This is a genomic window from Nocardia otitidiscaviarum NBRC 14405, assembly GCF_000308635.1.
Classification (GTDB): domain Bacteria; phylum Actinomycetota; class Actinomycetes; order Mycobacteriales; family Mycobacteriaceae; genus Nocardia; species Nocardia otitidiscaviarum.
Map to the genome: position 1 here is coordinate 1 of NZ_BAGD01000081.1, position 113165 is coordinate 113165.

Annotated in this window: 118 protein-coding genes; 61 read left to right on the top strand and 57 right to left on the bottom strand. The window is 68.7% G+C overall.

Features of this window, described 5'->3' with window-relative positions:
• The 4 genes from ON31_RS16500 to ON31_RS16510 all read left to right on the top strand — a co-directional run.
• A partial coding sequence (locus tag ON31_RS16500) for an aldehyde dehydrogenase family protein (RefSeq protein WP_039814713.1) occupies positions 1 to 1005 on the top strand: 1005 nt, incomplete at its 5' end.
• On the top strand, positions 1002 to 1178 hold the full coding sequence (locus ON31_RS37995) for an FAD-dependent oxidoreductase (RefSeq protein ID WP_255222135.1): 177 nt from the start codon (positions 1002 to 1004) through the stop codon (positions 1176 to 1178). The genes ON31_RS16500 and ON31_RS37995, both read left to right, overlap by 4 nt.
• Entirely contained in the window at positions 1172 to 2143 is a 972-nt protein-coding gene (locus ON31_RS16505) for an FAD-dependent oxidoreductase (RefSeq protein ID WP_169335017.1), read from the top strand. Before ON31_RS37995 ends, ON31_RS16505 begins: the two co-directional genes overlap by 7 nt.
• 343 nt (positions 2144 to 2486) lie before the next feature.
• Positions 2487 to 3914: an aldehyde dehydrogenase family protein gene (locus ON31_RS16510; RefSeq protein ID WP_039814716.1), complete on the top strand. Its 1428-nt coding sequence runs from the start codon at positions 2487 to 2489 to the stop codon at positions 3912 to 3914.
• Here ON31_RS16510 and ON31_RS16515 read toward each other — a convergent pair.
• From ON31_RS16515 to ON31_RS16525, 3 genes are all read right to left on the bottom strand, one after another.
• Positions 3890 to 4699 (bottom strand): ThuA domain-containing protein, encoded by an 810-nt coding sequence (locus ON31_RS16515; protein WP_255222136.1) that lies wholly within the window; start codon positions 4697 to 4699, stop codon positions 3890 to 3892. The two genes, ON31_RS16510 and ON31_RS16515, sit on opposite strands and share 25 nt — an antisense overlap.
• Positions 4700 to 4705: 6 nt before the next feature.
• Positions 4706 to 5467, bottom strand: coding sequence for an SDR family NAD(P)-dependent oxidoreductase (locus ON31_RS16520; protein WP_039814719.1), 762 nt, complete (start codon positions 5465 to 5467; stop codon positions 4706 to 4708).
• Positions 5468 to 5729: 262 nt separating this feature from the next.
• Entirely contained in the window at positions 5730 to 6332 is a 603-nt protein-coding gene (locus ON31_RS16525; protein WP_039814721.1) for a TetR/AcrR family transcriptional regulator, read from the bottom strand.
• A gap of 308 nt (positions 6333 to 6640) precedes the next feature.
• Between ON31_RS16525 and ON31_RS16530 the strand changes: the two genes are divergently transcribed.
• Positions 6641 to 7312: a TetR/AcrR family transcriptional regulator gene (locus tag ON31_RS16530; protein ID WP_039814723.1), complete on the top strand. Its 672-nt coding sequence runs from the start codon at positions 6641 to 6643 to the stop codon at positions 7310 to 7312.
• Here the strand turns inward: ON31_RS16530 and ON31_RS36720 are convergent.
• The 4 genes from ON31_RS36720 to ON31_RS36255 are packed head-to-tail and all read right to left on the bottom strand — an operon-like array spanning position 7303 to position 9996.
• Entirely contained in the window at positions 7303 to 7614 is a 312-nt protein-coding gene (locus tag ON31_RS36720) for a Dabb family protein (protein WP_051037368.1), read from the bottom strand. The two genes, ON31_RS16530 and ON31_RS36720, sit on opposite strands and share 10 nt — an antisense overlap.
• Positions 7611 to 8195 carry a neocarzinostatin apoprotein domain-containing protein gene (locus ON31_RS36725; RefSeq protein WP_039814725.1) on the bottom strand — a complete coding sequence of 195 codons (585 nt, stop codon included), beginning with the start codon at positions 8193 to 8195 and terminating at the stop codon, positions 7611 to 7613. Before ON31_RS36725 ends, ON31_RS36720 begins: the two co-directional genes overlap by 4 nt.
• Positions 8196 to 8215: 20 nt before the next feature.
• The gene (locus tag ON31_RS36250; RefSeq protein ID WP_039814728.1) at positions 8216 to 8791 is read right to left on the bottom strand and encodes a neocarzinostatin apoprotein domain-containing protein; all 576 of its coding nucleotides are present in this window, start codon (positions 8789 to 8791) and stop codon (positions 8216 to 8218) included.
• Complete coding sequence (locus ON31_RS36255; RefSeq protein WP_039814730.1) at positions 8788 to 9996, bottom strand: hypothetical protein; 1209 nt, start codon at positions 9994 to 9996, stop codon at positions 8788 to 8790. Before ON31_RS36255 ends, ON31_RS36250 begins: the two co-directional genes overlap by 4 nt.
• A gap of 340 nt (positions 9997 to 10336) precedes the next feature.
• Between ON31_RS36255 and ON31_RS16555 the strand changes: the two genes are divergently transcribed.
• From ON31_RS16555 to ON31_RS16590, 8 genes are read left to right on the top strand one after another with little or no spacing between them, the layout of a single operon-like run.
• Entirely contained in the window at positions 10337 to 11944 is a 1608-nt protein-coding gene (locus ON31_RS16555; protein WP_039814732.1) for a nitrilase-related carbon-nitrogen hydrolase, read from the top strand.
• Positions 11945 to 11989: 45 nt separating this feature from the next.
• Positions 11990 to 12799, top strand: a complete 810-nt coding sequence (locus tag ON31_RS16560) for an oxidoreductase (RefSeq protein WP_039814734.1) — start codon at positions 11990 to 11992, stop codon at positions 12797 to 12799.
• Positions 12796 to 13743, top strand: a complete 948-nt coding sequence (locus ON31_RS16565) for an alpha/beta hydrolase family protein (RefSeq protein ID WP_039814736.1) — start codon at positions 12796 to 12798, stop codon at positions 13741 to 13743. The genes ON31_RS16560 and ON31_RS16565 overlap by 4 nt, the downstream gene beginning before the upstream one ends.
• Positions 13744 to 13751: 8 nt before the next feature.
• On the top strand, positions 13752 to 14873 hold the full coding sequence (locus ON31_RS16570; RefSeq protein ID WP_029924788.1) for an aromatic ring-hydroxylating dioxygenase subunit alpha: 1122 nt from the start codon (positions 13752 to 13754) through the stop codon (positions 14871 to 14873).
• Positions 14870 to 15565 carry a hypothetical protein gene (locus tag ON31_RS16575; protein WP_039814738.1) on the top strand — a complete coding sequence of 232 codons (696 nt, stop codon included), beginning with the start codon at positions 14870 to 14872 and terminating at the stop codon, positions 15563 to 15565. Before ON31_RS16570 ends, ON31_RS16575 begins: the two co-directional genes overlap by 4 nt.
• Before the next feature lie 14 nt (positions 15566 to 15579).
• Positions 15580 to 16506, top strand: a complete 927-nt coding sequence (locus ON31_RS16580; protein ID WP_051037419.1) for a hypothetical protein — start codon at positions 15580 to 15582, stop codon at positions 16504 to 16506.
• Positions 16503 to 17285 (top strand): SDR family oxidoreductase, encoded by a 783-nt coding sequence (locus ON31_RS16585; protein WP_039814739.1) that lies wholly within the window; start codon positions 16503 to 16505, stop codon positions 17283 to 17285. Before ON31_RS16580 ends, ON31_RS16585 begins: the two co-directional genes overlap by 4 nt.
• A complete protein-coding gene (locus tag ON31_RS16590; protein ID WP_039814740.1) occupies positions 17282 to 18025 on the top strand; it encodes a maleate cis-trans isomerase family protein in 744 nt (247 codons plus the stop codon). Before ON31_RS16585 ends, ON31_RS16590 begins: the two co-directional genes overlap by 4 nt.
• A gap of 126 nt (positions 18026 to 18151) precedes the next feature.
• Here ON31_RS16590 and ON31_RS16595 read toward each other — a convergent pair whose 3' ends face one another.
• The 3 genes from ON31_RS16595 to ON31_RS16605 are packed head-to-tail and all read right to left on the bottom strand — an operon-like array spanning position 18152 to position 19834.
• A complete protein-coding gene (locus tag ON31_RS16595; protein WP_039814742.1) occupies positions 18152 to 18994 on the bottom strand; it encodes a helix-turn-helix domain-containing protein in 843 nt (280 codons plus the stop codon).
• Positions 18991 to 19524 carry a DUF6879 family protein gene (locus ON31_RS16600; protein ID WP_039814744.1) on the bottom strand — a complete coding sequence of 178 codons (534 nt, stop codon included), beginning with the start codon at positions 19522 to 19524 and terminating at the stop codon, positions 18991 to 18993. Before ON31_RS16600 ends, ON31_RS16595 begins: the two co-directional genes overlap by 4 nt.
• On the bottom strand, positions 19493 to 19834 hold the full coding sequence (locus ON31_RS16605; protein WP_039814746.1) for a hypothetical protein: 342 nt from the start codon (positions 19832 to 19834) through the stop codon (positions 19493 to 19495). Before ON31_RS16605 ends, ON31_RS16600 begins: the two co-directional genes overlap by 32 nt.
• Positions 19835 to 20053: 219 nt before the next feature.
• On the opposite strand from ON31_RS16605, the gene ON31_RS16610 reads away from it, so the two are divergent.
• Positions 20054 to 20554, top strand: a complete 501-nt coding sequence (locus tag ON31_RS16610; RefSeq protein WP_255222137.1) for a hypothetical protein — start codon at positions 20054 to 20056, stop codon at positions 20552 to 20554.
• A 198-nt stretch (positions 20555 to 20752) separates the two neighbouring features.
• On the opposite strand, the gene ON31_RS16615 is transcribed toward ON31_RS16610, so the two are convergent.
• Both ON31_RS16615 and ON31_RS16620 read right to left on the bottom strand, forming a co-directional pair.
• On the bottom strand, positions 20753 to 21496 hold the full coding sequence (locus ON31_RS16615) for a maleate cis-trans isomerase family protein (protein WP_039814747.1): 744 nt from the start codon (positions 21494 to 21496) through the stop codon (positions 20753 to 20755).
• Between the two features lie 37 nt (positions 21497 to 21533).
• Positions 21534 to 22094: a TetR/AcrR family transcriptional regulator C-terminal ligand-binding domain-containing protein gene (locus ON31_RS16620; RefSeq protein ID WP_039814748.1), complete on the bottom strand. Its 561-nt coding sequence runs from the start codon at positions 22092 to 22094 to the stop codon at positions 21534 to 21536.
• Positions 22095 to 22175: 81 nt separating this feature from the next.
• Here ON31_RS16620 and ON31_RS16625 point away from each other — a divergent pair, with 81 nt between their 5' ends.
• Positions 22176 to 23069 (top strand): DUF4437 domain-containing protein, encoded by an 894-nt coding sequence (locus ON31_RS16625; RefSeq protein WP_039814750.1) that lies wholly within the window; start codon positions 22176 to 22178, stop codon positions 23067 to 23069.
• A 291-nt stretch (positions 23070 to 23360) separates the two neighbouring features.
• On the opposite strand, the gene ON31_RS16630 is transcribed toward ON31_RS16625, so the two are convergent.
• The gene (locus ON31_RS16630; protein ID WP_039814752.1) at positions 23361 to 24188 is read right to left on the bottom strand and encodes an HpcH/HpaI aldolase/citrate lyase family protein; all 828 of its coding nucleotides are present in this window, start codon (positions 24186 to 24188) and stop codon (positions 23361 to 23363) included.
• Between the two features lie 216 nt (positions 24189 to 24404).
• Here ON31_RS16630 and ON31_RS16635 point away from each other — a divergent pair, with 216 nt between their 5' ends.
• Positions 24405 to 25358, top strand: a complete 954-nt coding sequence (locus ON31_RS16635; protein ID WP_051037369.1) for an alpha/beta hydrolase — start codon at positions 24405 to 24407, stop codon at positions 25356 to 25358.
• Positions 25359 to 25411: 53 nt separating this feature from the next.
• Entirely contained in the window at positions 25412 to 26113 is a 702-nt protein-coding gene (locus ON31_RS16640) for a hypothetical protein (RefSeq protein WP_039814753.1), read from the top strand.
• An 18-nt stretch (positions 26114 to 26131) separates the two neighbouring features.
• On the opposite strand, the gene ON31_RS16645 is transcribed toward ON31_RS16640, so the two are convergent.
• On the bottom strand, positions 26132 to 26461 hold the full coding sequence (locus tag ON31_RS16645) for a nitroreductase/quinone reductase family protein (protein ID WP_157533714.1): 330 nt from the start codon (positions 26459 to 26461) through the stop codon (positions 26132 to 26134).
• A 161-nt stretch (positions 26462 to 26622) separates the two neighbouring features.
• On the opposite strand from ON31_RS16645, the gene ON31_RS16650 reads away from it, so the two are divergent.
• Complete coding sequence (locus ON31_RS16650; RefSeq protein ID WP_039814754.1) at positions 26623 to 27435, top strand: alpha/beta fold hydrolase; 813 nt, start codon at positions 26623 to 26625, stop codon at positions 27433 to 27435.
• Between the two features lie 10 nt (positions 27436 to 27445).
• Here ON31_RS16650 and ON31_RS16655 read toward each other — a convergent pair whose 3' ends face one another.
• A complete protein-coding gene (locus tag ON31_RS16655) occupies positions 27446 to 28558 on the bottom strand; it encodes a class I SAM-dependent methyltransferase (RefSeq protein ID WP_063821512.1) in 1113 nt (370 codons plus the stop codon).
• A gap of 264 nt (positions 28559 to 28822) precedes the next feature.
• Here ON31_RS16655 and ON31_RS16660 point away from each other — a divergent pair, with 264 nt between their 5' ends.
• The 9 genes from ON31_RS16660 (at position 28823) to ON31_RS16700 (ending at position 36189) form a co-directional block, all read left to right on the top strand.
• On the top strand, positions 28823 to 29209 hold the full coding sequence (locus ON31_RS16660; RefSeq protein ID WP_039815046.1) for a PLDc N-terminal domain-containing protein: 387 nt from the start codon (positions 28823 to 28825) through the stop codon (positions 29207 to 29209).
• 671 nt (positions 29210 to 29880) lie between these two features.
• On the top strand, positions 29881 to 30249 hold the full coding sequence (locus ON31_RS16665; RefSeq protein ID WP_029924758.1) for a hypothetical protein: 369 nt from the start codon (positions 29881 to 29883) through the stop codon (positions 30247 to 30249).
• Positions 30250 to 30387: 138 nt separating this feature from the next.
• A complete protein-coding gene (locus ON31_RS16670) occupies positions 30388 to 31461 on the top strand; it encodes a BtrH N-terminal domain-containing protein (protein WP_081592510.1) in 1074 nt (357 codons plus the stop codon).
• A gap of 145 nt (positions 31462 to 31606) precedes the next feature.
• Positions 31607 to 33124: a SulP family inorganic anion transporter gene (locus tag ON31_RS16675; protein WP_039814755.1), complete on the top strand. Its 1518-nt coding sequence runs from the start codon at positions 31607 to 31609 to the stop codon at positions 33122 to 33124.
• Position 33125: 1 nt separating this feature from the next.
• Positions 33126 to 33539, top strand: a complete 414-nt coding sequence (locus ON31_RS16680) for a MerR family transcriptional regulator (RefSeq protein ID WP_039814756.1) — start codon at positions 33126 to 33128, stop codon at positions 33537 to 33539.
• Positions 33540 to 33627: 88 nt separating this feature from the next.
• The gene (locus ON31_RS16685) at positions 33628 to 34626 is read left to right on the top strand and encodes an RNA polymerase subunit sigma-70 (protein ID WP_051037421.1); all 999 of its coding nucleotides are present in this window, start codon (positions 33628 to 33630) and stop codon (positions 34624 to 34626) included.
• Between the two features lie 38 nt (positions 34627 to 34664).
• Positions 34665 to 35255 (top strand): maleylpyruvate isomerase family mycothiol-dependent enzyme, encoded by a 591-nt coding sequence (locus ON31_RS16690; protein WP_039814758.1) that lies wholly within the window; start codon positions 34665 to 34667, stop codon positions 35253 to 35255.
• Between the two features lie 74 nt (positions 35256 to 35329).
• The gene (locus tag ON31_RS16695) at positions 35330 to 35629 is read left to right on the top strand and encodes a hypothetical protein (RefSeq protein WP_039814759.1); all 300 of its coding nucleotides are present in this window, start codon (positions 35330 to 35332) and stop codon (positions 35627 to 35629) included.
• Between the two features lie 107 nt (positions 35630 to 35736).
• Entirely contained in the window at positions 35737 to 36189 is a 453-nt protein-coding gene (locus ON31_RS16700; RefSeq protein ID WP_039814761.1) for a hypothetical protein, read from the top strand.
• A gap of 92 nt (positions 36190 to 36281) precedes the next feature.
• Here the strand turns inward: ON31_RS16700 and ON31_RS16705 are convergent, their stop codons facing one another.
• From ON31_RS16705 to ON31_RS16725, 5 genes are all read right to left on the bottom strand, one after another.
• Complete coding sequence (locus ON31_RS16705) at positions 36282 to 36566, bottom strand: hypothetical protein (RefSeq protein ID WP_143981330.1); 285 nt, start codon at positions 36564 to 36566, stop codon at positions 36282 to 36284.
• A gap of 85 nt (positions 36567 to 36651) precedes the next feature.
• Positions 36652 to 36834 carry a hypothetical protein gene (locus tag ON31_RS16710; protein ID WP_147287168.1) on the bottom strand — a complete coding sequence of 61 codons (183 nt, stop codon included), beginning with the start codon at positions 36832 to 36834 and terminating at the stop codon, positions 36652 to 36654.
• Between the two features lie 271 nt (positions 36835 to 37105).
• A complete protein-coding gene (locus ON31_RS16715) occupies positions 37106 to 37537 on the bottom strand; it encodes a nuclear transport factor 2 family protein (RefSeq protein ID WP_218007335.1) in 432 nt (143 codons plus the stop codon).
• A 5-nt stretch (positions 37538 to 37542) separates the two neighbouring features.
• Complete coding sequence (locus ON31_RS16720) at positions 37543 to 38211, bottom strand: class I SAM-dependent methyltransferase (RefSeq protein WP_039814765.1); 669 nt, start codon at positions 38209 to 38211, stop codon at positions 37543 to 37545.
• Positions 38212 to 38234: 23 nt separating this feature from the next.
• Positions 38235 to 38996, bottom strand: coding sequence for an SDR family NAD(P)-dependent oxidoreductase (locus ON31_RS16725; protein WP_039814767.1), 762 nt, complete (start codon positions 38994 to 38996; stop codon positions 38235 to 38237).
• A 136-nt stretch (positions 38997 to 39132) separates the two neighbouring features.
• On the opposite strand from ON31_RS16725, the gene ON31_RS16730 reads away from it, so the two are divergent.
• The 8 genes from ON31_RS16730 to ON31_RS16765 are packed head-to-tail and all read left to right on the top strand — an operon-like array spanning position 39133 to position 47516.
• A complete protein-coding gene (locus tag ON31_RS16730; RefSeq protein ID WP_039814768.1) occupies positions 39133 to 40389 on the top strand; it encodes a beta-ketoacyl-[acyl-carrier-protein] synthase family protein in 1257 nt (418 codons plus the stop codon).
• Positions 40386 to 41588: a beta-ketoacyl synthase N-terminal-like domain-containing protein gene (locus ON31_RS16735; protein WP_039814770.1), complete on the top strand. Its 1203-nt coding sequence runs from the start codon at positions 40386 to 40388 to the stop codon at positions 41586 to 41588. The genes ON31_RS16730 and ON31_RS16735 overlap by 4 nt, the downstream gene beginning before the upstream one ends.
• Positions 41589 to 41616: 28 nt before the next feature.
• Positions 41617 to 41859 carry an acyl carrier protein gene (locus tag ON31_RS16740; protein WP_039814772.1) on the top strand — a complete coding sequence of 81 codons (243 nt, stop codon included), beginning with the start codon at positions 41617 to 41619 and terminating at the stop codon, positions 41857 to 41859.
• Complete coding sequence (locus tag ON31_RS16745) at positions 41856 to 42869, top strand: acyltransferase domain-containing protein (RefSeq protein WP_039814774.1); 1014 nt, start codon at positions 41856 to 41858, stop codon at positions 42867 to 42869. Before ON31_RS16740 ends, ON31_RS16745 begins: the two co-directional genes overlap by 4 nt.
• Positions 42870 to 42872: 3 nt before the next feature.
• The gene (locus ON31_RS16750; protein ID WP_039814776.1) at positions 42873 to 44276 is read left to right on the top strand and encodes an FAD-binding oxidoreductase; all 1404 of its coding nucleotides are present in this window, start codon (positions 42873 to 42875) and stop codon (positions 44274 to 44276) included.
• Complete coding sequence (locus tag ON31_RS16755) at positions 44273 to 45493, top strand: cytochrome P450 (protein ID WP_039814777.1); 1221 nt, start codon at positions 44273 to 44275, stop codon at positions 45491 to 45493. The genes ON31_RS16750 and ON31_RS16755 overlap by 4 nt, the downstream gene beginning before the upstream one ends.
• 39 nt (positions 45494 to 45532) lie before the next feature.
• Complete coding sequence (locus tag ON31_RS16760) at positions 45533 to 47158, top strand: phenylalanine aminomutase (D-beta-phenylalanine forming) (protein ID WP_051037372.1); 1626 nt, start codon at positions 45533 to 45535, stop codon at positions 47156 to 47158.
• Positions 47133 to 47516 (top strand): nuclear transport factor 2 family protein, encoded by a 384-nt coding sequence (locus ON31_RS16765; RefSeq protein WP_218007336.1) that lies wholly within the window; start codon positions 47133 to 47135, stop codon positions 47514 to 47516. The genes ON31_RS16760 and ON31_RS16765 overlap by 26 nt, the downstream gene beginning before the upstream one ends.
• On the opposite strand, the gene ON31_RS16770 is transcribed toward ON31_RS16765, so the two are convergent.
• Together ON31_RS16770 and ON31_RS16775 are read right to left on the bottom strand one after the other, a co-directional pair.
• Complete coding sequence (locus ON31_RS16770) at positions 47500 to 49017, bottom strand: AMP-binding protein (protein ID WP_218007337.1); 1518 nt, start codon at positions 49015 to 49017, stop codon at positions 47500 to 47502. The genes ON31_RS16765 and ON31_RS16770 overlap by 17 nt on opposite strands.
• 52 nt (positions 49018 to 49069) lie before the next feature.
• On the bottom strand, positions 49070 to 49972 hold the full coding sequence (locus ON31_RS16775; protein WP_039814781.1) for a helix-turn-helix transcriptional regulator: 903 nt from the start codon (positions 49970 to 49972) through the stop codon (positions 49070 to 49072).
• Positions 49973 to 50253: 281 nt separating this feature from the next.
• Here ON31_RS16775 and ON31_RS37295 point away from each other — a divergent pair, with 281 nt between their 5' ends.
• The gene (locus ON31_RS37295; protein WP_218007338.1) at positions 50254 to 51036 is read left to right on the top strand and encodes an AfsR/SARP family transcriptional regulator; all 783 of its coding nucleotides are present in this window, start codon (positions 50254 to 50256) and stop codon (positions 51034 to 51036) included.
• Here ON31_RS37295 and ON31_RS16785 read toward each other — a convergent pair.
• Together ON31_RS16785 and ON31_RS16790 are read right to left on the bottom strand one after the other, a co-directional pair.
• Positions 51022 to 52692: an AMP-binding protein gene (locus tag ON31_RS16785; protein ID WP_169335018.1), complete on the bottom strand. Its 1671-nt coding sequence runs from the start codon at positions 52690 to 52692 to the stop codon at positions 51022 to 51024. The genes ON31_RS37295 and ON31_RS16785 overlap by 15 nt on opposite strands.
• Before the next feature lie 158 nt (positions 52693 to 52850).
• Entirely contained in the window at positions 52851 to 54275 is a 1425-nt protein-coding gene (locus ON31_RS16790; protein WP_039814782.1) for an MFS transporter, read from the bottom strand.
• 73 nt (positions 54276 to 54348) lie between these two features.
• On the opposite strand from ON31_RS16790, the gene ON31_RS16795 reads away from it, so the two are divergent.
• Complete coding sequence (locus ON31_RS16795; protein ID WP_039814784.1) at positions 54349 to 54978, top strand: TetR/AcrR family transcriptional regulator; 630 nt, start codon at positions 54349 to 54351, stop codon at positions 54976 to 54978.
• Complete coding sequence (locus ON31_RS16800) at positions 54975 to 55565, top strand: acyl-CoA thioesterase domain-containing protein (protein ID WP_039814786.1); 591 nt, start codon at positions 54975 to 54977, stop codon at positions 55563 to 55565. The genes ON31_RS16795 and ON31_RS16800 overlap by 4 nt, the downstream gene beginning before the upstream one ends.
• An 88-nt stretch (positions 55566 to 55653) precedes the next feature.
• On the opposite strand, the gene ON31_RS34720 is transcribed toward ON31_RS16800, so the two are convergent.
• Entirely contained in the window at positions 55654 to 56373 is a 720-nt protein-coding gene (locus tag ON31_RS34720; RefSeq protein WP_115061589.1) for a hypothetical protein, read from the bottom strand.
• Between the two features lie 1050 nt (positions 56374 to 57423).
• On the opposite strand from ON31_RS34720, the gene ON31_RS16810 reads away from it, so the two are divergent.
• Complete coding sequence (locus ON31_RS16810) at positions 57424 to 58632, top strand: cytochrome P450 family protein (protein WP_051037375.1); 1209 nt, start codon at positions 57424 to 57426, stop codon at positions 58630 to 58632.
• Positions 58633 to 58833: 201 nt separating this feature from the next.
• On the opposite strand, the gene ON31_RS16815 is transcribed toward ON31_RS16810, so the two are convergent.
• From ON31_RS16815 to ON31_RS16830, 4 genes are all read right to left on the bottom strand, one after another.
• Complete coding sequence (locus ON31_RS16815) at positions 58834 to 59814, bottom strand: AraC family transcriptional regulator (protein ID WP_051037376.1); 981 nt, start codon at positions 59812 to 59814, stop codon at positions 58834 to 58836.
• 371 nt (positions 59815 to 60185) lie between these two features.
• Positions 60186 to 61955 carry an acyl-CoA dehydrogenase family protein gene (locus ON31_RS16820; RefSeq protein ID WP_039814788.1) on the bottom strand — a complete coding sequence of 590 codons (1770 nt, stop codon included), beginning with the start codon at positions 61953 to 61955 and terminating at the stop codon, positions 60186 to 60188.
• A 447-nt stretch (positions 61956 to 62402) separates the two neighbouring features.
• Positions 62403 to 63656: a cytochrome P450 family protein gene (locus tag ON31_RS16825; RefSeq protein ID WP_051037377.1), complete on the bottom strand. Its 1254-nt coding sequence runs from the start codon at positions 63654 to 63656 to the stop codon at positions 62403 to 62405.
• Positions 63657 to 64083: 427 nt separating this feature from the next.
• Positions 64084 to 65172, bottom strand: a complete 1089-nt coding sequence (locus tag ON31_RS16830) for an AraC family transcriptional regulator ligand-binding domain-containing protein (RefSeq protein ID WP_081592538.1) — start codon at positions 65170 to 65172, stop codon at positions 64084 to 64086.
• Between the two features lie 219 nt (positions 65173 to 65391).
• Between ON31_RS16830 and ON31_RS16835 the strand changes: the two genes are divergently transcribed.
• The 5 genes from ON31_RS16835 to ON31_RS16855 all read left to right on the top strand — a co-directional run bounded on the left by ON31_RS16835 (position 65392) and on the right by ON31_RS16855 (position 69359).
• Positions 65392 to 66156 (top strand): YqjF family protein, encoded by a 765-nt coding sequence (locus tag ON31_RS16835; protein WP_218007339.1) that lies wholly within the window; start codon positions 65392 to 65394, stop codon positions 66154 to 66156.
• A gap of 194 nt (positions 66157 to 66350) precedes the next feature.
• The gene (locus ON31_RS16840) at positions 66351 to 66995 is read left to right on the top strand and encodes a maleylpyruvate isomerase family mycothiol-dependent enzyme (RefSeq protein ID WP_039814790.1); all 645 of its coding nucleotides are present in this window, start codon (positions 66351 to 66353) and stop codon (positions 66993 to 66995) included.
• Between the two features lie 25 nt (positions 66996 to 67020).
• A complete protein-coding gene (locus tag ON31_RS16845; RefSeq protein ID WP_039814792.1) occupies positions 67021 to 67827 on the top strand; it encodes an LLM class flavin-dependent oxidoreductase in 807 nt (268 codons plus the stop codon).
• 191 nt (positions 67828 to 68018) lie between these two features.
• On the top strand, positions 68019 to 68753 hold the full coding sequence (locus ON31_RS16850) for a dienelactone hydrolase family protein (protein WP_039814794.1): 735 nt from the start codon (positions 68019 to 68021) through the stop codon (positions 68751 to 68753).
• 165 nt (positions 68754 to 68918) lie between these two features.
• Entirely contained in the window at positions 68919 to 69359 is a 441-nt protein-coding gene (locus ON31_RS16855; RefSeq protein ID WP_039814796.1) for a DUF1499 domain-containing protein, read from the top strand.
• Positions 69360 to 69442: 83 nt separating this feature from the next.
• Here ON31_RS16855 and ON31_RS16860 read toward each other — a convergent pair whose 3' ends face one another.
• Positions 69443 to 69634 (bottom strand): hypothetical protein, encoded by a 192-nt coding sequence (locus tag ON31_RS16860; protein ID WP_039814798.1) that lies wholly within the window; start codon positions 69632 to 69634, stop codon positions 69443 to 69445.
• 178 nt (positions 69635 to 69812) lie between these two features.
• Here ON31_RS16860 and ON31_RS38000 point away from each other — a divergent pair, with 178 nt between their 5' ends.
• Entirely contained in the window at positions 69813 to 70463 is a 651-nt protein-coding gene (locus tag ON31_RS38000; protein ID WP_255222138.1) for a hypothetical protein, read from the top strand.
• A 271-nt stretch (positions 70464 to 70734) separates the two neighbouring features.
• Here the strand turns inward: ON31_RS38000 and ON31_RS16870 are convergent, their stop codons facing one another.
• Positions 70735 to 71244, bottom strand: coding sequence for an HAD domain-containing protein (locus tag ON31_RS16870; RefSeq protein ID WP_039814800.1), 510 nt, complete (start codon positions 71242 to 71244; stop codon positions 70735 to 70737).
• Between the two features lie 123 nt (positions 71245 to 71367).
• Here ON31_RS16870 and ON31_RS16875 point away from each other — a divergent pair, with 123 nt between their 5' ends.
• Positions 71368 to 72114 (top strand): class I SAM-dependent methyltransferase, encoded by a 747-nt coding sequence (locus tag ON31_RS16875; protein ID WP_039814802.1) that lies wholly within the window; start codon positions 71368 to 71370, stop codon positions 72112 to 72114.
• 689 nt (positions 72115 to 72803) lie between these two features.
• On the opposite strand, the gene ON31_RS16880 is transcribed toward ON31_RS16875, so the two are convergent.
• The 3 genes from ON31_RS16880 to ON31_RS16890 form a co-directional block, all read right to left on the bottom strand.
• Positions 72804 to 73061, bottom strand: coding sequence for a hypothetical protein (locus ON31_RS16880; protein ID WP_039814804.1), 258 nt, complete (start codon positions 73059 to 73061; stop codon positions 72804 to 72806).
• 143 nt (positions 73062 to 73204) lie between these two features.
• On the bottom strand, positions 73205 to 74689 hold the full coding sequence (locus ON31_RS16885; RefSeq protein ID WP_081592515.1) for an ABC transporter substrate-binding protein: 1485 nt from the start codon (positions 74687 to 74689) through the stop codon (positions 73205 to 73207).
• On the bottom strand, positions 74686 to 76701 hold the full coding sequence (locus tag ON31_RS16890; RefSeq protein ID WP_115061588.1) for a P-loop NTPase family protein: 2016 nt from the start codon (positions 76699 to 76701) through the stop codon (positions 74686 to 74688). Before ON31_RS16890 ends, ON31_RS16885 begins: the two co-directional genes overlap by 4 nt.
• Before the next feature lie 271 nt (positions 76702 to 76972).
• Here ON31_RS16890 and ON31_RS34725 point away from each other — a divergent pair, with 271 nt between their 5' ends.
• Complete coding sequence (locus tag ON31_RS34725) at positions 76973 to 77809, top strand: hypothetical protein (protein ID WP_051037380.1); 837 nt, start codon at positions 76973 to 76975, stop codon at positions 77807 to 77809.
• A 112-nt stretch (positions 77810 to 77921) separates the two neighbouring features.
• Here ON31_RS34725 and ON31_RS16900 read toward each other — a convergent pair whose 3' ends face one another.
• Together ON31_RS16900 and ON31_RS16905 are read right to left on the bottom strand one after the other, a co-directional pair.
• The gene (locus ON31_RS16900) at positions 77922 to 79217 is read right to left on the bottom strand and encodes a hypothetical protein (RefSeq protein ID WP_039814807.1); all 1296 of its coding nucleotides are present in this window, start codon (positions 79215 to 79217) and stop codon (positions 77922 to 77924) included.
• Positions 79217 to 79906 (bottom strand): hypothetical protein, encoded by a 690-nt coding sequence (locus ON31_RS16905; protein WP_039814809.1) that lies wholly within the window; start codon positions 79904 to 79906, stop codon positions 79217 to 79219. The genes ON31_RS16900 and ON31_RS16905 overlap by 1 nt, the downstream gene beginning before the upstream one ends.
• Before the next feature lie 273 nt (positions 79907 to 80179).
• Here ON31_RS16905 and ON31_RS16910 point away from each other — a divergent pair, with 273 nt between their 5' ends.
• Entirely contained in the window at positions 80180 to 80515 is a 336-nt protein-coding gene (locus tag ON31_RS16910; protein ID WP_039815071.1) for a spore germination protein GerW family protein, read from the top strand.
• A 191-nt stretch (positions 80516 to 80706) separates the two neighbouring features.
• Entirely contained in the window at positions 80707 to 81105 is a 399-nt protein-coding gene (locus ON31_RS16915) for a nitroreductase/quinone reductase family protein (RefSeq protein ID WP_255222140.1), read from the top strand.
• A 22-nt stretch (positions 81106 to 81127) separates the two neighbouring features.
• Here the strand turns inward: ON31_RS16915 and ON31_RS16920 are convergent, their stop codons facing one another.
• Positions 81128 to 81892 (bottom strand): hypothetical protein, encoded by a 765-nt coding sequence (locus ON31_RS16920; RefSeq protein WP_039814812.1) that lies wholly within the window; start codon positions 81890 to 81892, stop codon positions 81128 to 81130.
• Between the two features lie 148 nt (positions 81893 to 82040).
• Between ON31_RS16920 and ON31_RS16925 the strand changes: the two genes are divergently transcribed.
• Together ON31_RS16925 and ON31_RS16930 are read left to right on the top strand one after the other, a co-directional pair.
• Positions 82041 to 84080 carry a TerD family protein gene (locus ON31_RS16925; protein WP_157533716.1) on the top strand — a complete coding sequence of 680 codons (2040 nt, stop codon included), beginning with the start codon at positions 82041 to 82043 and terminating at the stop codon, positions 84078 to 84080.
• A gap of 79 nt (positions 84081 to 84159) precedes the next feature.
• Positions 84160 to 84924 carry an SDR family oxidoreductase gene (locus ON31_RS16930; protein WP_039814815.1) on the top strand — a complete coding sequence of 255 codons (765 nt, stop codon included), beginning with the start codon at positions 84160 to 84162 and terminating at the stop codon, positions 84922 to 84924.
• 29 nt (positions 84925 to 84953) lie between these two features.
• Here the strand turns inward: ON31_RS16930 and ON31_RS16935 are convergent, their stop codons facing one another.
• From ON31_RS16935 to ON31_RS36730, 5 genes are all read right to left on the bottom strand, one after another.
• Complete coding sequence (locus tag ON31_RS16935; RefSeq protein WP_039814817.1) at positions 84954 to 86231, bottom strand: RNA polymerase sigma factor; 1278 nt, start codon at positions 86229 to 86231, stop codon at positions 84954 to 84956.
• Positions 86232 to 86242: 11 nt separating this feature from the next.
• Complete coding sequence (locus ON31_RS16940; RefSeq protein WP_039814819.1) at positions 86243 to 86662, bottom strand: YciI family protein; 420 nt, start codon at positions 86660 to 86662, stop codon at positions 86243 to 86245.
• 105 nt (positions 86663 to 86767) lie between these two features.
• Entirely contained in the window at positions 86768 to 87946 is a 1179-nt protein-coding gene (locus tag ON31_RS16945) for an NADH:flavin oxidoreductase (protein ID WP_039814820.1), read from the bottom strand.
• Complete coding sequence (locus tag ON31_RS16950; protein WP_039814822.1) at positions 87943 to 88512, bottom strand: TetR/AcrR family transcriptional regulator; 570 nt, start codon at positions 88510 to 88512, stop codon at positions 87943 to 87945. The genes ON31_RS16945 and ON31_RS16950 overlap by 4 nt, the downstream gene beginning before the upstream one ends.
• A 62-nt stretch (positions 88513 to 88574) precedes the next feature.
• The gene (locus tag ON31_RS36730) at positions 88575 to 89513 is read right to left on the bottom strand and encodes a hypothetical protein (protein WP_157533718.1); all 939 of its coding nucleotides are present in this window, start codon (positions 89511 to 89513) and stop codon (positions 88575 to 88577) included.
• 102 nt (positions 89514 to 89615) lie between these two features.
• On the opposite strand from ON31_RS36730, the gene ON31_RS16960 reads away from it, so the two are divergent.
• From ON31_RS16960 to ON31_RS16975, 4 genes are all read left to right on the top strand, one after another.
• On the top strand, positions 89616 to 90707 hold the full coding sequence (locus ON31_RS16960) for a lycopene cyclase family protein (RefSeq protein ID WP_039814824.1): 1092 nt from the start codon (positions 89616 to 89618) through the stop codon (positions 90705 to 90707).
• 139 nt (positions 90708 to 90846) lie between these two features.
• Positions 90847 to 91755, top strand: coding sequence for a non-homologous end joining protein Ku (gene ku, locus ON31_RS16965; RefSeq protein ID WP_172544808.1), 909 nt, complete (start codon positions 90847 to 90849; stop codon positions 91753 to 91755).
• Between the two features lie 78 nt (positions 91756 to 91833).
• On the top strand, positions 91834 to 92388 hold the full coding sequence (locus tag ON31_RS16970; protein ID WP_039814827.1) for a GNAT family N-acetyltransferase: 555 nt from the start codon (positions 91834 to 91836) through the stop codon (positions 92386 to 92388).
• A gap of 108 nt (positions 92389 to 92496) precedes the next feature.
• Positions 92497 to 92979, top strand: coding sequence for a hypothetical protein (locus ON31_RS16975; RefSeq protein ID WP_039814828.1), 483 nt, complete (start codon positions 92497 to 92499; stop codon positions 92977 to 92979).
• A 309-nt stretch (positions 92980 to 93288) separates the two neighbouring features.
• On the opposite strand, the gene ON31_RS16980 is transcribed toward ON31_RS16975, so the two are convergent.
• The 12 genes from ON31_RS16980 to ON31_RS17035 all read right to left on the bottom strand — a co-directional run bounded on the left by ON31_RS16980 (position 93289) and on the right by ON31_RS17035 (position 103176).
• Complete coding sequence (locus tag ON31_RS16980) at positions 93289 to 93909, bottom strand: hypothetical protein (protein ID WP_051037382.1); 621 nt, start codon at positions 93907 to 93909, stop codon at positions 93289 to 93291.
• A 161-nt stretch (positions 93910 to 94070) separates the two neighbouring features.
• Positions 94071 to 94520 carry a DUF4189 domain-containing protein gene (locus ON31_RS16985; protein WP_029924673.1) on the bottom strand — a complete coding sequence of 150 codons (450 nt, stop codon included), beginning with the start codon at positions 94518 to 94520 and terminating at the stop codon, positions 94071 to 94073.
• A gap of 92 nt (positions 94521 to 94612) precedes the next feature.
• Positions 94613 to 95278: a transcriptional repressor LexA gene (gene lexA / locus ON31_RS16990; RefSeq protein ID WP_039814829.1), complete on the bottom strand. Its 666-nt coding sequence runs from the start codon at positions 95276 to 95278 to the stop codon at positions 94613 to 94615.
• A gap of 28 nt (positions 95279 to 95306) precedes the next feature.
• The gene (locus ON31_RS16995) at positions 95307 to 96044 is read right to left on the bottom strand and encodes a sigma 54 modulation/S30EA ribosomal C-terminal domain-containing protein (protein ID WP_051037384.1); all 738 of its coding nucleotides are present in this window, start codon (positions 96042 to 96044) and stop codon (positions 95307 to 95309) included.
• A 262-nt stretch (positions 96045 to 96306) separates the two neighbouring features.
• Positions 96307 to 96660: a hypothetical protein gene (locus tag ON31_RS17000; RefSeq protein WP_039814830.1), complete on the bottom strand. Its 354-nt coding sequence runs from the start codon at positions 96658 to 96660 to the stop codon at positions 96307 to 96309.
• Between the two features lie 104 nt (positions 96661 to 96764).
• Positions 96765 to 97139, bottom strand: a complete 375-nt coding sequence (locus ON31_RS17005) for a metal-sulfur cluster assembly factor (RefSeq protein WP_039814831.1) — start codon at positions 97137 to 97139, stop codon at positions 96765 to 96767.
• 3 nt (positions 97140 to 97142) lie between these two features.
• Positions 97143 to 97616: a Fe-S cluster assembly sulfur transfer protein SufU gene (gene sufU, locus ON31_RS17010; protein WP_029924662.1), complete on the bottom strand. Its 474-nt coding sequence runs from the start codon at positions 97614 to 97616 to the stop codon at positions 97143 to 97145.
• A gap of 3 nt (positions 97617 to 97619) precedes the next feature.
• Positions 97620 to 98921, bottom strand: a complete 1302-nt coding sequence (locus tag ON31_RS17015; protein WP_255222141.1) for a cysteine desulfurase — start codon at positions 98919 to 98921, stop codon at positions 97620 to 97622.
• 5 nt (positions 98922 to 98926) lie between these two features.
• Positions 98927 to 99694 carry a Fe-S cluster assembly ATPase SufC gene (gene sufC / locus ON31_RS17020; protein WP_029924659.1) on the bottom strand — a complete coding sequence of 256 codons (768 nt, stop codon included), beginning with the start codon at positions 99692 to 99694 and terminating at the stop codon, positions 98927 to 98929.
• Between the two features lie 37 nt (positions 99695 to 99731).
• Positions 99732 to 100910, bottom strand: a complete 1179-nt coding sequence (gene sufD / locus ON31_RS17025; protein ID WP_029924657.1) for a Fe-S cluster assembly protein SufD — start codon at positions 100908 to 100910, stop codon at positions 99732 to 99734.
• Positions 100910 to 102346, bottom strand: coding sequence for a Fe-S cluster assembly protein SufB (gene sufB / locus ON31_RS17030; RefSeq protein WP_029924655.1), 1437 nt, complete (start codon positions 102344 to 102346; stop codon positions 100910 to 100912). Before sufB ends, sufD begins: the two co-directional genes overlap by 1 nt.
• Positions 102343 to 103176 carry a helix-turn-helix transcriptional regulator gene (locus ON31_RS17035; protein WP_039814832.1) on the bottom strand — a complete coding sequence of 278 codons (834 nt, stop codon included), beginning with the start codon at positions 103174 to 103176 and terminating at the stop codon, positions 102343 to 102345. The genes sufB and ON31_RS17035 overlap by 4 nt, the downstream gene beginning before the upstream one ends.
• Before the next feature lie 540 nt (positions 103177 to 103716).
• Here ON31_RS17035 and ON31_RS17040 point away from each other — a divergent pair.
• From ON31_RS17040 to ON31_RS17050, 3 genes are all read left to right on the top strand, one after another.
• Positions 103717 to 104769, top strand: a complete 1053-nt coding sequence (locus ON31_RS17040) for an alpha/beta fold hydrolase (protein WP_039814834.1) — start codon at positions 103717 to 103719, stop codon at positions 104767 to 104769.
• A gap of 302 nt (positions 104770 to 105071) precedes the next feature.
• Positions 105072 to 106175, top strand: a complete 1104-nt coding sequence (locus ON31_RS17045; RefSeq protein WP_039815080.1) for an agmatine deiminase family protein — start codon at positions 105072 to 105074, stop codon at positions 106173 to 106175.
• Between the two features lie 37 nt (positions 106176 to 106212).
• Positions 106213 to 106788, top strand: coding sequence for a TetR/AcrR family transcriptional regulator (locus tag ON31_RS17050; RefSeq protein WP_039814836.1), 576 nt, complete (start codon positions 106213 to 106215; stop codon positions 106786 to 106788).
• Between the two features lie 101 nt (positions 106789 to 106889).
• Here ON31_RS17050 and ON31_RS17055 read toward each other — a convergent pair whose 3' ends face one another.
• Positions 106890 to 107756 (bottom strand): MinD/ParA family ATP-binding protein, encoded by an 867-nt coding sequence (locus ON31_RS17055; protein ID WP_051037385.1) that lies wholly within the window; start codon positions 107754 to 107756, stop codon positions 106890 to 106892.
• A 465-nt stretch (positions 107757 to 108221) separates the two neighbouring features.
• Between ON31_RS17055 and ON31_RS17060 the strand changes: the two genes are divergently transcribed.
• Complete coding sequence (locus tag ON31_RS17060; protein ID WP_039814838.1) at positions 108222 to 108464, top strand: hypothetical protein; 243 nt, start codon at positions 108222 to 108224, stop codon at positions 108462 to 108464.
• A gap of 63 nt (positions 108465 to 108527) precedes the next feature.
• Complete coding sequence (locus ON31_RS17065) at positions 108528 to 110390, top strand: serine/threonine-protein kinase (protein WP_218007340.1); 1863 nt, start codon at positions 108528 to 108530, stop codon at positions 110388 to 110390.
• Here ON31_RS17065 and ON31_RS17070 read toward each other — a convergent pair.
• Both ON31_RS17070 and ON31_RS17075 read right to left on the bottom strand, forming a co-directional pair.
• Complete coding sequence (locus ON31_RS17070) at positions 110372 to 111874, bottom strand: sensor histidine kinase (protein WP_039815082.1); 1503 nt, start codon at positions 111872 to 111874, stop codon at positions 110372 to 110374. The two genes, ON31_RS17065 and ON31_RS17070, sit on opposite strands and share 19 nt — an antisense overlap.
• Before the next feature lie 4 nt (positions 111875 to 111878).
• Complete coding sequence (locus ON31_RS17075) at positions 111879 to 112571, bottom strand: response regulator transcription factor (protein ID WP_039814841.1); 693 nt, start codon at positions 112569 to 112571, stop codon at positions 111879 to 111881.
• Between the two features lie 122 nt (positions 112572 to 112693).
• Between ON31_RS17075 and ON31_RS36735 the strand changes: the two genes are divergently transcribed.
• Positions 112694 to 113089: a hypothetical protein gene (locus tag ON31_RS36735; RefSeq protein WP_039814843.1), complete on the top strand. Its 396-nt coding sequence runs from the start codon at positions 112694 to 112696 to the stop codon at positions 113087 to 113089.
• The last annotated feature ends 76 nt before the right edge of the window (positions 113090 to 113165 follow it).

The window sequence follows — 113165 nt, forward strand, 5'->3', positions numbered from 1 at the left end:
CGGCTGCCACTGGGTCCGGCACTGTGCCTGGTGCCGTGGAACGCACCCGCCCCGATGGCCGCGCACAAGGTGGCCAACGCCCTGGCGGCGGGCTGCCCGGTCATTCTGAAGGTCAGCGAATTGGCGCCCTACAGCGCGATTTTGCTGGCCGAGGTGATCGCCGACCATGTGCCCGCCGGGATGTTCCAGCTGGTGCAGGGCGGTCCGGCGACCGGTGCGCAGCTGGTCGCGGACCCGCGCGTCAAGGCCGTCTCCTTCACCGGCGGACTGCCCGGGGGCCGCTCCATCGCCACCGTATCGGCTCCCCTGCTGCGACCGTGTCAGCTCGAACTGGGCGGCAACAATCCCCTCGTGGTGCTGCCCGACGCCGAGCTCGACACCGCCGCGCGTATGGCGGCCGAACTGCTCACCACCCTCAACGGTCAGTGGTGCCGGGCACTGGGCCGGTTGATCCTGCCCGCCGACCGCGCCGCCGAGATCCTGGACGCCACCGGAAAACTCTTGGCGGCCTTGCGCATCGGGCCGCCGCTGGATCCGGAGACGGACTTCGGCCCGCTCATTCACTCCCGCCATGCGCACCGGGTGCGGGCGGCGCTGACCGGACGCCGGTTCCACGCCTACGGCACGCTGCCCGGCGGCGGCAACTATCTGGAGCCCACGCTGCTCGCCGACGATCTCACCGACGAGGTGTTCGGACCGGTCGCCGGAACCGTCACCTACGACTCCGTCGAGGAAGCGGTGCGCCTGGCCAATGCCGTCCCCTACGGACTGGAGTGCTATGTGTGCGGCAGCGACGAGGAGCTGGCCGTCAGCGTGGCGCACCGGATACGCGCCGGTGAGGTCAAGGTCAACGGCTCGTCGATCATGAGCCTGCACCTCATGACGCCGCGCCCGGCATGGGGGCTGTCCGGGCTGGGCGAGGAGGGCACCACCGAAACCCTGCGCTTCTTCACCGGAGCCCGGGTGGTCGGCGTCGAGGGCCGCTTCGCCCTCCACACGTCGTGACCACCGTCGTGGTGGTGGGGGCGGGTCCGGTCGGCTTGACCGCCGCGCTCACCCTCGCCCGCCGTGGCGTTCCGGTCACCGTGCTCGAACAGGGCGACGGTCTGGCCGCCGAATCGCGGGCCTCCACCTTCCATCCACCGACCCTGGCGATGCTCGCGGATCTGGGGTGCTGAAACCGCTGCTGGCCCAAGGCATCATCGCGGCGACGTTCCAGTACCGGGAGCGTGGCCGCGGCCCGATCGCCACCCTCGACCTGGGGGTGCTCGCCGACGACACCGACTACCCGTTCCGGGTGCAGTGTGAGCAGAGCAAACTCACGCCCATCCTGCTCGGCGCGCTGCCCGCGCACGCCGACGTGCGCTTCGGCCATGAGGTGCGCGGACTGTACGCCAGCGACGACGGGGCGGTACTGCACACCTCGCGCGGGCCGGTGCGCGCCGACTGGGTGATCGGCGCGGACGGCGCGCATTCGGCGGTCCGCCACGGTATCGGGGTCGGTTTCGACGGCAGCACCTATCCGGAACGGTTCCTGGTCGCGTCGGTCGACGAGGATCTCGCGGCGGCGCTGCCCGATCTCGCGCCGATCAACTACGTCTTCGACCCGGACGAATGGCTGGTGCTGCTGCGCACCCCCGAGCACTGGCGGGTGCTGCTGCCCACCGCCGCCGATACCGACGACGACCTCGAATGGTCCCGACTGCCACAGCGTTTGGCGGCCGTCGCGGATCTGGGACACCCGTGGCGCATCCGGCACGCCTCGCTGTACCGGGTGCACCAGCGCGTCGCCCCGTCGTTCCGCAGCGGCCGGGTGCTGCTCATGGGCGATGCGGCCCATGTGAACAATCCGCTCGGTGGCATGGGTATGAACAGCGGCATCCACGACGCCGTCCAACTCGCCACCGCACTCGCCGATGTGCTCGACGGCGGTACCGAATCGGACCTGGACGCGGTGGCCGCCCGGCGGCGCACGGTCGCCGTCGAGTACGTACAGCGCACCAGCCACGACAACTGGCGGCGACTGCGCGGCGAGGACGAGACCTACCGCGCGCACCTGCGTGAACTGGCGGCCGATCCCATCGCCGCCCGCGCCCACCTGCGCCGCGCCTGCCTGCTCGACTCCTTGGAGGCGCCACGGTGATTCGCCGCACGACCATGCCGACCGCGGCATATACCGCGGTACACGTACCCACCACCGCCGTCGATCCTCGATCCCCGCATGCCGCCGGAGGTCTGGTCCGAAGACGCTGCGGCCGTTACGGTTTCGCGCGGCGGGGTACGGGTCTGCCCACTCCGGAGGACGGCGTCGTCCGCCGACGCGGCCACTCGCGCCGGGTCGGCGTTCGCGGCGGGTTCCCCCCACCCGCGCCCACGGCGCCAACCGGGGCCGCCCGCATGGGTCACGTAGGCGACCGAGCGCACGGCGCTGCGGTGTCGGGCGCGTATGCGCCTCGCGGCGGCGCGAGGCCGGATGGAGCGCACCGATGAGAATCTCGCGGGAGAATCCGGCCCGGCCGAGCGAGATCGTCGGAACGGTACCGGTCACACCGGCCGAGGGGGTGGATCCGGTGGTCCGCGAAGCGCATCGGGATTTCCTGGGGTGGTCGGCGCTGCCGTTGGAACGCCGCCTGACGGTGCTGGGCACCGCCGCCGACGCGCTCGCGGCCGCGGCCGCGCGGCTGAGTGTGCTGCTCGCCCGGGAGACCGGTAAACCGGTGGCCGATTGCCGGGGCGAGATCGGTTTCGCGGCAACCTATCTGCGGTGGGTATGCGCGAACGCACCGCGTGTGCTCGACGGTTCGGTCATCGACGACGAGCACGGCCGAATCGAATGCACACCCGCTCCCTTCGGGGTGGTCGCCGCGATCACCCCGTGGAACGCACCCGTCATTCTCGCCGCACTCAAACTCGGTCCCGCGCTCGCCGCCGGAAACGCGGTGGTGCTCAAGCCGTCTCCGCTCGCACCTCTCGCGGTGACGAAGCTCGCGGCGTTGCTGCCCGCCACCCACGTGATCCACGGTGGCCCGGAGACAGTGCGCGCGCTCATCGCGCATCCGAGGGTCGGCAAGGTGGCCTTCACCGGCGGGGCCGAGGCGGGCCGCCACATCGCCGCGGCGGCCGGTACGGCGCTCACCCCGGTGGTGCTGGAACTCGGCGGCAACGATCCGGCGGTGCTCCTCGACGATTTCGCGCTCACCCCGGCCGATTACGAGCGGCTGGTGCTCGCCTCGTTCGCCACCGCCGGTCAGGTGTGCATGGCGGCCAAGCGGCTGTATGTGCCGCGGCACCGCCTGGACGAGTTCGTCGAGTCCTATCTCGCCGCGGCGCGCCGCGTCCTGATCGTGGGTGATCCGCTGGACGAACGGGTGACCACGGGTCCGGTGGTCGATCGCGCCGCCGTCGAGCGCATGAATCACTTCATCGCCGACGCCTGGAATCGCGGCGGCTGGCTCATCCCGCTCGCGGATCTGCCGACGGACACCGCCGACGGGTACTACGTCGCACCCACGCTGGCCCTCGACCTCCCCGACGACGCCGCCCTGGTGCGGGAGGAACAGTTCGGCCCGCTGGTCCCCGTACTCACCTACGAGACCGAGGACGAGGCGCTGGCCCGGGCCAACGCCTCCGACTTCGGTCTCGCCGCCTCGGTCTGGTCGGCCGACGAGGACCGCGCCCTCGCGGTGGCCGCCCGGCTCGAGGTGGGCTTCACCTTCGTCAACACCCACAACCGCACCGGCATGTCGCTGCGCGCGCCGTTCGGCGGGGTCAAACGCAGCGGCTTCGGTCGTGAGTACGCCGAGGAGGGCCTGCGAGAGTACGTGCAGAGCACCGTGATCCACGCCCCGGCCGCATTCCGCCCCGGCGGCGCGGGCATGCCCGCGCGCGCCTACCCGGACGCGGCGTCGCGGTAGCCGTCCACATCCGCGCGCATCCGACCGGTCACCGCCCAGTGCACACAGCGGCGCAGGATGGTCCGAAACGCAGGGGATTCCCAGCTGCCCCGGTCGGTGCGCCCCAGATCCGCGATGCCGAGATCGCGCAGATCGTAGCGGCCGCGGCAGTGGCCCAGGGTGAGGTAGCAGACCACGCCGGCTCCGTGGTCCTTCAGATACAGCACCGGGCGGATCTCGTCGGTGCGGGTGTGCCCCTCCGCGAAACCCGGGCAGTCGCCGACGAATCGGGTGTGGGCGAGCACGCGCAGCGGCGGATGCAGTTCGCTGATGTACAGCTCGTCGGTCACCTCGAACTCCCCGATCCCCCGTAGCAGCGGATGCTCGGGTTCGGTCGGCACCACCCGGTAGGGCGCGATATCCGGGTGGCCGAGGAACTGGCTGCCCAGGACCGCCGCGAGCTCACCGAAGTCGCGGGGCGTGGCGAACAGGGCGTCGGCATCCGGGCCCAGGGGTTCGATGGCGGCATTGGTGCCGTGCAGCGCCAGCCAGCGCCCGCCCCGGGAGACGAAGTCCGCCACCCGTTTCCGCTGCTGCTCGGTGGGCACGGTGGCACAGGTGTAGGTCACGAGCAGGTCGGCGGTATCCAGGGCGTCGCGGCAGTCGTAGTCCTCGAATACCCGGGTGCGGACGAGTTCGTAGATGCCGAGTTCGCGCAGCAACCGCAGCCGGGCGTAGTCGAAGTCGTGCCAGCGTCCACCGCACACCAGCACCGCCTCGATCCGGCCGGTGGGTCCGGACATCATGCCGCCTCAGAAGTCGAATCGATTGGTGAAGCCGCCGTCCACCACCAGGTTGACCCCGGTGATGTGCCGTGCCGCCGGGGAGGCGAGAAAGGTGACCGTGCGGGCCACGTCCTCGGGTCCGGCCAGCCGCCCCAGGGCGGTGGCGGCCACCGCGCCGTCGTAGAGCGCGGGCAGCTGATTCTTGATGTAGTCCCACGCCCCACCGTCGAAGTACACCGGCCCGGGTGAGACGGCATTGACCCGAATCCCCTTGGGCCCCAGTGCCCGTGCCTGCGCACCGACGTGCTGGATAATGGCGGCCTTGAGCGCGCCGAAGCCGTTGGCGGTCGGCAGCACCCCGGCCTCCAGTGCGGAGGTGCTGGCGATGGCGACCACGGCCGCCGCGTCGCTGCGCTCCAGATGCGGTGCGGCCGCCTCCAGCAGGCGCACCAGACTCATCAGATCGGTGCGGAAGTTGTTCTCCCACGCCTCGGGTCCCTCTCCCACCGAGGCGGAGGCATTGACCACCACGATGTCCAGACCGCCCAGTGCGCCCGCGACGGCCTCGACCAGCTCGGTGATGGCGTCCGGGTCCGAGACGTCCGCCGCCCGGTGAAATACCGTGCCCTGCTCCCCCAGTTGCGCCGCGGCGGCGGCGAGCGCGTCCGCGTCGCGGGCGCAGACGCCCACCGCCGCACCTTCGGCGAGCAGGGACCGTGCGGTGGTGAGGCCGATGCCGCGACTCGCGCCCGTGATGAGGGCGCGCTTGCCTTCGAGATCCAGGTCCATGGGAGTGTTCCTTCCGATCGGCGGATGCTGTCACGCCGGAATGCGCTGTGTGGGAGCGGCTCTCGGCGCGCTGCCGGTTTCAGTGAAACACAAACTAGAGACCGTCTATAGAAACTTCGCCGAATTCGCGGGGAAAGTCTTCCGGGCACAGCGCAAGTCGCCGGGGACACAGTGAAAGCCCGACGGGAACAGCAGGACTCGACACACGCACAGCGGATTTCCGATGCGCACGCCCGAACTAGTAGGCGCGGCACCGCGCGGATCACAGCGCGCCGATATCCTCCGCGATCGCACGCACCTCCGCGCCGAAGCGCCGGCGGCCCAGATCGGCCAGCACGGCGTCCTCGGTGAGCCACGCGACGGCCGCCACCTCGAGCAGGCTCGACAGCGCGGTCGCCGCCACGCCGCAGCGCGCGGGTGACGACTTCCCGTGCCGCCGGGCCAATTCGGCTTCGAGCACGATCACGACCTCGGCCCGGTGCGCGCCGCGCAACGCTTCGACGGCCGAATTCCAGCCGGGTGAGCGAACGAAGTACACCAGCGCGGCATCGCGTCGGTGCGAGCACCAGTGCAGCATCGCGTCCAGGACATCGCCGATCGGCACGTCCGGGCTCCGGTCGAGCTCGTCGCACAGGCGAGTCGTCAGCGCCCGCGCGAACCGACGCACGGCGGCCAGCAGCACCTCGTCCTTGGACCGGTAGTGGTAATACACCGCGGCCGGGGTCATACCCGCCGCGGCGGCGATCTCGGCCACGGTCACCTGCTCGATCGGCCGCGCCGCGCACAGCACCACCGCGGCATCCAGAACCGCGTCCTGTCGGGACGGACGGTGGGGGGCGCGACGCGCGCCGGATCTATCTGCCATCGCACGATGATGACAGGCTCGACACCATGCGAGCACCGCGCCATCGCCATACGAGCACAGTGCCATCGCGCCGAACCAGTGGCTCTGCCATCGCACAACAGTGCTCGGCGAACGCGCCGAACCAGTGCTCTGCGATTGTTACGAGCACTCGGCCATCACCACACAAACGGTCTGGCGTCGCTGCGCGAAACGCTGTGCCCTCGTCGCGCGAAACGCTCGTCGCGCGAAACGCTGTGACTCGCCGTAGCGGCGCTTGTGCCATCCTGAGCGCACCCACCGTCGGCGCACAGTGAACCGGAGCAGCGAGGATGACCGATCGCCCCCTCGAGGATGTCCGCCCGCCCGCGCATCGGCCGTCACGCCGCCACCTCGTCGTCGCGGCAGCAGTCCGGGTGTTCGCACGTAAAGGCTTCGCCGACACCGCGATTCAGGACATCGCCGACGATGCCGGGATGGGGTCGGCGGCGGTCTACTACCACTTCACCGGTAAGGAGGAGCTGTTCGACGCCGCCCTCCGCCAGGCCATGGACGCCAGTTCCGCCGCGGCCGAGGCGGCATGGCCGCGGGACGCACCGGCCGACGAGCGCACCCTGGACCGGATCGTCACCGCCGTCTGGGACTGGACTGTCCGCGACCCCGACGCCTTCCGCCTGCTCACCGGTCAGTCGCACGGCGGTGCGACGCCCGGATCACGCACGCTGGCAGCGGAGTACGCGGCCCGCCACGAACGGCGCGCCCACGACTACTTCGGGGCCGATCCGGTACCCGCCACTCCGCGCGCCGCCGCGGCGGTCCGCGCGCTGCGGGCGCTGCGCATCCGCACCATGATCATGACCACCATCGCCGTGCATCCCCTTCGCCTCGACGACGGCCCCCTGGCGGGAATACCCGACGAAGACCTGCGGACCGCGCTCATCGAGGTGTGCCACCGCATGGTGAAGGGGCGCGAGCCAGGACCCGCCGCCCCCGCTCAGGAGTGATAGTCCACCACCGCCCGCGCCGCCAGGCGCGGCACCAGCCAGGCCGCCACCTCGCGGTGCGCCGGATGCCCCTGGTAGGCCAAGAGTTCCGCGCCGGAGTCGTGGGTGGTCACCAGGCACAGGTCGTAGGAGACATCGGTGCCGAGCTCGTCCAGCTCGACCGTCAGCGACCGCACGTGCGGCACCTCGCCCGCCAGGCCGCGCAGCAGCTCCGCCGCGCGCTCGCTGTCGGCGCGATCGGCGAACTTCATGAGCACCACGTGGGTGAGCGCCCCGTCGGTGCTGATCGCGTCGGCGGTCATCGGCTGCCGCGGCGACGCATCACCAGCAGTCCGGCGGCCAAGGCCGCGAGTATTACGCCACCGGCCACGATGGCGACGATCATGCCGGTATCGCTGTCCTCCTCGGCCGCTTCGGTCGTGTCGGCGTCGGCCATCGGCGCGGGCGGCGGTGTGGTCTCCGGCGCGCCGAAGGTGAGCGGGACGGATGCCAGGATCTTGGACGGGTCGGTCAGGCTGGTGACCGCGACGGTGCAGGCTCCGGGGGCGGCGGTGCAGTCGGTGCCGCCGACCGCCTCGACCAGCGCCAACTCGCGGCCGCCGGTCGGCTGCCAGACGCCCTGTTCGTCGGCGCGGCCCATGAGCGAGCCGCTGAGCTGGCAGTCGGTCGGCAGTGTGATCTGCGGTTTGCATTGGCCCACGGCCACCGTGGGCAGATTCGGCGGCAGGCCCGCCAGATTCACCGTGATCATCTGTCCGGGCGCGACTCCGGAACTCTCGCTCACCTCCAGCGTCGGCGCGGCGGACGCGGCCGGACTGCCGACGAGCAGTGCCAGGGTGGCGGCGGCCGCCGGTACGGCGGTGCGCAGGACGGTGGACTTCATATTTCCTCCTCGGGGGATGGTCACAAGCGCCGACGCTCGGCGAGCGCGGCGAGAGCTACGGCGGACAACAGGGCGGCGGTGATCGACCACAGCGCCATCGACGGACCGGCGGTCTCGGAGTCGACCCGGGTGGCCGACGTGGTGGTCGTGGGGGTGGCAGGTGGCCGGGAACCGGCGAAATCGACCGGGATCTGCGCGGAATTCGCGTCGATCACCGATTGCGGTTCGGTGCCGGGCAGCGGCGCGGCGGCGATCACACACTGCCGCTGCGTGCAGTCGATATCACCGAAACGAGCTCGCGCGGTGAGGGTTACGGTCGGGATGGTGCCGTCGGCGGCGATATTGACGAAGGTGGCCCCGCCTTCCAGGTCGCAGTCCCGCAGCCCGTTGGCGAAGCCCTGCGTGCACAGGCCCACGGCGACGGCGGCCAGGCCGGGCCGGAAGCCGCTGCCGTCCACCGTGATTCGCTGCCCCTCGGTGAGGCCCGAACTCGCGCTCACCGACAGCGCGGGCGGGTCCTCCGGTGCCGCGTACGCGGGTGCGGTGACGGACAGCGCCGCCAGCGTGATGGAACAGACCGCGGCCGCGCGGATCATGACAGCCCTCCTTCGAGCACCGGGTGGGCGGCGCTGGTTCGCGCCGGTCGAGGACGCGCCGAGCGCGCGTACAGCGCGGCGGCGATCAGGACGGGCAGGGCGAGCGCGGTGAGCGCGGTCCCCGTGCCGAAGCGCGCGTCGAGCAGCGTCACCGCACCCAGCCCCAGCACCCCGGCCGCCAGAACGGCGAGCAGGGTGAGCATCGGGAACCACGGGTGTTCCGGCACGGTCGCGGCCGTGCGGTCCAGACCCCGGGCCGCCCGTGCGGCGGCGGCCAGCGTGACCGTGATGCCGATCGCCGCACCGGCGGTGCCCGGCGCGGTGGCCACCAGGACCGGACCACCCGCGGCGAGGATCAGCAGCACCGGTACGGCGCCGACGTGCGGGCCGGGCAGTGCCACCGCGATACCCGCGGGCACCGCGGCCAGCAGCAGCAACCCCACCTGGTCGGCACCGAAGGCTTCCCAGCGGAAGAGCAGCAGATGCAGTGCGGGCAGTACGGTGCCGCCCAGCACGAATCCGGCGATGGCATACCCGAACAGGAGCAACCGGATCGAGACGGACACCCCCGCGTCCGCTCCGACACCCACACCTGCGCCGGCGCTGGCACGGCCACCGGAACTTCCGTCGGAACCGCCACCGGCACTGGCACCAGCACCAGCACCGATCGGAATCGGTTCTTCCGCGGCACGTGTCACTCCCAGCGCCAGCACACTGTGCAGTCCGACAGCGATGCCCGCGACGATCAGCGCTGTGCCGGGCGTCTCGATCCAGATGGCACTCGTGCCCGCCGCGACCGCCACACCCACGGTCATCGCCACCTGCCATCCGGCCAGGGCGCGCGGCTGTCGCCAGACCACGACGCGTCCGATCGCGATGAGCGGGCCGCAGGCCGCGCTCGCGACCAGCAGCGCCGCGACGAAAGGCACGGGCGCGGTGACCATCCCGGCGACGATGAACGCCAGCCCGGCCACGATCCCGGCCGCCGCCACCCAGGACGGCGACACCCGCCGCCACACCGCCACCGCCGCCGCCACCGAACCGGTGACCAGCGCGGTGACAGCGATATAGCCGACCGCCGCGCCGGGGACGCCGACCACCCCGCCGAACGGCTTGCTCAGCAGCACCAGTTGCCCGCCCGCCACCGGACCAGCCCAGGCACCGGCGAGCACCAGGGCGGCGAGCCCGAGTCGATCGGAACGCATATCACCCCTCCGACCTGCGCCGCGGACCAGCGCTGCCGGACGCGGCGGACGGAAACGGGGATCGGTGCGATTCGCAGGTCGTCATCCTTACCTCCTGCGAGCGTTTCTCTGAAGGAAACGCAGTTTCGGAATTGCCATATTGAACCTGCACCTCCACCGGGTGTCAAGGCGAAACGAATGCGCCCGCAAGGGAAACAGCAAGATCGCGGCACTGCCGATTACCACGGCGTGAAATCCGCGAACGCGGCTGGACAGATCCGGGCACCGGGTACAGAATCAGACCTATGGAAACAGCGTTTCGATGAAGGAAACGCGATCCGGAGTGGAAGGGCCTCACCCTATGACCCGAGTCGCGGCCGCGCAGTTCGCGGTCGGAACCGATGTCGCGGACAACCTCGCCACCTGCGTCCGCATGATCGACGCCGCCGCCGATACGGGCGCGGAACTGGTGGTACTCCCCGAGTTCTGTAACCACCTATCCTGGTACGACGACCGCGCCCATGCGCACCGAATGGCGTGCCGACTCGGAGATTCCTTTCTCACCACCATCGCCGACCGCGCCGCCCACCACGGCGTATTCGTCAAGATCGGCGTCACGCTGGCGCACCCCGACGGCCGGACCACCGGAGCCTCGCTGCTCTTCGGCCCCGCGGGCGAGCTGCTCGGCCATGCCGACAAGCAGATCCTCATGGGTGCCGAGAACGACTATCTCGCGGTGGGCCGGGAGGATTCGCCGGTCATCGAGACCGCACTCGGCCGCCTCGGCATGTACGCCTGCATGGAGGGCGTCGTCAACGAGGTCACCCGGTCGCTGGCGGTACGCGGCGCGCGGGTACTGCTCAACAGCCTCAACTCCTTCGCTGTCGACGAGGCGGCACTGCATATTCCGGTGCGCGCCGCCGAGAACAAGGTGTGGGTGATCGCCGCCAACAAGGTCGGCCCGCTGCTGCCGGTGGACCGGCTGCCCGAGATCGCCGCCCGGCTCGGCGTACCGCCGGATCGACTCGACGGAGCCGGGGAGTCCCAGATCGTGGCCCCCGACGGCACCTGCGTGGCCAAGGCTCCGCCGCGCGGGGAGGCCGTGATCGTCGCCGATATCGAGATCGCCCGCGCCGACGACAAACGACGGCCGGACGGCACCGATGTGCTCGCCGCCCGGCGGCCCGACCTCTACCGGCCGCTGCTCACCGCACCCGCCGCCCGACAGGCCCCGACCGGCGCGGCGGCGGTGACCGCGGCGGTCGCCCGGCCCGATCACGACACCGTGCGGGCGCTGGCCACCGCCGACGCCCAGTTGATCGTGCTGCCGGAACTGGCCGCCCTGCCGGTCCCCGCACTCGTGGACGCCCTGCGCGACACCACCGCGCACGCGGTCACCACCGTCCGCGAGGGCGTCGCTCACCACGGTCTGCTGGTGAACGCCGACGGGGTGGTGGCGCGCCAGCCGCAGCTGCATGCGACCGCGCGCCACCCCTGGCTGACCGCGCCCGTCTCGGCCCTCACCGTGATCGAACTGCCCTGGGGTCGACTGGCTCTGGTGGTCGGCGACGACACGCTGTTTCCCGAGACCTTCCGGCTGGCGGCCGTCCAGGACGCCGATGTGGTCGCGGTGTGCCACACCCCCGCCGAACCGTGGGAAGCGCGCCTCGGACTGCCCGAACGCGCGGCCGAGAATCGGCTCAATGTGGTGGCCGCCGGACTCGACGACAGCGGTGCGCTCACCGGCGGGATCTACGCGCTCAGCCCCGATTTCACCCTCTGGACGGTCTGGGAGGGCCCGTTCGCGGGGGTGATCAGCCATCCCGACATCACCCCGGTTCCGGCCGGGGCCACCAGCGTTCGCGCCCGCATCCGACCGGCCCAGGCCGCCAACCGCCTCGTATCCCGGGGCACCGACCTGGTGGCCGATCGCCCGCGTCAACCCTTCGATTCCCTACCCGTGCCCTGACGAAAGCAGCCGTGTGACAACCGTATCGACGACTCCGGAGCAGCCATGAGCGAAACCCTGCAACACGTCGAGCAGCTGGTCGACCAGACCCCGCGCGCCGATGTGACCGAGACCTTCGAGGAGTGGCGGGCGCTGCTGACCGGATTGAAATCCCGTATCGCCGACCGCTTCACGCTCACCCGCGATCCCTCGACCGCCGATCTGGAGACCTACGGCGACCCGGACGGTGGTCCCTCCGGCAGCCTCGCCGCCTACGCCGGACCGGAGATCGACTGGCTGGTGCACTCCTGGATCGGCGATCCCCGAACCGGTTTCGTGAACCTGCATCTCACCGTGTGGCTGGGCCCGCACATCCGGGTGCCGCACCTCGGATCGGCGCTGCTGCTGTGGCCGGAGGGCTGGTTCTACGTGGACGCGATCCCGCGCGGCGACCTCGTCGGCGACGGCGCGTACTTCGACGACTTCTACGCCCCCAATGACGAACCCTGGCTGGACTTCAAGCGCGACCACCCGGATTTCACCTGGTTCACCAGCCGCACCGGCTTCATTCGCGGCAGCCTCTCCCCCACCGCGTACTGCTATTCCTTTCCGCCCACGCGACCGAATCTCGACACCGTGGCGCAGGTGCTGACCTCCCGTGTGGAGCAGTGGCTGACCTGGGTGGACGCCGCCGAACCCGTGCCCGCCTCGGAACGCCCCACACTGGCCGAGCGAGATCTGGCCATCCGCCGCAATATCGCCGAGCGGGATCCGGCGAATGTCATGGGAGAGCGGTTCTTCCGGCCCGAACTCACCCAGCGGCTGGTGCGCGCGCTCTGGGGCGGCGACCGTGAACTGCCGAGGCCGACCGCATGACACTCATTCGCTCCCTGTGGTGGTCGGCGCGCACCGACGGCACCGCACCGTTCGACACCGCCCACCTGAAGGTCTACTACCCGGCCGTCGCCACCGGTTCCGACGCCGAACGGCTCACCGGCGTGTTCCCGCCCGATCCGGCGGGCGCGCCCTATCCGGTGGTGGTTTTCCTGTCCGGGGTCAATGTCGGGCAGGAGTCCTACCGCCGCTTCGCCACCGCGGTCGCCGCGACCGGATTCGTGGTGGTCACCTTGGATCGGGTAGCCGAACTGTTCGGCGGGCAGCGTGGGCTCACCCCGGGTGTGGATCTGGACGCCGCCCGCCCGGACGCCTACGGCACCCGGCCGACCTGCCCGACCATCGGCGCGGTGCTGGCCGCCCTGGCCGAACTGAACGACCAGCCGCCCTTGCACGGCGCGCTCGATCTGGAGCGAGTCGCCCTGGGCGGACATTCGGCGGGCGGCACCGTGGCCCTCCAGTCCGCGCGCTTCTTCCCCGAGATCGCGGCGGTATTCGCCTGGGGCGCGCACACACTCGTCGCCACCATGCTGGGCTGGGCGCCGGGCACCGTGCTGCCCGCCCAGACCGCCTGCCCGGTGCTGCTGGGTGTGGGGTCACGCGACGGGGTGATCCAGGGCAGCGCCGACCGCTACGGCGAGGAGGGGGACGAGCGGCCCGATCCGGTGCGGCGCACCTTCACCGAGGCGCTGCCCGACGGCGATCACCTGCTGGCGGAGGTGGCGGGAGCCAATCACTTCGGGATCGCCGACGCCGACCCCACCGCCGCACGCGCCTTCCTCGACGGCGTCGGCGACACCGACGCACTGCCCTCGTTCGCGCGGCTGGTCTCGATCTTCCTGCGGACGCACCTGCGCGGCGATGCCGTGGCCAAGACCGAACTGGCCGAATTCGACGATGCCGCACTGCGTCTGACCCGGCGATAGGAACCACCATGCTGAAGAACTTCTGGTACGCCCTGGAATTCGCCGACCGCATCGGGCGGCAACCCCGGAAGGTGACCTGTCTCGGGCAGGATTTCGTGCTGTTCCGCACCCGCTCCGGCACGGTCACCTGCCTGTCGGATCTGTGTGTGCATCGGGGCGGTGCGCTGTCCATGGGCACGGTCACCGACGACTGCATCGCCTGCCCGTACCACGGCTGGCAGTACAACAGCGAGGGTGTCTGTGTGAAGATCCCGGCCAATGCCGAGGAGCGCAAGATCCCCCGCAAGGCGCGGATCGACGCCTATCCGACCGTGGAGCGCTACGGCATGGTCTGGGCGTTCCTGGGCGATCTCCCGGAGGCGGAACGCCCGCCCATCCCGGTCATTCCCGAACACGACGACCCGGAGTTCCGGGTGGTGCAGTTCGAGATGGAGATCGACGCCAATTACGAACGGGCACTGGAGAACGTGGTCGACGCCGCGCATACGCCGTTCGTGCACGGCACCAGCTTCGGCAACCCGGACAAGCCAGAGATCCCGGACTTTCGTATCCGCCAGACGGATTGGTCCGCCGAGGCCGATATCCAGCTCAGTCCGCCACTGCCCACGGGGCTGTGGGGACTGCTGGCCCGGCGGCGACCCCGCCCGGAATCGGTCACCGTGACCAACGCCTGGTATCTGCCGAACATCGTGAAGCTGCACATCCGGCTGCCGATCGGCGACATGCTGCTCTACGACTTCAATATTCCGCTCTCCCAGGAACGCACGCTGGTCAAGATCCTGGGCTACCGCAATTTCTTCACCGGGGCGTGGGCGGACGGCAACGCGCGCAAGCGCATCGAGAAGATCCTGCTGCAGGACCGGCCGGTGGTGGAATCGCAGCGGCCCGAACTGCTGCCCTTCGACCTGTCCGACGAGCTGCACGTGCGCAGCGACGGCCTCCAGGTGGCCTACCGGCGGCGACGGTTGGAACTGCGCAAGCAGGGGTGGTGGGTCGGCGACGACGACATCATCACCGGCGACTCGCCGCGCCGGACGGCGACCGTCATCGCCTCCCCCGCCCGCCGCGACAATCCCGAACTGGCCAGTGCCTGGGTGCACAAGGCCCGCACCGGAGGTAATCCCGAATGAGCCTGCCCACCGCGCTCTGCGAGCGCACCCTGTCGGCGTTGCGCACCGCGCTCGGTCTCACCGTCGCCGAGGATCTGCCGCTGACCAGCGCCATGTCGCCCGATCCGGTGGGCAGGCTGCGGGTGCTGCGCGGCGGCCCCATCGACAAGGCGGTGGTGGTGGATCTGGTGGTGCCGCCCATCGGACTCGACAGCCACATGGTGTTCGCCTTCACCGGAAGTGACTCCGCTGTACCGCATTTCACCCTGGACGCGGTATACGCGGGTGACTACCACGCCATGCACCTGGATCTCATCCCGCGCGTGGACCTGGCGGTGCACCTGGACTATCTCGATGCCGCCTTCGGACCGCTCACCGATCCGCTGGCGGAGGCGTGGCGCATCGACGGGCTCTCCGCCGCCGCCATCGGACCCCGGCAGCGGGCAATGATGTCGCCGTGGATGGTGGTGTGCCGGGCCACCGAGGCCGCGTTCAAGGCCCTCGACGCCACCGTGGACCGATATCTCGAGCATTGGCTGACGCTGGCGGACAGCGGCGTCGCGACCGTGGACGCCGAGCTGGCGGTGCGCGACCGTCGCCAGCGCGCCAACCTGTTCAGCCCCGAGGTCGATCCGGTGTGGGGGCGGGTCGCTCAATTGCTCGGCGCCGAACAGGCCGAACGGGTGCGCGGCGAACTGCTCGCCGCCCGGTGAGAGACGGTGACGAGTTGAGAGAAGGTAGCGCCATCGACGCTCCGAGCAATTTCCAGCAGCGCATCGCGGGTGAATGGGTGGGCCGCCCCTCCCTGTTCGACGCGGGCGGCACCTGGTGCGGTTTCGAGGACATCCGCCGCGCGTCGGTGTACGAGAACGGCACCACCACCTACTACATGGACGGCGGCCTCACCGGCGGCGGCACGCTGGCGGGCCGCTTCGCCCTCGGCGCACCGTTCGCCTTCGGCGTCCGCGACTCCGACGCCGACCGGATCTACACCGGCCCCGACTTCTTCGGATCGGGGCAGCCCTACGGCGGGTTCGTGGACGCCAACTACTACGGTCCGGGCTGGCAGGTCGGGCTGAACACCTGGAACCAGACCCTCGGCGACACTCAGGTGTACTCCTCGGTGCTGTACCAGGGGCCCGCGCTGGTCGGGGTGTTCACCGGTCTCTACACGCGCGACCCGGAGCTGGTCGAGCAGCGGGTCGAGACCGAAACCCGCTGTGGGCCGGTCGTCTTCACCGTGCCGACCAAGGAGAAGAGCCGCTACGCCGGTGAGCTGGAACTGTGGTCGGCCACGCAGCAGCCGCTGGGCGAGCTGCGGATGGAACTCGAGATCGACCCGGTGACCCTGCTGGTGGCCGAACACCGCCTGGTCATGTCGGGCCCGGTCGCCTCCGACTCCCGGATCACGGTGCGCCGCGACGGCGTACGGTCCTTCCACGAGGGCCCCGATGTGTGGGGCAACGGAAACTCCTACGGCAGAGCCAATTTCGTGCGACTGCACACCGTCGACGGCCGTCGGCTGATCGGCCGCGAGTTCATGATGGACGCCGAACCGGGTATGGGCGCGGGCACCCGGATGGCCGTCGTGTACCAGATGTTCGACCACAACAGCCTGGCCGCGGTCATGCACGGCGTACTGGAGCGCACATGAGCACCGTGGTGATCACCGGCGGCACCCGTGGCATCGGGCTGGGCATGGCGCGCGCACTGCTCGACCGCGGTCATCGGGTCGCGTTGTGCGGCAGCGACGCCGAGCGGGTGGCGAAGATCGGCGCCGAACTCCCCGACCACGCGGTGGTGGTCACCGCCGACGTCACCGACCGGGAGCAGGTGCGTCGGCTGTGGGACACCGCGGTGGAGCGGTGCGGCGGCGTGGACATCTGGATCAACAACGCGGGCGTCTCGCATGACCGGAAACCGCTGTGGGAGTTACCCGTCGAGACCACCCGCACCGTCCTGGACACCAATCTGCTGGGCGTGCTCAACGGCTGTGCCGTGGCCGTGGCGGGAATGGCCGACACCGGCGGCGGCCACATCTGGAATATGGAGGGCCTGGGCAGCGACGGACGCACCGTGGCCGGGCTGGGGGTCTACGGGGCGAGCAAGCGCGCGGTCACCTATCTGACCACCGCACTCGCCGCCGAGGTCCCGTCCGGGGTGTCGGTCGGGCTGCTCAGTCCGGGCATGGTCGTCACCGACCTGCTCACCCACGGCTACGACGATCCGGCGGAGTTGGCGAAGGCGCGCCGCATCTTCAATATCCTGGCCGATTCGGTGGAGACGGTCGCGCCCTGGCTGGCCGCGCGGGCGGTCGACAAGCGGCGCAACGGCGCGCACGTGCGCTGGCTGACCACCCGCAAGATCATCGCGCGGTTCGCCCTCGCGCCGGTACGTCGCCGCGACCTGTTCACCACAGAGAGGAACCCATGACCGACGCACTGGGCTGGCGGCGCAAATTCGGGGTGATCGCGCCGTCGACCAACACCATCGTGGAACCCGACTTCTACCGCATGGGCGTGCCGGGGGTGACAGCCCATTTCAGCCGCATCCACATTCGCGACCAGAACATGAACGACGACGCCGGTATGGGTCGGCTGCTCGAGCAGATCCGCGCCGAGATCGGGGCCGCCTGCGAACGCGTGCTGACCTGCGAACCCGACTACATGGTCATGGGTATGTCCGCGGAGACCTTCTGGGGCGGAGTGGAGGGCAATCGGCAATTCGTGCAACAGATTCACGACATCAGCGGACTACGGGTAGCCACCGGCGCGGAAGCCTGCCGACGGGCGCTGCACCTGTACGGCGCGAAACGGATCGGCGTCGTCACGCCGTACCAGCCGGTGGGCGACGAGAACGTGGTGCGTTTCTTCGGCGAACTCGGCTTCGAGGTCAAGGCCATTCGGGGGCTGCGGTGCCCGACGGCGGTGTCCATCGCGCACGTGACCGAGGATGACCTGCGCGCAGCGCTACGCGAGGTGGACGGTGACGGGGTGGACGCGCTGGTGCAGTGCGGCACCAACCTGTCCATGGTGCGCTTGGCCGACGAGGCGGAGCGCTGGCTCGGCAAACCGGTCATCGCCATCAATGCGGCAACCTGGTGGATGGCGCTGCGCGACAACGACATCCACGATCGAGTGAAGGGAGCGGGAGCGCTTCTGCGCGACCACTGACCACCCGGCCCGGGCTCTGAGCATCCGTCGCCGAGCCCGGATTCCCGACGCCACGCGCTACAGCGCACCCCTGACGGTGATCGCCGCATAACTCTCCGTCCGATCCGGGGGAGCCCACGTACAGACCTAGACTCCCCCGGATCGGGTATCGAGTGCCTTGCGGATAAGCGTGCGGGCCTCGTCTCCCGTGACCGCTTTCCCCGCAAGGGTTTCGAACGCTCGGGAGTAGACCGCAACCTCGGTTGGTTGTGTGATCGTTTGCTCTGCGCTGATGCCCTCGACCATGACCAGATGGTCATCGAACATGATGAAGTTCGGAGCCGTCAGCGGCGGCAAGGCTCTGCTCGGAATTATTCCGAACACCACGCGCGGCAATCCCATCACCGCAAAGAGCCGGTCGAGCTGTCCAGTCATCACGGCATCATCGCCGACCGTGGTTGACAATGCCTGCTCGGCTATCACGATCCGGAACCGCCGTTTGCCTTTGTACAGAAACTGTTGACGCTCGAGGCGCTTGGCTACACCTTCGTCCACATCGTCGGGTATCCGCTCGAACGTCACGACGTCGCGCAGTATCGCTTCCGCGTACTCGGCGGTCTGGAGGATGCCGGGAATGATGGTCGGTTGGTAGATCCGCGTGAGCGTCGCCTTCTCCGCGAGTACTACCGAGATATGTTGCCGCCGTTTGGTTCCAGTGCTCAGAATGCGGCGCCACTCGACGTACGCGGCGTCCACATTGTTCAGCGTGGCAATCAGGTCAGGGAGCTGATCAGTTGCCCCGGTGTACTGGCAGATAGCCCGTAGGTCAGCCTCCGATGGGCTCCGGGAACCGCGCTCGAACCGGGACAGCTTCGACTCGTGCCAGCCCGCCAAGGACGCGAGCTGGCGCGCGGTCAATCCTGAATGGCGGCGGACTTCCCTCAGCCTCTGGCCGAGCGCTTCCCTCGCCTGGTGCACACTGTCCGTCACTGCCCAGCGTGTACCCGGTTGAACTCGGAGTATGGCGTCGCCAGCTCCCACAGCCGCTGTTTCACGCTGCGACAGTACGCCGCTATGCCTGGATCGGTGGTGCTCACCGAATCTGCGGGCTTGCCGTCCTCGTAGGTCACGTTGAACACGACCAATCGACCGTCGAATAGCCACCAGTCGTCCTCCGGCATACAGTCGGGCGGGACGAGATGCCGGGGAACGTATCGGATGTCATCACCGGCATCGACGTTGTAGTGGGTGACAGACAACAACCAACGTTGGTAATCGCTGAGCGGGACCGTGACCACCCGTACCCGACTCATCACCACTCCACGGCCGACGGTCTCCCGCACCATAGCCCGCCACTCCGCAGACGGATCGGCGTTATCGGGCGGCTCACCGTTCAGGAACCTACGGAGCGGCTCCGACTCGTACAGCTCGGCGTAGGCGTCCCTGAGTTCCAGGTGGAACGCTTCATGTCGGCAGTCGTGGAACAGATCAGGCCAGGGGTCGCCTTGCCGCAGCAGCACCGTGGAACGTCCTTTCTCGCTTGGCGACCAAGATCGCCGTCTCATCGACGGCCAGTTCAAGTTGGCTCAACGTCTCGTCATCCGCCACCGGTTCGCCGGTCAGCGTGAACGTACCGCGTCCCGTATCGGTCAGCGGTGAGCCGACGAAGGTTCTCGGATCGGCATATCCGAGAAGTACGTGCGGGATCTCGACTGTTTCGGGGCGGTCGGTTTGCCAACCCTGTACGAGGAAGGCACCTTGGTCCGTGTCGTACAAGGACGGACACCCGTTCCTGTCCGAGCCGTTCTTGCCGAGGAAGCGCAAGCGCATGGTTCCGATCCTCTCTCGTTGTCTGCCTTGGTATTCAGGCATGACTTGATGATCCTCGGATGCGGCATGTTTCGCCAGTAATCTGGTACATACTGGCAAATCTTGGCAAGTCTGTAGACCATACTGGTGACTGGTCCTTAGCCTCAAGGCCAAGCGCTCGGGGGCGGTGCAGTCGACCCGCCCCGGGTCGCCGACCACCGACGAAAAATGGGGAGCGCGATGGCCAGGCGTAGCAGGCTCGGAGAGTTCCCCGGCGGCGTACTCGAGATCGACGCCTACGACGACGACCCCGCCGAGGGTCACCCGGGGGTGTACCTCGAGTACCACGACGCTGCCGACGACACCCAGCGAGGAACCGAGATGCGCTACCAGGCAACAGCAATCGGATACCTCCGGACCGACGTGTCCGGACTGGCCCAACTCTGGGACCAATCCCAGATACGCAAGCTGGCCGCTCGGCTCGGCTACGACTTCGCCGACATGATCGTCTACGACCCGAAATTCGGCCGGCCACCACTGGCCCGGCTCAAGGCCCAAGCCACCCGCCTCGACGCCGAAGCAGTCATAGTCCCTGGCCCCGAACACTTCGAGGACGGACAGGTACCCAGATCACTGGTGCGCCAGGTGGACGTGATCACCGTGACGCCGGAAGAAACCTATGCGCGACGAGCTGTGCCACCGTTGCCGGATCGGCCGCCCGGCAGGGCGAATGGAACCTGAACACGCTGACGGGGCGGTACCGCGCCCCTCGAGCGATTCGCGACAGCGGGAACCGTTGTCCCTCAGCTCACACCGACGCTCGGGAACACGGGAGAAGGTAAGCATGTAGACGAACGTGCGGTGCCACTCATTCGAGCCCTGAGCGGCTTTGATCAGCACGGAGGCACTACCGCGATACCGGATCACCGAGGGATGGGATCAGTGTTCGCGCAGGAGTGTCCCTGCACCCTCTACGCGATCGTCGAAACCGTGGTCGCGCAGGGCGTACCACAGGGTGGCGGCGTTGATGGCGATCACGGGTTTGCCCAGTTCCGCTTCGAGGCGATCGGCGAGTGCTACGAAGGAGAGGTTGGTGCCGACCTGCACGATCGCCTGGATATCCGGGCCGTCGAGGGCCGTGACGACCTCGCGTAGGCGGTCGTCGCCGACGCGTGCGATGGCCATGGCGCTCGGGCAGCGCAGCCCGGTGATGGCGGCGACGTCGAATCCCGCCTCGGTGAAGAACCGCCCCACCTCGCGGTCGGCGATGGGTTGGTACGGCGAGAAGACCGCGATGCGGCGGCAGCCCAGTTCGTGCAGGGCGGCCCGGCACGAACTCGCCCCGGTGGTGACCGGAAGTCCGGTGCGGTCGCGCAGGCGCTGTTCGAAGGCCGCGTTCCCGGCCACGCCGCCCCAGAACGTCTCCGCGGACATACCCATCACCATGCGTTCGGGTTCGGCGGTGAGCACGTCGCGCACGGCGGTATCGATGGAGGCGCGGATCTGCACCAGCAGCGCCTGGAAGTCCGCGTCGTCGCCCATCACCGGATTCGGGATGTACATGGAACCGACGCGGAACGCGATGCCCGGCAGCCCCGCCCGCCAGTAGTCGTGCTCCACAACGGTATTCGTACTCGGTACGACGACGCCGAAGACGGCGCGGGTGCCGACGACATTGGTCATGACGCTCCCTGGTACTGCTGGATTCGGGTGTTTCGGTTCAGGTGGTGACGCGGGCCAGCACGTCGGCGGCCGCGCGGTGCGCCCGCTCCCGGTCCACCGGGCGGTCCAGCAGCAGCGCGTCCACGAGCAGCGGCGCGACGATCGCCGACGCCGCCTCCTCGACGGCGGCCTCGTCGCCGAATGCGAGTGCGCGCAACGCCGCCCGGAACGGCTCGAGCAGGTCCGCCACATACCGGTGGCGCAGTTCGGTGCAGGACGGGTCGGCCGACGAGGCGGTCACCAGTGCGCGCAGGAAGGCGGCGACGGGCTTGTCGCGCAGACGATCACACAGCAGATCCACCTCGGTGTGCAGATCGGCGACGAGATCACCGCTGGGCGTGAGGGGTTCGTGCGGGGCGACGACGATGAGCGCAGCGAGGACATCGCGCGGTGTCGGCCAGTGCCGGTAGATGGTGGTGCGGGCGACGCCGGTCACCGCGTGCAGGCGCTGCGGGGTGAGTGCACCGGCCCCCTCGGTGAGCAGCAGGTCCAGCGCCGCGGTCAGTACGACGGCTTCGGTATCGGCGGCGGGGCCCGCGGGACGTCCGGGTCGAGTCACGAGAATTTACGATACACCTTGTTTTGGTTATTCATAACCAGTACATTTCGTATCGGAAATACCGCTTCCCGAGGAGGACCGATGCGTCCACACGTAGAACTCATCGACAAACGCGACCTCATCACCCATATCGCCGAGTTCGAGCACGCCACCGGCAGCGCCGTGCAGCGCAATCTCAGCTACGACGAAGAGGACGGATCCGCTTCACTGGAGGTCACTTTCACCAGCGACTGGTCCCGGCCCGCCGGGGTGCACCACGCCGAAACGGAGTGGTACGTACTGTCGGGCGAGGTGACCATCGGCGATACCGTGCTCGGCCCCGAGGGATATTGGATGGCCCCGACGGGCGTCCACACCCCGCCGATCTCCGTCACCGCGGGCACCGAGATCCTGCTGTTCCGCGAACAGGGCGACTGGCGTTTCGACCTCGTCGACGCCGACCGCGACTTCGTGCGCCCCGATCAGAAGCTCGTGGTGCTGAATTCGGCCGAGATGCCCTGGATCGACGTCAAGGACGGCAGTCCGATGCGCTTCGACCTGGGCGGCACACCGGTACCCGGCCTGTACATCAAACTGCTGCACCGGGACGAGAAGACGGGCTTCTACACCCGCCTCATCAAGGCCAAGCCGGGCTGGCGCGAGGAACCCCTGGCCCACCACCCGTGCTCGGAGGAGGCGTACTGCCTCGACGGCGGTTTCGAGTACAACTTCGGCAGGATGTGGCCCGGCACCTATTTCTGGCGGCCCGCGCTCATCCGACACGGCGATTTCACCGCCGACGCACAGCAGGGCTGCACGTGGATCGTGCGCTCGGACGCCGATCTCGTGGACTGGTACACCGACAATGCCCGGGTGACCATGTCCGGCGACGCCACCAACTGGGGCGACGACTACCCGCACAGCCTCGCCCCGCGCTACATCGAACCGGTCCGCTCCCGCTCCATCGGAGCCTGGGCCGATCCCGCCTACCAATAGCGGCGGCCACGCGGACGACCCGAGTTCGCCGGGGTCCCATCGGCTTCCGATGCGGCACGGCGCGCGCGGGTAACCGGGTACGGGGTGCATGACAGGGTCACCCCGTACCCGCCGGCCGTCCCAGCACCGGCACCCGGTGCGGCAACGCCACCCCCAGCACAGCGGCCGTCCCGGCACGACGATCGCCTCGACGCGGCAGCCGCCCCGCGCCCAGCGCAGCGATCAACCGGACACAACAGCCAACCCGGCTCGACGATCAACCGGGCGCGGCGGGGGGCGCGATCACGGCGGCTATTCGGACGCGTTGTCGACCAGGGCGCGAGCGCGGCGGACGACGGCGCGGTCCACCATGCGACCCGCGTCGTCGAGAACGACGCCCCCGGCGGCGGCCTCGAAACGGCGCACCAGCGCGCGGGCCGCGTCCAGGTCGGCGGGGCTGGGGGTGAATACCTCGTTGACGACGGGGACCTGGGCCGGGTGAATGCAGGCGCGGCCGCGAAAACCCATGCGGCGCAGGGCTGCGGTCGATGCGCGCAGACCGTCGAGGTCGCGGAAGTCGGTGCTGGTCGGCGCGAGCGGGGCCGCGATGTCGGCGGCCGCGGTGGCCAGCACGACCTGGGTGCGCAGGGCGAGCATTTCGTAGCCGTCGCGCCCGGGATCGATACCCAGTTCCGCGCACAGGTCCGCCTCCCCGATCATCAGGTGCCGCACCCGTGGCGCGGCGGCGATCTCGCGCGCCGCGTAGATCGCGGCGGCGCTCTCCAGCAGCGGGCAGAGGCGAATGGGCCGCATCGCCGGTTCGACCGCCGCCAACACGTCACCCACTTCCCGAATCTGTCGCGCTGACTCCGTTTTCGCCAGGCATATGGCTTCCACTCCGGCCGGGGCGACCGCACGAATGTCCTCGATGCCGTGTTCACCGGGATTGACGCGTACCCATATCCGCCGCGCCGACGGGGTGGCGGCGCGCAACCAGGCGGCCACCTCGGCGCGCGCACCCCCCTTGTCCCGCAGCGGCACCGCGTCCTCCAGATCCAGCAGCACCACGTCCGCGGGACCGGACACCGCCTTGTCGAACAGTTCCGGTCGGTTACCCGGAACATACAGCGCCGATCGCATCCACTCCCCCTCACTGACCGGGCAACATATCGGACACCACATTTGAGTGAAACATGGTTTCCCATATCGAAACATAATGGTCACCACCCACCCTGTCCAGCCGCAATAGGCTCACGCCGACCGCTTGACAGCAGCGCCGCCATCACTCTTAATGGTCAGCCAAAGAAAGAAACGCCATTCCGCTAGAGGAAACAGGCGCCCGCCGTGGGAGTAGCCATGCATCTCAGAGGCCCAGGTCTGGCCACCATCGCCGTACTCGCCGCACTACTGGCCGCACCCGAGGCCCGGGCCGCCGACCGCCTGCCCGGAACCATCGACATCCCCTGTGCCGCAACCGTTCTCGAACAGGGCGCGGATTGGTACCTACCCGCCGGTCCGCCCCGGGCCCTGGTGTGGGTGCAGCACGGCTTCGCCCGCTCCAGCGGACATGTCGGCGCACTCGCCTCGACCTTCGCCGACGCCGGATACCTGGTCTTCGCGCCGAACATGCCGTTCATGAACCTCTCGGGCTGCACGCTGCAGAACATCGGCGACAATACGGCGTTCCTGCACGATGTGGCCGCCCTGTTCGGCACCGCCTCCGCCCCCGGCGGTGCGCTGTCGACCAGTCTCGCCGACGCCGCGCAGCGCGCGGGCCGGACCGTTCCCACGATTCCCGAACGGCTGGTGTTCGTCGGGCATTCGGCGGGGGCCGAGGCCGTCGCCTACGTCGCCGAGCGGCTGCGCACCCACCATCTGGAGACGTGGAACACGCTGCGCGGCGTGATCCTGCTCGACCCGGTGCGCTCGTTCATCGGCAACAATATCGACCGCGCCCTCGACGGCATCTCCGGTACCGACCTGCCGACATTGACGATCTCGGCCCCGCCGTCGCCCTGCAACAGCTTCGGCATCGGCACCCTGGCCGTACGAACTCGTCTGGACCGCCCCTTCCTCGGCGTGCTGCTGCCCTCGGGGGTGCACACCGACGCCGAGGGCACCAGCTCGGATGCGATGGGCGAAATGCTCTGCGGCATATCGGAATCGGTCAACTCGTCCACGCTGCGCCGACTCGCCCTCGGCTGGATGAGCGACTTCGTCGCCGGAACACGGACTCCCGACTTCTATCCCGCCGCGCCGCACGGCACGGTGCCCGCCGCGCCCGCGGCTCACATCCTCACCGGCTACTGACCGCGTCACGCGGTCGCCTCCTCACCTGTTCCACGTCGAAAGTTCGGTACCCCATGCGTATTCGATCCTCACTCGCCTCCGGTGTCCTCACCGCCGCCCTCGCCGCCGCCGTGATCGGTGTGGCCGATACGCCCGCCGCCGCCGAACCCGCCGAGGAGCAGGGCCTGTCGGGTCTGTCACTGTGCCAGCGCGCCCAGGTGAACACGGCCTCGCTGCGATTGGTCAGATTCCACCGAGCCGGTGGCGGATTCGCCGAGGTGCCCTACACCGACCTCGCCGCGTTCGCGGCGTCGAAACCCCAGGTGCGCCCGCTCACGGTCACCAGCTACATCACCTACGACGACACCGGTGCACCGCGCCAGGTGCGCTGCAAGGGCAAATCGGCCGATCACATCAACCAGGAGTACGGCGACCGTACGGCCGGGGCGGACGGCACCTGCGGTGACACCAACCGGAGGACGCTGTGGCGGGTGGCCCGGGACCTGACCCGGGCGGAACGGGACGCCCTGGTCTACCGCCCGTACCAGGTGACCATCGATCCCGACACCCCGGCGGCCACCGGTCAGGACTGGCTGGCCGACTTCCCCACGGCCACGGTCGATTCCGACGGCACGCTGCACCTGCCCTCGAAATCCCTGCACGTACCCCTGGATACGCCGGGCATCCCCGACGCCTTCAAGGGGCAGCACTACTGCACCCTGATCGCCCCCGAGCACCTGAAGCGCATCCTGCTCGGCACGGTGCCCGCGTCCTGAGCCGGGCGGGGTCGACGGTCAGCTCGTCCGCGCGTCCACCCGCGCCGACAGAAACGGCCGACCCGCCTCGACGACGATCTCGGGCTCGGTCATCGCGAGCACCCGCCCGCGATGCTCGAGCTCGAATCGTCCGGCCGCCAGCGTATTGCGCACCCAGTCGCTGCCCCGGCCGTAGTTCAGCGCGATCCGCAGTTGCGCACCGCGCCAGGTGGTTCCGACCGGAGTCCGGTAGCGCTTTCCGGTGCGGCGACCGACGTGGACGACATTCGCGTATCCGGGTAGACGGGCGGCCGCCCCGAGGAAGGCCGGATTGGTGATCCGGCGGTTCACTCGAGCCAGGACACGCATGGGCCGCCACCGCATGGCTCATGGTATCCAGGGAGCACGGCCGACCGGCCCGATCTGTCGACCCGCACAAACCACTCGCGAGCACTTCGACACCGTGCCCATGGCGGGAGTCCGGAACATCAACCATGCTGGAGGGGTTCAGCTGTCGAAGGAGCCGGCCGATGTCGTCATGGAACCGTATCGAACGCGGCAGCGGGGAACCGCTGGTCCTGCTGCACGGGGCGGGCGGCACCGCCCGCAACTGGCTCCCGGTCATGGATCGACTGGCGGTCGACCGCCGGGTGATCGCCCTGGACTTCCCCGGCTTCGGACGCACCCCCTTCCCGGACGACGCGGTGTTCGGAATGGACTGGGCCATGGTCGAATTGGCGGCCGAGCTGCGGCGGCTGGGGATCGACGGTCCGGTGGATCTGGCGGGCAACTCCATGGGCGGCTGGTTCGCGCTGGAGGCCGCCAAGCGGGGCATGGCGCGCTCGGTGGTGGCGCTCGCCCCGGCCGGGCTGTGGCGGCGCGGCATGCCCGGGCTGCTGTACACGCAGTTCCACTCCCTGCTGGCGGGCAGCATGCTGACCCGGGGGCCGGGCGCGGCGGTCCTGCGCATTCCACCGCTCCGCTACGCCGGTCTGGCCGTGGTGGCCAGCCGCCCCTGGCGGATCAGTGCGGCCGAGGGCATCCGCATGGTCCGCGACCTGGACCGTTCCGAACGGGCGCTGCGCATCGCGGTGAGTCATGCCCGAGGGTTGCGGTTCGAGGGCGGTCAGGACATCGACGTCCCGGTGACGGTCGCCTTCGGCACCCGCGATCTCATGCTGCCGCCGGGCGTCAGCCAGCGCCGGGATCAACTGCCCGCCCACACCCGCTGGGTGCGCCTGCCCGGCTGCGGGCATGTGCCCATGTCCGATGACCCGGACCTGGTGGCGGGCACGATCCTGGACGGGATCGCGCGTCCCGCCGCCAGGGAAGCCAGCGCCTGAGCGCTCGGCGTTACGGACGCAGCAGGAAGAACCGCCAGAAGGCGTTCTCGATGGGCAGCACGCGGGCCTCGGTGAATCCGGCCTCCCGCGCCCAGCGCAGCAGGGTCGGCGTGCGGAGCATGGTGCCGTTGGCCTCCACCGGGCTCTCGGCCATGGTGGCGGGCAGGCAGTGCAGCACGCTGCAACCGAATTGGAAGCGTTCCAGCAGGGGTCCGGGGGTGGTCAGCTCGTCCTCGACCCGATCGTCACCGATGAGGACCGCGCCGTCGGCCGTGAGGGCACGGCGGGCGGCGCGCAGGGTGCCCACCGGATCGCCCATGTCGTGCAGGGTTTCGAACAGTGTGATCAGTTGGTACGCACCGGTTTCGGTGAGTGCGGCGGCGTCGGCCGCGGTGTAGCGCACCCGGTCGGCCAGTCCTGCCGCTGCGGCCGCGGCACGCGCCTCCTCGATCGAGGCGGCGTCCAGGTCCACGCCGTGCACGCTCGCGTGCGGGTAGGTGGTCGCCAGGGCGGTGGTGGAGCGTCCGCAGCCGCAGCCGAGGTCCAGGATCCGGGTGCCGGGCTCGGTGCGCAGGCGCGCGTCCACATCCGGTACCGCGGTGAGCCAGTCGGCGAGTTCGTGGTGGAACAGGGGTCCGTTGAGATCCCGTATGCCGTGGCGGATTTCGGCTCCGTAGGCGGAGAAGGGCACGCCGCCGCCGGTGCGGTAGGCGGTGGCCAGCTCGGGCAGTACACCCGCGACCCCGGCGATCATGGGCGCGGTCGGTGCCACGAAGTACGGGCTCTCGTGCGCCAGCAGCACTTCCGCGTGTGCGGCGGGCAGCTCGAAGCGGCGCAGCTCCGCCGCATCGCCCGGATTCGGGCAGTGTAGGTAACCGGCGGTGGCCTGCTGCTCCAACCACTCCCGCGCGTAGCGGGCCGCGATACCGGTCCGCTCGGCGAGTTCCGCACCGGTGGCCGCCCGCTCCGCCAGGGCCCCGTACAGCCCCAGCACCAGGCCGAGCTGCACGCTCATCAGTTCCAGTGCGCGCGTCGCATCTTCGATCAGCCTGTCCGCGAACTCCTCTCGCGGATCGGTCGCACCTCGGGGCGCGGGGGCGACGGCTGTCGTGCTGTGGGTCATCGGCACTCCTCGGTAGTCGCGGTGCTGGCGCTCGCCACACCACCGCCTGAACATTGCTCGGCCGAGTCTGAACCCCGCGCCCACCGGCCGTCTGTCGCTCCGCCGACCGTCTCGATGTCACGCCGCCGACACATCGGCCATTTGCCAACTGGTTGCCACATGCCGACTCGAGGTACTGTTCACCCTTCGAAAGATCCTTGGGGGATTCGCGAAGTATCACCGCCGAACCGGTCGAGTACCCCGAACGTGTTCGAGGAGAACGCCATGCCCTACCTGATCGTCGGACTCATCACCCTGGCCCTGTGGGTGTTCTGCCTGATCGACGTGATCACCGCCCCCGAGTCCGGCATCCGCCACCTCCCCAAGGGCGCCTGGCTCCTGGTCATCCTCTTCGTCCCCACCGTCGGCGCCCTGCTCTGGCTCATCCTCGGCCGCCCCTACGAACCCCCGCGCCCCCGCTCCACCACCGCCTACCCCGAATACGACCGCCCCGGCCGCTACATCCCCCGCAACCCCGACGACGACGAGGAGGAGTTCCTGCGCGCCCTCCGCGCCCGCGCCGAACAGCAGCGCGCCGAGGCCAAACGCCAGGAGGAAGCCCGGCAGCGCGACCTCGAACTCCGCCGCCGACAGGGCGAACAGGCGGACTGAACCCATGCGCGAGCGAAGGCCGGGCCGCCCCGACTCCTGCCTGCTCTGGCTGCTGACCGCGCAGACCATCTTCTCCCTGGACACCATCGCCCACGCCGTGACGCTGTCGGGCACACGCTCGGACTACGCGTTCACAGCGGCACTCGCGCTGGTCTGGGGAGCGATCGGCTGGGCCTCGATCAGGCGCACCCCAGCCCGGGACCGGCAGCGGAACCGACCGCGCACACCGGCCGAATCGAGGCCGACATCCGACCGCTCCGCGCGGCGTCGCGCCACTCGCCCGGCAGGCCCTCCGACATCCCGATCCCGGGCAGCGGAGCCCCGGGAAGACTCACATCCGAGCGCAGTAGCCAGTGGTTTGCCATCTTTTGCCGATGCCCCCTCTGCACGGCACGACAGTGGGGCAGCTCCTCGGTAACGATCCAGATACGGACACTGCGCCGGATGCGGTTCACAGCGTGATGCGGAGAACGAATGCTTCAGCGCCGCAGTGCCTTTCGGCGGAGACGCCTCGTTCGTGTGAGGTGGGTCGCCGCGGCGGCCGCGCAGTGACCGCCATCGCATTCCACTTCCTGGTCGCATGACTGGCGTGTCATGGTCGCAGTCGTCGTCGGGCCCGGCGCGTCGCACCATTCGGAAGGTTTCCCTATCGGCTCCCCACGGAGGACACCATGCGTACTCGGACCACCGCCCTGACCCTGCTGACCGCTGCGAGCGGAATCGTCGCCGCGACCGTGATCGGCGCCGGATCGGCCGCCGCGGCCACCCCGGTCGCCGGACCGGGGGCGGTCGGATTGGAACTGACGCCCGGCGAGACGGCGGCGCTGGCCAATGGTCCGGTACCCGCACTGGTCGATCAGGTGGTGCCGTACAACGCCACCTCGGTGGCGCTCGCGCCGGGATCGCAACTGGCCGAGAACGACGCGTGGCGGTTCGCACCGCTGCGCGACATCATCGGTGAGGCCGCGGCGCATCCCGGCGGGAATGTGGCCGTCCTGGTGAGCCCCGCCGACGGACTGATCGTCGTCCAGAACTGGTAGATGCCCGACCGCGGATGGCCCGTCGATCGCATCGGCGGGCCATCCGCGCGCATCGGCCCCGGCGGCTCCTGGACTCTCCTCCGGTGGGAGAGTCCACCATGGACGGTGGTTCTCCGCTCCCGTCCAGGAAGGCTGGCGATGGCCACGGTGGTAGACGTCGAAGCGCGCGGCGCGCAGCACTGCGAGACGACGGCGCTGGGCGTACTGCTGCGACAGCGGGGCCTCGAGCTGTCCGAGCCCATGCTCTTCGGACTCGGCGGCGGGCTGTCCTTCCTCTACTGGGACAGCAAGGCCATGGACTTCCCCTTCCTCGGCGGACGCGTCAAACCGTTCGACCTCACCCGTAACCTCGCCGCCACCCTCGGACTGAACCTGCGCGTGCACGAGACCACGTCACCGCGAAAGGCGTGGGAGAACGTGGCCTCCGCCCTCGACGACGGCCAGCCGGTGGGCCTTCAGCTCGACAGCTACCACCTGGACTACTTCGGCTCGAAGGTGCACTTCGGCGGCCATATCGTCGCCATGTACGGCTACGACGACCACAATGCCCTCCTGGTCGACACCGCACAGCAGGGTGGCGCGGTCACCACCAGCCTGGCCAGCCTCGCCGCGGCCCGCGCCGCACGCGGCCCGATGACGGCCAGGAACCGCTCCTTCACGCTCACGCCGCCCACTCCCCCACCCGACCCACGCGGCCGGATCGTTCCCGCCGTCACCGCCTGCGCCCGTGCCTTCCTCGAGCCACCCATCGCCAATGTCGGCTACCGCGGCATCGAGAAGGCCGCTCGACTGGTGCCCACCTGGTTCGAACGCACCGACGACCCGGGCCGTGACCTGCCGCAGGCCGCGCTGCTCATGGAGCGGGCCGGGACCGGCGGCGCCCTGTTCCGCAATCTCTACCGCGACTTCCTCGCCGAGGCGATGGAGCTGTGCGACGCCAGCGAACTCCGCACCGGCCACCGCCTGTACGCCCGTGCGGCCACCCACTGGACCGAGGTGGCCGCACTCCTCACACGGGCCGGGACGACAAGCGCCGCACAGCATCTCGCCCAGGCGGGCGCGCTGCTCGGCGAGGTCGCCCGCATCGAGCGCGAGGCCATGCTCACCCTCGTTCGGCTGAGCGAGCCGGAAGGAGATCTCGGCCACGTCCGCCCCGCCGAGCTTGTGACTCTACCCGCACGGGAGGGTAGAGTTCCCATCGCTGAGCGTTAGCTGAGATTCCGCATCAGGCAGTGTGGCCGATGCCGATCAGCAGCGGTTCCGCATCGTCGGCCGCTCGCATCCGGAATGAATTCTGTTCATGCCCACGCGTTTCCGCACTCCGGTGACGCGTGCGCAGTGATGATTGGAGCCGCCGATGGCGACCGCCGCGCCCACCCGAGATACCGAAGGGTCGGTACTTCACGCCCTGCGCCATCCCACCCGATTGCGCACCGAGGTGCTGGCCGGTCTCGTCGTCGCGCTGGCCCTCATCCCCGAGGCGATCTCCTTCTCGATCATCGCGGGCGTGGATCCGCGCGTCGGCCTGTTCGCCTCCTTCACCATGGCCGTCACCATCGCCATCGTGGGCGGTCGCCGGGCCATGATCTCGGCGGCGACCGGTGCGGTGGCGCTGGTCATCGCACCGGTGGTGGCCGAGCACGGGCTCGACTATCTCATCGCCACGGTGATCCTGGCGGGTGTGCTCCAGATCGTGCTGAGCGTGCTCGGCGTGGCCAAGCTGATGCGCTTCATTCCGCGCAGCGTCATGGTCGGCTTCGTCAACGCCCTGGCCATCCTCATCTTCCTGGCCCAGATCCCGCATCTGCTGGGCGTGCCGTGGCTGGTGTACCCGATGGTCGCGATCGGCCTGCTGATCATGGTGTTCCTGCCCAAGCTCACTACCGTCGTCCCGGCCCCGCTGGTGGCCATCGTCGCGCTCACCGCGGTCACCGTCGCGTTCGCGCTGAACGTGCCGAATGTCGGCGACGAGGGTGAGCTGCCGTCGAGCCTGCCGTCGCTGCTGCTGCCGAACGTGCCGCTGAACCTGGACACCCTGAAGATCATCGCCCCCTACGCCCTGGCCATGGCGCTGGTCGGCCTGCTCGAATCCCTCATGACCGCCAAACTGGTCGACGACATCACCGACACCCACTCCGACAAGACCCGTGAGGGTTGGGGCCAGGGCATCGCCAATGTGGTCACCGGCTTCTTCGGCGGTATGGGCGGCTGCGCCATGATCGGCCAGACCATGATCAATGTGAAGGTGTCCGGCGCGCGCACCCGCATCTCCACCTTCCTCGCCGGTGGCTTCCTGCTCATCCTGGTGGTGGGCCTGGGCGATGTGGTCGCGCTGATCCCCATGGCGGCCCTGGTCGCGGTCATGATCATGGTGTCGGTCGGCACCATGGACTGGCATTCCATCGCCCCGAAGACGTTGCGGCGCATGCCGATCGCCGAGACCACCGTCATGCTGGTCACCGTCGCGGTCACCGTGTTCACCCACAACCTCGCCTACGGCGTCATCGTCGGCGTGCTCACCGCCATGATCGCCTTCGCCCACCGCGTCGCCCACTTCACCGAGGTGACCAAGGTGCACGAGGCCGACATCGACCAAGACGGCGATATCGACACCCGCGTCTACACGGTGCGCGGCGAACTGTTCTTCGCCTCCAGCAATGACCTGGTCTACCAGTTCGACTACACCGGCGACCCGCACAACGTGATCATCGACATGTCCGACGCCCACATCTGGGACGCCTCCACCGTCGCCACCCTCGACGCCATCACCACCAAGTACGCCTCCAAGGGCAAGCACGTCGAGATCATCGGACTCAACCCCGCCTCCGAACAGCGCCGCGAACGCCTCAGCGGCCACCTCGCCGGAGCGCACTGACATGGCCGACCGCGCCACCCTGCAGATCGGTCAGGTCGCCGAGCGAACCGAGCTGTCGATCAAGACGATTCGCCACTACGACGAGGTCGGCCTGGTCACCCCCTCGGCGCGTTCGGCCGGCGGCTTCCGCCTCTACACCGAGGCCGACGTGCGCCGCCTCATGGTCATCCGCCGGATGAAGCCGCTGGGTTTCACCCTCGCCGAGATGAAGGAACTGCTGGAATCCCTGGCCGTCCTCGACGATGCCACCGCCGACACCGACCGGCGTCGCCGAGCCGCCGAGGTCCTGCGCGACTGCCACGACAAGGCCGAGGCGAGCTGCGCGACGCTGCGCCGCCAACTCGCCTACGCCGAGGAATTCGCCGCCCTGCTCGCCGATCGCAGCGCGGCGCGATCCTCCACACCCGCGACCTAGCGGCGCGGGACTCGCCCGAGGGCGCGGGCGACACCGCGCCGACGCGACCGCGGTGGCCCCCGCGCGCCCCGGCTGCGAGCATGGGGCGGTGGCCGTCGATACCGAAGAACTGGATCCCCGCGCACTGGAGGCGCTGCGGATTCCACTGACCGGTTACTGCTACCGCCTGCTCGGCTCCGCCGCCGACACCGACGACGCGGTGCAGGAGACGCTGATCCGCGCCTACACCCGACGCGACGACTACGACCCCGGCAAGGGGCGGCTGTCGACGTGGGTGCACGCCATCGCCACCAATGTGTGCCTGGACATGCTGCGGTCGGCGCGGCGGCGCATGCTGGTGTGGGAGGGGCCGGTTCCCGAGGGCTTCGATGGCGGATCGGCGCTCCCCGCCGACCGGTGGATCGAGCCGATGCCCGACGCCGAACTCATCGCCGCGACCGATCCGGCCGAGGTGGTCGTGCGGCGCGAATCGGTGCGGTTGGCGTTCGTGGCGGCGCTTCAGCATCTGCCGCCGCGACAGCGGGCCGTGCTGGTGCTGCGCGATGTGCTGGCGTTCTCGGCGACCGAGACCGCCGGGATGCTCGGGGTCAGCGCGGCGGCGGCGAACAGTGCCCTGCAGCGGGCGCGGACGACGCTCGACACGGTGCGGACCGATCGCACGCACGCGCTGAACCTCGACGCCGAGCGGGATCGCGACCTGTTGCGGCGGTATCTGGTCGCCTTCGAGGCGCACGATGTCGACGCCTTGGCCGCGCTGCTGTGCGAGGACGCCGAATCGAGTATGCCGCCCTTCCCCTGGCGCATCGACGGGCGCGACGCCCAGCTCCGGATCTTCGCCGCGGCCGACGACTGTACGCGTGATCGGCTGGTGCCCGTCCGGATCAATGGTTCAGCCGGATTCGGCCAGTACCGCCCGGACGAGCACGGCGTGCTGCGCCCGTTCGCCCTGCTCGCGCTCGAGCAGCGCGGCGGTCGCATCGCGCGACAGCTGACCTTCCTGGGAACGCACGCTCGATTCGCGCGATTCGGATTGCCCGAGACATTCGATTCCGCGGCGACCGATGAATTTCGGCCACCCGCGTCGTAGCAGTAGTGACCCCATCGCTACGACGCTTCGGAGAGCCCGTGACCGACACCATCGACCTGCGCGCCCACACCACCGCCGAGCGGGAACGCCTCGCCGACCTGCTCGCCACCCTCACCCCCGACCAGTGGGCCGCGCCCTCGCTCTGCGCCGGCTGGCGGGTCCGTGAGGTCGTCGCCCACATGACCATGGCCTACCGCATCTCGTTGCCGCGATTCGCCATCGGCTTGGCCGCGGCCCGCTTCTCGTTCAACCGCTATGCCGACCGCGCGGCCCGCGCCGATACGCGACGTCTGAGCGACGCCGAACTCCTGACCTGCCTGCGCGACAATGTGAACCATCCGTGGCAGCCGCCGGGCGGCGGCCCCGCGGGCGCGCTGAGCCACGACGTCATCCACGGTCTCGACATCACCGAACCGCTGGGCCTGCCCGCGGCCCCTGCCGACCGCATCGCGCTGGTCCTCGGTGACGGTGATCCGAAGACCCTCGCCTACTTCGGCATCGACCTCACCGGCGTGCAACTGCGGGCGACCGACGCGGACTGCACGATCGGCTCCGGAACCCCGGTCGCCATGCCCGCCAAGGACATCCTTCTCACCGTCACCGGTCGCCGCCCCGTCGAGCGGGGTTGACCCGACGCGGATCAGGGTGCCACTCGGGGAATTCACCGATGCGCCCGATTCGGCGGGCGAGGACACTCGACAGTGTGACGACCAACGATGCCACCCCGCGTACACCTTTCGCCCCGGCCGACTTCACACCCGCCCCGCGCCCCCGCGGCGGCGGGGCCCGTTCGCTCGGCCTCGCCCTGCTCGCCGCCGCGTTCCTGGCCGCACCCGCCGCGTGGGCGGCCGGTACGGCCGCCGCGGACAACGGCGACGAGCGGGGCTACGGCTACGTGCTCCAGTTCGGCGAGAACGGCTACGAACACCACTGGGTCCAGCACCCCGACCGCGCCGGCTACTACTACCACGACGGCCAGATGTACTGGAATCCGGGCAACTAGCCCGACACTCCGGAATCGGTGCGGATACCCGCGTCGATTCCGCCTGCACCACCGGATGATTCGCCCGCTCCGACCCGAGTGTCGGTGAACGGCGCTAGTCTCGCCCCATGGGCATTTCGTCGCGGCGCGATGGCCCGGTCGATCCGATCGCGGCCGCGTTCTTCTGGCTGCCGGAACTCGGCATGCCACCGCGTCCCGGTGTGGAGGGCCTGTCCCGGCCCGCCGCCCGGGTCGTCATCGAGGCGGCACCGCAAGCCTGGCGCTACGCGGGCGACTGTCTCGGCACCAATTACGCACTGGAGTCCTTCACGCTGGTCGAACGCCTAGGCAGGCAGGCCCCCGATCTCATCCGCCGGGGCAAGCCCGTCCGCTGGGCACGAGCCTGCGTCTGGGCGGTCGGCCACCGCTACGGGCTCATCGGCCAGGACTGCGGCCTGGATGTGCCGAACCTGTCCCGGGAACTCGACGCCAAACCGCACTACCTGAACCGGGACGCCGCCGCCATCCGCGAGGTCATCGACCAGAACTGGCACATCCCGCTGGACTACGACTTCAGCTAGGCGGCGCTGCGACCAACCGGCCCGGCGAGGGTGTCGGCCACCGCCACAGCCGGCGATTCCGGGGGCCGACCGTTGCACAGCGGCCCTCGAGTTCAGTCGATGTGGAAGGTGTCCGCGCGGTGCGACAGCCGTTCGGCGAAGGTCTCCGTCCACGCGGTGGACTCGGGTTCGTCGGGGGTGATGGGGGTGCGGTGGCTCGCTCTGGGAGGCACGGGGATATCGCGTCGCTCGGAGCCGCCCGGACCGGCCTGGAGGGCCAGCAGCCGCACACCCCAGCGGACGTAGGCCGGAACACTCATCCCCGCGCACTCGGCGGCATCGCGCAACGTGAGCCAGTCCCCCTCGCTCACGGTCACCACTATGTCTTTGCTCGCCATACTCGACAACCGTAGACCGCGTTCGGGGGGCGCGCAGCGAGTCCGGGTATCCGCTGTGGACGGGTCGGGCGCGGCATCCGACCGGCTATCGGGCGCTGACGTCCGGTGTGCGGATCCGCCACCTGCCGCCGCCGATGACGAGTACGCCCCGGGCGGGCACGGCGACCGCCCCGATGACCGGGTTCTCGGCCAGGCGCACGGGATTGCCGAGATCCTGGCCGTCGAGCACGGCCGATGCCGCCGTGATCAGGTACATCTGCTCGGGCATCCGGGTTCCGAAATGGCCGCTCGGCATCGCGCCGGACATCCGCGGGGAGCCCATGCCCAGTGCTGCGGCGGCGATCTCGCGGGCCCGCAACAGCGACCGCGAACGCCAGGTGCGCAGCGGCAGACGCGGTCACAGCGCGTTCGGCATCCGCAGCGCCGGTGTCTCGGTGGCGGTGAACGTCCACTCCAGCACGAGGTCGTCGACCGTGACACGCACCGACGCCGGTCCGATCCAGGTCACCTCGATGGCGGCGAAACCGGTGGCGGCGCGGTCACATCGGATGGATCAGATCGTCGCGCTGCACGCGGCGACGCCGGATGAGCCATCTCCCGTCGCCGCGTACGAGTTCGTCTTCGCAGGTGCACAGGAATTCGACGGCGGTCGGACCGCCGGGTGGGGTGCGGACGATGATGGCGTAGCTGCTCGCCCGGACGATGCCGCCGCCGTCCACGCGGATGTCCAGGGTAGTCAGACAGTGTCGGCGAAGAACGTTGTCGTCCAGTAGTTTCCGTGCCGCGGCACCCGCTCCGGCGGTGATCTCGGCACGTCCGACCTGTGCGGTCGGGCGTGCGTTGGTGCGGAACTCGGCGTCCTCGGTGAAGTCCGCCGTCCATTCCGCCACGCGACCTTCGTCCATCGCGCGCATATGGCGGGCGTAGAACAGGCTGATCTCGGCGTGCAGTTCGGCTGATACGGTCGTCACGCGGGTCATCGTCGTGGCCCCCGCGCGGTGAACAGGGCGACGCTGCCCCGTATTTCGAGGATATGGCTCGCGAAATGCTGGTCCAGCGCGTCGTGCAGGAACTCCACCGTGTCGTTCTGATTGTGAAAGGCGCCCATCCGCTGATAGAGCGCGTTGAACACGTTCGACAGCGGCGTGGTGGGAGCGCCGCCGGTGACCACGGTGCTGCCGAACACCACACCGCCGTCGGTCAGCAGCGGCGTCAACCGCGCGAACACCTCCTGTTTGCCCGCGGGCGGTTCGGGCAGACAGTGCAGCACATAATTGATCCCGATGGAATCGAAGGGGGCGTTGGGTATCGGCGGCAACTCGTCCAGCAGGTCGGCCCGCACGGTGTCCGGTGCGTAGCGCGCGATCCGCCCCGCGACGAAGGTCAGCGGGTCGGGGTTGAGATCGAGCAGTGTGAGAACCGGACGCGCGACCGGGAACTCGCAATGGTCGAGATAGTATCCGGACCCGGGGCCGATATCGAGATGCCGGCCCGAGACGTTCCGGTTGTACAGTTCGACGAAACGCTCTGGCGGACAACGCCAGAGCAACCGGTTCGCGGCGTTGACCGTCACCAGGTCGTAGCCGTTGAGACGGTTGGTCCGGTAGAAGGTCTGACCGTCGTCGGTGGTCGCCGCAGTGTTCATGGCTCGCTTTCGGGACGTGGTTGTCAGTAACTGCCGAGTCCGCCGCAGACATTGATCGCCTGCGCGGTGACCGATGCCGCGGCCGGGCCGGCCAGGTAGCCGACCATCCCCGCGACCTCCTCGGGCGTGCTGTAGCGGCCCAACGGAATCTTCGCCTCGAAGTTCGCCAGCACCTCCGTTTCGGAGATGCCCTGCATACTCGAATAGGACTCGCGGATCGACACCGCCATCGGCGTCTCGACATAGCCGGGGCACACCGCGTTGACGGTGGCCCCGGTCGCGGCGAGTTCCTTCGCCAGCGCCTTGGTGAATCCGATGACGCCCGCCTTGGCGGCGGAATAGGGCGTACCGAACGGCACCCCCTGCTTGCCGCCGGTGGAGGCGATATTGATGATCCGGCCGGACGCCCCGCGGATGGTGGGACATTCGTTCAACACCGCCCGGGTCACCCAGAACACGCTGTTCAGATCGGTCTCGATGACGTCCAGCCACAACTCGTCGCTGATGGTGGCGATCGGCCCGCCGCCACCGCGCCCGGCATTGTTGACCAGCACCTCGATCGGCCCGTGTGCGGCGGCCACCGTCGTGACGAGATCGCGCACCCCGTAGCGGTCGCGCACGTCGTTGACATACCCCGCCCACGCGGGTTGTTCGGCCAGCGTTTTGTCCAGCTTGTTCTCGTCGCGCCCGGTGACCACGACTCGGAAACCACTGTCGTGCAACTGCTTCGCACACGCGTACCCGATACCGCTGGTGCCGCCGGTGACCAGTGCCACGCCGCCCATGATTCCTCCGAACTCGTCGACTGGATGCTGCGATCACGCTGCGCGTCCGGCTTCGAGTCAGCTTCGAGACCGGTTCGCGCTCGGCCACGACCGGGCTTCGACGCGATGTGGACGTCCCCGCCGCAGGCTGTGCCCTGTGCGTCGACGAGTCGTAGTAACCGGACTGTCAGTACTGGCACCGGGATCGGTGGACACCGAAGGCTTCTGGGCCATGATCACCGCGGGGCGGACGGCGATACGCCGGATCACCGCCTTCGATCCCAGCCAGTTCCGTTCCCAGGTCGCCGGGGAGATCGATCTCGACCCCCTGGCCATGGGGTTGAGCCACCGCGAGACGCGGCGGCTGGATCGCGCCGCCATGCTGGCCGTGATCTGTGCCCGGCGGGCGCTCGCCCAGGCCCGGCTGAGCGAGGACCGCGACCCCGGCCGGGTCGGTGTGACGGTCGGCAACGCGGTCGGCTCGGCCACCAGTATCGAGCAGGAGTACGTCGTGCTGTCCGACCAGGGCGCCGAGTGGTTCGTCGACCAGAGCTACCAGTCACCGCATCTGTTCGACTATTTCACGCCCGGCTCCATCGCCCGGGAGGTCGCGCGGGTCGCCGCGGCGGAGGGGCCGGTGAGCGTGGTCTCGGCCGGATGTACCTCCGGTATCGACGCCGTCGGGCACGGAGCGACGCTGATCGAGGAGGGATCGGCGGACGTCGTGCTGGCGGGTGCCACCGACGCTCCGATCACGCCGATCGCGGTGGCGTGCTTCGACGCCATCCGCGCCACGTCCCCGGACAACGACGATCCCGCCACCGCCGCGAAACCCTTCGACCGTCGCCGCAACGGCTTCGCCATCGCCGAGGGCGCGGCCATGGTGGTGCTGGAGGAGTTCGAGCACGCGGTGCGCCGGGGTGCGCCGATCCTCGGGGAGGTCGCCGGATACGCCTCCACCTGCAACGCCTATCACATGACCGGCCTGACCGCCGACGGCGAGGAGATGACCCGGGCCATCGAACAGGCTCTCGCCCAGGCGCGCGTTCCGGCGGAGGCGGTCGGTTACGTCAACGCGCACGGTTCGGGCACCAAACAGAACGACATGCACGAGACCGCCGCGATCAAACGTGGTCTGGGCGCGCATGCCTACCGGGTCCCGGTCAGCTCGATCAAGTCGATGGTCGGGCACTCCCTCGGCGCGATCGGCTCCATCGAGATCGCCGCCTGCCTGCTGGCGATGCGGGATTCCCTGGTTCCGCCCACCGCCAATCTGCACGAACCCGACCCCCGCTGCGATCTGGACTACGTGCCGCTGACCGCCCGTGAGGCCGAACTCGACACCGTGCTCACCGTCGGCAGCGGCTTCGGCGGCTTCCAGAGCGCGATGGTGTTGCGAAAGGTGGCCACATGACCCGCACCGACTGCGTCGTGACCGGTATCGACGTCCTCGCGCCGACCGGGCTCACCGTCGACGAGTATTGGCGGCGAACCTGTCTCGGTGAATCCGGCATCCGGGTCGTCGACGATTTCGATCGGCGCTACCGCAGCGCGCTCGCCGGGGTGATCCCGGATTTCGTCGCCGGGGACCATCTACCGGGTCGGCTCATCGCCCAGACCGACCGGGTCACACAGCTCGCCTTGGTCGCCGCGGAACGGGCGTTCGCCGACGCCAAGGTCGACCTGGACCATCGCGACCCATTCGAATGCGCGGTGGTCACCTCCAATGCGACCGGCGGCTTCGAGTTCTCGCATCGCGAGATGCGGCGGTTGTGGACCGAGGGTCGCGAAAGTGTCAGCGTCTACCAGTGTTTCGCGTGGTTCTACGCGGTCAACACCGGTCAGATCTCGATCCGACACCGGCTCCGCGGGCCGGGCGCGGTGCTGGTGGCCGAACAGTCCGGCGGACTCGACGCCCTCGGGCACGCGCGCCGCATCATCCGCCGTGGCCGCTGTTCGATGGCGATCGCGGGCGGTATGGAATCCTCCTTCGATCCTTGGGGCTGGGTCTCGCACCAAGCCTCCGGCGCACTGTCCCCGGCCCGTGAACCCGCCGCGGGCTACCGTCCGTTCTCCCCCGCCGCGGACGGCTACGTGCCCGGCGAAGGGGGTGCCATGCTCGTGCTCGAAGCCTGCGACACCGTCGAACTCGGCACCGTCTACGGCCGCATCGCCGGGTACGCGTCCGGGTTCGATCCGCGCGACGATCCCACATACACCCGGCCCCTGCACCGGGTGCTGACCACCGCGCTGGCCGACGCCGAACTCCGCCCGGGTGACATCGACGTGGTCTTCGCCGACGCGGCGGGAACACGGGCCGCGGACAAGGCCGAAGCCACCGTGCTGGCGGAGGTCTTCGGACCACATGGCGTCCCCGTCGCCGCGCCCAAGAGCGGCACCGGCCGCCTGATGGCCGGAGCCGGTCCCCTGGATGTGGTGTGTGCCCTGCTGGCCCTGCGCGACAACGTGATTCCGCCCGCACCACAGGTGCCGTCCACCGACCTGCCCATCGATCTGGTGTGCGGTCGGGCCCGGGCCACACCGCTGACCACGGCCCTGGTACTCGCCCGCGGCGCGGGCGGCTTCCATTCGGCGCTGGTCCTCCGTAAGTAAGCGCTCGACGCACGAGAAAGGCAGACCGATGCTGACCACCGAACAACTCCGCGCGGCCATGATCGCCAGCGCCGGTGAGGACGAATCCATCACCCTGGACGGCGATTTCGCGTCCAGGGACTTCGCCGAACTCGGCTTCGACTCACTGGCCCTGATGGAGACCTGTGCCCACCTCAAACGCGCGCACGGCATCGTGATCCCCGACGAGACCCTGTGGGACCTGACCACCCCCGACCAGTTGATGCGCTGGGTCAACGGTGCCCCGGCATGAGTGCCCGCTCCCGTGTCGTCTTCCTGTTCCCCGGCCAGGGCGCACAGCATCCGCGCATGGCCGCCGATCTCTACGGCGTCGACGAGGCGTTCACGGGCACCATGGACGCGGCATTCTCGGTTCTCGACGACCCCGCCCTGCGAAAAATCTGGCTGCGCCCCGATCCCGGACCGCTGTTCCACGACATCACCCGTGCGCAGCCTTTGCTGCTGGCGGTGAACTGCGCGCTCGCCAGCACCGTCATGGCCGCGGGCATCCACCCGGACGCTGTGCTGGGGCACAGTGTCGGTGAGATCGCCGCCGCCGTCGTCGCCGACGTCCTCGACTTCACCGACGCCCTCGCACTGTTGGCCGATTTCGTGCGGCATTATCGCCATGCTCCCGCGGGCGGCATGCTCGCCGTGGCCGCCGATCCGGAATCGGTGCGGGAGCGGCTCACCGGGCTGCCCGACGTGGTGATCGGGGCGGTCAACGGCCCCCGGCAGGTACTGGTGTGCGGTGGCAACGACGGACTGCAAGCCGCCCGGCAACGACTGCGTGCGGATGGCATCACCTGCGCGGATGTCCATGCGCTGCAACCGTTCCACAGCCCGCTCATGAATACCGTGGCACCGGATGCCACGTTGGGTGCGGCCCGTGGACGGCTGTCCGCCGGCCTGCGCGCCCCGCGCCAGCCCATGTACTCAGGATACCTCGGCGGCCTCTTGGACCCGGCCCACGCCACCGACCCCGAATTCTGGCTGACCCAGCCGGCCCGGCCGGTGCTGTTCGGACCGGCGCTGCGCGCTGTCCTCGCCGACGGGCCGTGCACCTTCGTCGAAACCGGTCCCGGCCAATCCCTGTCCGCACTGGCCCGACGCACCGCTCCGGTCGCCGCCGGGGACAGCCGCTGTATCGCGCTGCTGCCGCCACGGCGACTACCGCCCGGTGCCGACCGCAGCGCGCTGGCCGCCGCGCTCGACCGGCTCGGCGCCCCGATCACGACCGCCGCCTCCGGCCGGAAGGAATGACCGATGCCCCCCACAGCCGACCTGAACACCCTCGCGGACCGCCTGACCGGGCCGGTCGTCCGGCCGGGCGATCCCGGCTACGACCGCGCGCGGCGCGTCTGGAACGGCATGATCGACCGCCATCCGCTGGCCATCGTCAAGGCCGCCTCCGTCGCCGACGTGCGGGCCGCGGTGATCTGGGCGCGCGCCGCCGCGATCCCGGTCGCGGTGCGTTGCGGCGGCCACTCCATGGCCGGTCACTCCACCTGCGACGATGGCCTCGTCATCGATTTGCGTGCGCTGTCCGCGGTATCCGTCGACCCGGAGGCCATGGTGGCCCACGCGCAGGGCGGGTGCCTGCTCGGCGCCTACGACACCGCGACCCAGGCGTACATGCTCGCCACCCCGGCGGGCGTGGTCTCCCACACCGGTCTGGGCGGTCTGGTCCTCGGCGGCGGATTCGGCTGGCTGAGCCGCAAATACGGGCTGTCGATCGACAACCTGAGGTCGGCGCAGGTCGTGCTGGCCACCGGCGAACAGGTCACCGCGAGCGCGACCGAACACCCGGACCTGTTCTGGGGGCTGCGTGGCGGCGGCGGCAACTTCGGCATCGTCACCGAATTCGAGTTCGCGCTGCACCGGGTGGGACCGATCCGATTCTTCTGCGGCTACTTCACCCTCGACGACGCCCGCCACGTCCTGACCACCTGGCGCGACCGGATGCCCACGGCGCCCGAGGAACTCACCTGGGTGTTCTATCTGCGACTCGCGCCGCCGCTGCCGGAGATCCCGAAGCGGCTGTGGGGCACGCCGGTGTTGTGCTCGATGGCCTGCTGGGTCGGCAACCCGGTCGACGGCGAGGCCGCCATCGACGAGATCATCGCGCTGGCGCCCTGCCACGGCGTCACCAAGGCGACCCTCCCCTATCGCGGCGTCCAAGCCTACGCCTTTCCAGGAGCCGTTGTCCCCGAACGTATCTGCACCAAGAGCGGATACGCGGCCGCGTTGCCCGACGCGTTGATCGAGCAGGTGCTGCAGCACGGCAGCCGGATCACCTCGCCGTTCTCACAACTGGAGTTGCTGTACCTCGGCGGCGCCGTGGCACGCGTGCCCGCCGACGCCACCGCCTATCACAACCGCGACCTGCCGTACGTGCTCAGTTTCGCCGCGGCCTGGAACGATCCCGCGCAGGACACGGCCAATGTCGCCTGGGCGCGCGACGGGTACGCCGCCGTCGCGGGATTCCTGTCCGGCGGCTACGTCAACTTCATGAATCCCGAGGAGGACGACCGCACCGCGGACTCCTACGGACAGGCCAAGTACCGTCGTCTCCGAGAGATCAAGGCCACCTACGATCCCGACAATTTCTTCCGGCTCAACCCGAACATCCTGCCCGCCACCCCGACCGGCGCGGTGGCGCCGCGATGACGGCCGCCCCCGAACGGCCCACGCCGGTATGCGACTTCCCCGTCGCTCAACCGGAGGCGCTGCAGGTCGAAACGGTCTTCGCCGCGCTGCGGTCCCGCTCGCCGATCGTCCGCGTACGGCTGCCGTTCGAGGGTTGTGCCTGGTTGCTCACCCGCTACCGCGACATCCGCGCCGTCTTCGCCTCGCCGGACTGCCGCCGCGAGGCCAGCACCGATCCCGCGACACCGCGCATCCTGCCCCGCGCCGGAGCCGAGGGGCTGCTGATGTCTCTGGACGCACCCGAGCACGCCCGGTTGCGCGGGGTGGTGGCGTCCTGGTTCACCGCCCGCCGGGTCGAAGCGCTGCGTCCGGCCACCCATCGGGCCGCGCGCGCGCTGATCGCCGAGATGCGGACGGCCGGGCGCGCCGAACTCGTCGGACAGTTCGCCCAGCCGCTCTCGGCGATCGTGATCGGCGACCTGCTCGGCGTGCCCCGCGCGGACCGGAGCCGATTCCGGGGATGGAGCGAGACGATGCTCTCGGCCACCGCGGCCACCCCCGAGCAGGTCGAGTCCGCGGCCCGCGAACTCGGCGACTACTTCGACCACCTCGTCGACGAGCGTGTCGAACGACCGCGCGACGACCTGATCGGAGCGATGGTCGCCGGTGCACAGGCCGGTCGCCTCACCCGCGGTGAGGTGGTGGCGCTGGCCACCGACCTGCTCGTCGCCGGATTCGAGACGACCTCGGCACAGCTCACCAACTCGGTCTACACCGTGGCGACGCGACCCGATTCCTGGCGGTGGCTCGCCGACGATCCGAACCGTATCGCCCCGGCGGTCGAGGAGTTGTTGCGCGTGCTCCCACTCGGCGCGGGCGGCTTCCGCGCCCGCGTCACCGCCGCACCGATCACCCTGGGATCCGACACCGCGGCCCCGGTCACCATCGCGACCGGTGAGGTCGTCATCGCGCCCACCATCGCCGCCAACACCGATCCGACCGTCTTCGCAGACCCGCTGGCCGTCCGACTGGACCGAGAACGCAACCGCCACCTCACCTTTGGACACGGCGCACACCATTGCCTGGGCGCGCAACTGGCTCGGATGGAGCTCACCGTCGCGCTCACCGAACTGGTGTCGGCCTTCCCCGACCTGAGGCTGGCGATACCCGAGCGCGACCTGCGGTGGCGATCGGGCATGCAGGTGCGCGGTCCACACGCCCTCCCCCTGACCTGGTGACCTCCGACAGGCGTATCCGTTCGAGAAAGGCTCGTAGCCATGGGATTGACCATTCGACTCGATAACCGCGTCAGCCTCGATCAGGTGGCCCGCGCCGCGCTCGACCGGCGGCCCGTGGACCTCGACGACCGCTCCTGGCATCGCGTCGCCGAATCCCGGTCACTGCTGGACGAATTCGTCGCCGACGGCCGGATCATCTACGGGGTGACCACCGGAGTCGGCGGATTCGCCGACCGCTTCGTCCCCGCCGCCGACGCACAGCGGTTGCAGGAGAACCTGATCCGGGCCGTCGCCACCAATGTCGGGGCCTATCTCGACGAGGACACCACCCGCGCCATCATGATCACCCGCATCGTCTCGCTGTCGCTGGGCAACTCGGCCATCCGGCCGGAGAACCTCCGTATCTACATCGCCATGCTGAATGCCGATGTGGTCCCCTGCATTCCGGAGAAGGGTTCGCTGGGCACCAGCGGCGACCTCGGTCCGCTCGCCTATATCGCGATGGTCAGCATCGGGCAGTGGAAAGCCCGCTACCGGGGTGAGATCCTCGACGGCGGCGAGGCCCTGCGCCGGGCCGGGATCACCCCGGCCCGGCTGGGCTACAAGGAGGGCCTGGCCATGATCAACGGCACCGCCGGGATGGTGGGCATCGCCCTGCTCACCTACCGGTCCGCGCGGCGGCTGGTCGAGCTGTACCACGTGATCTCCGCGCTCGCCATCGAGGGCCTCGCGGGCATCGTGGACCCGTTCGACCCGCGGGTACACGCCGTCAAGCCGCATCGCGGCCAGGCGCGGGCCGCCGCCCGCATCCATCGCGGACTGCGCGACTCCGGATTGGCGCGCTCCGAACGCGATATCGAGGCGATCCTCGCCGCCCGGCGGGACGGCGCGGCGGGGAACACGGCCACCGGCGCGCGGATGGCGATCGAGGACGCCTACTCCATTCGCTGCACGCCGCAGATCCTGGGCCCCGTACTCGACAGCCTGGACTGGATCGAAACAACGGTCGAGAACGAACTCAACTCCACCAGCGACAATCCCATCGTGCTGCCCGATGTCGGGGAAGCCTTCCACAACGGGCACTTCCACGGCCAGTACATCGCCATGGCCATGGATCACCTGGGCATCGCCCTCACCACCGTGACCAACCTCGCCAACCGGCGCGTCGATCGGTTCCTCGACCAGTCCAACAGCAATGGCCTGCCGCCGTTCCTGTGCCGGGAGGATCCCGGACTCCGGCTGGGTCTCATGGGCGGGCAGTTCATGACCGCGTCCGTGACGGCCGAGACCCGTACCCTCACCGTGCCCGTCTCCATCCAGTCGCTGACCAGCACCGCCGACTTCCAGGACATCGTGTCCTTCGGATTCGTCGCGGCCCGGCGGGCGAAGGAGATTCTGCGCAACGCGGCCTATGTGATCGCGTTCGAATTGCTGTGTGCCTGTCAGGCCGTGGACATCCGGGGCGCGGACGGTCTCAGCTCGTGGACGCGCCCACTGTACGAACGGGTTCGCGCCATCGTGCCGTATCTGGACAGGGACATCACCATCACCGACCACCTGGAGGCCCTCGCGGAGTTCTTGCTCAGCGAGGAGGCGGGCGACTTCGCCGGACTGCCCAGCGACGACGAGGAGTACCGCGATGACCGCATCGCCGAACATGTCTGAGCCGCAGCGGATCACCGATATAGTCGAACGGTGGCGCAGGGCCGAGGCGACCGGCGACTCGGAATCGCTCGACGCGCTGCTGGCCGACGACTTCCTCGGCATCGGCCCCATGGGGTGGATGCGGACGAAGGCGCAATGGCTGGACAAGTACCGCACGGGCGCGGTGCGCAACGACGCCTTCGAACTGTCCGACCTCCACTGCAGACCGCTGGGGAGCGCGACACTGGTGGTGGCGCATCAGTCGCAGCGTGGCGTGAACGGCTCGGCCGACACCAGCGGTGAGTTCCGGTTCTCGCTGACCGTGGCCGGGGAGCGGATCCGCTCGATCCACGTCACCCGGATCATCCCACCGCGCTAGGCTCTTCCCGCTCGCGTAGCGCGAACCGGCGCACCTTGCCGCCCGGCGTTTTCGGCAGCGAATCCACCAGTTCGACATAGTGGGGCACCTGGTCGGCCCGCAATCGGTCGGCGCACCAGCGCCGCAGCTCGGCGATCAGCGCACTCGACTCGGTCTCGGGCACCGAGCGGGCCGGTACCACGAAGGCCTTGATCCGACTCATGGCCGCCGCGCGGACGGCCACCACGGCCACCTCGGCCACGAGCGGATGCGCCATGAGCGCGGATTCGATGACATGAGCCGACACCCACAGTCCGCCGATCTTCATGAGGTCGTCGAGCCGGCCCAGGTACCAGTAGCGGCCGTCCACCACCCGGAAACAGTCTCCGGTTCGGAACCAACTGCCCTGGAACGCTTCTCGGGTCGCGTCCTGATTCCGCCAGTAGCTGTCGAAGGTGCTCGGTCCCCGCACCCACAGCTCGCCCGCTCCGGGCTCCGGCGTACCCGGATGCGGACGCAGGTCGAGTTCGTAGCCGGGGACCGGCCGACCGGCCGAACCGGCGACCACGTCGCCCGGTCGATTGCTGCAATAGATGTGCAGCATCTCGGTCGAACCGATGCCGTCGAGGATCTCCAGCCCGAACGCGTCGCGCCAGCGTTCCCAGACCGGCGCCGTCAGCGGCTCGGCCGCCGACACGCACAGCCGCAGCGATTGGAAACGCTCTGCGCCGCTGCGGTGTCGGAGCATGGCGTGGTAGAGCGCGGGTACCGAGAACAAGACCGTCGGCCGGTGCCTAGCGATGGTCCGGGTGATCCCCTCGGGACCGGGCTTGCCCCGCAGGTACGCCACCGAGGCGCCGTGCCACAGCGGGAACAGCAGGCCACCGCCGAGTCCGTAGGCGTGGAACAGCTTGGCGGTGGAGAAGAACACGTCGCCGGATCGCACGCCGAGCACCCGACCGGCGTAACCGTCACAGCTTCCGGCGATATCGCGATGCAGGTGCACCACCGCCTTCGGACGCCCCGTCGACCCGGAGCTGTAGAGCCAGAAGGCGGCGTCCTCGCCGTCGATGCGGATGGGCGGCAACCCGATGTCCAGATCGCCGGGTGGCGGCGCGATCAGCCCCTCGCCCGTGACGATCTGGCACGGACCGACGCCGTCGACCCGATCGGTCACGCGGACGCGGGCTCCGCTGTGCTCGACGGCATAATCGGCCAGATCCGCCCACGGGTTGACCGGCACCGGCACCGCGCCGATGCGCACGGCGCCCAGGAATGCCGCGACGAACTCGACGGAATCGTCGAGTTCCACCACGATCCGGTCCTCCTGTCGCAGGCCCAGCGTCCACAACCGCCACGCGGCGATCCGGATCAGGCGCAGTAGTCGCAGGTAGCTGACCTGCCCGTCATCGGTCCAGATGGCGGGACGCGCACCGTCCCCGCGGGCGACGACTCGATCGACGATGGTGACCAGGGGTGCCGCGTGGGCCACGTCGTCCGCGTTGTCCGGAATCGCATTCACCGCATCAGTACCCGATACCCGCTTCGAGACCCCTTCGAGGATCGATCGAGCTTCAGGCCAGGTGCAATACGCGAGCGGTCGCGATGAGACTGGTCCGGCTCGACACGCCGAGCAGTTCCCGCACCCGCGTCACGTCGCGGCGAATCGTCTTGACACTCACGTTCAGCCGAACCGACAGCTCCTCATCTGTATTGCCGTCCACCACACCGCGCAGCACGCGCAACCGGCGGGATGCGGGCCGAGCACCCGTGGATTCCGGTGTGAGGCCGTCACATCGGGTGCGGACCACCACTCCCTCCAGGTCGTGGTGGAGCACGCCGAGACGTCCGTCGTCGATCACGACGCCGCGCACGTCGCTGGCGGAGTGCACGACCAACGCGATATCGCGCTCCCGCAGCCATTGCTGCAGCTCGGCGTTCTCCGCCGCCGCGACGAACGCCCGGGACCAGACACTCGTCACCGGAAGCCCTTTCAGCCGTGCGTATTCGACGATGCTCCGCACCGCCTGCGTCGAGCCCAGCAGTGGCCGGGCGTGGTACACTGTAAGATTTCGCTCGGCCATGGTGACCGCGGTTTCGGTCAATGCCGTGAAACAGTCGACGCTGACCGCGATGTGCTGGGTGACCGACTGCAGCGCCGCACGCTGGAGTGCGTGCGCGACGGTTTCGGGCTCGACCAGTTCCGCCAAGTCGACCTCGGGAATCTCGTCCGCCATGGCCAGCAGCGCCAGCCGCCCCAGGGCCAGCAGCGGGCTGGTGGCCCGGACCGCGCCGGCCGTATCGCGGGAGTCGTCCACCAATCGGTGGAATCGTAGGTACTCCAGTGCCCTGTCGACATCACGCTCCGACCGCCCGATCGAGGGTGAGATCGCGGTAACCGGCACGCGGCGCTCGTCACGGATGAACCGGTAGACGGGGCCGACGGCCGCCCCACCGTAGGGGATCGCGGGGGTCATACCGCGGGAAGCCTACTGAACATCACGGGCCGTGACCACTTCCGGACACTAAATAGCCTTCCGATTGCCATTCGCCTCCAATTATTTCCGAACGGAAGTGAATCCATGTCTGCATGTGGCCGAAACAACAGCGTCCGGTTGCGAGGCCACGCCCCATCCAGTCAATCTTGACCACATTCGAGGGGATTCCAGATCAGCGCCGATTCGGGGGATTCCAGATACTTACCTGGAGGTTTTGCGTGAAGCTGCTCGAGGGAGGACTAACCGCGGAGCCCACCGGCTTGGCGGTACGATTGCTGGGCCCGGTGCGACTCGGGGCCGGGCGAGCCGAGGCGACGCTCTCGCCCAAGGTTCGCCAAGTATTAGCCGTCCTGGCGCTGCGGCCCGGGACAGTGGTAACACACGACACGCTGATCGCCGAGCTCTGGGCCGAGGATCCGCCACGCAGCGCCACCACCACCATGCAGACCTACATCTACCAGCTGCGCCAGGCCATCGACGGCCTCGACGGGCGGGAGAGCGGCGGGCGGGTGCTCAGAACCGAATCGCCGGGATACTCGCTGTGTGAGGACATCGTCGCTATCGACCTCGCCCGCTTCCGCGCCCTGGCCGCCAAGGCCAGGGCGCACCTGTATGACGATCCGGAGATCACCGTATCGCTGGTCCGCCGGGCACTCGGCCTCGTGCACGGCGACCCGATGATGGATGTCGCTCTCGGGCAGGTGCTCACCGCGAGCGCGGTCCGGCTCGGCGAGGAGATCATGGCCGCACAGCAACTCGCCATCGAAGCCCAGATGCGGCTGGCCCGGTACAGCGAGGTCATCGTCGAACTGCACGAGCTGTGCGGGCGGTATCCGCTGCGGGAGTGGTTCCACTACCAACTGATGGACGCCCTGGCCCGGACCGGCCGACGGGTGGAGGCACTCGAGGTCTACGCGGAGTTGCAGCGACAGCTGCGCGGCGAACTCGGGATCGACCCGTCGCAGTCGTTCCAGCGCCTGCACATGCAGATCCTCAGCGGCGCGGACGACGATCCCGGACTGCCGGGATCACGACCGGCGTGACCGCCCGGTCGACCGGGGTGCGTGGACAACGCTGGCGTCGTCGCCGCGCACCACCCGTTCGACCAGTTCCGGTCGCAGCGCGCGCACCCGCGCCTGGTTGACATACCCCTTGTCGGTGATCTCCCCCGCCGCTGGATCCGGTGCGGTGGTCGCGACGACCACCCGCTCGATCCGTTGCGAACTGCCCGCGTCGACGGCCACTACGGCGAGGACATCGCGTAGCCGGGCGCGCACGGAATCGTCTGCGGCGCACCCGGATTCCAACCAGACGATCGCCGAGACGACCGCACTGTCGTGACCACAGAGCACGACGTGGCGGATCAGCCCGCGGCCGGCCGCGAGAAGCCGTGCGCGAACCGTCGCCGTATCGACGAAGGTACCCGACGACAACTTGAAGTCCTCGGCGAGCCTACCGTCGAAACGCATGCCCGCGCTGGGATTCTCGGGCTCCACGAGCGTCCCGGCATCACCGGTGCGCAGCCAGCCGTCGGTGTCGACGGCTGGCCGTTCGCCGTCGACGGTGAGGTAGCGGGTGGCCACATTGGGTCCGCGAACGGCGATCTCGGACTTCCCGCCCGCGCCCGGATCGCGCAACACCAGGTCGACACCGGGGAGCGGAACGCCGATATTGCGCGCGTCGTCGGTGTGGAAGTGCGCGGAGGTGCAAGCGGGGCTGGTCTCGGTCAGACCCCACGACGATGTGAGAACCGCCGACGATCCGCTGTACCGGCGGACCAAGGCGCGCAGCCGTTCCCACACGCCCTGCTCCATACCGGCGCCGGCGCAGCAGATCAGATCCAGTCCGGCGAGGAACCGGCGCGCCGTCGACGAGTCCGCCTCCAATCGTTCGACGAGTCGCGAGTACCCGAGGGGCACCGAGAAATACAGATTCGGCCGGGCGGCGCACACGGTGGCGATCGTCCGGTCGACGTGGTCGGGGGTGGCGTCGTCGAGCCAGTAGGTGCCGCCATTGCCCAGGACGAGGTTCAGATTGTGGTTGCCGCCGAAGGTGTGGCTCCACGGCAGCCAGTCGACCAGCACCGGCGGTTCAGTATTCACGAACGGCCAGATCTGGCGCAGCTGTTGCTGATTGGCCGACAGCATGCCGTGCGTATTGACGACCCCCTTCGGGTGACCGGTCGAACCGGAGGTGAACATGATCTTCGCGACCGTATCCGCGCCTACCCGCCGACGAGCGTCCGACACCGCGTCTGTGGCGGGGCGGGCGAAACGCGCACATTCGATCATGCCGTCCACCGGAACGGCGCTCAGCCCGAGGCGAGCACCGATCGCCCGCACGGCGGGCAGGTACTCGGCGGACTCCGCGAAGACGACTTCCGGGCGCACCATCGCCGTCATGGCCTGCAAGCGCTGCCGGGACACGGCCTTCAGCGAGTGGGCCGGACTGATCGGGACGACCGGCAGCCCGATCGACTGCGCGGCCAGGCTCACGACGAGATGACTCGCGCTCGGCCCGGACAGAATGACCACCGCACCGCCGACATCCGCGTCCAGCAGCCCCTGCGCCAGGTCGGCAACCATCCGACCGATATCGCCCCACGTGTACGTGCGCCGGGTGCGGCCGTCGGGCACCACCAGCAGCGGTCGCTCGGGATGGCGGGCGCACCCCGCGGCGAAGTCGTGCAGCACACTCACCGAATGCGCTCGCAGGGGATCGACCGACCGCAGCATCCGGGTACCGGCGGCCGTGCGGACAGCATGGACTGCCGGCGTAGGCAGGTGATGTGGCTTCGTCACGTCCCGAGCGTCTCCTCGGTTCTTCGAGAGGAGGTCGAGAGCCGGACGAGACGGGCTCACGGTGACTCCCGATCGCGCTGAGCGGGCAAGGCCGCGGCGACGAGCGCGACCACGATCATGATGGCCGCGATGGCGTAGAAGGCGCGGTTGTAGGCGTCGAGCAGGACGCCCGGGCCGCCGCCGTGCGCACCGGCGACGGTGATCAGGGCGGCCAGGCCGAGCGCACCGCCGACCTGTTTGGCGGTGTTCATCACGCCCGAGGCCGCTCCCGCGTCCGCGGTGGGCACACCGGCGGTCACCGCCGTGGTGATCGGGGTGTTGAGCAGGCCGCTGCCGATGCTGAAGACAATGGCGGGACCGAGTATTCCGAGCACGTAGCCGCTGTCCACGCTGAGCTGGGCCTGCCACCAGAATCCGGCCGCGGCGAGCAGCGAGCCTACCGTGATCAGCACACGGCCGTCGACGCGACGCATCAGCCACGGAGTCGCACGCGCGCCCACCAGGATGGCGACCACGGTGTGCGGCAGGAAGGCCAGACCGGTCAGCAACGGACTGTAACCGAGGACGTTCTGCATCGACAGGGTCAGGAAGAACCACATCGGATTCAGGCTGGCCCCGGCCAGCAGCATAGCCACATTGCCCACCGCGACCGAGCGAATAGTGAACAGGCGCAACGGGATCAGCGGAGCCACCGCCACCCGCGCCTCCACGGCCAGGAACACGACGAGCAGGGCCACCCCCGCTCCGATACCGGCGATCGACGCCGACGAGGCCCACCCCGACTCCGCCGCCGCGGCGACGCCGAAGGCGAGCGTGCCCAAACCGGCCGTAGCCAGCACCGCACCCACCACGTCCAATCGCGGCCGCGCCCCGCCCGGACGGTCGGCGGCCACATGGCGGGCGGTGAGCGCCACCGCCACCACCCCGATGGGCACATTGATCAGCAGTGTCGATCGCCACGACAGGAACTCGGTGAGCACGCCACCCACCAGATTGCCCGCGGTGCCGCCCGCGATTCCCACCGCCGTCCACGTCGCCAACGCCCGGGTGCGGGCGGGACCCTCGGGGAAGGTCGCGGTCAGAATGGTCAGGGTCGCGGGAGCCAGCACCGCCGCGCCCAACCCCTGCACCGCGCGCGCTGCCACCAGCGGTGCGGCCGAACCGGCGAGGCCACCGGCCAGGCTCGCCCCGGCGAACAGCACCAAGCCGGTGAGGAAGATCCGGCGGCGGCCGAACAGATCCGCCAGTCGACCGCCCAGCAGCAGGAACCCCGCGAAGGTCAGGGCGTACGCGTTGACCACCCACTGCAGACCGGTCTCGTCGAAACCGAGCGCGTCCCGGATCGACGGCAGCGCCACATTCACCACCGAGATGTCCAGCACCACCATGAACTGGGCCGCGCAGGCCACCGCCAGCACGACTTTCGCCGCACCGCTGGACTTCTCGGCTACACGATCCGCCTGGACATCAGGTTGGGCCATCCCCGCCTCCTGGCTTATACGCTTGTATCATATACACTTGTATCATACCGCTGCCGACAGCGAAAGGACCGCCGTGCCCCGGACCCCCGACCACGCGACTCGACGCGCCGAGATCGCCGACGCACTGGTCCGCGTCGCGAGCCGCGACGGGTTGCACGCGGTGACGATGCGATCGGTCGCGGCCGAGGCGCAGGTGTCACTGCGCTTGGTGCAGTACTACTTCCAGAACAAGGAGCAGTTGCTCATCGGCGCGCTCCAGCACCTGGAACAGCGCAGCCACCGCCGCTGGGCGCAGCGGCTCTCCGATCTCCCCGACCCACCCCCACCGCGCGCCGTCATCGAGGCGTTCCTGTTCGAAGCCCTGCCCACCGACGAGGCCAGCCGGGTATTCCATCTGCTCGGCACCTCCTACGCGGTGCTCGCCATGACCGATCCCCAACTCGCCGAACAGCCGTTCATCAGCGGTGTCGACCGGCTCGAGCAACAACTCGCCGCCACCCTCGCCGAGGCTCGCACGGCGGGCGAACTAGCCGAGCACATCGATGTCGCGATCGAGGCGACCCGACTGGTCACGCTGACCAACGGCTTGGGCACGAGCGTTCTGGTCGGACAACGCAGTGTGGACGATGCCGTCGCGGTGGTGCGCTACCACCTCGACGACCTGTTCACCACCGTGCGCGCACCCCGAGAAGCGAACAGTTGACCACGCCCTCGGACCCCGATGGCTACTTCGTCCGAATCGCCGACGATCGCTACAAACCGACCACGCGCGCGAGCGGGGCCTGGGATACGAACGAGCCGCATTTCAGCCCGCTGGGCGGTCTGGTCGTGCACGCCATGGATCGCCATCTGGCCGATCGAGGACGCACCACGTCGGCACTCAGCCGAATCGGTTTCGACATCCCGGGACGGCTCCCCTTGGACGAATGCAACATATCCGTCGAGCCGATTCGCAGCGGCCGCACCATCGAGTTACTGGAGGCGACCGTCCAGATCGCCGACCGTCCGGCCGTCCGGGCCCGCGCCTGGCTGCTCGCCCGCTACGACACCGCCGCGGTCACGGGGGACATGCCCGATCGCCTCCCCGCGCCCGAATCACTCGAGTGGATGTTCCCGAACGTCGACCTCACCGTCCACCTCTACCGTTCAGCCATCGACCGCTGGACCGGCCTGGACACCACCGTCACCTTCGGCCCCACCGGCCAGGGACTCACCAGTACCGTCCTGCACGACATCCATGGACCCGTCGGCACGGCACAGCAGCTCCTCACCGTTCGCCCGAGACGGTGAAAGCCCTGAGCGCGGCGAGTTTCCGACACCGGGGCCTGCCGATCGCCGCGGCGGCGATCGGCAGGCTCACCGGATCTCGCCGCGGCTACTACCGGTTGCGCAGGTAGGCGAAGCCTTCGAGATCATCGAGATTCTGTTGCGCGTAACCATTGTTGGCCTCCGAAGCCGCGGTAGCGGCGCCGATGGCGGCACCGACACCGGTGCCGATTCCCGCACCGACCGCGCCGCCGACGGTCGCACCGGCGGCTCCACCAATGAGCGCGCCCGCCGCCGCACCGGCCGGCGGGCCGACGATCGTACCGGCCACACCGACGATCGTGCCGCCGATGATCGCACCCGGAATACATCCGACGAGCAGGGCGGGCGCGCCGACCATGCATCCTGCCGCCATGCCGGCAGCAGCGCCGATCAGCGGTCCCGCCACCAGGCCCGCGGCGGTACCGACCGCGATCCCCGCGCCCGCGCCCGCCGCGCCGCCGATGGCGGCTCCCACGCCGGCTCCGGCCACGCCGCCGGTGACCGCACCGTCCACCGCGCCGTCGATGGTGGCCGCCTCGACGAGTTCACGGCGGCGCTCATGGACGAGGTCGGAGTATTCGGGGTCGATGACATTGGGGCTGAGCACACCATCGGTGCCCGGCACGAAATCGGTGCGCTCATCCTCCAGGTTCTCCCATGACGGGGGCACCGCCGGGGACGCACTCACGACGGGTGCGGCGTAGACGTTGTTCTGCGGCACCGGATCGGCATTCGCCATCGCGGGCAGGGCGGCGGTGGCGGCCACCGTAGCCAGGAGGGCGACGGACACGCGGGCAGAGCTTCTATTCATCAGATAATCCCTCACATCAGGTTTGCTGAAAGTTAGCCAGCTTCGGCGAGGCTACCTGGCGAATCCCGGAGCAGGAAGTAGCCACGCATTCACGTGATGGCAATCACGATTTGCCACCGTCGGCTATGTATCACACTCCCCCCGATCGTCGAATCATGTTGCACGCGTGAGCATTTACTCGCTTCAGCTCATCGACCCCCGGAGAGCCAGCGGACCTAAGTTATCCATAATTCCGCGCCGAATCGGAAGAATGGCGAGCAACGTTACCGATCATCGCGGTGGCATGTGTCACATACAGGCCGGGCACCCCATCACGCCGGCACATCACTCGACCGAATGCATCAATACGACCGGTCAGTTTCGGAAGTGCGCAGACCTTGGTGGCGATATCCGCATCTGTGCCATGACGCGAGACATGCGATCTCCGAATGGGCGGCAGGAATGCTGCGGCAATTGCTCACATTTCACGGAGATGTATCAGACCTTTCGGTGCGGTTAACGGCGTCGAGCCCCACCTGCAGGCAGTATGCGATGTTCGGCGTCCGCGCCCGTGGGCAACTGGTCGGATGCCCGGCGATGCGCGGTGATGTTGCCCCTCGCCCGTTAACGCTGCGCTCGGCGATTTCACCCGGTAACATCAAGCAGCGGTATCTAAATACGCTGCGGTCGAACATATTTGACGTGCCGGTGCAGGAAGTCGAGTCGAGCCTTGCGCTGGTCCCCCGGCCGCATGAAACAGGGAGTTCACCGTGGCGAGGTCCTATCGGCGCTCGAGCCAGGCAGTACTCACGCTCCTTGTCTCACGGCGCGAGCGGAGCGCGTCGACGGCGGTTTCGCTACCCGCACCATCGATCTGATCAGGTCGCCCCATCGACGGCGGACGACCGCCGCGGTGTCGGCCCGGGAAAGACACCGGCATCGCTGCGATCTCGTCGCCCCTACTCGCAGTGAGGAGATGTTCTTGCCGACGCAATCTCATCCGCACCACCTCGGCACCCGTGGACGCGACAGCGACGGCGGTGTGCGCCCGTGAGGCTGTACTCGTCGGAATTCGCGGCCGATCCCGGTGCCGCATACCAGGATCTGCGCTACCGCTACGGTGCGCTGGCACCGGCGGAGGTCGCCCCCGGGGTACCCGTCACGCTGGTGACCGGATATCGGGCGGCCCTGGACGTACTGACCGATCCGTCGCGTTTCCCGGCGGATCCGCGGCAGTGGCAGCAACGCGTCACCGGCGACTGCCCGGCCCTGCCCATGCTGCAGTGGCGACCCGACGCGATGCGCAGCGCGGGCAACGACCACGCCCGGTACCGACGCGCCGTCACCGACTGCCTCGACCGCGTGGACCCGTTCGCACTATCCATGACGGTCGAGCACGCCGCCGCCCGGCTGATCGACGGATTCTGTGAGTCCGGCTCCGCGGATCTGCTGAGCCGCTTCGCGATTCCGCTCACCGTCCAGGCGTTCAACCGCATCCTCGGGCTCGCCCCGGCGGCGGCGCAGGCCGCGTTCGACGCCCTCGCCCTGATGCGCGAGGCCACCGACGCGGCCACCGTCGACCACGGTGATCGGATGCTGCTCGCCGCCATGCGGGAGACGGTATCCGCCAAACACGCCGCCCCCGCCGGTGATGTGGCGTCCTGGCTGCTGAATCATCCTGCCGGACTGGACGATACCGAGGTGACGTACCAACTGGTCATGTTGTACGTGACCGGGTGTGAACCGACCTGGAATCTCATCGCCAACACCCTGCTGCTGCTGATGACCGACGACCGCTTCGGCGAGGAACTGCTCGCGGGGGCGTTGACCGCCCGCGATGCCATCGACGAGGTGCTCTTCGCCGACCCGCCGCTGGCCAACGCCTGTCCGCGCTTCCCACGGCAGATGCAGATCATCGGTGAGGCGATTCTGCCCGAACATCAGCCGGTGCTGGTCAGCCTGGCCGCCGGCAACAGCGACCCCGCCGTGGGCGGTGACCGCACCGGCAACCGCTCCCATCTGGCATGGGGCGCGGGTCCCCATCAGTGCCCGGCCCGCTCGCTGGCCATGGTCATCGTGCAGGAAGCGTTGGATCAGCTGCTCGACGCGCTCCCGGATATCGAACTCGCGGTGCCGCTGGAGGAGGTGCACTGGCGCGCGAGCGCCTTCCACCGCGCACCCGCCGCCGTCCCGACCCGCTTCCCACCCTCTCCCCCACTGTCCTACGTCCACACGTCCCCGTCGCTGCCCCACCTCTAGGAGCCGCGCGGCACGTCGTGCCCCGACGAGAGTTCCACAGGTTCGGCCCGACCGATCGGTCTCTCCCGCCTACGGCGAGAGGCCGATCACCTGGCCACGGCGCGATCAGAGCGACAACCGACACCTGGGGACTGGTGTTCTGATCGCCATCGTGGAGCGGACACCCCACCGCGGGCGCGGCCGAAACCGACACCCGGCGGGTCAGCGTTCCAGCTGTCCCGGAGTGCGAGTCCGGCGGCGGTATCGACCGGGCGATTCGGTGAATTCGCTCGCCCATGCTCGTTCGAACGCGCCGCGGGAGAGAAAACCCGACGCGAAGGCGACGTCGGCGACGGTCCGGTACGGCTCACGGGTGAGTCGCTCGCGTGCGCGTTGCAGCCTGATCGCCCGCAACAGCGCCGCCGGGCTGGTCTGTTGGCTCGCCAGCGCCCGCTCGAGTTGTCGGCGGGAGCATCCGAGCCGCTCCGCCAGGTAGCTGGGGGTCACGGTGGGATCGTCGGCGCATGCAGCGACGAGAGCCCGAGCGGCGGCGGCAATCTCGTCGTAGTGTCGGTCTTGCGACATCGTCTCGCCGATCAGGGCTTTCACCACGATATCGATGAGGTGTGAGCTGAGCTGGCCGAACTCCCAGGCCGTCAGCGTCTCTCGATTCGACGTCATCTCCTTGGTCATCGCCGCCACCGTGCCCAGCATCGCGGAGTGGCCGCGCAGACGCAGTGGCGGACGGTCCTTGATCTTGGGCGGCAGCACCTCCTCGGGGATGGTCACTATCCACGCGCGAGCACCGTCGCCGTGCTCGAGTCGCATCGGGCGTCCCCACGACATCAGGCCCAGCTGACCCGGCCGGAGCCGCACCGCCTCGCCACTCTGTGCGACCGCGAGTTCACCGGTTCGTGGAATCAGCAGCCGTGCACTGCACACCGGATCCCGCCGCAGTTGCGCGGCGTCCCTCACGTATCGCACCGGCCCGGAGGTGAAGTCGATGATCTGGAATCGGGTCGGCTGGTACGGCGCCAATCGCAGCACGTGGGTGTTGCCGATGAAATCGGTTGCGCTGCTGTCGAATCGAAAGTCGAGCGCACCGTGGTTCGCGCGCACATGTTCGGTCCAGAAGTCGCGCCTGTCGGCCGTCGAGACTTCTCGCGTGGAGCCGGTGACCGGCTCGTACCGCACCTCGTCCACTGGCAGCCCCCTGTACAACGTCCACGACTGTCGCAAAGCGAGGCAGATCCTGTCGCGCATCGAGGCGCGCGGACTGCCGTTGCCCTCATAGCTTCGGGTGAGCGTACCCGGCACTACGCCGAACGCGGATGAGTAGGGAGGGGGCCGATGATGGCCACGAACGACCACATCGTGGGCGACAGACTCGTTCGGACCAGCGTGTACTGATGCGAAGGGGGCATCAGTACACGCTCGAAGGGCGTCGGCGAGTGCCGACCACAGCACCTCGGTCGACGAAGACCGGGGTGCTAGCCCTCCCCACCGGCTCCATCCGGACGCGACGGCTTGCCACGCTGCCGGACAGAGCCGTTCACGGACCGGTTATCCCAGACTCACCCCGCCATGGGCTGTCGGCACCGAGATTCCCAGGCGGCCGGAATATCCGAGGAAAGCACCGGCGCACCGAGAGCCTCGTCATCGAACTCGAACGCCTCCAACACCTGAGGCAGGTGGTCGGCGAGGGTGTCGATAGCACGGCGGAGCGCCTGCTCGATCGACCGCACGGCGGCGGCGTCGAGCAGACCGCGCGTGAGATACCACGCGGCATGCTGATTGAGATAGTGCAGTGCGAAAACATCACGCACCGCGGCGATCTCGGGCAGATCGGCGTACTGGTGCAGCAATTGCAACGCCTCTTCGGCGCAGTACGCCTCGGCCAGGCTCAACGCTTCCGGAATGACCGCCAACCGGTCCGTGAGATCCGGTGTCGCCAAATGCCGCTGCGCCTCCTGCACGATCGTGAGGGTGCGCGCGTTGAGCAGGCCCAGGCGATCGGCGGGATCGGCGGCATCGTGCAGGCCAGGTTCAGGAACCGGTTTTCCGGCCAGATGTTTGGCCAACACCCGACCGGCCACGGACCCGAGCACGTGGCAGTCGCCCTCACCGGTGATGGCGGCGTGGCAGACGCCGAGGTAGTCGGCGACTCGATTCGCGCTGAACATGCCTTGCGCTGCCATCTTCAGACGACTGTTCGTCACCGTGGACAGCGCGTGCAACTGGATGAAGTGCTTGGCCAGCATCACCGATACGACGGTGTCGCGGTCGGTGAGGTCGCTGCTCGCCAACGACGTCTTGACCGCGTTGCCGTAGATCGTGCGGGCCACGGTGCCGGCCAGGTCGGTGAGCAGAGTGTCTCGCACATGCGGGAGATCCAGCATAGGGGGGGTGTCGTTGGGTGTCAGCGGCACCGTCCGCTTGGCGGCATAGCGCAACGCGATGTAGAGCGAGGCGCGGGCCGCCGCGTTCAGACAGGACGACAGCGCCAGGCGCCCCACGGTCAGCTGGCTGATCGCCGAAGCGAACGACCGCTTGCGACTGTTCTCGTCGCGCCAGGTCAGCACGCCCTGGTCGTCGATCGTAGCGAGGTCGTTGCTCAGCCAGGCACTGCGCTCCACCCGCAGACCGTCGAAACTGATGACAGAGTTGTCCATGATCACCAGTGGCTGGTGGTCGAGCTGGGTGATCGTCACTCCTGGGGCCGGTGTGCCGTCGGGGCCGCGTAGTCGCGCCGCGAACAGGTGCACGCCCTGGTCGACACCCGCCGAATCGATGTAGCGCGCGCCCACGACACAGACCCGGGAGACCGGAATACCGACGCTGGGCATGAACTTCCGGGCCCGCGGGTTCGGGGTATTGATCACGAACCCGTCACCGTCCCAGGTGGCGGTGGTCTGCATGAACTGGATGTTCGAACCGCACCCGTACTCGGTCAGCAGCATGACTCCGATACTGGCGGCGTCGTCCAGATCCTCCAGATACGGTGCCGCCGAGTCGGAGTCGGTGAGCGTGGCCAGGCTGCCGGAGGCCAGGTTGTAGTGCCCGGAGATCAGCGGGATGAGATCCGTCGCCAGCACCGCCGACCAGTCGAAGACCGCGAACAGCTGTGGCAGGTTCGTAGCCACGGCCTGGGTGCTGCCGATTTCCTTGACCAGGTACCGCAGCTGGTCGTAAGCGTTCTCCCGGCGCTGGGCCTGGCTCATTCTCTCGTTGACGAAGTAGTGCGGGTTGGTCAGAACGTGTTGGAGCTTCCGGTGGAAGTCCAGGCTGCCGTGCCGAAGCAACTCGGCCAGCGTCGTCCCTTCCTGGTACCCGTGCGTGTTCATTTTCGGCCTCCTACTCAACGATCCCAGCGGACACTCGTCCACCGCTGGGCATGAGGCGATCGCTGCCGAACCTCGACACACCGGTCACCTGTCGCACCGCGCACGCGGGTACGGCAGCAACCGACAGTTGGGGGACGGGGCGAGTCACCTGTCAAAAGTTCGTTGCACCACACACCTTCACATGAATGCCGTTCGGCGGGAATAGCTCGAGGCGATATCGCCGAGCTACGGTTGCTGCGGCCGGTCCGGTCGGGGGGCGGACAGCTGTGTGTCGAAGTGGTGCGGCAGCTCGTCGGCACCGCCCGGCCGAGCTTCCGGCAGTGTCGAACGAGTCACGAATTGTATTGTTACACAGATTCTCTCGCGCCTCATAGTGAACACTCACAAACCGCGGCACGCTCGCACCCGCACCTCGACCGGCGAGGCGCGGGTCAGCTCCTCGGAAAGCTACACGACGGCAAACGGGCGCGCGGGCGGGAACACCACCGGCAGCTCCGTCAAGGCCCGGTGAAACGGACCGGGCCGCCAGACGAGGTCCTCTTCGCGAACCGCCAATGTGATGTCGGGCAGGAGGTCGAGCAGTTGATCGATGATGTCTTGGGCCAGCAGAATCCCGTACGGCCGAGCATGATCGGGGCACGCGTGATCACCGCTGCTGAACGCCAGGTTCCAGCCATTGTCCACGAAGGTGCCGGTGTTCAATTCCGGATCGGTGTTGCAGGCGGCCATGCTGATGATGACCGGCTCGTGCGCCGGCAGCCATACGCCGTCGATCAGGGTGGGCTGGCGCGGATAGGTGATGCAGTAGTTCGCCATGGGCGGGTCGGTCGCCAGCCGCTCGTCGATAGCGCTCCGCGTCGTCAGCGGAATCCCTTGTCCGCCACTGGTGAAACGATCATCGGTCATCATCAGCAGTAGCGTGTTGGCGACGAGGTTCAGCGGTGGTTCGACCCCGGCGGCGAACAGCAGCACCAGCTGATGGACCATCTCCTCATCGGTCAGCGCGGCCGGATGCCGGACCAGTCTCGTGGTGACATCGTCGCCCGGGTGGGCGCGCTTGAGCGCGGTGAGGTCGAACAGCGCCTCGCCCATCTGCGCGTTCACGGTGGCCGTGTCCACGCCGTCGAACATGGCGGCCGAGGCCGCCGCGACCCGGGTGCCGATTTCCGGTGGGCAGCCGAGTATCTCGCAGAAAACCGAGAAGACCAGCGGGAGGGCGTACTGGCTCAGCACGTCGGCTCTGCCGTCGGCACAGAAGGTGTTGACCAGCGGGATGGCCGAGCGCTCCACCATGGAACGCACCGCGTACAGATCGATTCCGGCCAGGGCGTCGTTGAGGGCCGCGCGGTACCGCGCGTGTGCCGCGCCGGTGGTGCGGATGGCATTGGGCCGAGCCTCGACCATCGGCATGATCGGGCAGCCGGAGGGCGCGGTGCGCTGCCAGATACTCGGATCGGCGGGGAAGCGGTCGGAATCGCCGAGAATTCGCACCGCGGTGGCATAGTTGATGACCAAGGTCGCCGGTAATCCCGGCCACATCTCCACCGGCACCAGCGATCCGTATTCGCTGCGCATCCGCCGGTAGGCTCCGTGTGGATCGGCCGCGAACGCGGGATCGTAGATCGGAATCCGCGGACCTAAGGCCTCGATCGGTGGCAGCGAGCTGGAGCTAGCACCATGATGCGTGTGCTGCGGATACACGAAGCCTCCTTGGAATCGGTTGCGGCAGAATCGTACCCAAGGACGGGGGGACGCGCGGGCTTCGACCCGGATAGCGAGGTTTGTGCTACAGACTGGTCGCCCTGCACAGGCCCGAACGAATCGATACCGTCCTCACCGACGGGCTGGCGCGTTTGCCCGAGATTGGCGCGTTCCGCCCTGGCCGCCCGCCGGGAGCGCCTGCGACAGTGACAGTCGGTATGCACGGCATGGCGTCGCGCTGTTCTGATCTTGGAGCGAAATTAGTTGTAGAGCATTGTCATTCGCGGTTCACCGTGCCTGTCGACATGTGATTGGAGATACCGTGCCCCACACCCGAGAGAGCGCTGTCGCCTACGTGATCACGGCCCTGGAGGCCAAAGGTACTGCGACACGCGATGATTTCGATGTGCCGGGGCTGGTCGCCACCTCACGCGCGATCGCTGGGAGCTGGGACCTCGAAGGGATGCCGCCATCGCTGTTCTGGACCCTCGCCGCCAGTCACCTCAGGGTCTAGCGGCTCGAGATCCGGCCCGGCGACCACCGGCGTCCGGCTCGCCACCGCCCAGCGCAGCGTGGCGCGGCGCATGGAGGCGGCGTCGGCATAGCCGAGCAGGCGGGCCTGCCGGTTGCGGCCCAGGGGGCCCGCGGCGGTGAGGCGGGCGTGGCGGGCGCGATCCAACTCTCGACGCCACGTCGTCCCCGCTTCGGCCAGGCGACGTTGCAGGGTGCGCGGGCTGGTGGCCAGGCGGCGCGACACCGCCGCCAGGGAAATGTCGCCGCCGTCGAGCGCTTCGGCGATCGCCACCGCGACCCGCTCCGGCCAGGCCGCCGCCAGCGCCGGGGGCGGCGGCAGCGCCTCGGCCAGCGGTCGCAGCACCGCGGCCAGGTCGGGATCGGCGGTAGTGAGCGGCAATTCCAGATCGGCCGCGCGAAATGTCAGTGCGTCGACGTCCGCACCGAATTCGAGTCGGGCGTCGCCGAACACCTCGCGATAGAGGTCCAGTCGCCGAGGTGCGCGCTGCCGCAGCGACACCACGATCGGATCCAGCGGTGCCGCGACGACGCGTCGGGCTCGGGTCAAAACGGCGGTCAATCCCCATAGATGTGTGTGATCACGCGCGCGGCCCCCGCCGTCGACCATATCGAGTCGCAGCATCGGGCCGCGATCACCGTCGATGAGATCGAAGCGGTGATTGGTGGTCACCGCGGCGACGTACGGGCCGCACGTCGCCAGCCCGGCGCCGACCGTCGGCGCACTGACGAACAGATAGTCGTACAGCCGGGTTGCCTTCAACTCGTAGCGACTCGCCACCCGCAAAGCCACATCCGGATCGTCCAGCCAGCGTGACCCGATCTCCCACAGCCGCCAGAACGTCTCACTGGATACGTGCACACCGTCTCCGGACAACGCCCACTCGGGCACCCCGCACTCCCGGATCATCCGCGCCCGATCCAGTCCGGCCCGCTCGAGCTGATTCAGCACGAAGCGGTGCAACAGCGTCTGATCGGTCCCCACACCCACCTCCACGCCGGTCACTGCCAGTCGGGTCGGTGCGACATGCTATCCCGAGGGACACGCGCCGTGTTCGGAAAATCGAATCCGATCCCGCTCCGCCGGAATCGCCCATCGGATCCGGATTTCGACGGTGAGTGCGGTGGCGACCATTGCCGCGATCGGCGGTCGCACTCGGACCACCACGGCGGCCGACCGGAGGGGACCTGGGATACTGGCGACGTGGCACTGTCGCCCGAACCGCACGACGGCGTGCCCCCGGAGCCGATCACGTCCGACGCCCCGGGGCGGATCGACCATCCACTGCTGACCCAGTCGTGGCTCGACCTCACCTTCCTGCACTGGGCCGCCGATCCGGCCGATATCGCCCCGCTGCTCCCGACCGGGGTCGCGCCCGACACGCTGGCCGGAGTCACCTATGTGGGATTGGTGGCGTTCCGGATGCACCGCATCGGGTGGCGGCGGCTGCCGGGCCTGCCCTATCTGGGCACCTTTCCCCAGACGAACGTCCGCCTCTACTCCGTGGACGCCCGTGGACGACGCGGCGTGGTCTTCCGCTCCCTGGACGCCGCACGTCTGCTGCCGGTCGCTCTGGCGCGCACCGTATTTCAGCTCCCGTACCGGTGGTCGCGCATGGCGATACGAACCGATGGCGGCCTGCGCACCTACACCAGCGCCCGCCGTTGGCCCGGCCCCCGCGACGCGCACAGCCGGATCACCATCCGCGTCGGCGAACCGATCGCCCGGCCCACCGAACTCGACCACTTCCTCACCGCCCGCTGGGGGCTGCACACCGCCCGGAACGACCACCTTCTCTACCTCCCCAACACCCATCCCCGCTGGCCCCTGCACCGCGCCGAACTCCTCGACTGCGACGAAACCCTCCTCGAGGCGGCGGGCCTGGCGAAACCCGACCGCCCACCGATCAGCGTGCTCTACTCCCCCGGAGTCGCGGCCCGTCTCGGCCGCCCCGATCGCCCACGCTGACCCGACACCCGACGACGCGCCCTCCGCCACGCCGTTGCCCCGTCTCGGGTATCTCGAGCGGGCCGTCCGGGGCGACCGATGAGTTTTCGCGGCCGCTGTCGTCGGTACAGCAATGGCCTGCGATCGCCGCTGCGGTCGACGGGTCCCGTCCGTGCTGTCGTCCGCGGCAGCGCTGAACCAGGAGGTTGCCTCGCGTGACGAAGCCAGCTACCCGTGACGAGCTGTGGGCCATGGCCCACGTCGAGCGTGCGGCGTTGGCCGACGATCTCGCCGGACTGGAGGACACGCAGTGGACCGAGCGGTCGCTGTGCGGGGACTGGACGGTGGAGGAGGTTGTCGCCCATCTCACCGCGGCGGCGAGTATCGGCAGGTTCCGCTGGCTGCGCAGCGTCGTCGGTGTCCGCTTCGATTTCGACGAGCACAATGCGCGGCGGCTGGCGGAGCACCGGGGCGCGACTCCCGCACAGACCCTGGAGCGGTTTCGCGCGGTCGTCACCAGTACCACGGCCGCGTCGGGGCACACGGCGGCCTGGTTGGGCGAGGTGGTCGTGCACGCGCAGGACATCCGACGCCCGCTGGGTTTGTCTCGCGAGCCCGCCGTCGACGCCGCTACCGAGGTCGCGCGCTTCTACGCGGGCCGGGACTTCACGGTCACCAGCCGCAGCGCGATCAAGGGACTCCGGCTGGAGGCCACCGACGGACCGTTCGCCACCGGTACCGGCCCCCCGGTCACCGGTACGACGCTCGCGCTGACCATGGCGATGGCCGGTCGATCCGGCTACTGCGACGAACTCACCGGCCCCGGCGTGCCCACCCTCCGCGCTCGCTGCCTGGGCTAGATCCGAGCGACAAGGAGTTTCACCCATGACGAGACCATTCCGATTCGGGGTCGTCGCCCCGCTCCGCAGTGACGTGCCGACCTGGCGAGATCGGGTGCGCCGCATCGCCGACAGCGGCTATTCGACGCTGCTGGTACCCGACTTCCCGCAACTGCAACCGGCGCCCGCTACCCTGCTCGCCACCGCCGCGGCGCTGACCGACCTGCGCGTGGGCAGCTGGGTGTACGCCTCCCCGTTCCGCCCCGCCTGGCTGACCGCGTGGGAGGCGCACTCGCTGACGCTGCTGACCGAGGGCCGCTTCGAGATGGGTATCGGCACCGGCAGGCCCGGAATCGAAGCAGAGCTACGCGACAAGGGCATACCCGACGTCCCGCCGCCGCGTGAGCGGCTGACACAGATCCGCGAAACCATCACCAGGCTGCGGGAACTCGACGGACCCGACCGTCACACGCCGGTGGCGATGGCCGTCTACGGCCCGAAGGCCCGCGCATTGGCGGCGGAGGTAGCGGATACGGTCACCCTGGTGCTGGGCGATCAGCCGCGCGGCGAGGTCGAGCGGATGACACGAGAGTTCCGCTCCAACAACGCCATCGAACTCGCACTCGCCGTACCGGTCGTCGGCGACACCGTCGCACCGCACATGGCACCACCCGACACCGACACCGCCGCCCTGCACGCGGCCGATGCGATGACCGTCCTCCCGGACGACCCGGCGGCCGCCACCGAGGAGATTCAGCGACGACGCGAGGAACTCGGCTTCTCCTACTTCGTCTTCGGCGCGGACGTCGCCGAACGGTTCGCTCCGATCGTCGCCGAACTCGCCGGAAAGTAGTCGGGACGTGCGCCGCGAAAACCCTTTGGCGGACCACGATCACCACTGTTAACCTGCCAGCGGCCGTGCCGGAGAACGAGGAGGTGGTACCCGTGAACGCAGTATCGACGTGGGTGCTCCCCTCCGGGGTCACGGTCGGACGATAGGTCGTTCGGGAGCGCCGTTCAGCAGCACTCCCGAAAGGCACGACTGTGCAATTCATTTCCGACCAGCGCCTCGACGATATCGTCCGCGAGCGCGAATTCACCCTCGGCGGGATCCCCGGCATCCTGTGGACCCCCGGTTCCGCAACCACACCGTTGCCGCTGCTCCTGCTCGGCCACCCTCCTCTGGGCCTGCACCAGATGTACCCGCGACTGCTGACCCGGGCCCGGCACGCCGCAGCGGCGGGCTTCGCCACGGCCACCATCGAACTCCCCGGCAGCGGTGTACGCCCCCGCTTCACGGCCGTCGACCAGGCCCGCGCCGATATGCGGGATGCACAGCGCGCAGGCGCACCGATCACCGACGACATCATCGACCGCCTGATCCTCCCCCTGGTCGACCAGTCGGTCCCGGAATGGCGAACCACACTCGACGCCCTGCTCGCACTCCCCGAACTCAACGGCGCGGTCGGATATTCGGGCGGATTGATCTCCATCGGCACCCGCCTGGCGGCAGTCGAGCCACGCATCCAGGCCGCCGTCCTGTACGCGGGAAGCTTCGCACCCCGCGCGATCATCGAGGAGGCCCGCCAGGTCACCATCCCGCTGCACGTCCTGTTGCAGTGGGACGACGCGGGAAACGACAGACAGATGGCCCTGGACCTGTTCGACGCCTTCGGATCCGAAGAGAAGACACTGCACGCCAATATGGGTGGGCACACCGGCGTCCCCCGATACGCGGCGGATGAGGCGAATCGGTTCTTCGTCCGGCACCTGACATGAGGCCGATCAGAAGGGGTCGGCTACAGACCTGATGACGTGCGACAAGACGACATGGCCACGACGAGTCAGTAGGCTGCCGACCAGGAGTTCTCTCCGGCGCGGGGCCACCCTGATATTTCTGCGCAGCGGCCTGATCTTCGGCATAGTCATGCGCTCTATCTGGGATTGACCTCCGGCTCCGTGTGGGCCGGGGTGATCGCCGGATTGACCGGCGGGCTGCTGTTCGGTGCGGTCATCACCGGGTTGTCCATCATGCGGGCACCGCGCGATGGCACCGGCCACGAGCTCGGAGCCGCTGTGCGCCAGCAGGTCTCGATAGAGGCGGAGCGGCCCGCCGAGGAGGCGTTCGCCGTGGCCGAACGGGTCCTGGCCGAGGTACCGGCGACTATCACGCAGCGCGACCCCGCCACTGGCGTACTCACCGCCCGAACGAAGGTGTCGTGGACGAGCTGGGGTGAGAACCTGCGGGTGGTGGTGACGGAGCGGCCCGAGGGCAGCACGGTGGACATCTCCAGTCGTCCGCGCCTTCCGATCACGACCATCGACTACGGACGCAATCTCCAGAATGTGCGGTCGATCGTGCGGGCGCTGTCCATACCGGCGTAGTGGCCGTCCCCGACGCTTGTCCGATGCACTGACATCCCGATGTCGGTGTTGTCACCATCGGTGGATACGGCTGCTGGCTTGATTCAGTGACGTGGTCGGGTCTCGAAACGGTCATAGAGCGCGTTGAAGAAGGACTCCCTCGGATCGCCGAACCACGGGGTGGGTTCGCGGTCGTCCTCTTCCTCATCGTCGTGGGTGATGACGGAAGCCGGCCAGGCACCGATGATGACCTGCTCGAGCAAGAACTCGAGCAGGTCGGTGAAGTCGGGTGTCACTCAATTCCATCTCCCACGTACCGACGCCGATCGCACTGCGGGGTGTCTTCTGGCCGATGGCAGCCACGCCGCCCGATCAGCGCGACGGGCAGAGCCAAGAAACCAACTCTCGAGCTGAACCATGGCTCGAGATCGAGGATGCAACGGCACCGTCGAAATCTGCGATGTAGGCGATAGCGTGGTTGCGTTCGACGGTACTCATCGACGGTTTTGCGATGCGGAGGAAGAGATGAATCTCCGGCTGCCCCTCATCGCCGCGTCGGCGGTATCAGTACTTCTCGTCGCCGGCTGCAGCGCGGACGACACGTCCCCGGCACCGCCGACTCCATCGTCATCGGCGCCGACAACAGTTTCTCCGTCAGACGATTCGCCACCGACACCCGCCACACCGCAAACCACGGTCGAAGTGACGGCACCGCCTGGCCAGATCACCTTCGAATGCGGGGACACCTCGCTGTATCAGTCCGGCACGGCCCTGTACTCCGACGGCTCCACGGGCTACGAACCAAGCTGCGACACGTACGTTCCGCCACCAGAACGTACACTGCTGCACTGCGATATCGGCGGCGCCGCCGTGTATACGGATGGCTCATACTCGGCGACCGACCCGCGCTGCTCATACCTCGCCGACGAGCCGAACTCCAACCCGAATCCCGGGGGCGGTTATCAGTACAACCCCGAGGAGGACCGCAACGACGACGGCGTCGTCAACGGGTACGAACGTTGCGGGGTTCTCTGCGGCGACCCACCGACCAGTGGTGATATACAGACACAGCACGGCTGCGAAGAGGGCTACATCACTGGACCCAGCTGTGACCCCTACCGGTAGGCCGCAGCGACGTTGAACCGGGCCGACGGAACCAGATAGCTGTCGGCTGACCGATCACGGCGAATCCCCCACGAGCGTCCTGAGACAAGCTCGCCTCGAATTCGCGTCGGTCGGGGTGATCACGCAGCAGGTTTGCTCCGCGAAGTCTCATGCACCGGCCAGGTGAGGTGCAATCGCCGATGACCTACGTGCGCGACTTCCCGCGCCCGCACGGCTCGAAGCGGCCAGCGGTAGCACTCCGACACGCGGCCCGTCGACAACCGAATCGTGGCTAGGCTATGGCGAACCAGGCGCGGAGCGCGACGAAGTCGCTGTGCCACAGACCGACTCGCGGATCGACGCGGTACAGGAGTGCCTCACCGGGGTGATGTTCGGCTACCCATGCCCGGTCGTCGTCGCCGATCTCGTCGTCGATCCAGATGAACGCCCCTCCGGCGGACCGCTCGACCAGAGTGCGTGTCTTCCAGTGCAATCCGAACCATTCGTCGATTCGATCGTCAGTGCGGTCGGGCCATTCGACCACCGGCAGTTCGGGGAGACCCAGCAGTGGACCGATGGAACGATTGGCCTCGTTCCCCCAAGTGGTCGCCCAGACCAGATCACCGGGCAGGCCCGACAGCAGCGGACCCAGAGTGGGGTCGACTCGTTCGATGAGGGGGTTCACGGTGTGCTGCGCTTCTCGTAGAGGCGGGCCCTCTTGGTCGCCTTTGGGCTTCGCACGGAAGGGTATGACCGGACCGTCGACATCGAGAAAGACGATTGGGCGGCAGTGCGGGGTCATGCTGGTGGAAGACTACAGCAGCGGAGCTGGTTCCAATGGAAGATCAACGGGTCGAATCAGCCGGAATGGTTGCCTGACAAGGCTTTACCCCGCAGCCGTACCGATCGTGACAGAATCGGGCACATGACTCCGGTCCCAGCAGGCCACCCAATTCCCACTCAGCCGAGCGGCTACGACACAATCGCCGACGGCTACACGGCCGAAAACGAGACCGGCCTCCTGCACGCGTACTACAACCGGCCCGCGATCCTGGAACTCGCTGGGGACGTCGCCGGGCGGCGAATCCTCGACGTCGGCTGCGGCTCAGGACCACTGTTCGCCGCACTGCGCGATCGGGGCGCTACCTTGACCGGAATCGACAGCAGCGCCCGAATGCTGGAGCACGCCCGGCGGCGCCTCGGGGGCGAGGCAAACCTACTGCGCGCCGACCTGGCTGACCCGCTGCCGTTTCCGGACGCCGCGTTCGACGACGTCGTTGCCTCCCTGGTGCTGCACTACCTGCAAGACTGGGCACCACCATTGGCCGAGCTGCGACGCGTGCTGGCTTCCGGCGGCCGGCTCCTCGTCTCGGTCGAGCATCCATTCGCCAACTTCCTCGCCCAGCGGCTGGCTGGGGACACGACCGACTATTTCCAGACCCGCAACCGGATCGACGAATGGACCATGGGCGGTCAGACCGCCCGCCTGAGTTTCTGGGACCGGCCTTTACACGCGATGACCGACGCCTTCACCGCAGCTGGGTTCCGCATCAGCGTTATCAGCGAACCTCCGGCCCTGCCCGCCGCCCGCGACCTGATCCCCGAGGTCTTGGGCGAGAGCATCGACAACAGATTCCTGTGCTTCCTGTTCTTCGTCCTGCACGCCAACTGATCACCGCGGTCCGCAGCCGAAATGCATGTGGCTTAGCGGATCCAGCCGCTGCCGGTGCTGGTGACCGAGCAGATCCACTGGTTCCCGCCCTATCTTCGGCCGTCCGATGATCCGCTCACCACAGCTCGAATTCCGGCTCGTCCGATTCGAGCATCGATGCCAGTTCCCCAGCGTCGATCGTGCGCCGGTCGGGATTGTCGAGGAAGTAGCGGAAGGTCGAGAGCAGGGCGTTGGGGTCGACGGACCAGCTCAGGGTGTTGATGATCCAGATAGTGGGGCGTAGCTGCCGTCCCCAGGCGCCGGAGCGTTCGATCGGCCCGTTGTGGTGCAGCTCGGACCGGGCCGTTCGGCAGGTGAATTTCAGTGATGCTTCCCGCGACGCCCACGGGCGCTAGGCCAGTTCTACGTCTTCGATGTCGTTCCAAGGGAATTCGCGCACCTGGGTTCCGCCCCCGCCGTGCAGCCCGTTATCGAGGGCCGCGGCCCCGAGTCAGACGCCGGACAGCACCGCGATCAGCTGCGGGTCGCGTAGCCGCTGCGCGTGCAGAACCGGTGGGGCCGAACGGCTCTCCACTGTCGTTCGACGCGGAAACGCCCGGCGGAACAACGTAGTCGTCGTGCACGGACCATCCCTCCCACTCCGCCGACCGCACTGTGCGGCGGAAGCAGACGCCCGTCGGGGGCGAGCGCTATTCGCAGCCGATGCCGTCACCGTCACGGTCGAGGCCGTACTCGTCCGGACCGATGACGCGAACCCGGCCGGTATAGACCGGACCGTTGCCACTGCCGCCCTCGCAGTCGACATCACTGGTGATGGGCAGGCATGGGTCGTAGGAGGCGTGGCATTGCGAGGCACGCGCGGGGGCGGCCGATGCGGTGGCGGGTGCGACCAGAACGAATCCGAGAGCGGTGATCGCGGATACGCCGAGCGTGGCGACGAACTGCACAGAAGTTCCCCTTCGAGCTGACGAACCTCAGCAGCATACACCGCGACACGATCCGGCAACCCAAGCGAATTCCACTGGCGCGCAATATCAATGAGGCTCTGATCGACGCGGCCATCCCGTTCGCGCGAAACGTGTCGGCCGGCTCAGCTGTCGGGCCAGCTCAGCCCCGCGAACCCCGGAACCGCGTCCGATCGGAGTTCGAGCACGGGAATCGGCTTGCCTATCGGGTTTCCCATCTCGTCGAAGGCGATCGAACCGCTGGCACCGCTGATCGCGGACCGGCCGTGCAACCTGTTCATGACCTGCAGCACATCGGTCGCGCCGACGTCGGCGACGGTGTCGCCCGCCGCGCTCCGGATCGACCACGCGGCCGCCTGCACCGCGTCGTAGGCGATGATGGCGACTCCGTCGTCGAGCGAATCCCCCGGAAACAGCGTGGGGTAGCACGTATCGCAGGAGTCGGTGAACTTGGCGATCGAGCCCGCGCTGAAGGCTTCCGGCCGAACCTGCCACGCCTGCGGATGCGCCAGCCCGGTGAAGACCACCCGCACACCGCTGCCCAGCGTGCGGCTGACCGCATCGTCCTGTGCGGCATACTGCGACAGATCGTCGGCGGTGGCCACGGTGATCGGCCAATCCGTGCACTGGCGCTCCGCCAGTGCCTTGATCAGCAAGGTCGCGTGGGCTCCGCGACCGGCGAAATACAGCACGTCGGGACGGGCCGCGCAGATATTGGGCAGCATGAGGGAGAACGCGTTGGCCACACTGCCGGCGTCGGACAGATACCACTCCGTCGGAGCGGCGAGTCGATGATCGGCATCGACGAAGCCCTCCGAGAACGCGGTGGCGAGCGTCTGCGGGTAGTGGTCGCGGGGGTTCCGGTCCTGTACCAGTAGAGCCGTGCGGTGCTGTGGTTTCAGATAGTCCGCGACGGCGCGCGCCTGGGCGGAGTTGGTCGGCGACACCCGGACGAAACCGCCGATGCCCGTCAGGTCGTCCGCGGTGAGGGTGGAGGCGAACACCGGCAGCCGCGATTCGGACAGCTGTTCCATCGCCTCCCGGGCATTCTCGGTGCTGAGCCCGATTCCGGTGACGGCGACAATGCGATCGCTGTCCGCGCGCCGACGCAATTCGTCGACGACCCGCGGCCAATCCCGCAGTCCGCTCCCGGGATTGGCGAGCAGCAGCCGGATGAGCGGCCTACCGCCGCTCGCGGTGACGTCATGGTTCACAGCGTGCTGGGCGAGGTAGGCGCCCTGCAGTTGATGACGTACCCAGGGCATCGTCACCTCGTCCCCCGGCCGTAACGTCATCGGCAGCAGGACCGCGACGCTGACGTTGTTCTCGTCCCGGCGTGCGACGTCCTGGTTCTCCGCGTGGATCAATCGCTGCACGTCGTCGAGTTCCGGAGCGAAGACGTAGCTGCCGTCGGTCACGCCCGTACATTCACCGGATTCGCCGGTACGGGTCACGCCCGCCCCGCACGCGCGCAGCGCGTCGCGCACCGACGGAATCACGACGAACGCCGCGACCAGTGCGATCACCACCAGCACGGTGCCACCGACGATCCACGCCCACCGGTGCCACGGCGGTCGTGGTGGCGCTATCGGTTCGCTTCGACCGCTCATCGATACCTCTCCGCACGCTCGTACAGCACCATGGACCCGCTGCCCCGCCCGATCGCCAGATGCTGGAGCTCGCTGCGGATCATGGCGTGCAACGTCGCATCCGGATCACCGAGCGGATCGTTCGTGATCCAGAGCGCGGCCGTCAACCAGCCCAGGCTGCTGCCCAATTCGTCCTCCGGCTCACCGACAATCGGCTGGATCTGGTCGATGGGCGCGACATCGGTCGCGAGCCGATTCGGCGCGGAGGTGATGAGGTCCAGGTCCGCCAGCCACGCCGTGGCGGCCGCGACATCGAATTCAGTGCCCGGGGCGTCGAACGGCCGACGCAGGTAGCCGACCACGGCGGGCACGTTCTCCAACGCCAGGTCGTGGTAGCACGCCTCCGCTGTCCGCTCCCGCCGCACGAGGCTGTCGCGACAGATCGAGTGCGTGGCGACCCAGTCGCGCGGATCGTCCGCTGCTCGCTCGGACAACTCGGACAACAGGATTCGACGCAGCCACGGATTGACGCGAAAGCCGACACCGGGCTGTTCCCGGATCCACAGGTGGTTTCGTAACTTCTCCACCAGCGCGGCCGCGTCCGGGCGGGCGGAGTCCAGCAACTCGGGTTCGTACAGCATGTCGATGGTGTGGGCCGCGCTCGCGGTGACGAGGTCGCGACGTTCGGCGGCGTGGTCGAAATCCCGCAGCAGATGTTCGCGGGCTTTCTCCGATACCGTCGGCGGCTGCTCGGAGGTAGGACCGGGCAGGGTGGAGGGCGGCACTCGCAGGGTCATGACCTGCCGCAGCCGCGTCGGCCTCTCCTGGTAGCCGCAATTCGACGCTGCGCCGAGCACATCGATCGCACCGCCGGGATGGCCGTCGGTCAGTCGATGTACGAAGCCGACGAGGGTCGCGTCCGGACGCATGCCACGGGCGGCCGCCACATCGGCGATCTGCTCGGGTGCCAATCGTCCGAGATCGACGAGGTACCAGGGCAGCCACGGGCAGGGGGCCGATTCGCGGTGCTCATGCCAGTCCGCGGCGATATCGGTGAGCATGCGCGGTGCGGGCATGTTCAGCCCACCGGTGAGCTGTGTCGATGGATGCCGAGGGCCGCGGGGCAGCTGACTGCCCGGATGGTGCCAGCCCTCGCTCCACCGCGGCATCCAGGTCCGGCTGGTAGCGACCACGACCATCGGATCGTTCTCCGCATCCGACCGGTACCGGCTGCGCTCCAGTGCGGACAGAAAGTTCCGGCCCGCGGATGTGTGCACATTGTCCAGCAGGACAACGCAATTGAGGGTCCGCCTGCTCCGGTTGAACCCGGAGTAGGCGTGCCGCAGGTCGCCGAGGAACGCCTCGCAGAAGATGGTGTCGACCTCGCTTCGCTCGGCTTCGCCCTCGCCGTGCGACCACCGGGCCAGATCTATCAGGGCGTCCTCGGGACCGCCCTCGACGGAGGAAAGCCGACCGATGTGCCGTAGCAGCCGCCGCCGGTCGAACCAACCCAGACCTCGCAGCAGTAACCCCGTCGCCGACGAAATCCAGGGCGGCAGACCCGATCCGCCCGCTACCACCCCGTCAGCGAATTCCACCAGGTCCGTGATGGCGCCGTGGTTGCGTTCGATCGGCTGGCTGCCGGCAACGACTCGTCGCAACCCGTCGAGGGCGCGCCGACGATCGTCGGCGTCGGTGTGGATCGAACTGCCGACGACCAACAGGCACAGCCACAGTCGCGGAAACGCCAGCCGACCGAACTGCGCTCGACGGCGACTCAGCCCGAACGCCAATTCACCGAGCACTTCACTCGGCTCCGCCTCGCGATGCTCGAAATCCACATACACGTGTGGTATCTCCCGGCACCGATACCGAATCTCGCTCAGCAGCGCCGTCTTTCCGGTACCTCGCGGGCCGACCGCGACCACGATCGGAGAATCCACATCGTGCCCCTGCGGCCGGGCGAGCAGATGTTCGAGAAACCACCCGGTGAAGGGGCGGGTGCCCGACAGCCGCGGTGGATCCATCGTCATCCCCACCCGCTCCAGCGCTCATTCGATTCCGATCAATGCGTATCGGAGATGCTAGTCACGACAGCCGAACCGAACGCCCGGTGCTGCACACCGTCGTCAACTCGTAACACTGCCGTCAAGGTCGCGCATGCGACGGGGCGTGACTCGACATCGCGAATCGATCTGGAAGGCACCGCGTTCGGAGTAGGATCACGGTCGGCGTGGCCGTCTCAGGTTCGGGTCCGCTCCCGAGAGGCCCGACGGTGGTTCGCCGGATCGAGGGGATGTGCCGATGTCAGACCCGCGCGCCTACACGGTTTTGATCGCAGTGCCCGCGCTTTTCGCATTCGGGTCCGGTACCGCTACCGCGGCACCGCAGCATCCCGACCTCCCCCGGCCCGTCGCGGGTAGCTTCGACGCGGCCGAGACACCTACCGCGGCGCGGGATCTCAACCACCTGCGGATCGGTTCCCAGACGATTCCTCTGCCCGAGGGGATCGACCCCGGTCTCCGGGAACAAGCGCAGAACTCCGTGGACGACACGCAACGGCGGATCACCACCGCCTACGACGATATCGGCTTCCCCCGCAACGAATCCGACCGCCGCACCGCGTCCACCGTGGCCGGTGCCGTCATCGGCGCCGCGGTCGCCAAGGTCGTCGTCTTTCCCTTGGAGATCGTGGGGTGCGGAGTCGGCGCGACGGTCGGCGCGATCGCCGGGGGCGTCATCGGCGGGCTTCCGACCGTGGGTGCGGGCGTCCCGGTCGGCGCGGCGGTGGGCGGGCTGGCGGGCTGCCTGCTCGGTGGGCTGGCGGTGGCCATCCCGGTGGATGTGGTCGGCCTGGTCGGCGGGGCCGTTATCGGCGGAACCATCGGTGGCGCGTTGGGCTCCGGCACCGAACCGACTCCCACAGACGCCCCCACACCCATCGCCAACGGCCCAGCGCCCCTATCTGATTCGCCGACTACCGCGCCGGTAGACGCCTTCGCCGCGGTCAGCCCCGACAACACCGCCATCACCTCGCTCGACGCCGCGATCGACGCGATGCCACCGCTCGCCCCCGACACGCTGGGTCCTCTGACCCAGCCAGCCAACGACCTGCTCGCGGCGGTGCAGGCCGCATTCTGAGCAACCCCCTCGGACGGTACGTACGGAGTCCTGTGGCGCAGACCCGTGCTCGACCCGACACCACCCCCAACTCCGGAACCGCGTCCCGGCGAGCGGCGCCACGTCACTCCGGCTATCGGGGGTTCTCGGCGGCTTTGGCGACGCGCTCCGACATCGCCGCCGCCCACGACGCACCCTCTTGTTCGAATCGTCGTACCAGTACTCGCCAGCGGCCGGGATCGAGGGGGTCGACGACGAGAGCCTGTGTAGGCGAGAGGTGTGCCAGCACAGCCTGCGGCGGATTCAGCAGTGTGGCGGTGCGCCATCCGGGATACCGCCACGACGGCGGCAGCTCACCGTCGTTTTCCAGCAGCAACCGTGGCACCACCATTCGCTCGTGCGCGAATCGGTCGCCGGTGCTGTCGCCCTTACGGCGGAACACCTCCGCCTTCGAGCGTTGGTGCGCGACGACTCGGGACATGTCCACTGTGCCGTCGATCCGCAGCATCGCGCAGAGGACGGCGTAGTCGGCGTCGAGTTCGGCGAGTTGACCGCGAACGGCACGTGCGCCGAGCGGAATACGATCGGAAATCCATTGCAGCACATACAGTGTGCACTGAATGACGCCAACCGAGCGGGTCAGGGCAATGAACCACCCGTCGATATCGGATGCCCCGCGCGCGTCCGCCAGTCGCAACCATGGACGCTGAATGAGGGCGGTCAGTGCCGCCGATGCCGATCTGGAGACGCGGGCGGGCCGGTCGGGTTCGGTGAGCGGCGAGTGCGCCCAGTCGTTCCTGGTCGCCGGCACCTGACCGCCGAAGTAGCGGCGAACCAGATCCTCCGGAGTGTCGGTATCACGTATCGCCCACAGCAGCAACGTGACCGCTCGCGCCGCCCCGCGAGCGTCGCGGCACAAGCCGCTCTCCACCAGGTCGACAACATAATCCGTTGCGGTGGTGAGACTTCCGCACTTCCAAGCATGATGCAGCGCGGCTCGCTGTAAGCGCGCCGACTCCAACACATAGCTGTCGCCGTCGGACTGCCGGCTCGACCCCGAGTTCCGGCGCACCTCGGTGTGCGCCTCCCAGCGCACGAAAAGGTCGAGAAGCCAGTCCGACGGCGGGTACTGCGGGCGCTCGGACAGGTAGCCACTCAGTTCGACGTCGGGTGAACCGCCGACCGCGTGGCGCAGGAACGGTGTCCGCATAGCGGTGAACCGCAGACCGGTCGCCTGCTCGAGGCCCTGGGCGAAAGAGTAGACGACACTGTGCCGCGAGCGCCGCGCCGACACTCTGTCGGCGGCGTTCGGCGTCACCGCCTCGAACGCACTGACGAGCAATGCCTCTTTCATCAGAAAGGCGAGAACCTCCGCGAGGGTGTCCAACCCCCGGACACCGCGATCGACCGTGAACCCGATCGGGATCATCACAGCACCCCGAGCCCGCCGACCACCCCGACGATGTCACCACCGTTTCGCCGTGCCGCCTGAAATCCCTTGAGCAGCCATTCCCGAATGGGGCGCGCATTGGTGCGCTCGTATTCCAGTCCCGCCTGGGTCCAGTGCACACCGAGAGCGTCCAGGAACTTTCGCGGCTTGGTGTGCTGGGCCATCTCCTCGATATCGGCGAAAACCGTGCGCAGATGGCTGCGGACCGCGTCCGAGTTCTCCTGGGGCAGGGGTAGAAACACGCCATCGGTCGATTCGGCGAAGTCGCCGAACACGACCAGCCCCGGTGGGCGCGGCACGCGTCGCCCGCCGTCGAACAGCGTGCGCAGCAACTCGTACGACGGATTCACTCCGCGCTGGATCTCTCCCCACCCGCCGGCGACGCTCCCCGAGACCGGAACCACGATCGGCGCGGGCTGGTGCCACGTGAACATGACCAGAATGTCCGGCCCGCTGTCGTCGGCGAGCGTGCACCCCTGTACATAGTCGGCGACCGGCCGGTCCGCGACCGGATCGAATGCCAGGAAGCACACGGTCGAATAGTCCCTGCGCAGGCGCGCCAGGTTCTCCGCCTCCAGCAAACTGGACAGCTGCCTGACATTCCCTCCGTCGAAGCGGGCGTCGGAGGTCGCCTCCTCCAGGATGGCCTGCACCGAGATCACCAGCACAGCGAGAACAGTAGCGATACCGGTGGCTCCGCGCGGTCTTTCGGCCAGCTGGTCGCCAATCGGCCCACCCGGTTCGGCGGCCCCGAGATCGGGTCACGCTCAGCGGTAAGCCTTGGGACGGAAAGATTCTCACTTCCACCCGTCTCGTTCGGGGGGCTCCGGATGACCACGCTGGGGTCTTTCGCGCAGCTTTGCGGGTCCATCGGCCCCTGTTCCGGATGCCGGACCGGCCGAGACTGGGAGGTGCCCGACACCTATCACGGAGGCAACATCATGAAGGTCGAAGAACTCCTCGCGGCCGCGAAGGACAACGCCACGGTGAAGCGCGTCTACGCCGAACCGGTCGAGCGGGACGGAATCACGGTGATCGCCGCCGCCGCAGTCTCCGGCGGCGCGGGCGGCGGTGGCGGCCACGACAAGGAGGGGCAGGAAGGCTCCGGCGGCGGCTACGGCATCGGAGCCAAACCGGTCGGCGCGTTCGTGCTGCAGGACGGGCAGTTGCGCTGGCAGCCTGCCGTCGACGTCAATCGGGTGATCACCGTCGCCGGGTTCGTCATCGCCATCGCGATGATCCTCGGTGCGCGCATCGCCAGAGCACACGAACGGTAAGTGTTCAAGGACGTTCGCCGGGTTGTCGTCCGACGAGACGGCAGCCCGCCGCGTCGGTGATCACTCCGGAGTCGAGTGCGCCGCACCGTGCTACCGTGGCGACGAGTCCGCCGTACGGGGTTGTGATGCGAAGCTACAGCGATTATCTGCGTTGGCTGTACCGAACCGGTCGACCGAATTGGTTTGCCCGGGTGCAGAATCGAGCCTCGGCGTGGGTGTTCGCGCTCGGCGTCGCCCCGCGCAGGGTAGCCGCGCTCGGCATCGTGGGACGGCGCAGCGGACGGCTCATCTGGTTTCCGATCGTCCTGACCGAGGTCGACGGCGAACGGTATGTGGTGTCGATGCTCGGTCCGAACGTCAACTGGGTGCGCAATCTGGCCGCGGCCCACGGCCGGGCGGTACTGCGCCACGGCCGCCGAGAGGACGTCCGACTGACGGAAGTGGAACCGGCGCACAGACCTCCCATCCTGCGGCGCTATGTCCAGATAGCGCCGGGCGCGCGCCCGCACATCCCGGTCGGGCGCGACGCGCCCCTCACGGACTGGCAGCGCATCGCCGCGGATTACCCGGTCTTCCGGATCACGCGCTAGGACACACCGCACCCGCCCGGCGTCATCCGCGCCGCGCCGACTGCGCTGAATCGTGCAGATCCGCGCTCGCGGCGAGGTCCTCGGGCCACTCACCCCACACACCGGTACGCAAGGCGCGAGTATGCCCCTCCCCGACAGCGCGCAGCGCAGCCGTCCACGCCGCCGGTTCGACCACCTCGGCAAGGTTCAGGCCGGGTAGCGCAGCGAGTGCGGCGCGTAGGCTCGGATGCAGCGACTGATGCACTACCGCTCCACCGCCATCGGTGACGGTCAAGACGCCGATCGGGACCGCCGACCGTGCCAGCCGCGCCACGACCTCCAACTCTCCCCCACTCGCCGCACCGAAACGATCGACGACCTCGCCGCAATGCTCGGCCAGCCGCAATCGGATACACCGGCGAGCGATATCGCGCTCGCCGACACCCAGCTGCTCGGTCAACTCGGCCATGGACGGCGGCCGCGCCGCGGACCACCCCGTGGTCAGTACCTCATCGGCGGCCGCGCCCCACAGCGGCAGCCTGTGCCGCTGGTGGGTTTCCCAGACGAAGTCCTCCCACTCGAAATCCGGCGCGGCCGCCATCCTGCCCAATGCCCCCAGCGCCGATCTCTCCGCATACGCATTGTCGAGCAGCCATCGAGCCCGCGTTCGGACACCGGTCACCGTGCGCTCGCAGAGATCGGCGATATCGTCATCGTCGAGGCCGCGCGCCAGCGCATCGAACAGCAACGCATAGTCCTCGGCGGTCCAGGGTTGGCCTTGGCGGGCTGGGCGGTCGGTGACAGTCATCGAATCCCCTCACATTCGTCGTAGGCATCGTGCCGATTCCGGCGGTGCACAGCACGCCGTATTCCTGTGGTGACCAAAGGAATATGAGCGAGATGCCACCACCATCATCAGCCAGCGCACCGACAAGGGGGTCTGTTGCACGGGATTGGTGACAAATCGAGCCACGTCAGGCAGATACGAGGGCTCGAGGCGCCCCGGTGCAATATCTTCGCCCCACCCGACCGACACACGTGATCGCTGCGCAGTTGGTGTGTTCACACGAGAGAAAGGTTGGATCGCTGTGTCCGCTCCGAGGCTGGGCAAGGGACAGAATCAGCCGTTGCCACCGCATACACGCCGCATCACGGTCGCTATCGGATGGACCGATCCGCACATCGATGTCGATGCCTCGGCCCTGCTGCTCGGCAGTGGCGGGAAAGTCGGTGCCGACAGCGATTTCATCTTCTTCAACCAGCCCGCCTCGCCGGACGGTACGGTGCGTTTCCTCGGCATCACTCCTACCGACGACGACAGTGTGCAGGCACGAATCTCGATCGACCTGGCGAGGCTGTCGGACTCGGTTGCCTCCATCGCCGTGATCGCCAGCCTCGAATCCCGTCGTTTCGCCGAACTCGGCGATCTGACCCTCACCTTCGCCGATGAACACAACCGCGTGCTGGCCGAGTACATCACCAGCGATGCGACCACCGAGACAGCCCTGTTCTGCGGCGAGGTCTACCGCCGTGGCGACGGCTGGAAGATCCGTGCGGTCGGGCAGGGCTGGGACTCCGGGCTCGCCGGTCTGGCAACGGATTTCGGCCTTAACTTCGACGACGACATCGACCACGAACGTATCGACGAGACCGTGCGACACGAGGTCGGTGATCGATACCGGCTGTGGACCCAGGCCAGGACATTCTGCGATTACGAGCTCACCATCGAGCCCCCGCTTCTGCCCGCCCTTCGTAGCCTGTTCCCACAGGACTTCCTGACAGACGGCGAAGAGCTGCGACCGATCGTCGAGCTCGTTCCCGAGCCCGACGGCGACCGAGGCGAATGGGCGGTATCGGTTCGGGCGGACGGCCGCACGGTCGGGTACCTGAACGACGAGGATGCTCCGCGTTGGGCAGGTGTGCTGAGACGTATCGTCTCCTCGGGTTTCGTGCCGACCACCACCAGCCGGATTTGGGCCCGAGAATACGACGGATTCGATGGCATCGAATTCAGCGCCTACATGCACATCGCGCTGGGAGACCCGGACGAGGCGTTACCTCTCAACGAGCCGCCCGCGGTGCCGTACGCGATGCTGCCCCGATCGTCGATCATTCAGGTCACCAAGGAAGACGACCATTTCGATGTCCTCCGAAAGTACGTCCCGGACAAGGGATACGGCCTGCTGTTCGCTACCCTCCACGAGAACACGGCCGCCACGAACAAAGTCAAACCCCATGTCGAGGTTCGTCTCGACGAGAAACGGATCGGTCAGCTGACCCCGCAGATGAGCCAGCGCTTCCTGCCGATGCTTCGACATCTGAACCAACGGGCTCTGGTCGCGGCCTGCTGGGCCGACATCACCGGCTCGGCGGTGGCGGCCAAAGTCCGGATCGATGCCGTCAAAGCCAACGAAGCGACCGACGATGTGCTGAACGGGCCTCCGGCCACCATCCCGATCCTCCGAGCCACCATGCCGGATCCGCACGACTACGACCTCACCGCGCTACGACCGAAACTCCAGCCACTGCCACCCATCCCGCCACCACCGCCGCCACCCATCCCGGCAGAACCCGCCGACGGATCGGTCGTTCGCTTCACCAAGGGACGCCGCTACAACTACATCGCGGTCCGCCGCGGAAACCGGTGGGAAACCACCGCCACACAAGATTGGGGCGTGATCGACGAGGTCATGTCGTGGCCCCGCCTGGCCGCACGCGTCCGCGAATTCGAGATCGCGACAGCATGGGAACCGATCAAACCCCACGGCGACCACCGCACACGCGAATACCTGGCTGTCGTCCGATTCACGATCCACCGACAGTACATCGCAGCCATCAACATCCGCACCGACGGGCGACCCGACGGAGACTGGTACACCACGATCACCGACGACGCGGAGCAGAACCTGCCGTTCGGCGACTACGCCGAATGGTCGGACATCGCCGCCAGCGGTCAACACCTGCAATTGGCCACCGCATGGGCTCCCCTCTCCTGACACTGTGTTGCTCCCGACAAGTGCGTCAGAGTCAGGCCAGGCTCGACGCGTATCTGTGACTGAAGTAGCGTGCCGTCACATGAGTGATGATCTGAAGGGCAAAGGCGCGCTGGTCAGTGGGGCGAGCCGGGGTATCGGGCATGCGGTGGCGGCGGAGTTGTTGTCGCGGGGGGCCAGTGTGCTGATCACCGCGCGTAAGCCGGAACCGCTCGAGCAGGCCGCCGAGCAGTTGCGGGCGTTGGGACATCCGGGGAAGGTGCTCGCGGTGGCGGGGAATTCCGGGGATGCGGGGGCGCGGGCGGAGCAGGTGGCCGCGGCGGTGGCCGAATTCGGGTCGCTGGACATTCTGGTCAACAACACGGGGATCAATCCGGTGTACGGCGCGCTAATGGATGCCGATCTGGATGCCGTGCGCAAGATCTTCGATGTGAATGTCGTCGCGGCGCTGGGTTATATCCAGGAGGCGTACAAGGCGTGGATGCGGGACAACGGGGGTGCGGTGGTGAATCTGGCCAGTGTGGCCGGGATTCGCTCCACCGGGGTGATCGCGGCCTACGGTGCGTCCAAGGCGGCGCTCATCCGGCTCACCGAGGAGTTGGCGTGGCAGTTGGGGCCGCGTATTCGGGTGAACGCGGTCGCGCCGGGGGTGGTGAAGACGAAGTTCGCGGACGCGCTCTACTCGGCCGATGAGGAGGCTGCCGCCAACGTGTACCCGATGAAGCGGCTCGGTAAGCCGGAGGATGTGGCGGCGCTGGTGGCGTTCCTGGTGTCGGATCAGGCGTCGTGGATCACCGGTGAGACCGTGCGCGTGGACGGCGGGCTGCTGTCCACGGGCGGCATCTGAGGGTTCGCCTCCCCGAGCAGGGCGGCGGATCAAACCAGTTCGGCGAGTTTGCGTTCCAGCACCGCCCGCTCACGGTCGTTGCCGCACAGTCGAATCGCGTCCTTGTACTCGGTGCGCGCTTCGGCGGTGCGGCCCAGGCGGGCGAGGAGTTCGGCGCGCACGGTCGGCAACAGGTGCGAGGTGGAAAGACTTCCGCTCGAAGCCAATTGATCGACGATCGGGAGGGCGGCGGCGGGGCCGTGCGCCATGGATACCGCGACCGCGCGGTTGAGGTCGACGATGGGGGCCGGGCGCAGGCGGCCCAGCGCCTCGTAGAGCACGACGATGCGCTCCCAGTCGGTCTCCTCGACCGAGGGGGCGACGGCGTGACATTCGGCGATGGCGGCTTGCAGGCCGAAAGCGCCCAGGCCCCTGCCGATCTCGGCGGCGCGGGCCAGGGCGGCCTGGCCGCGCCGGATGGCGGACCGGTCCCAGCGGCGGCGGTCCTGGTGTTCGAGCAGGATCGGTTCGCCGTCGGGGCCGGTGCGGGCCGGGAAGCGCGCCGCGGTGAGTTCGAGCAGGGCCAGCAAGCCGTGGGTTTCGGGTTCGGTGGGTACCAGCCGGGCCAGCACCCGTGCGAGACGCCGTGCCTCACTGGCCAGATCGAGTCTGATGAGGTCGTCACCGGAGCTGGCCGACGAGCCCTCGGTGAAGATCACGTAGACCACCGACAGCACCGAGACGAGGCGTTCCGCCCGTTTGTCGGCGGGCGGCACCTCGAACGGAACCCGCGCCGCCGCAAGGGTTTTCTTGGCGCGGGTGATGCGCGCCTGCACGGTGGCGGTGGGCACCAGGAACGCCTTGGCGATCTCGTCGCTGGTGAGACCGCCGACCACTCGCAGCGTGAGGGCCACCCGGGCTTCCGCCGACAGCACCGGATGACAGGCGGTGAACATGAGCGCCAGCACGTCGTCGTCGATCTGATCGGGATCCCACGGCATATCCGGTTCCGAGTCCACGGGGGTCGCGCCCGCGACGATCCCGCCCTCCCCCAGCCCGTGGGCGAGGTCGGCGTATCGATCGTCGAGGGCGGCGCGGCGGCGGAAGGTGTCGATCGCGCGCCGACGACCGACGGTGAGCAGCCAGCCCGCCGGATTGCGCGGCGCGCCGTCGCGCGGCCAGCTCACCAGCGCCTCGGCCAGCGCCTCCTGCGCGAGGTCCTCGGCCAGCGCGAAATCCCCGGTGTAGCGGGCGAGCGCGCCGACGATCCGGGCGGATTCGATCCGCCAGACCGCGGCGACGCTCTCCCGGCTCGCGACCTCACTCATGCGCTCGGACGTCAGAGCTGACCGGTCTCTTCGCGCCAGGCCCGCTCGCGCTTGATCCACTCGTTGTCCTGCGGGAATTCGTCGATGGTCGGCACGCGGCGGATCTCGGTCTTGATGCCCGGACCGGTCATGGGCATCCGCTTGGCCCATTCGACAGCCTCCTGCTTGGAGGTCACGTTCAGGATGTAGTAGCCGCCGAACAGCTCCTTGGTCTCGCCGTACGGCCCGTCGGTGACCACGGGGGTCTCCGACGAGTAGTCCACGACCACGCTCTCCGCCGGGTCGTCGAGCCCCTCGGCGGCGACCAGTACGCCCGCCCGGATGAGCTCGTCGTTGAAGCGGCCCATGGTCTCGAGCATCTCGTTGAAGTCGACGTCGGCGAACCGGGCGAAGCCCTCGTCGGTGGCGCGCATGATGAGCATGTACTTCATGGTTGTCTCCTCGGTGTCGCGGGTCCCTCTCGAACCCTCTCATCCCTAGGTCGAACGGGCGCGACATCGAATCGACACGGCCGCGAATTTTTTTCGCGATTTTTTCTACAGCGCTGCCGGGCTGTCCAACCGCAGCACGCAGCGGGTGCCGGAGTAGATGGTCGGCATGCACTGATTGCAGTGGATACAGGCCGACCGCCGCGTCCGATCGGCCTCGATGCGGCGCACCAGATCGGGTTCCCGCAGCAGCGCCCGGCCCAGGGCGACGAAGTCGAAGCCCTCCGCCATGGCCAACCGCATGGTGTCGTGGTTGGTGATGCCACCGAGCAGGATCAGCGGCATGGTCAGCTCCCGCCGGAACTGGCGGGCGCGGTCGAGCAGATACGCCTCCCGGTACGGGTATTCCCGCAGGAAACCGCGGCCGATGAGCCGGAATCCCCAGCGTGCCGGGGGCGGTAGCACCTGGGCGAACTCGTGGCGCGGTGCGTCGCCGTGGAAGTACAGCATGGGGTTGAGCAGGGAGCTGCCCGCGGTCAACTCCAGGGCGTCGAGCGCGCCGTCCTGTTCCAGCCAGGCCGCGACCCGCAGTGATTCGGGCAGCCGGAGACCGGCGCGCACCCCGTCCTCCATATTCAGTTTGGCGATGACGGCGAGCCGGTCGCCCACGGCGTCCCGTACCGCGCGGGCGATCTCGCGTGCGAGCCGAGCCCGATTGACGAGGGAGCCGCCGTAACCGTCCTTGCGCCGGTTGAGCAGTGGGCTGAGGAAGGAACTCACCAGATAGTTGTGGCCGAAATGGATTTCGATCGCGTCGAATCCGGCCTCCTCGGCGATCCGGGCCGCGGTGGCGTGTTCGGCGATGATGCCCCGGATCTCGGTGTCGTCCGGGACGTGCATGGGACGCATGCCGAGCGGACTGAACAGGCGGCTGGGCGCGAGCGCGGGCGCGCGATTGGAGGCGGCGTTGGCGACCGGCCCGGCGTGGCCGATCTGGGCGCTGGCCAGGGCACCGGCGGCGTGCACGGCGTCGGTGAGCCGCCGTAGTCCCGGCACCGCCTCGGGCCGCATCCAGATCTGATGCCGGTCGGTACGGCCGCCGGGTGCGGTGGCGCAGTACGCGACGGTGGTGAGTCCGACTCCGCCCGCGGCCATTTCGCGGTGGAAGGCGATGAGTTCATCGGTGACGAGTGCGTCGGGGGTGCGGCCCTCGAAGGTCGCGGCCTTGATCACCCTGTTGCGCAGGGTGATCGGGCCGAGCCGGGCGGGTGCGAAGATCTCGGTCATGCCCGGCCTCCCGGTGCTGTCAGCCCGGCGACGACGAAATCGCGCAGAGCCGCCACGGATTCCGGCGATACGGTGGTGTCGGTGCCGAAGCGGCTGATGATGAGATCGAAGGCCAGTCTCCAGCGACGGCGACTGTCGGCCGGGGTGAGTTCGGGTAGCAGGCCGACCCACGAATCCATGTGGAACCAATGGCGAGTCCACGTCATCGGATACCGGCCCAGTACCAGCTGCGCGAGCAGCCGCAGGTGCAGCCGCCCGACCGGATCGCCCGACAGCTCCACGAAGGGCGCGATCACCGCTTCGACCACCGTCGGCACCGAGGCGTGCTCGGTGTCCAGAGCGGCGAGCCGGTCGGCCCACAGCGGGCCGAGACGATCTTCGATGAGCGCGGCGACCAGGGCTTCCTTCGAACCGAAGTGGTAGTGCACGGCAGCGGGATTCGCTCCCGCCGCCGTGCAGATCCCGCGCACCGAGACATCCTCGTAGCGCTCGGTCAACAGCAGTTTTTCGGCGGCGGCCAGCAGCCGGTCGCGGGTAGCCGCCCGCGCGGATGTCTTCTCGACCATGGAAGAAGTGAAACACGTTACATTCGTCGTTTCAATCATTGATTGAAACGCGTGCGGAGCGGCTAGCGCCAGAGCAGCGCGGCGGTGGTGTCGCTGTGGCGGTAACGCAGGTACTTCTCCACGGTCTCGGTCGGCACGGCGGCGGTCGCGGTGGCGAATGTGATCACCAGGAACTCCTTCTCACTGCCATTGCGCCACTTACCCGTCTCCCAGTGCTCGACGTACATGCCCGGGCCGAGCCGCACATCGCCGTCGTCGAACTGGTCGACCGCCGCGGTCGCGGTGGCCGCATCGCCCATGCCCAGGATCAGCTGCGTGAGGATGAGTTCGCCACCCTCGGCCGACCAGGTCAGCTCCGCCGCGTACTCGCAGCCGAGATTGGTGAGCGTGCCGTTCTCCTCGATGGGAGCGCAACTGGTGTCGTCCTTGCCCTGCACCCACTGCGCCTGCAAGGCCACATCACCGAGCCGGAAGTTCCAGTCGCCGCCGTACTCGGTGTAGCTGAGTTTCGCGCCCGCCGCCGGTTTCGTGGTGGGGGCGGCGGTCGTGGTGGTGCGGGTCGTGGTGGTGGGGGCGGCGGAGGTCGTCGCCGTGGCGGTGGTCGTGGTGGCGGCGGCCTGCTTGTCGTCATCCTTGCCGGTGACGACCACGACCGCGCCGATGACCAAGCCCAGCGCGGCCACCACGACCACCGCGAGGGTGATGAGCAGGCCGTTGTTCTTCTTGGGCGGCATCGGCTGATAGCCGGGCGGCTGGTAGCCCTGCTGGAAGTCGGGCTGCTGGTACCCGGCATGCGGATCGGGCTGCTGGTATCCCGGTTGTTGATAGCCCGGCTGCTGGTAACCCGGTTGCTGGTAATCCGGCTGCTGCCACCCCTGCTGCTCCCAGCCCGGCTGACTCGCCTGGGGTCCGGTCGGCGGCACCGGCTGCCCCCACCCGGCCGGGTCCTGCTGCGGTTGCTGGCCGTACCCGTACGGGTCCTGCCCAGGTGGGTATGTCATCGCGTTGCTCCTCCCCGATCACTGCTGACCTCGTGACCCTACCGAATCAGACAAAACGCGCCCGCACCGAACGCTCCGCGCGGGCCGTGATGCAATCACCGGGTGAGCTGCGATCTCCTCGTCTGCGGGCTCGGCCCCGCCGGGCGAGCCCTCGCCCACCGGGCACTGACCCACGGGCTGTCGGTCACCGTGGTCGATCCGCATCCGGACCGGCGATGGACGGCCACCTACGCCGCCTGGGCCGACGAGCTGCCGCCCTGGCTGCCGTCCGCGGCCGTCGCGGCGACGGTCGCGAACCCCGCCGCCTGGGCGCTGCGCCGCGTCGACCTGCACCGCGCCTACACCGTGTTCGACACGACGGCCCTGCAACACTGCCTGGACCTGACCGGGGCGGAGATCGTCGCCGACAGCGTCGTGGAAATCCTTCCCGCCCATCGTGATCGGCCCGAGAGCGTCCGGCTCGCCTCGGGCTCGGTCCGCACCGCCGGACGCGTCGTCGACGCCCGCGGGCTCACCCGCTCCCCCGCCCGCGCCGAGCAGACCGCCTTCGGCGTGGTGGTCGATCGCGATCCGGAATTCGACACCCTGTTCATGGACTGGCGTCCGGACAATGGCGCGGATGCGGCGGCACCGCGGTCGTTCCTCTACGCGATCCCGCTGAACGAGCACAGCATGCTGCTCGAGGAAACCTGTCTGGCGGGCCGCCCCGCCCTCGACACCGCCGAACTCCGCACCCGGCTGCACCACCGCTTACGTTCGCGGGGCATCACCGTCGGCGCGGACGCGCCGGTCGAGCGGGTCCGATTTCCCGTTCAGGGGGGTAGACCGAGCCGCCGTGGCTTCGGCGCGGCCGGTGCGCTCACTCACCCCGCCACCGGGTACAGCGTCGCCACCGCCCTGCGCACCGCCGACGACTTGGCCGCAGGGCACTCGCTCTGGTCGCCGTCGGCGCGGGCGGTCCATGCCCTGCGGCTGGCGGGCCTGCGCGCCCTGCTCGCCCTCCCCGCGCAGGATGTGCCCGTATTCTTCGATGCCTTCTTCGCGCTGCCGCCACACCTGCGGCGCGCGTACCTCTCCGGTCGCGACGACCTGCCCGGCACGACCGCGGCCATGTCATGGTTGTTCGCCAACCTTCCGTGGCGGCTGCGGCGCACCCTGGTGAGCGCGACGATCGGCACTCGCCCGCCACGCTGATGCTGCGCGCACCCGGCTGTGCCGCTGCGGCGCGCCCGCTGCGCTGATGCGGCCGGGCGAAACTCGCCGACCTGCCGTCTCCCCAGGTCGGCGGCGATTCGCTGAGACAGCGAATCGGACCGAACGTACAGTGGAGGCCATGCGGTCTATCTGGAAGGGCTCGATCGCGTTCGGACTGGTCAATGTACCGGTGAAGGTCTACACCGCGACCGAGGACCACGATATTCGGTTCCACCAGGTCCACGCGGCCGACGGTGGGCGAATCAAGTACGACCGGGTGTGCACCGTGTGCGGGAAATCGGTGGCCTTCGCCGATATCGACAAGGCGTATGAATCGCCCGAGGGCGATCGCGTGATTCTCACCGACGAGGACTTCGCGAAACTGCCGGTGGCCGAGAAGCACGAGATCCCGGTCCTGCAATTCGTGCCGTCCGAACAGATCGATCCGATCCTGTACGAGAAGAGCTACTATCTCGAACCCGATTCCAGTACGCCGAAAGCCTATGTGCTGCTGGCCAAGACCCTGGAGGACGTGAATCGGGTCGCGCTGGTGCACTTCACGCTGCGGCAGAAGACCCGCCTGGCCGCGCTGCGTGTGCACGACGGCGTGCTGCTGCTGCAAACGCTGCTGTGGCCCGACGAGGTGCGTTCGGTGGAATTCGAATCCCTCGACGGGGTGGCCGAGCCGAAGAAACAGGAACTGTCCATGGCGGAGACGCTGGTGGACACCATGTCCGACGATTTCGATCCGAGCCTCTACACCGACGAATACCAGATCGAATTGAAGCGCATGCTGGACGAGGCCATCGCCAGCGGCAGCAGCAAGGTCACCCGCGCTCCCGAACCGGCCGCGCCGGAGATGGACGCCGAGGTGGTCGATCTGGTGGCGGCGCTGCAACGCAGTCTCGAGGCGTCGGGGCAGCGGCCCGCGAAGAAGGCCGCGCCCGCGAAGAAGTCGGCCGCCAAGGCCGAGAAGAAGCCCGCGAAGAAGGCTCCCGCCAAGGCCGCCAAGAAGACCGCGAGCAAGCAGACCCGCAAGGGTGCGTGATCCGGCTCCAGCGCCGCTCACCCGCGTCTACCAGCGCGATTCGATATTCACTGGCACACCCCTGGCAAACTAGCGGGCATGGAATCCGACATAGCCATCGTCCCGATGGGACTCGGCCATCTGCGCCAGGTCATCGACCTCGGCTACCAGGTGTTCGACACCTCCGCCAAGCCCTACACCTCCTGGTCGCTCACCTCGGTGGCCGAACATCTCGACAGCGCGGGGCGCTCCTGCTGGGTGGCGGTGGATTCGGATCGGGTGGTCGGATTCGTGCTGGCCTCCATGGAGTTCGAACTGCGCGACGACTGGGCCTATCTGGAGTGGATCGCGGTCGCGCCGGACATGCAGGGGCGCGGGGTGGCGGGACGGCTCATGACCGCCTGCTGCGACACGCTGTTCAAGCACGGCGCGCGGCGCATCGTCACCGATGTGGAGAACCACAACACCGCCTCGGCGAACATGATGCGCAAGAACGGCTTCACCGAGGGCACCACGGTCACCCTGTTCGTCCGCCCCAATCCGGACGACGACGCGGGCGACGACCAGATCACCCTGGGCCCCGGCACCAAACGCGACCTCATCCGGCGCGGCCGCATCACCGGCGACGGCAGGCACGGCCGTCCCAAGGGTTGAGCGGGCCGACATCCGGGGCGTCGGGGTCGGCCTGCCGCGATCAGTGCTCGCGCGGGGCTCCGTCGTCGATCGTCCGAATCTGTCGGCCCCCTCCCCTACGGTGTCGGCATGACCGTCGCGGACCCGACCATGCTCGCCATCACCGACGCGGTAACCCTTGGGCGTCAAGGGGATACCGCCCGCGCCCGGGAGGCGCTCACCGCACTCTGGGAGACGGTGGGCGTCACCGGCGACGCCCTGCACCGCTGCACCATCGCCCACTATCTGGCCGACCTGCACGAGCACGCCGCCGACGCGCTCACCTGGGACGTGCGCGCCCTGGACGCGGCCGCCTCGCTCACCGACGAACGCGCCCAACAGGAGAACTCGGCCCTCACCGTGCGCGGCTTCTACCCGTCGCTGCACCTGAACCTCGCCGACAACTACCGCCGCCTGGGAGCGTTCGACACCGCCCACACGCACCTGGACGCGGCCCGCGCCCGCCTCGACGCCCTGGACGACGACGGTTACGGCGCGGGGGTACGCGCGGGCATCTCCCATGTGGAGACCGCCCTGGCCGAGGGATCCACCGAGCGCCTACCCACACACTGACACCGACGGCTCGCCTCACGGCCGGTATATCCGGCCGACCGGCGCGGCACGGGCGGGTCCAGGCACGACCGATCGCGACGTGACCGGTGCAGACGCGGCCAGCGTGGGCACGGCCGTGGTGACATGACCAGTGCGGGCACGAGCGGCACGAGTGGGCCGTAGTTGACGTGACCGGTGCGGCGTGGCCGTTTACCGCGTGACCGGTGCGGGCGCGCCCCGGGTACCGGCACGGCTGCGGCGGCGCGATCGGTACTGGCGCGGCTGATACAGCCACGCTCGCCGGGCACGGGCACGGCCGGTCGCGGCGGCTCAGTTCTCCGCCGCGCGCGCCCGGCCCTCGTGGAAGAAGTCGAGCAGCCCCGCCACGGTGCCGACCTCAGCGCGCGGGCGCATGGCGCCGAAGGGTGCGTTCCAGAACTCGCCGCGACGGCGGGTCCACGGTCCGACATACGCGTAGGGCCAGGGGTTGTCCCAGTCGCCCGGTGATACCCCGTAGTTCACCTCGTCGATGGCGACGGACAGATCGAAGTGTTCCGGCCACAGCACCGGCTGTTCGGCGGCGAAGCGGCGTAGTGCGGTATCGCCGATGGCGAACCAGTCGTGCACGGTCGCGGCCGCGCCGGAATCGAGACTGAACGGCTCGTCGGGGTCCATATTGGTGCCGTCGCTGTAGAGACCGTCCGGCGGCCCGTCCGGTTCGAATCCGGCGGCCGCGGCCAGTTCGCGGTAGGTGCCGTGCAGCGCGGCGCGGCCCCGCGGCCAGACCAGATCGGTACCCGTCACCGAGACCGGCCATTTGATTCCGGTGAACCCACCCAGCACGATGCGCATTCGAATGGTGCCGAAGCGCCGATACTGCGGTCCCGCGATCAGCAGTTCCGCGGCCGCGTGCAACGCGAATCGGGTGTCCTCGTAGGTGATGTCGTCCACCTCGAAATCATCTCCGGGGCACCGTGGGCGAGGCGGGGAATTCGGCCGGCGGACACGCCGATCACTGCCGGTTGCCCTCCCCCGATTCCGCCCGGGAAAGCGAAACGCCGCGCCCTTCCGAAAGATCCGGAAGACCGCGGCGTTCGCTTGTTATTGCTGTCTCACCTGGCGTTATCGGTGCAGGCGGAAAGGATCACCTTCGCCTGCCGCGGCGACGCCGAACCCGCATCCGGGAACGACGGCGCGCTTTTACCGAGCACATCGATGGCGGCCTGCTCGGCCTCCACCTTGGTCGCCGCCCACGCCCAGCCGAAACGGGTGTCGGCGCCCTGGGACACCGCACCGCAGGCATTGGCGAAGTGCACGACGACCTCGCAGTCGCCACCGCCGCATTCGGCGATCGCGGCCGTGTCCGCGGCACCGTAACTGCCGTAGTTCACCGCGTAGGCGACGTTTCCGGTGCTCTTGGACAGCGCCAGGGCGCCGTACAGATCACCGGCGGTGGCGGTGAAACCGCCATCGACCGCCGACGCGGGACCCGCGGCGACGACGCCGAGCGTCGCCATCGACGAGACAGCGAGACCCAAACAGGTCTTGCGCAGCAACGACATTCACTTCTCCCCGTGAAGAAAGGCAATAACGGGTGGAATCTTTGCCGAGACCAACCGTTATGTCCAGTTGGCTGGTAGTGCGAACAGCAGGGTCAAACCCGCCGCATTACCGAGACGACCTTACCCAGGATCACGGCCTCGTCTCCGTCGATCACCTGGTAGGCCGGATTACGGGGTTCCAGATAGACATGCCCGCCGGTGCGTCGATACACCTTGACAGTGGCCTCACCGTCGATCATCGCCGCCACGATCTCGCCATTGTGCGCCTCGTGCTGTTTGCGAACCACGACGATATCGCCGTCGCAGATGGCGGCGTCGACCATGGAGTCGCCGCGCACGCGCAGCCCGAACACGGTTCCGCGCCCGACCAGTTCGCGCGGCAGCGAGAGCACGTCGTCGGTGTGCTCCTCGGCCAGAATCGGCGTACCCGCGGCGATGTCACCGACCACCGGCACCGGCACCTGCTGCTCGGACTCCGCGCGGCCCTGCGGCGCGGAGTGCAGGAACATGCGCACGTCGATGGGCCGCGACATGGTGTCGCTGCGGCGCAGGAACCCCTTCTCCTCCAGCGCGTTCAGATGCTTGGACACCGTGGAGGAGGACTTCAGCCCGACCTCGTCGCCGATCTGGCGGGTATTGGGCGGATACCCGTGCCGCACCACCCAGTCCCGGATCACGGCGAGGATGTGGTGCTGGCGCGGCGGTAGCGTCGAGGTGTCGAGATGCTCGAACGCGTCGGAGTAGTCGTATCCGGTCACCGGGGCATCCTAATGGCCCGACACCGCGCTACCGGGCGATCACCACGCCCACATCCCCGTCGTAGCGGCGGTAGAGCAGCCGCCCGCGCCGATCGGCGATATCGGTGCAGAACAGGAACGGCAGCCCGTAGCGGCACAGCCGCGCCGCCGCCTGGTGCTCGGCGAGCACCGGCACCCGATGCGGATTCATGGTCAGGGGCAGCTCGTCCATGCCGCGCGGCGGCCGCAGCCGCCACTGCCGGGCGAAGCGCACCCCGCGCGGCCCGGCCCAGTACACGATCGCGTCCTCACCGGTTTCGGCGTCGGTGAACAGGTGGGCGTCGTAGTCCATGGCGTCCATGGTCGCGATCGCCGCGGCCGCGTCGCAGGTCCGCACATCGACCGTCTTACGCCGGGTGACCGGCCGGTCGTCGGTGACGCCCGCGAGTACGGCCCGCCGCCGATCCGCCATATGGCGCGCCACCGACCGCTCGGCCCGCCGCAGTTGCAGATCCAACCGCTCGGCGGCGAAGGTCAGCGCCCAGCCACCGGACCCGTCGATCTGGGTGCGCACCTCACCGTGCCCGGTGCGCACATTCGTCTGCACGGTCGTCACACCGGCACCCGGCCGTTCGACCATCCGCACCCGCGCCGGTTCCTGCACATGGTGCCGCCGCAGAACCTGTCCGATCATCCGCTCCGCCCGGACGATCTCGGCGAGCGACACCTCCCCCACCGCACTCACCACCACCTGCGCATCCCCGACCACCACCGCGTGTGCCTCCACTGGACGACGACCACCTTCCCCTGAGCTGTGAACCGGTTGGGCGTACCCATGCCACCACCGCGGCCCGGGGTCTCCTAGGGTCGAAGGTCCCCTCGGGTCCTTTCTCTCGACGCGCACAGCGGAACCGACAACAAGGTCGAATAGCGGCCGCGCCGAGCGAAGTCCGACACGCGCAGGTGATCCGGCATCGTCCGAGCTACTGACGAGGAGGAGGCACGCGAGGCCGACATTCCCCCGTATCGCGCGGTCGGTGGCGGTCGGACTAGAACACGGCCAGCAGCAGCGTCCCGACCAGAGCGCACCCTCCGGCCGACAGCAGGGTCAGTGGGAGCAGCGGCCACAGGCCCGCGGTGGTGCGTCGGGCGAGCAGATAGCCGGCTCCGGCTCCGCAGGCGGCCAGCACGAAGCCACCGCCGGAGACGAGGTAGAAGACGCTCGCGAAGGCCGCGTTGAGGGCCTCGCCGCCGCCTTCGGCGTAGCCGTCGAACGGGATGGGGAAACGGAAGGCCAGCGCCGTCAGGGCGGCCGTGAACGGAGCCGCGAAAACGGCGGCGAGCGCACCCCACAGCATGACGGCCAGCAGCGGGATCAGCGGAGTGTCGATGCGCTCTGTCACTCGCCCATCATGGCCCATGGGCCGCGTGGCATCGCGGTGCACCGACGACAACGGCCCGCCGATGACATCGTGTCGTCGGCGGGCCGAGTCGGCGGAATTCTCGTCTAGACGGTGAAACCCAAGGCGCGCAACTGCTCCCGGCCGTCATCGGTGATCTTGTCCGGACCCCACGGCGGCATCCAGACCCAGTTGATCTGGAGATCCTCCACCAGGCCGCTGCGGACCAGGGCATTGCGGGCCTGATCCTCGATCACATCGGTGAGCGGGCACGCCGGGGACGTCAGCGTCATGTCGATCTTGGCGATGGACTCCTCGACCTTCAGGCCGTACACCAGGCCGAGATCGACCACATTGATGCCGAGTTCGGGGTCGACCACATCGCGCATGGCCTCCTCGAGATCCTCGAGGTGCTGCACCTCCTCGGGGGTCAACTGGACCTCCGCCTCGGCAGTCGGGGCTTGCTGTTCGGTGTCGCTCATTTCCTACTCCCCGTTACCCATCGACTTCGTGGCCTCCTGTGCGGAGGATATCCGCACCACCGCGTCCTTGAACGCCATCCAGCCCAGCAATGCGCATTTCACCCGCGCCGGGTACTTGGCGACGCCCGCGAAGGCGATGCCGTCGCCGATCACGTCCTCATCGCCCTCGACGGTGCCGCGACTGGTGATCATCTCGTCGAAGGATCCGACCACCTTCAGCGCCTGCTGCACCGGCAGGCCGATGACCTGGTCGGCCAGCACCGAGGTCGACGCCTGACTGATGGAGCAGCCCTGGCCGTCGTAGGAGACGTCGGCGACGTCGCCCTTCTCGTCGATGTGTACGCGCAGCGTCACCTCGTCACCGCAGGTGGGGTTGACGTGGTGCACCTCCGCACCGAACGGCTCGCGAAGGCCGCGGTGGTGCGGGTGCTTGTAGTGGTCCAGGATGACTTCCTGGTACATCTGCTCCATGCGCATGGTTTATGCAACTCCGAAGAAGGTCTGGGCCTTCCGCACCGCGGCCACCAGCGCGTCCACCTCGTCGAGAGTGTTGTAGACGGCGAAGGAGGCCCGCGCGGTGGCGGCCACGCCGAAGCGGCGGTGCAGCGGCCAGGCGCAGTGATGGCCGACGCGGATGGCGACACCCTCGTCGTCGAGAATCTGGCCGACGTCGTGGGCGTGGACACCGTCCACCACGAAGGCCACCGCGCCACCGCGGTTCACGTTCTCGGTCGGTCCGATGATGCGGACGCCGTCCAGCTTACCCAGTCCGAGCAGGGCCGCCTCGGTGAGCGCATGCTCGTGCGCCGCAACGGCTTCCATACCGACCGCGTCGAGATACCGCACGGCCGCACCCAATCCGACGACCTGCGAGGTCATCGGCACGCCCGCCTCGAAGCGCTGCGGCGGCGGCGCGTAGGTGCTCTCCTCCATGAAGACGGTCTCGATCATGGAGCCGCCGGTGATGAACGGCGGTGTGTCGGCGAGGATCTCGCGCCGCCCGTACAGCACGCCCACGCCCGACGGGCCGAGCATCTTGTGCCCGGAGAAGGCGGCGTAGTCGATGCCCAGTTCGCGGAAGTCGACCGGCATGTGCGGCACCGACTGGCAGGCGTCGAGCACCACCAGTGCGCCGACCGCCTTGGCCCGGCGCACCAGTTCCTCGACGGGCGCGACCGCACCGGTCACATTGGACTGGTGGGTGAAGGCGACCACCTTGGTGGCGGGCGACAGTTCCAGCGAATCGAGGTCGATGCGCCCGTCGTCGGTGACGCCGTACCACTTCAGCGTCGCCCCGGTGCGCCGCGCCAGCTCCTGCCACGGCACCAGGTTCGCGTGATGCTCGAGTTCGGTTACGACGATCTCGTCGCCCGGCCCCACCCGGTAGGGGAAGCGGTTGTCGGCGAAGGAGTAGGTGACCAGGTTCAGCGATTCGGTCGCGTTCTTGGTGAACACGATCTCATCGGCGTCCACGCCCACGAAGCGGGCGATATCGGCGCGTGCGCCCTCGTAGGCGTCGGTGGCCTCCTCCGCCAGCTGATGAGCGCCACGGTGCACGGCCGCATTGCGCTGGACCAGGAAGTCACGCTCCGCGTCCAGAACCGCCGTCGGCCGCTGCGCGGTCGCGCCCGAGTCCAGGTAGACCAGGGGTTTGCCGTCGCGCACCGTGCGGCTCAGGATCGGGAAGTCGGCCCGGATGCGGGCCACGTCCAGAGCGGGGATCCCGGCGGGCCGGGAGTCGTGTGCCCCGGCGAGCCGGGAATCGTGCCCCGTGGCGGTCATGGGTATCAGGCTCCTACAGCGGCGGAGGTGAAGCGCACGTAGCCGTTGGCGTCGAGTTCCTCGGCCAGTTCCGGACCGCCCTCGGCGACGATGCGGCCGTTCACGAACACGTGCACGAAGTCCGGCTTGATGTAGCGCAGGATGCGGGTGTAGTGGGTGATCAGCAGAACGCCGCCGTCCTCCCGCTCCTTGTAGCGGTTCACGCCCTCGGAGACGATGCGCAGCGCGTCCACGTCCAGACCGGAGTCGGTCTCGTCCAGGATGGCGATCTTCGGCTTGAGCAGGCCCAGCTGCAGGATCTCGTGGCGCTTCTTCTCACCGCCGGAGAAGCCCTCGTTCACCGACCGCTCGCCGAAGGCCGCGTCGATCTCCAGCTCGGCCATGTTCTCCTTGACTTCCTTGACCCACGTGCGCAGCTTGGGGGCCTCGCCGCGCACGGCGGTGGCGGCGGTGCGCAGGAAGTTCGACATGGACACACCCGGAACCTCGACCGGGTACTGCATGGCCAGGAACAGACCCGCCCGTGCCCGCTCGTCCACCGACATCTCCAGCACGTCCTCACCGTCGAGGGTGATGGAGCCGGAGGTCACGGTGTATTTGGGGTGACCGGCGATGGCGTAGGACAGCGTCGACTTGCCGGAGCCGTTGGGGCCCATGATGGCGTGGGTCTCACCCGAGCGGACGGTCAGGTTGACGCCGTTGAGGATCGTCTTGGCCTCGCCCTCGGGGGTGGTGACCTCGACGTGCAGGTCCTTGATTTCCAGGGTGGTCATCGAATTCGGATTCCTTTGCGGGGGTGGGAAGTTCGTCTTATACGCCGACAGCGGCGAGTTCGGCCTCGATGGCCGCCTCCAGCCGCTCCCGGACCTCGGGGACCGCGATCTTCTGGATGATCTCGTGGAAGAAGCCGCGCACCACCAGGCGCCGCGCGGTCTCCTCCGGAATGCCGCGAGCGCGCAGGTAGAACAGCTGCTCGTCGTCGAAACGGCCGGTGGCCGAGGCGTGTCCGGCGCCGACGATCTCACCGGTCTCGATCTCCAGGTTCGGCACCGAGTCGGCGCGCGCGCCGTCGGTGAGCACCAGGTTGCGGTTCACCTCGTAGGTGTCGGTGCCCTCGGCGGCGGCGCGGATGAGCACATCGCCCACCCAGACGGTGTGCGCGTCGGGCTTGGCCGAGGCCGGATCGCCCTGCAGCGCACCCTTGTACTGCACATTCGACTTGCAGTTGGGCTGCGAGTGGTCGACCAGCAGGCGCTGTTCGAAGTGCTGGCCGTCGTCGGCGAAGTACAGGCCGAGCAGTTCGGCGTCGCCGCCGGGACCGTCGTAGCGCACATTCGCGGTGAGCCGCACCAGATCGCCACCGATGGTGACATTGGTGTGGCGCAGGACGGCGTCGCGCCCCAGCCGGGGGTGGTGCGCGGTGGCGTGGATGGCGTCGTCGGCCCAGTCCTGGACCGCGACCACGGTCAGCCGGGCGCTGTCGCCGAGCACGAATTCCACGTTGTCGGCGTAGGTTCCGCTGCCCCGGTAGTCGAGCACCACGGTGGCGGCGGCGAAATTGCCGAGCCGGATCTGCACGTGTCCGAAGTCGGTCTTGCCCGCGCCCGGACCGGTGACAGTCACCATGACGGGCTCGGTCACTTCGGTTTCCGCGCCGATCGACAGGACGGTGGCCTGTTCGAAGCCCGAGTACGCCTGCGCGGCGACCCGGTCGGTGGGCACGCCGCCCTGGCCGAGGCGGCTGTCGGTGCGGTCCACGGTCTCCACCGTGACACCGGCGACCTCGCTCACCTCGACGGTGGCCGCGCCGTCGCGCACCGCACTGCCGTCGTGCAGGCCGCCCAGGCGGCGCAGCGGGGTGAAGCGCCACGCCTCGTCCTTGGCCGAGGGCACCTCGAAGGCGTCCACGTCGAAGGACGCGAACACCTCACCCTTGTTGACGGCGGGGGTCCTGGCTTCCGCGGCCTCCGCAACGTTCTCGACGGCCATCAGCCGACGGCTCCTTCCATCTGCAGCTCGATCAGGCGGTTCAGTTCCAGGGCGTACTCCATGGGGAGTTCCTTGGCGATGGGCTCCACGAAGCCGCGCACCACCATGGCCATCGCCTCGTCCTCGGTCAGACCGCGGCTCATCAGGTAGAACAGCTGGTCCTCGGACACCTTGGAGACCGTGGCCTCGTGGCCCATGGTCACGTCGTCCTCGCGGATGTCGACGTAGGGGTAGGTGTCGGAGCGGGAGACGTTGTCCACCAGCAGCGCATCGCACTTCACGGTCGACTTGGACGCGTACGCGCCCTTGTTCACCTGCACCAGCCCGCGGTAGGACGCGCGACCGCCGCCGCGCGCCACCGACTTCGAGATGATGTTGGAGGAGGTGTGCGGCGCCAGGTGCAGCATCTTCGCGCCGGTGTCCTGGTGCTGACCCTCGCCCGCGAAGGCGATGGAGAGCACCTCGCCCTTGGCGTGCTCACCGGTCATCCACACCGCCGGGTACTTCATGGTGACCTTGGAGCCGATATTGCCGTCGACCCACTCCATGGTCGCGCCCGCCTCGGCCTTGGCCCGCTTGGTGACCAGGTTGTAGACGTTGTTCGACCAGTTCTGGATGGTGGTGTAGCGGCAGCGGCCGCCCTTCTTCACGATGATCTCCACGACCGCGGAGTGCAGCGAGTCCGAGCTGTAGATCGGCGCGGTGCAGCCCTCGACGTAGTGCACGTAGGCGTCCTCGTCGACGATGATCAGCGTGCGCTCGAACTGGCCCATGTTCTCGGTGTTGATCCGGAAGTAGGCCTGCAGCGGAATGTCGACGTGCACGCCCGGCGGCACGTAGATGAACGAGCCGCCCGACCACACGGCCGAGTTCAGCGCGGAGAACTTGTTGTCACCCGACGGGATCACCGAGCCGAAGTACTGCTGGAAGATCTCCGGGTGCTCCCGCAGGCCGGTGTCGGTGTCGAGGAAGATGACACCCTGCGACTCCAGATCCTCGCGGATGGAGTGGTAGACGACCTCGGACTCGTACTGCGCGGCGACACCGGCGACGAGGCGCTGCTTCTCCGCCTCCGGGATGCCGAGCTTGTCGTAGGTGTTCTTGATGTCCTCGGGCAGGTCTTCCCAGGACGCGGCCTGCTTCTCGCTGGACCGCACGAAGTACTTGATGTTGTCGAAGTCGATGCCCTCGAGGTTGGAGCCCCAGTTCGGCATGGGCTTCTTGTCGAAGATGCGCAGGGCCTTGAGCCGGAAGTCGAGCATCCATTCGGGCTCGTTCTTCTTCGCCGAGATGTCGCGCACGACCTCCTCGGACAGGCCGCGCTTGGCACTGGCACCGGCGACATCCGTATCGGCCCAGCCGTAGCCGTACTTGCCCAGGGAGGCGATGGTCTCCTCCTGGGTCAGCGGCTGCACCTGGTCGGTGGTCGTCGTCATTCGGCACTCCTTCCGGAGTCGTTCGTCGATGTCGTCGCGGGCTGTGCGACGGGTTTTCCAGCGGTATTCGGTGTGGCCCCGGCGGTGCCGGGAGTCAGCGCCCCGGCGGTGCCGGATGTCAGCACGGTGAGGGGTACGTGGGTGGTGCAGGCGCAGTCGCCGTTGGCGATGGTGGCCAGCCGCTGCACATGAGTGCCCAGCAGTTCGCGGAACGCCTCCAGTTCGGCGGCGCACAGCTCCGGGAACTCCTCGGCCACGTGCGATACCGGGCAGTGGTGCTGGCAGATCTGCACGCCCGCGCCGACCTCCCGGGTAGACGCCGCGAATCCGGCGGCGCTGAACGCCTCCGCGATCTCGTCGGCCTTGGCGGCCGTCTCCTCCGGTGTGTGCCGGGCCAGACGGTCGATACCGGCGACGATGGTGCCGACCCGCTTGCGCGCGAAGTCGACGATGGCCTTGTCGCCGCCGATCTCCCGCAGCTGACGCATCGCGGCACCGGCGAGGTCATCGTAGGCATGCCCCAGCCGGCCTCGACCCTGGGCCGTCAGCTGGAACTGCTTGGCCGGACGGCCACGCCCCTTCTGCTGCCACGGCGCGGAGCGGGCGGCACGCGCCTCCCCCGACTCGATGAGGGCATCGAGGTGCCTGCGCACCCCCGCCGGGGTGAGGCCGAGCCGCTTGCCGATGGCGGTCGCGGTGATCGGTCCTTCCTCGAGCAGCAGTTTCACGACGGCTTCGCGGGTGTGGCCCTCGCCTGCGGGTTCGGACACCGCAGCAGACCGGGCGCCCTGCTGGCGCCCGGTGCCTGCTTCCGCATTCCGCAAACCCATGGTTTTCACAACACCAGTGTGACGGAATTCCTTCCCGGGTTCTAGTAAGGGTCACCTGACTTGGAGGGGGTCGGGAGTGTGAACCTCCGCACACGGGAAAAGGGGGCGATCCGGCCGGGAATCGCGGCGACGCTCAGCCGACCGCGCATAGACCAAGATTGCGAGCAATTCGCCCGCGACCGCCGCTCCCGCCCCGAGCCCGTCACCGCGAGCGGATTCGACGCCGAGAAAAATCGACCCGTCGCGGATTCACCCCGCGCGGATTCACCTCCTGCGGATTCACCCCCGTGCAGATCATCCCGCGTGGGATTCACCCCGCGCAGCTATCAGCCCGGCGCGCCCCCGGGCGCGGGTTCAGGCCCCGGCGCGGGTTCGACGCCGTCGACCCGCACGCCCGCGTGCGGTGAATTACAGTGGCGGACAAGGCGATAGCACGCCCCGCAGGGGGTTCTACCACCCGAACAGTTGCCTGTTATCGTTAGTTACATCTTTTCCGGGCGGTACGACCTCCGCCGATCGAGAGGGATCCACACCCGCGCCATGAATCCGGTGATCACCACGAACCTGCCCGTCGCACTGCGCAACGGCTGGGCCCTGACCTTCGGCGACGGCATCGAAGCCCCCGCGCGCACGCCCTCGACCGTGCTCTACGACCTGCCGCACCGGCAGCTGCGCCGCTTCGACCGCGACACCCCCGCCCACGGGAATCCGGTGCTGCTGGTGCCGCCGCTGGCCGTGGACGCCTCCTGCTACGACCTGCGGCCGGGCCAGAGCCTCGCGCGCTTCCTACGCGACAGCGGTCGGCAGCCGTACGTGATCGACTACGGCCGCATCACCGCCGCGGACCGCGACCTGGGGTTGGAGGAGTGGGTGGACGATATCGTCCCGACCGCCATCGCCCATATCAGCGAGCTGCACGACGGCGCGGACGTCGACCTGATCGGCTGGTCGCTGGGCGGCATCATCAGCCTGCTCACCGCCGCCGACCACGCCGATCTGCCGATCGGCTCGGTCACCACCCTGGGCTCGCCCATGGACTTCGGCCGCAACCGCCTGCTGGCACCGGTGCGCATGGTCGCGAAGCTGACCGGCGGGCGGGAGATCGCCTATGCCACCCATCTTCTCGACGGCATCCCGGCGTTCTTCGTCCAAGCCGGATTCCGCGGCATGTCCCTCGGCCGGGAGCTCACCCGCCCGCTGTTCATCGCCCGCAATGCAGGGCACACCGAGGCGCTGGCCCGCATGGAGGCCATCGACCGCTTCATCGCCGCCATGCCCGGCTACCCCGGACGCCTCTACCGCCAGCTGTACCGCCGCATCATCGTCGACAACCAGCTCGCCCACGGCCGCGTCCACCTGACCTCCGACCGCGTGATCGACCTGGCCAAACTCACCTGCCGCGTCCTACTCCTGGGCAGCCGCTCCGACACCCTGGCCCCGGCCGCCACCATCGAACCCGGCCTGGACATCCTCACCGGAGCCGCCGAAGCCCGCTTCGCCGACCTCCCCGGCCTCAACCACCTCGCTCTCATCGCCGGCCCCCAAGCCGCCACCACCACCTGGCCCCTCATCGACGAATTCCTCGGAACGTAGCCCCACCACCCCGCTCCCACTCGGCCAAGATGGCCGCTGTTCACCACCGCATTCCTCCAGCATTCCGGCAAAGGCCCACTCCGCCACGAGGAGTCGCTGCTGGAGACGGGACTGCGGCGGCGCGAGATCCCGGTCGAGTACTACACCGTCAAGCGCATCCACCGCCCGTGCACCGAGCCGGTGCCGCGGCGGTGGCAGCAACTGCTCGCAGGTCGCGACGACTCAGTCTTTGACTGAAATTTCAGTCAGGGCGTAGGGTGGCTGTGTATTCAGACGAGAAATCCCAGTTCGAGGAGATGGCGATGCGGCGGCGTGAGTTCGTTCGGGCGGCCGTTGGCGCGGTCGGCGGGTTCGTGGTGGGAGGTTGCGGGATGGATGGGAACGACGTGGGGTCCGAGGCGGGCGGTGGGTGGACGATGCCCGAGGAGGGGCGGCGGCATGTTCGGACGTGGATGTCGTTCGGTGCCGATGAGCGGGTGTACGGGGCGGAGTTGTTGCCGCTGGTGCGGCGGGATCTGGCGACCATCGCCACCACCATCGCCCGGTTCGAGCCGGTGTCGATGCTGGTGCGGGCCGAGGAGATGGAGCTGGCGCGGGGGTTGCTGGGCGGGGGGGATATCGAGTTGATCGAGGCGGAGCTGGATGATCTCTGGATGCGGGATATGGGGCCCGTGTTCGTGTCGGGGGATCGGGGGCGGGCGGGGGTCGATTTCAACTTCAACGGGTGGGGCGGGAAGCAGGAGCATCGGCGGGACGCGCGGGTGGCCGGGGCCGTGGCGGAGCGGGCCGGGGTGGCGACGCTGCGTAGCGAGCTCGTGCTCGAGGGCGGCGGGCTGGAGGTCGACGGGGAGGGGACGGCGATCATCACCGAGAGTTGCGTGCTCAACGACAACCGGAATCCGGGGTGGTCGAAGCGGGAGGTCGAGCGGGAGTTGGCCGCCGTGCTCGGGATCGCGAAGGTGATCTGGCTGCCGGGGATCGCGGGCGCGGATATCACCGACGGGCACACCGACTTCTACGCGCGCTTCGCCCGACCGGGTGTGGTGGTCGCCGGGCTCGACAACGACCCGGATTCCTTCGACTACGACGTCACCCGCCGCCACCTGGAGATCCTGCGCACGGCCACCGACGCGCGCGGTCGCCCGCTGGACGTCGAGGTGCTGGAAGGCCCGTCGACCATCCGAGAAGAGTGGGAGGACGACGATTTCGCCGCCGGGTACATCAACTTCTATGTCTGCAACGGCGCGGTGATCGCGCCGGAATTCGGTGACCCGCGCACGGATTCGGCCGCCCGATCGACGCTACGACGGCTGTATCCGGACCGCGAGGTGGTCCAGATCGCCATCGACGCCATCGCCGCGAGCGGCGGCGGCATCCACTGCACCACCCAGCAGGAACCCGCCTGAGCGGTCGCCCACTCCCCTACCCTTACAGTGAGGTCCCGTGTCGGAGCGTCGAATTCAGATTCTGGAAGCCGCGGTGCGGGTAATAGCACAGGACGGCGTGCGAGGATTGCGCGTTGAAAAACTCGCCGCCGCGGCGGGCGTCTCGACGGCATTGATCTACTACCATTTCACCGATCGCGCCGGGATCCTGCACGCCGCCCTCGAACACATCAACCACCGCGCCGTGGATTACACCGAGCGCGCACTCGCCGAGACCGATCCGCGCCGCCGACTCGAACAGTTGCTGCTGCTCGAACTCCAGGACATCGACGAGGTCCGCGAAACCAGTGTCGCCTGGGGCGAATTGCGCGCCAGCGCGGTATTCAACCCCGACCTGCGCGACCCCCTGCGCGCCACCACGGACTCCTGGAACGCCGATATCGACACCCTCATCCGCGACGCCCAGGGCTCCGGCGATCTGCACGCCGGAATCGACGCCGCCGCCACGGCCGAACGCCTGACCGCCCTCACGGAGGGCCTCAGCGAACGCTGGCACAGCGGCTCGCTCACCCTCGACCGCGCCCGCGAACTGCTCAGCGGCGCAATCACTCTCGAACTCGGCACCGCACGGTGACACAGCGCGGCATCGCCGATCGACTCGACGCCGTCACACCGCACAAAGCCGTCACACCGCACAGCCCGTCACACAGCACTCCATCGGCACAGCACCGCGACTCAGCGCAGCAGATTGATGATCTTCCGGTAGGCGGCGCGGGTCTGCGGTGACAGCCGCGACCAGGTGACGGGTCCGCCGGTGGCCAGATGGGTGTCGTACGGGATCTCGGTGACCGCCCGCACGAATTTGCCCAGATAGCGGCGGGCGTGCTCGGCCACCGAGGGCCCGTCGTGCGGATGCTGCCGGGTGACGACGATGACGGATTCGGCCAGGTGGTACTGGCTGTAATTGTCGTCGAGCCAGATCAGCGCGGGTTTGAGCCGATTCACCGCGTCGGCCCGCGCGGCCAGCGTGATGACCAGCGCGATCCGGGAATCGGAGAGCAGCGGCGCGAGCATGCGATTGCTGACCGGCGATCCGCCGTCGTAGACGGGCAGACATCCGGCCGAGCACAGGTCGCGGTGCACCGAGGCGTAACTCTCCCGCCGGGGTAGTGGTTCCGGCCCCCGGGGCAGCACCCCGAAGCGGGCGCTGTTCTCCCCCGAACTGTCGAGCACCGACGGCGCGAGGCCACGCGGGCTCATATTGAGCCAGGTCTGCACGGTGCCCGCCGGATCGATGGTGTCGCATCCGCGCCGGGCGAGGTCGCCGCCGGTGGGCGTGGCGTCGACCACGATGGGTGAGCGTTCGCCGTAGTCGGAGGCCGCGGCGGCCGCGAGTCCGATGGCGGTGGTGGTGGTTCCGGCACCGCCGGAGCTGCCCATGACGAGCACGGCGGGGATGGTGGCCCACAGCAGGAATCCGTCTCCGCCGTGCACGCGCACCAGGTCGGTGGGCGATCCGGGCGGGGCCGGTCGCAGCAGCAGCGACAAATCCGTTGGGGCGGAGGACAGATCGGCGGGTTGGTCGGGGAATTGGTCGAACACTCGGGATTCCTTTGTGCGAGCGACATCCGGTTCTGCGGAATCGGCATGGTCACCGCCTCGCCGATGAGAGCGGTGACATCCATCGCGTGAACGATCCGCGGCGCGTGTGAGCACGCGAAGAATGGGCATTTCAGCGTCGGTCGACTCGTCCCCCCGGTCGACACCCACACCGTGTCGACGAGATCCCCTGCGCTACGAGTTCTCGATGCAGTCCTGCGGTTCCGCGCCCGTGCACCCCCACTGTCGAAACACATACCAAAAGAATTGCAGTGCAACGCCTTTCAATGCCGCCAGATACTACACGAATCGGGCGGCCGCGACAGTTCTACGCGAAACTCATTCGGATGGTTCATCGATCTTGCGACACGCCCGTGTTACAGGATGGACGGGTGTGGCGCGTTTGAAATTCTGAGCACAAGGGAATCGCTGGGACATACCTCCCCACGCAGGATCGAGGAGTATTCGATGACCCGCACGATCCCTACCCGCGCGCGTCCCGACGAACACGTTCTCATCGACAATGTCGACGGTTCGAGACTGGCACTGTTGCTGATGGGTGCCATCGGTCTCGCCTGGACGCTCACCGCCTCCGACGCCGATGCCCACGGCTGGATGGTGGCGGGGCTGGCGGTGACCGCCCTCGCGGTCGTCACCGGTCTCGGTACGGCCATCGAGCGGCGCCGACACCGTGGGAGCCGCAAACGCTGAACCTGTTTCGGGAATCGCCGTCCCCGGGGCGCGACGCGCGGACGGTGGTCGTAGGCTGTCGCGGTGAATTCCGGGCGGACAGTGGTCGACGGGCGATTCGAGTTGCTCGAGCCGCTCGGCAGCGGCGGGATGGGCACCGTGTGGCGGGCCTACGACATCGCGCTGCATCGTGAGGTGGCGCTGAAGGAGGTGCGCACCGACGCGTCCGACGGCACCGCGAGTTCCGGCGGCGCGCAACGAGAGCGGGTGTTGCGCGAGGCGCGGGCGCTGGCCCGCATCGGGCATCCGAACGTAGTGGCGATCCATCACATCGTGGATGCCCCGAGCGCGCATCCGTGGATCGTGATGGAGTTGGTGCGCGGCCGCAGTCTGGCCGATCGACTCGCCCAGGGGACGATGAGTCCCGAGCAGGCGGCGCGGCTGGGTCGCGGGATTCTCGCGGCGCTGCGGGCCGCGCATGCCGTCGGAGTCCTGCACCGCGATATCAAACCCGCGAATGTGCTGCTGCGCGAAGATGGTTCACCGGTGCTCACGGATTTCGGCATCGCGGCCATCGACGGACTGGACGGGCTCACCGCCACCGGCAATGTGGTCGGCTCGCTGGATTACGTCGCCCCGGAGCGCCTCGACGGCCAGGAGGGGTATCCCGCTTCCGATCTGTGGTCGCTGGGCCTGCTGCTCTACGTGGCCGTGGAGGGCTATCACCCGCTGCGCCGGGAGAGCACGGTCGGCACACTCGCGGCCGTGCTGAAAGGCGAAGTGCCGCCGCCGCAACGGGCGGGGGCGCTCACCACGGCCCTGGCCGCCCTGCTCGTCCCCGACCCGCACCGGCGGCCGAGCGCCGAACAGCTGGACTGGCTGCTGGCCCAGGCCACGGGCCCGGACTCGCTGCCGTACCCGCCGCCCGCCGCAACACATCTACCGCCGACCACAGCCCGACCCGCGACGCAGGCACCACCGGCCGCACCGAACGCATCGCGCACCGGCCAGCCCGCGCAGCCGTCCGACCCGCACGCTCGAGCAGCCGGACCGAGCCCACAGCTCTTCGGCTCGCACGCAGGGCGGCCCGGTTCGTATCCAACCCCGGTCACGCCCGATCCGCTGTTCGCATCGGGATCCGACTCCCCACCACAGCATGCGAACCCACCGCACTTCGCACGGGGATCGGTTCCCCGGCAGCATCATTCGCCGCCGATCGCACCCGGGCTGGGCTCCCCTGCGGCCGCAGCGGCCGCGGGCACGGCCACGCTCCAGACCAACGGTGCCGGCGCTGCCCCGGCACCTCGGCGCGGCGGCCGCTGGAGCCGAGTCGGCCTCGGTGCGGCGGCGGTGGTCGCGCTCGTGGTCGCCGCGCTCGTGGTGCGACCCGGATCTTCCACACCCGGCGCGGATGCCCCGGGTACGCCCGTACCTTCGATTCCCGCCACGGAACCGCTCACCACCGAACCGCAGCCGTCGCAGCCGGGGCCGTCGGTGGACCTGCTGACCCCCGACGGCATTCGTCAGGCCATCGCCGCATTCGAACAGGCCAGCGGCGGAGAGGAATTCACCGAGGCCACCTTCTACCCGACCTACGCCAGCACCGGCATTCTGCTGGGCGACCAGTCCAGACGCTACGACGCCTACACCTACCGTGACGGCGTGGCCAGCCGTCAGGGGCCGGGCGGAACCCTCACCGGCACCGAGACCACGGTGCGGCTGAGTTCGATCAACTGGGACATCCTTCCGGATCTGCTGCGTGCCGCCGATGCGCAACTCGGTGTGGCCGACCCGACCTCGCGCTATCTGATCATCGATCCGGCCTGGACCTTCAACAGCGACCGCCCGACGATCATGGTCTATCTGAGCGACGACTACGGCGGCTCCGCCTATCTCGCCGCCGATCTGGACGGCACCGTCGTGAAGGTCTACCCGCGCGAGAACTGACCGCGCGGACCGGACGCCGGGTCCGGTGCAGACAAGGGCAGCCGGAGGCGGATGTGTGCGCCGCGTTCGGAGTCGGCGACGGTGAGGGTGCCGCCGTGCAGGGTGGCGATATCCCGTGCGAGGGCCAGGCCGAGGCCGGTGCCGCCGGCCGCTCGGGTGCGGGCGGTGTCGAGTCGGGCGAAGCGTTCGAATACGCGTTCGCGCTCGGCGGGCGGTATGCCGGGGCCGTCGTCGCGGACGTCGAGCACCGCGTGCCCATCGGCCGCGTGCAGGCGCAGGGTGGCGCTCGATGCGGCGTGGGCGTCGGCATTGTCGAGCAGGTTGGTGAGCAGTCGGGCGAGGTGGGTGCGGTGGCCAGCCACCACGGTGTCGTCGTCGACCTCCACCGTCAAGGCGGTCGGGCCGGGTGGTCGACGCTCGGTGACCTCGCGGACGAGTTCACCGAGATCCATTGGGGTCAGCGGGATCTCGGGGCCGGTGTCGAGCCGCGCCAGGGTGAGCAGATCGGTGATGAGCGCTTCCAGCCGATCCAGATCCTCGAGCGCCCCGGCCGCCACGTCGGGCCAGTCGGCGCGGTCCGGATATCGGGCCGCCACCTCCAACGGCGTCCGCACATTGGCCAGCGGACTGCGCAGTTCGTGCGAGGCATCGGCGACGAACTGCCGCTCCCGCCGGGTGGCCTGCTCGAGCCGACTCAGGGTGTCGTTGAGGGTGGCCGCGAGGCGCGCGATCTCGTCACCGGTCCGCGGCACCGGCACCCGGCGGCCGAGATTCTGCGCGGTGAGCCGCGCGAACTCCCCGCGAATGGCCTCGACGGGCCGCAGCGCCCGCCCGGTGGCGAACCAGGTCGACGCGGCCACCAGCAGTAACAGCAGCGGTGCGGCCACCAGCAGCAGCCGCGTGGTGGCGGTGGCCGCCTCCCGAATGGACTGCGTCGATGCGTCCGCGGTGACGGTGACGTCGCCCTCCCCACGCATGGCGACCGTCGCCGACTGAGCGCGCGTCGCCATCGGGGCGGGCCCGACGACGACGATCCGACGCATCTTCTCGTCCCCGGGCGGTGCACTCGGCCCGACCGGACCCCATACGGTCGCACCCGGCTCGGCTGTACCCAGTATCGCCGCACCCTGCGAGGCCGAGTCCGACGTCGCACCCGACGCGGTCACACCCGGCTCGGACTGGGACGGCTCAGATCCGGGCGAGGTCATGGCCGGGGCTGCCAGCACCTCCCCGTCCGGTGCGTCGACGCGGATGGTGACGGCCCGATCCACCAGCGGTAGGGGGGCACCGTCGCGCAATGCCATGGCGGCCACCCCCAACTGGCGGTGCAGCATGTCGTCGACCCGGGCGGTGAGGCTGGTTTCCACGTAGTGCACGGTCGCCCAGCCCGCGGCCAGCAGGGCGATGGCCACCACCAGTGTCGCCGCCGCGGTGGTGCGGGCGCGCACCGATACCGGTCGCCAGCGCCACCTGCGGTCGGTCACGGGGTCACGGTCGATCATGGGTGCCGCCTTCCGCGACGAGTCGGTATCCGTGCCCGCGCACGGTGCGAATGCTGTTGCGCCCGAACGGCGCGTCGATCTTGCGGCGCAGCGCGCTGATATGCACTTCGACCACGTTGGAATCGCCGTCGAAGGCGAAATCCCAGCCGCTGCTGAGCAGTTCACGCTTGGACACCAGTTGGCCGGGTCGGCGCGCCAGGATTTCCAGCACCGAGAATTCCTTGCTGGTGAGGGCGATATCGCTGCCCGCACGGGTGCAGATGCGGGTGGCCGGGTCGAGGGTGAGGTCACCGACGCGCAGCAGTGTCGGCCGTGGCGCGGGGCGGCGGCGCACCAGGTTCCGCAGCCGGGCCAGCAGCACCACGAACGAGAACGGTTTGGTCACGTAGTCGTCCGCGCCGGAGTCCAGCGCTTCGGCCTCGTCGTGTTCGCCGTCCTTGGCGGTGAGCATGAGGATGGGCGTCCAGTCCCCCGCTTCGCGCAGCAGCGCGCACACGCGGTAGCCATTGAGTTCCGGCAACATGATGTCGAGCACGATCACGTCGTAGTCGGCGGTCTGGGCCATCTCCAGCCCCACCCGGCCGTCCCCGGCCAGATCGACCGCCCACCCCTCGGCCTCCAGCCCGGAGCGCAGAGCTCCGGCCAGTCGCGTCTCGTCTTCCACCACCAGTACTCGCACGCGGCGATCCTGACAGGCCAACCTGAAGACGTCTTCAGCTTCCTTCAGGAAGTCCTCAGCCGTACCCGGCCAGAGTCGTCAACGTTCCGGATGGTCCGGAGCGACGATTCGAGGGAGACGATATGCGTTCCAAGCTTTCCACCCGTGCCGCCGCCGTGACCGTGGGCGCGGCGGCCCTGCTCACCGCCGGTCTGGGCGGGATGGCCGTGGCGGCCGCGCATCCGGCCGAACTGTCCCCCGGGCCGAATGTCACCGTGCACCGCGACGGTGAACGGGTGGTGATCGACCGTGACGGCAACCGAGTTCCGCTGCCCCTCGACGACGAGGGTGTCATCGTGCAGCGCGACGGCGACAAGGTGATCATCAAGCGTCAGGGCGCACCGGATATCGTCGGCGTCCCGGCGCTGCCCGCCGCCCCCGGCGCAACCGTCCCCGGCGCAGTCGTCCCCGCGCTGCCGGGCGCGATCGCCCCGGCGGCTCCCCTCACCACCGCGCCGAGCACCGGTTCGGCGGGCTGATTCCCACCACGATCCGCTTCGTCGCCCGAATGGCGGGCGGCGGGCGGATCCCCGGGGCGCAGAGCGATCATCCGTG

What these genes read in the sequence shown, in the direction of transcription:
- ON31_RS16515 (WP_255222136.1), bottom strand. Translation starts at nt 4,699, where the DNA reads ATGATGTCCGGACCCACCGGCCGGATCGAGGCGGTGCTGGTGTGCGGT.
- ON31_RS16670 (WP_081592510.1), top strand. Translation starts at nt 30,388, where the DNA reads ATGGCCACGGTGGTAGACGTCGAAGCGCGCGGCGCGCAGCACTGCGAG.
- ON31_RS16950 (WP_039814822.1), bottom strand. Translation starts at nt 88,512, where the DNA reads ATGGTCGAGAAGACATCCGCGCGGGCGGCTACCCGCGACCGGCTGCTG.
- ON31_RS16935 (WP_039814817.1), bottom strand. Translation starts at nt 86,231, where the DNA reads ATGAGTGAGGTCGCGAGCCGGGAGAGCGTCGCCGCGGTCTGGCGGATC.
- ON31_RS16605 (WP_039814746.1), bottom strand. Translation starts at nt 19,834, where the DNA reads ATGCGCTTGCGCTTCCTCGGCAAGAACGGCTCGGACAGGAACGGGTGT.
- ON31_RS36720 (WP_051037368.1), bottom strand. Translation starts at nt 7,614, where the DNA reads ATGACCGCCGACGCGATCAGCACCGACGGGGCGCTCACCCACGTGGTG.
- ON31_RS16650 (WP_039814754.1), top strand. Translation starts at nt 26,623, where the DNA reads ATGTCGTCATGGAACCGTATCGAACGCGGCAGCGGGGAACCGCTGGTC.
- ON31_RS17045 (WP_039815080.1), top strand. Translation starts at nt 105,072, where the DNA reads ATGCGGCGGCGTGAGTTCGTTCGGGCGGCCGTTGGCGCGGTCGGCGGG.
- ON31_RS16725 (WP_039814767.1), bottom strand. Translation starts at nt 38,996, where the DNA reads ATGGGCGGCGTGGCACTGGTCACCGGCGGCACCAGCGGTATCGGGTAC.
- ON31_RS16875 (WP_039814802.1), top strand. Translation starts at nt 71,368, where the DNA reads ATGACTCCGGTCCCAGCAGGCCACCCAATTCCCACTCAGCCGAGCGGC.
- ON31_RS16520 (WP_039814719.1), bottom strand. Translation starts at nt 5,467, where the DNA reads ATGGACCTGGATCTCGAAGGCAAGCGCGCCCTCATCACGGGCGCGAGT.
- ON31_RS16975 (WP_039814828.1), top strand. Translation starts at nt 92,497, where the DNA reads ATGACCGTCGCGGACCCGACCATGCTCGCCATCACCGACGCGGTAACC.
- ON31_RS16765 (WP_218007336.1), top strand. Translation starts at nt 47,133, where the DNA reads ATGACCGCATCGCCGAACATGTCTGAGCCGCAGCGGATCACCGATATA.
- ON31_RS16755 (WP_039814777.1), top strand. Translation starts at nt 44,273, where the DNA reads ATGACGGCCGCCCCCGAACGGCCCACGCCGGTATGCGACTTCCCCGTC.
- ON31_RS16510 (WP_039814716.1), top strand. Translation starts at nt 2,487, where the DNA reads ATGAGAATCTCGCGGGAGAATCCGGCCCGGCCGAGCGAGATCGTCGGA.
- ON31_RS16570 (WP_029924788.1), top strand. Translation starts at nt 13,752, where the DNA reads ATGCTGAAGAACTTCTGGTACGCCCTGGAATTCGCCGACCGCATCGGG.
- ON31_RS16775 (WP_039814781.1), bottom strand. Translation starts at nt 49,972, where the DNA reads ATGACCCCCGCGATCCCCTACGGTGGGGCGGCCGTCGGCCCCGTCTAC.
- ON31_RS17040 (WP_039814834.1), top strand. Translation starts at nt 103,717, where the DNA reads ATGAATCCGGTGATCACCACGAACCTGCCCGTCGCACTGCGCAACGGC.
- sufU (WP_029924662.1), bottom strand. Translation starts at nt 97,616, where the DNA reads ATGCGCATGGAGCAGATGTACCAGGAAGTCATCCTGGACCACTACAAG.
- ON31_RS16590 (WP_039814740.1), top strand. Translation starts at nt 17,282, where the DNA reads ATGACCGACGCACTGGGCTGGCGGCGCAAATTCGGGGTGATCGCGCCG.
- ON31_RS16735 (WP_039814770.1), top strand. Translation starts at nt 40,386, where the DNA reads ATGACCCGCACCGACTGCGTCGTGACCGGTATCGACGTCCTCGCGCCG.
- ON31_RS16530 (WP_039814723.1), top strand. Translation starts at nt 6,641, where the DNA reads ATGACCGATCGCCCCCTCGAGGATGTCCGCCCGCCCGCGCATCGGCCG.
- ON31_RS16565 (WP_039814736.1), top strand. Translation starts at nt 12,796, where the DNA reads ATGACACTCATTCGCTCCCTGTGGTGGTCGGCGCGCACCGACGGCACC.
- ON31_RS16910 (WP_039815071.1), top strand. Translation starts at nt 80,180, where the DNA reads ATGAAGGTCGAAGAACTCCTCGCGGCCGCGAAGGACAACGCCACGGTG.
- ON31_RS16940 (WP_039814819.1), bottom strand. Translation starts at nt 86,662, where the DNA reads ATGAAGTACATGCTCATCATGCGCGCCACCGACGAGGGCTTCGCCCGG.
- ON31_RS16675 (WP_039814755.1), top strand. Translation starts at nt 31,607, where the DNA reads ATGGCGACCGCCGCGCCCACCCGAGATACCGAAGGGTCGGTACTTCAC.
- ON31_RS16655 (WP_063821512.1), bottom strand. Translation starts at nt 28,558, where the DNA reads ATGACCCACAGCACGACAGCCGTCGCCCCCGCGCCCCGAGGTGCGACC.
- ON31_RS17005 (WP_039814831.1), bottom strand. Translation starts at nt 97,139, where the DNA reads ATGAGCGACACCGAACAGCAAGCCCCGACTGCCGAGGCGGAGGTCCAG.
- ON31_RS16555 (WP_039814732.1), top strand. Translation starts at nt 10,337, where the DNA reads ATGACCCGAGTCGCGGCCGCGCAGTTCGCGGTCGGAACCGATGTCGCG.
- ON31_RS16745 (WP_039814774.1), top strand. Translation starts at nt 41,856, where the DNA reads ATGAGTGCCCGCTCCCGTGTCGTCTTCCTGTTCCCCGGCCAGGGCGCA.
- ON31_RS16645 (WP_157533714.1), bottom strand. Translation starts at nt 26,461, where the DNA reads ATGCGTGTCCTGGCTCGAGTGAACCGCCGGATCACCAATCCGGCCTTC.
- ON31_RS16680 (WP_039814756.1), top strand. Translation starts at nt 33,126, where the DNA reads ATGGCCGACCGCGCCACCCTGCAGATCGGTCAGGTCGCCGAGCGAACC.
- ON31_RS16575 (WP_039814738.1), top strand. Translation starts at nt 14,870, where the DNA reads ATGAGCCTGCCCACCGCGCTCTGCGAGCGCACCCTGTCGGCGTTGCGC.
- ON31_RS16790 (WP_039814782.1), bottom strand. Translation starts at nt 54,275, where the DNA reads ATGGCCCAACCTGATGTCCAGGCGGATCGTGTAGCCGAGAAGTCCAGC.
- ku (WP_172544808.1), top strand. Translation starts at nt 90,847, where the DNA reads ATGCGGTCTATCTGGAAGGGCTCGATCGCGTTCGGACTGGTCAATGTA.
- ON31_RS17015 (WP_255222141.1), bottom strand. Translation starts at nt 98,921, where the DNA reads ATGACCGCCACGGGGCACGATTCCCGGCTCGCCGGGGCACACGACTCC.
- ON31_RS16885 (WP_081592515.1), bottom strand. Translation starts at nt 74,689, where the DNA reads ATGAGCGGTCGAAGCGAACCGATAGCGCCACCACGACCGCCGTGGCAC.
- ON31_RS16665 (WP_029924758.1), top strand. Translation starts at nt 29,881, where the DNA reads ATGCGTACTCGGACCACCGCCCTGACCCTGCTGACCGCTGCGAGCGGA.
- ON31_RS16820 (WP_039814788.1), bottom strand. Translation starts at nt 61,955, where the DNA reads ATGAACACGCACGGGTACCAGGAAGGGACGACGCTGGCCGAGTTGCTT.
- ON31_RS16610 (WP_255222137.1), top strand. Translation starts at nt 20,054, where the DNA reads ATGGCCAGGCGTAGCAGGCTCGGAGAGTTCCCCGGCGGCGTACTCGAG.
- ON31_RS16750 (WP_039814776.1), top strand. Translation starts at nt 42,873, where the DNA reads ATGCCCCCCACAGCCGACCTGAACACCCTCGCGGACCGCCTGACCGGG.
- ON31_RS16760 (WP_051037372.1), top strand. Translation starts at nt 45,533, where the DNA reads ATGGGATTGACCATTCGACTCGATAACCGCGTCAGCCTCGATCAGGTG.
- ON31_RS36725 (WP_039814725.1), bottom strand. Translation starts at nt 8,195, where the DNA reads ATGAAGTCCACCGTCCTGCGCACCGCCGTACCGGCGGCCGCCGCCACC.
- ON31_RS16625 (WP_039814750.1), top strand. Translation starts at nt 22,176, where the DNA reads ATGCGTCCACACGTAGAACTCATCGACAAACGCGACCTCATCACCCAT.
- ON31_RS16985 (WP_029924673.1), bottom strand. Translation starts at nt 94,520, where the DNA reads ATGTCGTTGCTGCGCAAGACCTGTTTGGGTCTCGCTGTCTCGTCGATG.
- ON31_RS17035 (WP_039814832.1), bottom strand. Translation starts at nt 103,176, where the DNA reads ATGGGTTTGCGGAATGCGGAAGCAGGCACCGGGCGCCAGCAGGGCGCC.
- ON31_RS36735 (WP_039814843.1), top strand. Translation starts at nt 112,694, where the DNA reads ATGCGTTCCAAGCTTTCCACCCGTGCCGCCGCCGTGACCGTGGGCGCG.
- sufC (WP_029924659.1), bottom strand. Translation starts at nt 99,694, where the DNA reads ATGACCACCCTGGAAATCAAGGACCTGCACGTCGAGGTCACCACCCCC.
- ON31_RS16900 (WP_039814807.1), bottom strand. Translation starts at nt 79,217, where the DNA reads ATGATCCCGATCGGGTTCACGGTCGATCGCGGTGTCCGGGGGTTGGAC.
- ON31_RS16720 (WP_039814765.1), bottom strand. Translation starts at nt 38,211, where the DNA reads ATGAACACTGCGGCGACCACCGACGACGGTCAGACCTTCTACCGGACC.
- ON31_RS16930 (WP_039814815.1), top strand. Translation starts at nt 84,160, where the DNA reads ATGAGTGATGATCTGAAGGGCAAAGGCGCGCTGGTCAGTGGGGCGAGC.
- ON31_RS16640 (WP_039814753.1), top strand. Translation starts at nt 25,412, where the DNA reads ATGCGTATTCGATCCTCACTCGCCTCCGGTGTCCTCACCGCCGCCCTC.
- ON31_RS16945 (WP_039814820.1), bottom strand. Translation starts at nt 87,946, where the DNA reads ATGACCGAGATCTTCGCACCCGCCCGGCTCGGCCCGATCACCCTGCGC.
- ON31_RS16970 (WP_039814827.1), top strand. Translation starts at nt 91,834, where the DNA reads ATGGAATCCGACATAGCCATCGTCCCGATGGGACTCGGCCATCTGCGC.
- sufD (WP_029924657.1), bottom strand. Translation starts at nt 100,910, where the DNA reads ATGGCCGTCGAGAACGTTGCGGAGGCCGCGGAAGCCAGGACCCCCGCC.
- ON31_RS36250 (WP_039814728.1), bottom strand. Translation starts at nt 8,791, where the DNA reads ATGATCCGCGCGGCCGCGGTCTGTTCCATCACGCTGGCGGCGCTGTCC.
- ON31_RS16560 (WP_039814734.1), top strand. Translation starts at nt 11,990, where the DNA reads ATGAGCGAAACCCTGCAACACGTCGAGCAGCTGGTCGACCAGACCCCG.
- ON31_RS16525 (WP_039814721.1), bottom strand. Translation starts at nt 6,332, where the DNA reads ATGGCAGATAGATCCGGCGCGCGTCGCGCCCCCCACCGTCCGTCCCGA.
- ON31_RS34725 (WP_051037380.1), top strand. Translation starts at nt 76,973, where the DNA reads ATGTCAGACCCGCGCGCCTACACGGTTTTGATCGCAGTGCCCGCGCTT.
- ON31_RS16635 (WP_051037369.1), top strand. Translation starts at nt 24,405, where the DNA reads ATGCATCTCAGAGGCCCAGGTCTGGCCACCATCGCCGTACTCGCCGCA.
- ON31_RS16585 (WP_039814739.1), top strand. Translation starts at nt 16,503, where the DNA reads ATGAGCACCGTGGTGATCACCGGCGGCACCCGTGGCATCGGGCTGGGC.
- ON31_RS16710 (WP_147287168.1), bottom strand. Translation starts at nt 36,834, where the DNA reads ATGCCCGAGCAGATGTACCTGATCACGGCGGCATCGGCCGTGCTCGAC.
- ON31_RS16630 (WP_039814752.1), bottom strand. Translation starts at nt 24,188, where the DNA reads ATGCGATCGGCGCTGTATGTTCCGGGTAACCGACCGGAACTGTTCGAC.
- sufB (WP_029924655.1), bottom strand. Translation starts at nt 102,346, where the DNA reads ATGACGACGACCACCGACCAGGTGCAGCCGCTGACCCAGGAGGAGACC.
- ON31_RS16660 (WP_039815046.1), top strand. Translation starts at nt 28,823, where the DNA reads ATGCCCTACCTGATCGTCGGACTCATCACCCTGGCCCTGTGGGTGTTC.
- ON31_RS36730 (WP_157533718.1), bottom strand. Translation starts at nt 89,513, where the DNA reads ATGACATACCCACCTGGGCAGGACCCGTACGGGTACGGCCAGCAACCG.
- ON31_RS16700 (WP_039814761.1), top strand. Translation starts at nt 35,737, where the DNA reads ATGGGCATTTCGTCGCGGCGCGATGGCCCGGTCGATCCGATCGCGGCC.
- ON31_RS16615 (WP_039814747.1), bottom strand. Translation starts at nt 21,496, where the DNA reads ATGACCAATGTCGTCGGCACCCGCGCCGTCTTCGGCGTCGTCGTACCG.
- ON31_RS17060 (WP_039814838.1), top strand. Translation starts at nt 108,222, where the DNA reads ATGACCCGCACGATCCCTACCCGCGCGCGTCCCGACGAACACGTTCTC.
- ON31_RS36255 (WP_039814730.1), bottom strand. Translation starts at nt 9,996, where the DNA reads ATGCGTTCCGATCGACTCGGGCTCGCCGCCCTGGTGCTCGCCGGTGCC.
- ON31_RS16890 (WP_115061588.1), bottom strand. Translation starts at nt 76,701, where the DNA reads ATGACGATGGATCCACCGCGGCTGTCGGGCACCCGCCCCTTCACCGGG.
- ON31_RS16845 (WP_039814792.1), top strand. Translation starts at nt 67,021, where the DNA reads ATGACGAGACCATTCCGATTCGGGGTCGTCGCCCCGCTCCGCAGTGAC.
- ON31_RS16705 (WP_143981330.1), bottom strand. Translation starts at nt 36,566, where the DNA reads ATGGCGAGCAAAGACATAGTGGTGACCGTGAGCGAGGGGGACTGGCTC.
- ON31_RS16870 (WP_039814800.1), bottom strand. Translation starts at nt 71,244, where the DNA reads ATGACCCCGCACTGCCGCCCAATCGTCTTTCTCGATGTCGACGGTCCG.
- ON31_RS16920 (WP_039814812.1), bottom strand. Translation starts at nt 81,892, where the DNA reads ATGACTGTCACCGACCGCCCAGCCCGCCAAGGCCAACCCTGGACCGCC.
- ON31_RS16740 (WP_039814772.1), top strand. Translation starts at nt 41,617, where the DNA reads ATGCTGACCACCGAACAACTCCGCGCGGCCATGATCGCCAGCGCCGGT.